Here is a 113,322-nt window from a genome sequence, read left to right as displayed (position 1 = left end):
CAGGTCAGAGATAATAGGACATGCCACTCCCACACGACATCGTAAAATTTCACGAGCCGCCCGTTCCCGAAGGCCAATCACCCTACGTTCCTGGCGCCGGGCCATCGCTGCAACTCGAGATAGCCGAATGGAATGACGCGTGGCCGGGGCAGTTCCAATTGCTCGCCCAGAAGATCGAGGAGGCTCTGGGCTGGCGTGCGTTGGTCATCGAACATGTTGGTTCGACTTCCGTTCCGGACCTTCCAGCGAAACCTATTATCGACATTGATCTGATCGTTGCAGACCCAAATGATGAGGCAGCATACGTTCCTGCCCTTGAGCGTGCAGGTTTCGAACTCAGGGTTCGGGAACCTTGGTGGTTTGGTCATCGTGTCCTGCGCTACTCGGAGCCAGCCTGCCATCTACATGTTTTCGGTTATGACAGTCCCGAGGTCATTAAGCATCGAATCTTCCGCGACTGGCTTCGCACTAACACTGACGATCGTGTTTTGTACGCAGATACCAAGCGTGAAGCGGCAGCTTTATCACGGGCCGCTGGCGAGCACTCCATGCAGTACAACGCACGCAAGGAAATTGTCATCAAAAAGATCTACCGTCGGGCGTTCATCGCCACGGGCCTACTCAAAGACTAAGAAATTCACGATGGGCCACGCAGTCCCGTATGAGGTGCCGCCCACGAGCATAGGTTCGCAGTGCAGACGACTTTGGACAACCAGTGCAGTCGCTTTCGGAAGAACGATACTTCCGGAGACGTTCTTACCCGTTGGTACCTGCCGCCGAGATAAACGGTTTGCAATATCGGGCTCCCGCTGTAAAAGCCAAGAAGAGGACTCCCAACGCTCCCATGATCCAGATGTTGCCCTGACCGTCCGAACTGAACAGTAACGGGACCAGCAGCATCAGCACTGCACCGGACAATCCCATCCCTATGATGCACGCCACCATCAATGAGCTCTTCTTCATCACGTCTCCTTACTCTCGCCACTTGCGAAGTAGCCTGAAAGCCACTTTCGAGGCACCAATGACCCCAGCGTAGGCAGCAATTGGGGAGTCATTCAAGGAGCTGCGTGTAATCCGTCTCGTGGGCGTTCGGTGCTATTGATCAGGACGAACCGCTCAATCGCGTCCTGCAGTTCTTGATCGGTGTCCGCGAGGGGTTCCCGTTTCGGTGAACGGGTCCAGGATTTCCTTGCTGCGATCTAAGAATGCCAGCGCACGACTACACGTCCACCGAGCATTAGTTGACAGCTGACAATCCGGTGGAGCCCGTTCACTTGCATACGTGAACCTTTTTGAGCGTGGTGGACACTACTAGTTATGAACCAATCAAGTGAGAGCGACCAAGACCTGTGGGACGGCTGCGCCGCCGGACGGGCCAACGCATTCGGCGTCCTCTTTGATCGGCACGCCGATTCCGTGTTCCGCTTTTGTCTCAGCGCCTGCGGTTCCTGGCACGACGCAGAAGAACTAGTCTCCATTGCTTTCATGGAGGCCTGGCGAAAACGGGGAACCATCCACCTCCAGCACGACTCACTTTTGCCTTGGCTCTTGGGAGTTGCAGCGAAGGCCAACCTCAACCGGAACCGGACCAGCAGGCGACATCGGGCACTGCTTGAAAAATTGCCTCGGGATGAAGCCACGACGGCCTTTGAAACCGATTCGGCAGCGCGGCTCGACGCCGAGGAATTCTCCAACGATCTCCTCGACGGTGCCGCACTCAGCAAAGAGGAACGCTCCGCGGTCGTGTTGTGCCTGATGTATGACTTCACTTATGCCGATGCGTCCAGTGCCCTCAAGGTCCCTGTAGGAACGATCCGATCCAGGCTGAACCGAGCAAAGAAGAAGCTTCGCGCTACCGCCGGCACACCCGAGCACAACCTGAGTCTCTCACCAGAATCGAGCCTGCTATGAAAACCGAACCGCGCTTCTCCGCCGCCCGTCGCGCTCAAACCCGTTTTGCTTTGGTCGATGAAATCTCCAGCGCCCAAACCACAAAACCCAAACACCGCAAACCCATTGTTCTGTCCGCTGCAGGGGCACTGGTCTTTGCCGTAACCGGTTCCGCCTATTACATCGCCAGCAAACCCGTTGAGGACAAACGAGAAATCCACTGCTACTACAACGCAGATCTTAAAGCCTCACAGAACGTTCCCGGTAAGGCGCAGGGGGATCCCGGTTATCTGCTTGGGCCTTTCATGGCCACGGGGTATGAGGTCAAGCCTGGCGAGTCAGATCAAGTCGATGACGCTATAGCCCTATGCGGTCAATATTGGGATATGGGGATGATGGACCCAGAGGGCATCACCAGCCATCTTGTCCCTGAAGGCTTCACCCAACCACTTCCTGCACAGCCTGGCAGCGGTACCCACACCGATGAAAACGGCCAGCCCTTCACCCCCGCCGAAGAAACCGGGATTGGCCCCGGTCACTATGTACCGGAGCTGAATTCTTGCGTCGTGGACGACACAGTGGCGGTCATTCCCGGAGACGAGAATGTATGTGCAAAGCTTCAGATCCCTTCCCTCCAAAAGTGAACCGATAATCCGAGCGGGGCACTGTCGGTCAGGCTCACTAGAATTCAACCCAGCCTTGGAGAAGCGGTGAAACTGCCTGTGGCGTACGAGCGATGTCCCGCAGAACGTTCCTCTCCGGAACGTCAGTGCCACAAAGTCCCAGAACCTCGGTTTCGAGCCCAGCGGAACCGAATGCCGACCGTCTTACGGGACGGTTTCAGACGACTGGTCAAAGATCCTCACTTTGAACGAAATGATCCATCATTCCATTCTGGAATGAGTTCCGGCAGCATCCATTTGGTTAATGTGATTTAGTAGTGATTTAGCCGACAGGCATCCGTAAAATTCAGTGTTAATGTGTTTGCGGCGGTGGAGGAGAAAAGATGAGTGAAGGTTCGTTTGAGGCCCTGCGGTCGTTGATGGCCGCTGCGCGCTCCAGTCGACACCACCGTGAGTTTTCCGCGGTGGTGGAGATCGTGGAAGCCGAGGGGAAACCGGAAAAAGGCAAGGTTGCGGTTGACCACCAAAGCGGTTCGTGGGAGTTCGTGGCGTCGGGTAATCGAAAGTTCTTCTATACGCGCGAAGAGGGAAACTGCTTCCGCCACAGGGGGCAAACTGAGCGAGGGGGAAACGACCCCTTCAAGAGACATCGGGCCGTCGAGCTGTTCTTTCCTCTGGAGATGCCGATATGGGGCGCGGAATGGGATCTGTACCGACTTGAATCAATCAGGGATTACGGCGATGTCATCCGGGTGGATCTGGTGGATCAGGAGTCCGAAGACATCACCGCCCATGCGATATTCGACAAGGAGGCAGGGATTTTCATCGAATTTTCTGCTTATTGGGAAAAACGCACGGTGACGGAGCTGTTGTACGGTCCCCAGCGGTGAACGTTTCTTGGGAATTGTCCCAGTAGCCGTTCCACTCCGGAACACTAGCGCTATAAAGCCTTGAAGCCTGGATTTTGAGTCAAGTGGCCCCACCTGTCGACCCGCAATCGGAACGCTTAAAAACGATAGTGCTTGTGCCATGAACCGCCAAGGAATGTTCCCCCAAACATTAGATCTTCATACCGCCAATCACTAGACAAGAGATATCCGTTTCCGCAGATTCGAACTGCTGAACCAATTTCAGCAAACGATGTTTTCGGCTGCTCCTCCGCGACCAGCCTTCTCAAGAAATTCAACTGCGAGTAGGTAGGCTAATCTGATGAATCCCCTGGAACCAAACGCATACGAGATAATCCTTTACGTCGTCGGCGCCACCTTCGTGATACTCCTTCTCTGGGTACTCATCAAGGTTGGTAAATATGTTTCTAAGCGTTCAAAGATGCCGGAGACGATTTCGTCGAGCACAACGGATGAAGAATCCGACGCATAGTCGTTCCCTGTTGCGGTTCCCCAAGTGGAAATGGGGTCCCCATGTAGCTTTTTTGATTCTCCGGATAGCCGCCTTCGAAGGACCGCAGAGTGTCGATCCTTCTGGAATGTTCGATATCCTTCCACCATGATCGAGCTTCCAGCCCCACCGTCTCTAGCAACCCCATCCACACAAGTCCAGACGTCATACCTGATCGGCGAGCAGGCCGACATGCTGCACCGGGGATCTAATACGGAATGGCTTCGAGCAGCGAGTCTGGATTTTGATAGTTATGTCGAGGAACGAGTGGGCGTACGAGAACGCTGGGGCGTTCCGTCCGAGCTGTTCTGGTTTACTTCCCATGAGTACTACATCGGTTCTCTGGTCATTCGTCACACCCTGACCGAAGACGAAGGGGGTGGCCACATTGGCTACCACGTCGTCTACCCGTGGCAACGCCAAGGACACGCAAGCCAGATGCTCCGGTCCGCACTGGTGAAGTGCAGAGCGCTTGCCATCGACCGAGCTCTCCTCACCGTCGCGCCGGACAACCTTGCATCACTCAGCGTGGTGCGACGAAACGGCGGGGTCCCCGATGGGACTAACCACGAAGGTGATATCCGTTTCTGGATAGATACATCAGTCGCCAATTGATCGTGGCGCCCGATGGATCCTGCTTGAAGGCTGTTGCCGAGTTTAACCTGGTGGCTCCCTCGCTGAAGGTTCCTCACGTGGGGCAATCCAGGCTAGCCACTGCCGGACGCCCTGCCACAGTACTACTCCGCATCCGGCGTCAACGCTTTGGGCCAAGTCAGCACGCAACGATAGGGTTCTTCTTGTGAGCCTGGCGGCTTCAAAGCCGCCGCCAATCACCAGGAGAGAAACGCAATGACACACCAGACAGAGGCTGCGAACCTTAGATTCGAGGAACGCTTGCCCGGTTGGCAGCGTTGGACCGGTGCCCTCATCTTGGCCATCCTTGCGGTTATTCTCGTCGTCGTAGCTGCCATCGAATCACTTTGGGGATTCTATCTAGTTGCTGTGTCACTAATCCTTGCCGCCGCGTGGTGCTGGAGACTGGCACAGATCACGGTGGTAGTTGATGATCGAGCGGTTACTCTTACCGGTCCTGCTTGGAAACGGGTCATACCACGACAGGACGTGCATGAGGTTTCAGTTGCACCGGATAACGGCATGAACCTTGGCTTGGTGAACTGGCCCGTCACGACGCATGAGCACGGTTCCCTCACGAGAGTGAACATGGGCGGATCCGCCGCCGTGACCTTCTCGGATTCCGATGGCCACCGCTACCAGTTCGTGTTGTCCAACCGAGGAGATGCCGAGCTAATTGCGGAAGCGATCGCTGGCTAGTGCCCGCTTCACCATACGGAACGAACCATCAAGCATAGCGACGCCTTCCTTTATTTAGAGCAGCCCCGCAGAGCGTTCCACAGTGAGCATGCACGAACGCGTGCGGTGGGTTCCTGACATTTCGGGACGCGGTGGTTTTGTGGTCTCCCAGCCGGACCCATCGATGGCCCGACGCTGTTGCGTCCCCCGGGTTCGGTAAACCTTGGAAGCGGCACGATGATGGCCTAGAGCGCGTTGTGGACCACTGAGTCCTGCTTATCCAAAAAGCGCAAAATCCCTTTGAGCACCACCAGCCCAATGACGAAGCACACGAGAATGAAGACAGCTCCCACGACCAGACCTCCTGAGAGCTCCACCCCCATGATCCAAACCACGAAGAACGCCGGGAGGATCCCACCGATGGCTGCGCCTACGCCGCCGACCATCGCTTGCCGGTTCCCCCATGCTGCTGGCCGATTCCGGTCGAGGATGGACAGCGCGATAAACGAACCTGCTCCGGGGAAGAGTCCCAGAAACATCCCGCACACAGTGCCGTAAATAATAGGCATCGCTGCGTAACCCGCGGGGCCTCCCCAACCGGTGAATGCATCGGGATCGCCTGAACTGGCGAGGATATCGAACAGCACCAAAAGCCCGCCGCCAAGACCTCCCATGATGGCTCCTGCAAACAAGGCCAAAATGAGCATGGGGATGAACAACGTGGACGGTCTATGCGCAGGGACAGGAGTCATAAGCAAAGACTATGCATCATTTCAAGGCATTCCTGCATCAGCTTCAACAGGCGCGCCATCACTGGGGCATGTCGGTCAGAAACACGTCCAAGCTCGCGTATTGTGCCCCAGTTGCCTCAGCATGGGAAGAGTATGGAATCCCACCGCTCAAAGCATCCCGCTGAGCGTTCCTCAATCGGGTTCCTGGCAATTCGTGGGTTACCGCTTCTGGCCTGTTGCGGAACACTGCTGATATTCTGGGGCTGTGGCTGTGCTAGCCGGTAGGGGTGACAGAAGTGGTCTTCCGCCAAAGCGGTAAGAGAAAGGCTGGAAGTAGACCCCATGTGACCGCCACACCTTCCCGCTGCGGGCACGGAAGTGCCGTACAGGTGACCACCGATATTTATACGGTCGCATTTTGCAGTCTGACAAAACGTTATGGGAATGCAGCGTGTTCGCTGCGGTGCTCCGGCTCAGCCGGACGCCAACATGAAAAGAAAGGGCCCATCGTGACGACGGGCCCTTCAACACTTTCTATGCACCACGCTGCCTAATCGAATGGCGAACCATTGAACAGAGGACCGATCCCGTAGTGCACCTGTAGTCTACTACTCATGCCTGAAGGATTGCCACACGCCACTATTCCCACGCCAGATCAGGCCGTTGCATGGCTATCGCAACACCGGTACGACAAGTATCTGGCTACGGCGTCCGGTGACCACTTGTTGGCCTTGGAAATCTACGCATGGAACTCTGAACTATCGGCAGCGATCCTCCGTGACCTTGCCCATTTGGAGGTCGCGGTTCGCAACGCCCTTGACGCCGAGTTGGCACCTGCTTTTCCCGATTGGGCAACACAATCAGCACCTGTTTGGTTGCGCCTGGAAAACGGAACACAGCGAGTACGCCTCCGACAGCAGAGGCTAAACAACGACGGGTTGAAGCTGCTTCATAGCGCTCAACGCGATATCGGTGCCGCAGCTACCCACGGGATGGTCATGGCCAGACTGTCATTCAGCTTTTGGCAATTCCTGATCACACCAAGGGCACGAGAAAGTACACTCTGGACTCCTTATCTGCACAAGGCATTTCCACGCGGAACAGCCCGGGCCGATGTCGCAAAGTTTCTGGAGTCCGCGGTCAGCCTACGAAACCGACTGGCCCACCTCGAACCTGTCGCCAGCGCCTCAACCAGCGTCACGAGCCGTCTGGCGGATATGAATTCTCTTTTCATGCTCGTTTCACCAGAAGTTCATGACTGGATCACGGAGATCAGCGACGTTACCGAAATCATCAACCACGCGCCCGTCACCGGACTGATATCCACGAGCATCACGCAAACCCCATAGAACGGGCGGACAAATACTGTTCAGCGTGAAAGTTCCATCGCGCCCGCAGATTCCAGTTGCGCCAGTGGCAAACATTGGTTGCTGTCCCGTTCAAGGTTCCGCTAACGACACAGCGATACTTCATCGAGTACTAAAGCCCGCAATCTTCGGAATAAGCACCCATCGTGGGTCTGAACTGAGGCCTAAACCTGGGGCTTTTCGTGCTTCTCCCGAGAGGGCAAAGGGCGGTTGTGATTGATTACTTGCAGCTTTTCAGCATCAAATCCCGGCGATATACTCACGCAGACCCGGAATGGCGAAGTCAAGCAGTCCACGGCCTGCGGATTGTACGAGCCCAGCGTCGATGAGCCGGGCTCGGTAGTTGCCGATGGTATTTTTTGCGTCTCCGAGGCGCCTGCCGATATCAGCCGTGTTCGAGGGCCCATCATCTTCTGACATTGCCTGTAAAAACTCGATATCCTTGGGCGATGCCGTGGCCAATGCCGCAGCTAGGACTACACGAGTGTTTTTCCGGTGGGCGGCAGCTAAAGCCATATCAACGCCTGCTGCTGTCAGTGGGCTTTCTTTGGACTCCGCTATCTGCCACAAATGGTACCCCACCAATTGTATGAGGAATGGGTAGCCTCCGGTTGATTCGGCTGCTTTCCGAATGAGTTTCGGCGAAATTGGGTGTTCTAGGCATGCAAACGTTTCTAGGTAAGAGTCCTCGACCTCGCGTATTGCCGCGGCATGCAAGTCGATTCGGTCGGCTCTGCGGAGGAATGTTGCGACGCCCTCATTGAGCAGATCGGAGACGGCGGCGGGCAGGCCTGCAAACAATAGAGCAATTGGCAGTCCTTGGCGGATAAAGTGCTGAACGAAGGCGGCCAGTTGCTCAAGCTCATCGCGGTTGGCGCTGTGAATCTCGTCCAGGGTGATAACCAACCCGGTGCGCTTCTCATCCAGCAGTTGCAACAGTTGTTCTCCCAGTTGCCTCCATCCCAATTGCTGCGCCGGAGGCAACTGAGTGGTGATCGAGAAGCCTGCGGCTCCGATGCCCGTAATTCGACGGACTTTCGGCCCTTCTCCCAGCTCTTCAGCCGCTGAACGCATGGCTTCACCGATTCGACCCAAGAAACCTGCCGTTGCAGTCTCCGAGACCACCAGCCATCCTTGGGCACGCCCGATATCTTCAGCCTCTCCGAGCATGACGGTCTTGCCGATACCGCGGGCTCCTGTGAAAATAGTGAGCAAGCCAGGGGCCCCGGATCGGATCTGCAGACCGTAGGAGAACTCGTCCAGCAGTCCGGTTCGACCGATGAGCTGTGGTGGCTCGGCTCCTGCCGTGGGACGGAAAGGATTCTGAGTTATTTGCTGACTGGTCACGACTTCTCCTGTGAGTAGCTGTGTACTCAGTGTACTCCTGTGTACCTGGTAAATGAGGGTGTACTGATCGGCGCTGTCGGTGAGCTTTGTTGAATAACCCGAGAGGAGACTCCGAAACGGATGGAACGATCATTTGGGAGATCGAGTCAGAGGCCTCCAGAACTGTCGGCTAAATCCGAGTGAGTGCTCATCTTTGATTACACGGGTCAATTTCGCATGTCAGCTGTCCCGCAGAGGTTTCCTCTCCCAAACGCTAACGCCACAAAGCCTTGGAGCCTTGGTTTTGAGCCCAACAGCCTCAGTAGCGGACCTTCTTACGGGACACTCCAAACCCATATCCGGAAGACCCTCTTGCGGGATGATGAAGCTCATCCATTGCGTGCATCACAACGATAGATGGCGCACTCTCCACGGGGGTTAGTGGCCGATGAGCAGGAGATTTGGACCACAGGAAACTCGAGAGCTCTCGATGCCTCCGGCGAGGTCCCCGCGGGAAAGGGCGTCTAGCCGCCGGTGAACGCTGGGAAGAAGCGCAGGAACGCGGATGCGGCGAGCAACGTAGGCGATAGCCACGAGCGTGCCCGCCCAGTCGGCGGCGAAGCTCACCACGGCCCTGGGAGCGGGAATGACGCCGTAGACGAGGTTGCGGACCGTGAGCAGGGTAAACAACGGGATCATTGCCGCCCACACCACCATGCAATACAGGCACAGTATGTAGATCTCGAACAGGGCCTGGCTCCAAAGCCAGACCACAAACACCATTCCCAGGCTCACCCCCACCTGCAGCCCGATCCAGTACCAGTACCCCGGGGCGGCCCCGGAGAGCACCACCATGGCGGTGGCCAGCACGACGGTAAACGCGACAATCCCGATCAACGGGTTGGGGAAGCCGAATAGTTCTGACTGCCAGGTGCCCATGACCCGCCCACAGGAAACCCACGGGTTCACGTCACAGCTGGTCACATGGCCCGGATCCCCATACAGGGCCAGGCGCTCCAGAACGAGGACGGCTGAGGCAACCCAGGCCACCAACCCGGTGGCCAACAGCACGAGGCCGAAATTGCGCGGGCGGGCGAACAAGGGCATCCGGATCGCTGGGTCCCGGGGGCCGGCTATGAGTTTAGTGGTGGCCGGTGCGCGCATGGCGTCTTCTACCGGATCTGGAGACCACGATTAGTTGGCGGCCGTCGCTGCGACGGCATCCTTGAACTGTTCCAGGCTCTGCACATTGAGTATCTTTCCGTCGAGGAAAAACGTCGGGGTTCCGGTGACGCCCAGGGCCTTCCCGTCGGCGATGTCCAGCTTCACGCGTTCCTCTGTGGAAGGGTCGGCGACGACGGCGTCGTAGACCGCCACATCCAGTCCCAGGTCTTCGGCGTAGGTGCGGAAAAGGGCACTCTTGTTGTCGGCCGATTCACCCCACTGGACCTGGGTGTCAAACATCTTCTTGTACATGTCCTCGTAGGCGTCCTGCTGGGCTGCGGCTTCCACGGCCACGGCGGCGTTCATGGAGTTCATGTGTCCGGGCAGCGGGAAGTATCGCTGGACGAAGGTGACGGTCTGGGAGTACTCGGCGCGCAGTTCCTCGATGAACGGGTATGCCGCACTGCAGGCCTCGCACTCGAAGTCCAGGAACTCCACCAGGACCGCCTTCTCGTCCGGCGCCTGCGAAAGCACCCGGCTGTTCTCCCGCACGAGTTGCCCTTCCATGCCGGCCTCGGTGGCAGCGGGATCCGCTGCCGGGGAATTGTTCTGTGCGACGAAATAGCCGATGACGGCCGCGACAATAGCGATCGCCAGCAGGATCCAGACAACGATCTTGGGTTTCTTCGGGGCGCGGGTGGTTGAGGGGGCGGGGCTGTTCATGTGGCGTTCCATTCGGTGTCTTGCGTCCCGGCGGGCCGGGCAGGCTAGGAGATGGGGGCGGGGTGGTCGCTAGGAGGAGATGCTTGCATGCTCGTTGAGTGCATCTTTGGCTGGGGCGACTGGTTGTTTTTGGTTCGCGCGGCACGCAGGCCGTTGAGGATCACGATGACCTCGGCGGCCTCGTGGATCAGGACGACGGCTGCCAAGCCCAGGACGCCGGTGATGGCCAGGGGCGGCAAGACGGCGATGATCAGTAGTGAAAGCACGATGTTTTGGTTCATGATTCGTCGGCCCTGCCGGGCATGGGCGATGGCTTGGGGGATCAGGCGCAGGTCGTGGCCGGTGAAGGCGATGTCGGCGGATTCGATTGCGGCATCGGAGCCGGTGGCCCCCATGGCAATCCCGATATCCGCGGCAGCCAGGGCCGGGGCATCATTGATGCCGTCTCCGATCATCGCCGTGGGCGTTATCGCGTTCAGTTCGCGGATGGCTTTCGCTTTGTCTTCGGGGCGTAGCTCCGCACGGACGTCCTCGATGCCGGCCTGGGAGGCGAGAGTGCGCGCGGTGCGGTCGTTGTCTCCGGTGAGCATGGTGATGCCGATGCCTCGGGCGGTGAGGGTCCGCACCACGTCGGGGACCTCGGGTCGCAGTTCGTCGCGCACGCCGATAGCGCCGACCGCTGCACCTTCGCGGTGGACGATGACCGCGCTCATGCCCAGTGTCTCCAAGCGGTGCACCGCCTCGGCCAGATCCCCGGCGTCGAACCGACGTGGGCTGCCGACGCCGATCACGGCTCCGTCAACGGTGCCATGTATGCCGTGCCCGGCTTCCTCGGTGATGCCGGTGGCGGCAACCGTTCCCGGGGCTGCTTGGGTGATGGCAACAGCCAGCGGGTGGGTGCTGTGTTGTTCTAGGGCTGCGGCCCACGCTAAGACCTGGTGCTTGCTGGTTCCCTCGACGGCTATCACATCGGTGACGGTGGGCTGGTTGCGTGTCAGCGTGCCGGTCTTGTCGACTGCGAGGTGGCCAATGGCCCCAAACCGTTCGAAGGCCGCACCGCTTTTGATGATGACGCCGAACTTGCTGGCCGATCCGATCGCCGAGACGACGGTGATCGGCACCGCGATGGCCAAGGCGCACGGGGAGGCAGCGACCAAGACGATCAGGGCGCGGGTGATCCATAGTTCCGGGTCGCCCAGCAGCGATCCGATCAGTGCGACAAGTGCGGCAAGGATCAACACTCCGGGCACCAGCGGGCGGGCGATGCGGTCGGCCAGGCGGGCGCGTTCGCCCTTTTCTGCCTGTGCCTGTTCAACCAGATGCACGATGGCGGTCAGGGAGTTGTCGATGCCCGCCGCGGTGGTTTCAATTTCCAGGACACCGGAGGTGTTGATCGCCCCGGCTGAGACTTCGTCTCCCGCCTCGACCTCGACGGGAATCGATTCACCGGTGATCGCGGAAGTATCCAGGGCGCTGCGTCCGGTGCGGATGATGCCGTCGGTGGCGATTCGATCCCCAGGTTTGATAAGCATCAGCTGGCCGATGGTGAGGTCCCTGGCCTGGATTGGGGTGGCGTTGCCACTGACGAGGATGGTGCCGGTTTCGGGGACGAGTTTGAGCAGGGCCCGCAGGCCGTTGCGGGCACGGTCCATGGCCTTGTCTTCCAGGGCCTCGGCGATCGAATAGAGGAACGCGAGGGCGGCGGCTTCCTCGACGTATCCGAGGATGACGGCGCCGGTGGCGCTCATAGTCATCAGCAGCGCGATGCCAAGCTTGCCCTTGATCAGCTTGCGAATCGCACCGGGAACGAACGTCGAGGCACCAAGCAGCAAACCAGCCCAGAAAATCACGAGCGCAGGAACCTCGGCGCCGGACCACTGAGTGATCAAACCGGCCACGAATGCGACACCGGAGACGAGCGGGATCATAATCCCACGGTCACTCCACCACGGAGCATTGGCCCCGGGCTCAGTTTTCTGCACCTTCGGCTCATCATGCGAGCAACATGCATCATTCATGCGCGTGCCTCGCTCTCACAGCAACCCGGTACCGGGCATCCTTGGTCCAGGCATTCGGCGCTCCCATCAACGGCCAAGGTCACATCGATCAATGCTGTGAGGGCGCTGGCTAGGTGCGGGTCGGTGATTTCATAGCGGGTCTGGCGTCCCTCCACTTCCCCCACCACGATGCCGCAATCACGTAGGCAGGCCAAGTGGTTGGAAACGTTGGAACGGCTCAACCCCAGATCGCGGGATAGTTCGGCCGGGTAGCCCGGCCCCTCCAGCAAGGTCATGAGGATGCGTGACCGGGTCGGGTCGGCCATCGCGCGGCCGATCCTGTTCATCACATCGAGTCGAGTCGCAATAGTCAGCATGCAATGACTATACAGCTAACGCTGAACTATAAAAATTGAATATTTCGTCACCGGCCTCGAAGAGGTCCCGATTAAGGCAGGTGGCTCGCTGCGCATATGAACACCGCACCAGTGGGCGTTCCCAGGCGGACACCCTTATGGCGGCTTCCACGCAGCGACCGCAATTCAGGGATGACCAATCTACTGTCCTAAACTAACGTCGGAAACTTACTTTTCACGGGCCACCTCTACCCAGCGAGCAGCGCCTTGCGTGCCAGCACGCTGATGTCCCTGCCGTGCGAACCGGTGCCATTGGCCTCGGGCCGGGCAGGGACGTAGCCCAGCGCCAACGAATGGGCCGGGTCCGCGTAGCCCAGTGCCCCGTTGGCCCCGTCGTGGCCAAAGGCCCGTGCCGACCCGAAATCGTTTCCTGTGTGCGCCTTCATGAACCCGATACCGAAGGCCCCCGGGTATCCGTTGGAGCGATCCAGCCCGAAGACCCGGTCCCTGCTCATCACGGCAATCGCCTCGGAAGAGAGCAGCGGTGCATGCGACTGCCCGGCTTCGTCGACGAACCCGGTGGTTGCCACCGCATACAGCTTCGCCAGGCCGCGGGCATTGGCGACCCCGCCGATCGAGGCCAGGCCGGCCTCCCTGATGGCACGCACGTTGGGCACATCCATCACCTCGAAGCTGCGTCCCTCCGGGCCATCGAACCCGCCGGTCGAATTCATGGCGAGGCCCATCGGTGAGAATGGGTCGATGAACGGGGCCGCGTCTCCCCCTGGGCCCTTGAGCACCGGGCGGAAACGCCGTTCCTGTGATTCAGGAAGGCCCAGGTAGAAGTCAATATCGTGCGGTGCGCGGATGCGGTGCTCGAAGATCTCCTGCAAGGACTCCTGCGCGCAGCGGCGGGCGAGTTCCTCCATGAAGACCCCCATGGTCAGCGCGTGGTAGCAATGGGTGCCCGGCGCCGTCCACAGCGGAGGCGTTGCCGCCAGGATGGTGGCGGCCAGACGCGAGTCCACGAGCTCCTCTTGGGTGAATCCGCCTTCGACTCCGGGCAGTCCCGCTTGGTGGCTGAGCAGCTGGGCAACGGTGATCGCCGATTTGCCGGCGGCTGCGAACTCGGGCCAGTACAGCGCCACGGGTGCCTCGAGGTCAAGCAGCCCTTGTTGGACCAGCAACGCCATCACGATCGCTCCCGCCCCCTTGGAACAGGAGAAGACCCCGGTCATCGACTCCGGAGTGCAGTCCGGGCCTACGCTCATGTCCAACACCAGGTTTCTCTCCTGGTAGATGGCCAGCTGGCCCGAATACCCGGGATCTTCCTCCGCGAATGAAGCCATCAGCTCCGCCACGGGGGCGAATCTCGAATCAAGGACGTCTGTGTGGTTGCTCTGTGTGCTCACCCATCCACACTACCCATCCAAGGTTGCAAGGTGGGTGCCAAAATGCTTCAGAATGCCGGGGTTTCCTGCCTGTAGCGCAGCAACCAACGTCCCCCGACCAGCTGCCAGAACGAGGAGCACAGGATCTTTTGGTCCCCGGCCAGCAAACGGTAGGCAAGCTGCACATGGTGTTCGCCCCAGGGCGTGGCGGCCAGTACCTGCAACGCCCCGCCGGCGGGCAACGCATGGCCGGCATTGAGCGCGGCAATGATGGTGGAGCGGTCGGTCAGCGTCCCGTCGCGGCTGATTTCCTGGAACTCGGGGTGCAGGAACGCCAAGACCTCTTCGAGGTCCTCACGGACCGCTTCGGAGAGCAGTTCCGCCTCCAGCTCGAAGACCATGTGCACGTCGGCGGCTCCGCGCGTGGAGGGGTCGGTCGACTTACGTGCTCCTGGTGCGGGGGCGGGAGCGACGGGTTGTGCAGTTGCCGGGCCCTGATGGTCCTCGAAGACCATCGAATCGTGCCCGTCCGGCGCGGCAACCTCGTGGTTGGCGATGCGCTCGGCGGTGCTTGGTGTTCCCCCGAGTCCGGGACCGGCATCGGGTTCGCGTCCTGCTTGGAAGGCAGTCGCCGCGGCGCGGGCCCGCACGTCGGCAGCCTCGTTCAGCTCGTGGCCGGCGTGGCCCTTGACCCATTCGAAGCGGTACTTGCGGTCCTTTATCGCAGCATCCATGTCCTTGAACAAATCGAGGTTCAGCACGGGCTTGCCGTCGGACTTCTTCCAGCCCTTTTTCTTCCAGCCTGGCATCCACTTGGTCACCGAGTCGATCACGTACTTCGAGTCGCAAAGGATATGCAGTTCTTCCTCGGGCAGGTGCGCGGTGGATCGAAACAGGTCAAGCACTGCCATCAGCTCGCCCATGTTGTTGGTTCCGTGAGCCCAGCCCCCGGCCCGCCATTGCTCATCGTCGATGTACCAGGCCCATCCTGCGGGTCCTGGGTTTCCGAGTGCTGATCCGTCTGCGGCTGCGGTGATCGTCATGGATTCAATCCTGCCACGGCCCTACCGACAGCTTTGCATCCCGACCATGGCGTGGGCATGCCCGTCGTCTGCTTATCCGACAGGGACCGAGGTCGCAAAGAGCAGCGAATCACGCGCCTGCCCGTCTATGCGCTTGTGTCCATGTAAGTAGTCCACCTGCTGCAGGTCGGACTTTTCAAGCACGCGTACCGAGCCGGCGTTCTCCGGGCGGCAGGTCGCCAGTACACGGGTAAACCCCAGGGCGCTGCTGGCGCTTTGAACCAGCGCCGAGGCGGACTCCATGGCAAAACCCCGGCCCCAGGATTCCACGCGCAGCACGTAGCCGATTTCCACGTCCCCCGGTGCCTGAAGCAGCTCCGATTCCCCGCCCATCAACGCAATGGAACCGATCACCACCCCGCCCATGGTGATGGCCAATGTCCAGGTATCCCGCGGTTCCACAAATTGCTCCGCCGTGCATCCATCCAAGAACGCGGCACTCTGCGCCCTGTTGTTCGGTCCCCATTCCACGAAAGAACACACCACCGGATCCGCGGCAAAGGCGTGCACCTGCTCCAGATCGCCCGTACAGTATTCGCGCAACACCAGGCGCTTGGTGCAAATCTCCATGGTGTCCACAGTTGCACGATGCCACAGTGCGGTTCGAGGAAAAGCGCGTGGGGCTCTTTGGAACCCGGTGACGAGGTGGGTCCCCACACCGGGTTCCAGCATTCGCAAGCCGGCCCTGTTCCGTGTCGATCCGTCCCACAAGTATCTGGACGGCGTTCGGGTCCAAATGGTCAACGGACGCGGCAGTGACAAGTCCGGCAGTCTTTTCGATCTTTTCCGGACGGTCGCATTCCCTACGCACCGCCCTCATTGTTGCGACCTGTGCAATACAGCTTGGCCCCCGCCTCGCCTGGAGCCATGGCGATTCCGCTTCCGGCACCGCGGGTGGCCCCTGCCACAACAGCGATCTTGGACTTCAACGCTCCATCCAGGGAACAGTGGCCGTGCTTCATCCAGCACGGTCACTGTTCCCTGGTGTCCCGGCCAAAAGCCGCGCGCCCGGATGGCACGAGCCAGGCCAATAGCTCCGCGGCCGTTGGGCACAGCTCAGCGGAGGGTGCCAGTGAACACCGGAGATCGACCAAGTGGTTGCTAGCCAACGGCGTCCACCGCCCCATGAATCCGCCGGTTGCTGTTGAGCGGAAAGGCAGGTGCCGGGGAGCGCTACTTGCTCTTGGACTTGGACTTTTCTTTGTCCTTCTCCTTGGACTTGACCTTGGTGGGCGGCACGACGGTGAAGGGGCACTTGGAATTCGCGGCACAGTGCTGACTCACGGAGCCCATGACCATCCTGGCAAAGGCCCCATGGCCGCGAGTTCCCAGCACCAGCATCTGGGCGGATCCGGAGGCCCCGATGAGGACCTCGGACGGATTGCCCCGCTTGACCTGCTGGTTCACACCCGCGTCGTCGCCGACGGTATCGCGCACCGTGTCAGCCAGCATTTTGCGGGCGGCTTCCTCGAGTTCCTGGCCGGTTGCACCGTGAATGATCACATATCCGTAGGTCGCCGGCATTTCCCACACCGCGATTGCCTCAACCGGGGCCTCGTACCGCCGCCCGAATTCGACCGCCCAGCGCAGGGCGTCCTTCGAGTTTTCGGATCCGTCGATACCCACTACTACTGGTTTTGTTGCCATGCTTTAGCCACCTCTTCCGGTGCGCCGTAAGCGCACCCTTGACAAGGAGCCCACCCCGAACTGCTCTGTCGGCGGCGATGCGAGTGCAATCGTCGCGCGAACGGGTCGAGACCCCAAAGCGGGGCAGGCCGAGGGATCCGGGGTCCGCTGTCATGACCGGACCACAACAACCACTCGCCGCCACTCTAACAGCGAGGGGAAAAGGCGTGGGGCCAACTCACCGATGGCACCGGACCGGGGCGATAAAGGGTCCGTTCCTGCGCCGAAACGGGACGCGGGACCCCCGCCAAGGCCATGGGACTATCCGGATCCCACCTGCGGACCTCCAGGTCAGGTCTCGCGGGGGACAGGTTCCGGGGCGGCGCCCGCTATCCACCCCCTCCGTTTCGAGCAGGACCCACGGCTTATGCTCGTGCCGCTTCGACCCGACCCGACACCTGTGCCTTCACGCGAGGGCCCCCGAGGCAAAAACTGGAGCAGTTTCCACTCAGGAGGAAATGGCCTTGTCAGGCAAGGGATTCCTCGCTTAGAGCTATAACAGCACAACAGCGTGATGTAGAGGAGATCACATTCGTTAGGTATGGGTAACCTTCCTCAGGTATCCTGAAAATGTGCTGAAGATTCGTGGGTTGAGTAAGACCTTCGCCGGGCAAGAACCGGCGCAGGCACTGGATCACGTCGACATCGACGTGGCCGAAGGCCAATTCGCCACCATCCTGGGTCCCTCAGGCTGTGGAAAGACCACCTTGCTGCGCTCCATCGCTGGATTCGAGGAACCCAGCGCCGGAACCATCAGCATCGCTGGGCGAGAGGTAGCCGCCGGCGGACGCTCCGTGGTGCCCGCCCATGAACGCGGCGTCGGCATCGTCCCGCAGGACGGCGCGCTCTTCCCCCATCTCTCGGTGGCCCAGAACATCGGCTTCGGGCTGGCTGGCAAACCGCGCCGCGAACGGGCGCGTCGTGTCGCCGAGGTCTTGGACCTGGTGGGGCTCGGCGGACTGGGTGCGCGCCGCCCCCATGAGCTCTCCGGGGGACAGCAGCAACGCGTCGCCCTGGCCCGTGCCATCGCCCCCAATCCCAGGGTGATTTTGCTCGACGAGCCATTTTCCGCTCTTGATGCCTACCTGCGCCAGTCGCTGCGCGAGGAAGTCCGCAACCTCCTTCGCGATATCGGCGCCACGGTGGTGCTGGTGACACACGACCAGGCAGAGGCCATGACGCTCGCGGACCACCTGGTGGTCATGCGTGATGGCAAGGTCGCCCAGGCCGGCAAGCCGCGCGAAACCTACTTCCGTCCCTGCGACATCGAACTGGCCCGCTTCCTCGGGGACGCCGTGGTGGTCAACGGGGAGATCCCCTGCAGCGCCGCCAGCACGTCCAGCGGTTCGACGGTCTCCTGTGCGTTTGGTGAGCTGGCCATCGGCTCCTGGCACGGCCAATCCGGACGCTGCGACGTGCTGATCCGCCCGGAAAACATCTCCGTGCGTGGCGCCACCGATTCCGGCAGCCTTCCAGGAGTCATCGGCACGGTCGTCGACCAGTCCTTCTACGGTCACGACGGAACCCTCCAGGTCCATATCCCGCAGCTGCCCGAGAAAGTGCTCGTACGCGTCATGGGAGACCAGGCCTTCGACGTGGGCGAAAGCGTCAAGCTCTCTGTCGACCGCGCGGTATGCACCTATTTCGGTCCCGCAACGAGCCAAAACTAAGGCTCTGCCAGCACTTTTCCCTTCCCTGCGCGCAAGTGCAGCCCACACACTTTCCATCGCACGACTACCGAGTTAGGTCCAGACGTATTCCTATGTTCTCCACCCTTTCGAAGCGGATCCTAGCCGCCACCGCCATTGTCTCCCTGACAGCCCTGACCGGCTGCTCCACCGGTGACACCGGATCTGATCCCAGTGCCACGGGGGCCTCGGGCAAGGACGCCGCGACGCTGACCCTCTACACCGACCAGCATGCTGAACTCGTCGAGGGCCTGACCAAGGCCTACACCGATGAGACCGGCGTGAAGTTCAAGATCCAGGCAGATGCCACCGTGGGCCAGATCGAAGCCGAGGGAAAGGCCGCCCCCGCCGACGTGTTCCTCTCCGAGGATCCGGGCCCGGTCGCCCAGATGGGCGCGAAGGACCTGCTCAGCCCCATCGACCAAGCCACGCTCGACCAGATCCAACCAGGCTTGAGCTCGGAAAAGGCGCAGTGGGCTGCCTACGCCGCTCGCACCCGGGTGCTCTACTACAACCCGGAAGAAATCAAGGAAGCCGACCTCCCGGCGACCCTGATGGACATCAATAAGCCTCAGTACAAGGGCAAGTTCGCGTGGGCTCCCTCAGGCGCCTTCGTGGCCACCACCCAGTACCTGATCTCCACCATCGGGGAGGACAAGACTCGGACCTTCCTGGAAGGGCTGAAGGAAAACGGCGTCAATGAGCAGAAGAACGGCAACGTTCGCGACACCGTCGAAGCCGGCAAGCACGCCATGGGCTTGTCCAACCACTACTACTGGTGGATCAAGGCCGCCGAGGTCGGCGGGGCCGACAAGATGGTCTCCAAGATCTACCACTTCCCTGAAGCCGATGCAGGCAACCTGATCCTCTCCTCCGGGGCAGCCGTGATGAAGTCCTCGAAGCAGCAGGAAGCCTCGGCGGACTTCATCAAGTGGCTCACCGCCGCAGACGGCGGGCAAAAGCTCATCGCCGATGGAGACATCTCCGTCTCCGGTGCCCAGTACCCGGTCGCCAAGGGCACCACCAGCAAGATCGTCGGATCGCTCGAGGACATCAAGTCCCCCGCATACGACATGGACGTCATGGCCGACCAGGGCGAGGCAGAGAACCTGCTCAAGTCCCTGGGCATGTCCAGCTAACCTTGGCCACACGCACCGGCAAACCGACGGCGACCGCCTCCCTGGCGGTCGCCGTCGCCGTGCTCTCGCTGCTTCCGGTCAGCTATCTTTTCATCGCAGGTTTCTCCCTCGCTGAGATCCGGCAGCTGTTTTCCTTCCCCACCACGATCCCGGACATTGCCCGGACCATCGGGCTGACCTTCGCGGTCTCGGTCCTCTCCATCATCCTGGGCGTCACGGCGGCCACGGTGGTGGTGCGCACCGATATCCCGGGCCGCAAACTTCTCACCGTACTCTTCGCCATGCCCCTGGCCGTACCCGGATTCGTCAGCGCCTACGCCGCCTACTCGGCCAACCTGATGTTCATTCCGCGCACGGAGCTGGTCACCAACTTCTTCGGTGCCACAGCGGTGCTCTCACTATCCCTCTACCCCTACGTCTTTCTGCCCTGCGTGATCGCCCTGCGCAACACCGACCCCGCCCAGGAAGAAGTGGCCCGCAGCCTCGGCACCCGATCGGCCGCCATGTTCGGCCGCGTAGTGGTTCCGCAACTTCGTCCAGCACTGGCCGGCGGGGTGCTGATCGTCTCGCTGCATGTGCTCTCCGAGTACGGAGCCATGGTGCAGCTGCGCCAACGCACGCTGACCACCACGATCATGGCCGAAATGATCGACTACGGGAATTATTCCTCGGCCCGATCCATCTCGGTGTTGCTGGCGGTCTTTGCTTTCGGCGTGCTGCTGGCCAACCGCGCCTTTTCCGGTCGGACGGTTCCCGGTTCGGTGTCCAGTTCCTCGGTGCGCCCGCCCTCGCGCTGGCGGCTGCGCCGCTCCATGCCGGTGGCGCTGGCCGCCGTCCTGGTAATTCCGCTGCTGGCCCTTGGACCCACGGCCTTGATGACCGTACGCGGGCTGAGCTCACCGAACCGTTCGGCCGTCGTGCATTGGCCCGACGTCTTCGCGGCGATGGGATCGACGCTCAGCTATGCCGGCTGGGCCGCCCTTTTCGCGACGATCCTGGCGTTCCCGGTGAGCTGGTGGGTGAGCCGCAAGCCCTCGTTCTCCTCGCACCTGACCGAACGCTCCATCTGGGTCGCCCACGCGGTGCCCAACGCGATCCTGGCCCTGGCACTGGTCTTCATGGCCACGCGGCTACTGCCGGGGATGTACAAGACCGCGGCTCTGCTGGTGCTGGCCTACGTGATCCTTTACCTGCCGCTGGCGGTCAGCAACCAGCGCGTGGGAATGCAGGCTGCCTTGGTGAAATACGACGACGTCGCCGCCTCGCTGGGCTCGGGCAGCTGGCGGCGGTTCTTCCGCGTTTCGCTGCCTCTGGCGCTTCCCGGGGTGGTCACCGGTGCACTGCTGGTGGGCCTGGATGCCAGCAAGGAGCTGACCACCACATTGATGTTGTTGCCCTACAACTCCAATACCCTGGCCACCGGCCTGTGGTCGACCACCAACGGAGAATCACTGGACTTCACCGCCGCGGCTCCCTACACGCTGATGCTGGTGATCCTCGGGTCGATCCCCGTATTCCTGATCGTGCGCCGCACCCTGCGTTACGTGCGCTGAGCCACCAACCCACCGATGCACGTTCCGGCGGCTACCGCCCGGAACCACCGCCATTTCGCATGGATGAAACCTGCCGCCGAAGTCCTGGCCGAGGACCTTCACCCGCTACCTTGGCAATAACTGCATCACCTTAACGTCCCGGTGCCCTGCCCCGGATTCAGGTGACCTCAACAACGGGTGCAAGCTCTATGCGGTAGCACCGTCCGCTCTCGCGGCAGCGAACCCATGGCAGCTCAGTGGAACTTCCGAGAACGGTGGAAGAACAGGGCTGCAGCGAGAGGCAGGCTCGAGTGCTCCGCATGTTCATCCATGCGTGGACAGGAGGCGGCAGGGAATTCCCAACTGGCATGCCCGTGATTGCCACTCGGTTTGGTGGTGTGGTTGCGGCCGGGTCGAAGAGCCGTGACGATTTTCCGCTTCAAGTCATCGAAGCGACTGCGATACTGGTGCCATGAACACCACAAGATGCTATCGGGGAGGCGTCCTTCTGGACGAGGGCTTCTCGCTGGAGAAGCTGGACGAGCTCCTGGCCGACGAGCACACCATCCTCTGGGTGGATCTGTACCGTCCGACCGTGCAAGAGCTGCAGTCCGTGGCAGACGAACTGAACCTGCACTCCCTGGCCATCGAGGGCGCGGCAACAACGCGCCAGCGGCCCAAGTTCGATCGCTACGAGCACCATGACTTCCTCAGCGCCTACGCGGTCCGCCTGGACACCGACTCCGGGGAATTGGCCACGGCCGAGGTCGCAGCCTTCATCACCGCCAAGGCCCTGGTCACTGTTCGCAAGGACGACGCCTTTCCCATCAACGACCTGCTTGAGCACATGGACCAGAACGCCGAACTCACCACCCACGGCATCAGCGCGCTCCTGTACGGGCTGCTCGACTTCGTCGTCGACGGGCACTTCGACACCGTCCAAGCCCTCGATGACCAGATCGAAACCCTCGAAGACCTGCTCTTCGACGATCGGCCGCACGACACCGATGTGCAGCGGCGAAGCTTTGAATTGCGCAAGTCCCTGGTGCGGCTTCGACGCGTCGTGCTTCCGATGCGCGAGGTCGTCAACACGCTCATCCGACGCGACATCGACCTGGTCCCGCCGGCGATGGCGCCGTACTACCAGGACCTCTACGACCACGTCCTGCGGGCCACCGAATGGACCGACAGCCTGCGGGACCTGGTCTCGACCATCGTGGAGACCAACCTGACCATCCAAGGCAACAGGCTCAATGTGATCACCAAGAAGGTCACCAGTTGGGCTGCGATCATCGCCGTGCCGACCGCCATCACCGGCTTCTACGGCCAAAACCTGCCCTACCCCGGCTTCGCCACCACCGCGGGATTCATCACCTCGAGCCTACTGATCGTGGGGCTCTCGGTCGCCCTCTACATCGCCTTCAAGCGCAAGGACTGGCTCTGACTGCCGGGGAATTCAGATGAACATCTTGGTGCGCATGCCCAGCGATAACCGGTGGAATCAGCAAGCAGCCCCTCCCCCCTGGACCCACTCGGCGTGCCGTCAGCAATCCGGTACAGAACCGTCGACATCGGTGATGCCGTAGTCCCGGGCAGGTCCACCGCTGCAAAACGATGCACCGGTGCGTGCGAAGACCGACGGATCCGCGGCCAGCGCTGCGACCCCACGAGACACGAATCTCGGGGAATCGCTGATGGCCGCGAAATGCCCGTCCTCGGCGGTGGAGGACTTCCACGTGGTTTCATCGACCCCGTAGTTCTCGAGCACCATTTCCGAGCGCAGCCGGCCCGGGCTCACGGCCACCGCCGTGCAGCGGTGCGGCCGCAGTTCGTGCACCAGGGTGAAGGCCATGCGCAGCGGCGCATCCTTGACCAGGTCGTAGAACGTGGAGACCCGATGGTTGCTGTCGTTGCATTCCCGGGTCCCGTCGGTCACTTCGAGGATTAGGCCAGCGGGCTTCCGTGACAAGAGGGCCAGTAAGTGGTGGGAGGTGACCCGGTGGGTCTTCACACCCAGTTCCAGCATCCGCAAGCCAGTGTCCAGATCCTACTTCCACATGGGCTGCTCCCACTCAATGAGTTTTTCGCCGCCCCAGTTCTCGTTGGCCAGCGCGTCCACCCGGCCTTGTTCGGTATCGATGCGTTCCACCGTGGCCCCCGCCTCGGGGTCTAAGTAATCCACGGGTATCGCGATGCCGCAGCCGCCTGCGGCGGTGAGAAGCTATGCCGTCTTTTCAATCGTTTCGGGACGGTCGCATTCACTGCGTGCGGCCAGGGTGCTGCGGATCGTGCATTGCACCGTCGCCCCCGCCTCGCCCAAGGCATTGACAATTCCACGCCCGGCGCCACGGGTGGCAGCGGGCACGAGGGCCACCTTGGACGTCAATGCCCGTTGCATGCACCCCACGCTGACACCGGCGCGGGTCCGGCTCCAGAGGGCCACGGTACCTCATCGGCATCCCTGCTTGGCGGTCCCTAGCGTGGAGGGTAAAGCGGGTTGTGCCCGGGCGCGACCTTCTCGGATGCGCGCACCGGACACGGTGCGGTTCCATCGCCCCAGGGGTTTCCGCCCAAGGCCTTGCGACCGTGCGGATCAAGCCAATTGGAAAGGTCGGGACCGGCCGGGACGATCCGCGTGGGATTGATGTCCCGGTGGACCATGTAATAGTGTTTCTTGATCTGTTCGAAGTCCACGGTGTCACCGAAGCCCGGCAGCATGAACACATCCCGGGCGTAGGCCCAGAGGTTGGGCATCTCGGTGAGCTTGTTGCGATTGGCCTTGAAATGTCCGTGATAAACCGCGTCGAATCTAACGAGGGTGGTGAACAACCGCACGTCGGGCTCGGTGATGGAGTCCCCCATGAGAAAACGCCGCGTTCCCAGACGTTCCTCGAGCCAATCCATGGTGGTCCACAGTCTGTTGTAGGCTTCCTCGTAGGACTGCTGGTCACCGGCAAAGCCGCAGCGGTAGACCCCGTTGTTGACCTCAGTGAAGACGCGTTTGTTCACCTCGTCCATTTCCTCCAGCTTGTCCTCCGGAAGCAAATCCGGGGCCCCCTCGCGATGGAAGGCCTTCCACTGTGTGGAAAAGTCGAGGGTGATCTGCGGGTAGTCATTGGTGACCACCTTGCCGGAGGCCACGTCGACGAGGGCGGGCACGGTGATGCCTTGCGGATATCCCGCGAAGCGCTTGAAGTAGTTCTCTTGGATGCGTTCGGTGCCAAGCACCGGATCCACGTCGCCGGCATCCAGGTCAAAGGTCCACGAGCGTGAATCATGGACCGGACCGGGGGTTCCCAGGGAGATGGCATCCTCAAGTCCCAGCAGTCGCCGGACGATGATGGTGCGGTTGGCCCACGGACAGGCACGCGCTGCCACTAGTCTGTAGCGCTCGGACTCAACCGGCCACAGGTCGGCGCCTTCAGTGACGCCCGCATGGACGTTTCCAATGGATCCGGCCGTTGGCCCACCTGATGCCCGCACGGCAGCGGGGTCGGCGACAATGCGGTCCTGGATGTAGTTCGTGTCTCGCGTAAATTCATCGCCCGTGACGTAGGCGCCCCTGGTGCTGTACTGCTCGTCGTTCATGACCCAACCCTAGGTTCGGATGCCCTCAAGCACCATAGTGACTACTGGCTTTCCTGAATGATCTCCGGGTGCGGAACTCCGGCCCGTCCCCAGCCCCCAAGGCTCCTAGGTGGAGACCATGGCGGCGTCGCGCACCGATTTCATGGCCTGCGTCCACGGAACCAACTGATCCAGCACCGGTGCCAGCGACGCGGCCTGCAGCTCGGTGGGTTTGAACGTCGCGAAGTCCTCGAAGTCGGTGAACAGGGAGAACATTCCGGTCTTCTGCACGTGGGCAACCTGCAGCTCGGAAAGAATGCCGCGCAGGTGCTCCACTGCACGCACTCCGTAGGCCGAACCGTAGGACACGATGCCAGCCGCCTTGTTGGCGAATTCCGCATTCATGTAGGACAGTGCGTTGGCCAGGGCCGGGGAAACGGAGTGGTTGTACTCGGGGGTGATGAAGAGGTAGCCGTCGAACTCCGAAATCTTTGTACTCCACGCAACGGTGTGCTCATTCTGGTAGTTCCGGAAGGCTGCCGGGTAGGCTTCATCAAGTAACGGCAGGTTGAAGTCAGCGATGTCGACGAGCTCGTAGCGGGCATCGCCGCGCAGCCGTGCCTGGGCCAGGGCCCATTGGGCCACACCGGAATTGATGCGGCCCGGACGGGTTGAACCGGTGATGATGGCAATCTTGGTCATGCTGGATCTCCTTGGATGAGGCTGACACGCCAAACATTGCTGACGTATCAACTAAAACCGAACATCCTTATCCTGATACACAATGATTGACATGTCAACTATTTATGAAAAAGTGAGGTGTTCCATGCCCGATATCCGATGGCTCAGCGAGGAAGAACAACAGCTTTGGCTGGAGTTCCGCGAATTCCTCTGGGGCTTCCCCAGCGCGATGGACCGGCAGCTGGCCCGCGATTCAGGAATGTCCAGCGGGGAATACGCCGTGCTTGCTGCGGTCTCCCAGGGAGCCCCGGAGGCACTGCGTTCGGGCGACCTGGCCACATCCCTGCAATGGGAACGCTCGCGGGTCTCGCACCTGTTGCGCCGGATGGAGGCCAAGGGAATGATCGAGCGCCGTGCGGCCAGCGCGGATGGCCGCGGCCAGGAGATCACGATGACCAACAGCGGCTGGAAGGCCATTCGCGCCGCAGCCCCGGCGCACGTGGGTTTCGTGCGCGAAGCGCTTTTCGACCCGCTCTCGGAGCTGGAGAAGGACCAGCTGCGCTCAATGCTCGGCAAGATCCGCTCTGCCGTCGTGGAACGCGAACTCTGGTAACCGCCCGGATTCACGTCCAGGAAGTGACATGCAGGGAAATTATTCCCCGTGCTCGGCGACCGAGGGCCACTGGGCATCGGCGGTGAACGAGGTTGCCCAGTAGTAGGGGTTCAATGCCCGCAACGGAAGCATCTCCCAGGTGCTCTTTCCTGCGGTGACCGGCACCGCAGCCAGGACATCGGGGCCCCATACCGCGAGGCGTTCCTGGCAGATCCCGCATGGGGCCAGCACCTGGTAGGTGCCCTCTTCGGTTCCGTTGGTCACGCAGGCCGAAGCCACCACGCGTTTGCCCAGGCTGTACGCCGCGGCGACCGCCCCGGCCTCCGCACACAACGTCGCGGCCGCATTGAAGTTATCGAAGCTGACACTGGTCAGGATCTGACCGTCCTCCAGCGCAACGGCGGCGGCAGCAACGGAGTCCTGGGCCCCGGGCCATCTGCCCCGCAGTTGTTCAATGGCTGAATTCACAAGCTTTTGATTCGGGTCCATACCTTGATTCTGCCACGTTGCCGTGTTTCCGGGCATCGCAGGTCCCTGGGCCGCGTCAGGACACCGGTTCGCTAAGCCGTTCGGCACTCGCGGCCACCAGCCTGGCATAGGCGCCGTTCGCAGCGCGCAGTTTGGCCGGGGTTCCTTGTTCGACGATCCTTCCGGAATCGAGCACCACCAGGTGGTCGGCATCCTCGACGGTGGAAAGCCGGTGTGCAATTGTCAAGGTCGTGCGGCCAACCCTCAGGGAATCCAGGGCGTCCTGCACCAGCGCCTCGGTGTTGTTGTCCAGTGCGCTGGTGGCCTCATCGAGCACCAGCACCTTCGGGTTGCGCAGGATGGTGCGGGCGATGGCCAGGCGTTGCTGCTCGCCTCCGGAGAAGCGATGTCCGCGGGCACCGACCAGGGTGTCGAGCCCATCCGGCAGTCCGGCGACAAGATCGGCGATCTGCGCGGAGGCCAACGCCTTCCACAGCATTGCGTCCCCTGCCCCGGGATCAGCCAACAGCAGGTTCTCGCGGATCGAGGCATGGATGAGGTAGGTCTCCTGGGAGACCACACCCACGATCCTGGTCAATACCTCTGTCGGTATCTGCCGCACGTCGAGTCCGTCGATGGTGATCCGCCCGCGCGCGGGATCATGCAGCCGCGGCAGCAGCGCACCGAGCGTCGACTTGCCCGATCCGGTGGGCCCGACGATCGCGGTGGAGGTTCCCGGGGCCAGCACCAGGTCGATTGAATGAAGCACCTCGGTGCCGTCGTGGTAGGCGAATCCAACACCCTCGAACCGGACCCGGCCCTCGACGCGCGCGGGGTCCAGGTCAACAGGGTCCACCGGCGCCTTGACCTCGGGTTCCAAATCCAGGTACTCGAAGATCCGGCTGAACAGCGCCATCGCGGTGACCCATTGCACCCCGACATTCAGTAGCCCCATGATGGGCATGAAGATCATGGCCTGCAGCGTGGTGAAGGCCACCAGCGTTCCTATGCTCATCGAACCGGAGGTGGCTGGGAACCCGGCAGCGAGGTAGATGGCCGCCGGGATCGCGGCGAACACCACGGACATGGTGGCCATCCGCCAGCGTCCGGCCAACTGGCTGCGAAGTTCCAGGTCGATCAGGCGGCTCGAGGATCCCGCGAAGCGCTCGACGTCGCGACCGGTGGTGCCAAGGGTCTTGGCCAAGCGGATGCCCGAGACCGAGAGCCCCTCCTCGATCTGCGTGTACATCCCGGCAAGTTCCTGCTGCCGGGCATTGGTGATATTCCGGCGCATGAGCGCGACCTTACGCGAGAGCCAGATGGCAGGGGGAAGTACCACCAGCGAGAGCAGGCTCATCCGCGGCGACAGCGCTACCATTGCAATCGCGGTGGCCACCGCGGTGGTCAGGCTCGAGGCCACGGAGGTTGCCGTCGAGGTGACGACGGACTGCATTCCGGCGATGTCGTTGGTTAGCCGCGACTGCACCTCCCGGCCGCGGGTGCGGGTGAAGAATCCCAGCGACTGGGACTGCAGGTGGGCAAAGAGTCGGGTGCGCAGCGTGTGCATGACCTTCTGGCCCATCTTGGTGGCCATCCAGGTCTGCACGACGCCGATGGCCGCCGTGGCCGCGGCGACCACCACCAGTCCCCCGGCAAGCCATGCCAGCAGTGAGGTGTTTTGCTGCGGCAACGCGTCATCGATGATGGCGCGGATCAGGAACGGTTGGGCCAGGCCGATGACCGATGCTACAGAAATCAGCAGCACGACTACCAAGATTCTCCACTTGTGTGGTTTAAAAAGGTCGGTGATCCTCGAAAGCCCCACCGGGTGGAGCTTGACCTGCTTCGCATCGGCGGCACTGACCCGCGCCACGCCGCCGGGGCGCCCAGCGCCGGCTGGACGGGAGGTTCCGGAGGGCCCTTGGCTCGACGGGGCTTGGCCGGAGCGGGCGGCAGCGGAAGATGAACTCGATTCCACCATGTGCACCACCTTTCAAGGTGGTCGTGGGGTGCGGGATTCGCACCGCGTCTTTAGTGAGGGTACCTCACTATGTAGTTTCCAGTCAACTACGCTACCTTGCTGGCGGTAGTCTGGGAGGCATGCCACCAAGCAACAACCCACCACTGGCCCGGGACCTTTCGGAGCTGTTCCACCGTGCTTTTCGTTCGTTTCGCCAGTCCTGGTCACAGCAGCTGGCTCCGTTCGAACTGACTCCGCACCAATTTCGTGCCATGCATTCCCTGGTCCGAGGTACCGCCGACCACGGGACACCCGAGGGACTGCGCCTCAAGGAAGTGGCCGAGCGCCTACACATTGCCGCGCGCTCGGCCACCGAGGTCATCGACCACCTAGAGGCCAAGGGGCTGGTGAATCGGTGCACCGACCCCGTGGACCGCCGCGCCACCTTGGTCACGTTGACACCCGAGGGACGGACCTTGACGGACGAAGTCCAGGTCGCCAGACGCGACCACGCGCAACTATTCTTCGGGCGCCTCGATGCCCAGGAACGCGCCGAGCTTTCCCGCATCTTGGGCAAGCTCGGCGGTACCCCGGAGCGCTGAGCCGAACCCGGCCAGACCTAGTTTTCCGACTTGCCCCGGCGCCAATACCCCATGAACGCGACCTGCCTGCGGTCCATGCCTGCCTCGCGCACCAGGTAGCGGCGCATTTCCTTGATGACACCCGCCTCGCCGGCCAACCATGCATAGAACGGCTGGGTGGAGGCCGTGGCGGTCTCCCAGAGGATCTCCTCATCCACATTGACGTCCTCCGGCTCCGCTCCGGTGATCACCGCTCCGGCACCGGGGATAGCCACCACCTCGCGCACCGCCGCGGCAAGCAGTTCACCGTGTGGATGCAATCCACGCGGCAGCCATTGGACGCTGACACCCGAGCGTGTCGTTGAGCCCTGGATGTCGGCGGTTTCCGGCACCTCGATCAAGGCATGGCCGGTGATGCCGGCCGGAAGGGACTCGAGGATCGAACAGATCGCCGGCGCCGCGGTCTCATCCCCGGCCAACAGGATCCGCTTGGCGCTCCCGGGGCGGAACTCGATGCCCCCGTAATCCGCGGAACACAGCGCCTTGTTGGGTCCCAGCAAGAGCAGCTCATCACCGATTTCCGCGTGGGCCGCCCACATGGTGGCCGGCCCCCCGGAGGGCTGGCCACCCTCGGTACTCAGATGCAGCACGAAGTCGATGTCGATTTCCGCCCCGGTGCCGCGATTGTCCCGGTGCCCGGCCGGGCGCAGGGCCCGCACGGTGTAGGTGCGCATGGCGCCGCGGGATTCGGCGGGCAACCCGAGCCAGCGGCGGTACCAGCCGGTGGCCTCGTCCGCGGACAGCACTGCGCCGGGGCGCAGCGACCCGAACTGCCTGCTCGTGTTCCCGGCGGCGTCCGTCTGCATCAACAGCTTGATGCGCAGGTCAAGGGGCTGGTGGCCTGCACCGAAGTGCTCCAGGTCCGCTCCGCCGAGGGTGATCCGCGTGAAGTTCTCCCCGATCCGCTCGACGCCCAGCACGTGGGTGCCAAAGGCAAGTATTTCACTGACGTTTTCGGCCCGTTGGGAGGTTTCTTCGCTTGCTGCGTTTGCGGCGGGCCCGGTCTGCGCAGCCCCGGTTGCCGCAGCGGTTCCGGCTTCGAGTCCCGCATCGGGATTCTGCGTGCGATGGATGCCCTTGGCCGCCAGCACGGACTCCGCGCGCAGCACTCGGTGCCTGCCGATGGGTAGCACCAGCGGGGTGCCGGCCACCGGGTCCGGGATGACGCGGCATGGCATGGAAAAGACGTTCTTGACCATCTCCTCGGTGACGATGTCCGCCGGATGTCCGGCGGCCACGACCTTCCCCTGCTTCAATGCGATCAGATGGTCGGCGTATCGCGCGGCCAAGTTCAGGTCATGAAGCACGATCACCACCGTGGTGCCGCGGGTGCGGTTCAGCTCGGAGATGACATCCAGGACCTCGAGCTGGTGCGCGACGTCTAGGTAGGTGGTTGGTTCGTCGAGCAAGAGCAACTCGGTCTCCTGCGCCAGGGCCATTGCGATCCAGACGCGTTGGCGCTGCCCGCCGGAGAGCTCGTCAACGAGGCGCTCGGCCAGGTCGGTGGTGTTGGTCATCTTCATGGCACGTTCCACCGCGGCCTCGTCCTGGGAGGTGAAACGCTTGAACCAGCCCTGGTGGGGGTAGCGGCCGCGACCGATCAGTTCGCGCACGCTGATGCCATCCGGCGCCGTCGGGGTCTGCGGCAGCAAGCCCAGCAGTTTGGCGACTTCGCGGGCGGGACGGCCGTGGATGTCTTCCCCGTTGAGCAGCACCTTGCCCCCTGCCGGCTTGAGCAGCCGGGCCAGGCCACGGAGCAGGGTTGATTTTCCGCAACCGTTGGCGCCCACGATGATCGTCACCTCGCCGGTGGGAAGTTGCAGCGAGAGCTCGTCCAGGATGCTCACCGCATCGTAGCCGAGCGTGAGGTCCTGTGCTTCGAGAAGTGCCATGGCTAGGCTCCTGTCCCTTCCTTGTTGGAACGCACCAGAACCCAAATCAGGAACGGTGCTCCCAGTGCGCCGGTCACGACGCCAACTGGTAATTGTATGTCGGGCAAGATGTTCGAGGCCATGAAGGTGGCGGTGGTGACCAGCAGCGCACCGATGAGCGCGGCCGATCCCAGGTGGCTGCGTCCGGCGCACAGGCGCAGCGCCAGCGGGCCGGCCAAAAACGAGATGAAGGCCAGTGGTCCGGTGACGGCGGTTGCCACGGCGGTGAGCCCGACACCCAGCAGGATCAGCCCCAGCCGGGTGGCGCGCACATTGAGCCCGAGCCCCGCTGCGGAGTCATCGCCGAGTTCCAGGATGCGCAGTTTCGAGGCTGCCGGAACCAGCAGCGGCAGCAGGATGGCCAGTGCCGCCGCCAGCAAACCCGCCCGCTCCCAGGTGCTGGCGGAGAGCGATCCGGTCAGCCAGCGCAAGGCGTCCGACGCAGTGCGCACGTCCGTGCGGGTGAGCAGGTATTGGATGATCCCCTGGAGCATCGCCGCCACCGCGATGCCGGCAAGGATCAGCCGTGCCCCGGTATGCCTGCCCGAATCGGCGATCGCGTAGATCAGCAGGGCCACGGCCAGTCCACCGGCACAGGCGAGCAGTGACAGGCCCAGGCCCTGTGCACCAAAGAGCAGCATGCCCGCCACCGCCGCGGCGGAGGCGCCGTAGCCGACGCCGATCACGTCGGGGCTGGCCAACGGGTTGCGCAGCATGCGCTGGAAGATCGCGCCCGAGGCCCCGAACGCGGCGCCGGCGAGCAATCCCACCGCGGCCTGGGGCAACCTGTCTTCCCAGAGCATGAAGGAGACGGCGGGAACCACTTTTCCTCCCAGTGCAGCCAGCAGGTCCCCGAAGGCGATCGGGTGGCGCCCGGCGAGCAGGTTCAGCGCAACGGCCACGACGATGCCGGCCGCCGCCAGGACATTGATGCGCGCCACGGGATTCCGGCCTCCCCGGGGGGCCCGGTCTCTTGTGGTACCGGGTTCGCGCCGCGCCTGCTCCAAGGCATTGGTGACGGCGCCCTGCAGGGTATTGCGAGTCGGTGGGTTCACAACGTGACCTTCCTTCCGCGACGCAGCAGCCAGAGGAAGAGCGGGGCCCCAAGCAGTGCGGTCATGACCCCGACCTGGATTTCGGCCGGCGGGGCGATGACCCGGCCCACCACATCGGCGCACAGCAGCAGCACCGGTCCCGCCAGCATCGAAAGCGGCAGCAACCACCGGTAATCGGCTCCGGCCAGGGCCCTGATCGCGTGGGGAACGATCAACCCGACGAACCCGATGGGACCGGCAAGTGCCGTGGCGGCACCGCAGAGAAGGACCACGCCAACGGCGGACAGCGCGCGCCCGCGGCCCACCCGGAAGCCCAGCCCGCGGGCGGAGTCATCGCCCAGCGCAAGCGCATTGAACAGACGGGCGCCAAGCAGCACCGCGACGCCTCCCGCCAGCAGGAACGGAAGGACACCCAGCATTTCCGGCACGTCCCGGGCGCCCAGGGTTCCGACCTGCCAAAACCTGAACCTGTCCAGCGCCTCTTGGCCGATCATCAGCACCGCGCTGGTCAATGAGCCCAGGCCCGCGGCCATCGCCGCCCCGGCCAAAGCGAGCTTCAGCGGCGTCGCCCCGTCGCGGCCCAACGAGGCAATGGCATAGACCAGCACCGAGGCCCCGGCCGCACCGAGGAACGCGAAAAGGATGTAGCCCTGCAGCGTGCCCACGGCGAAAAAGTGGATGCCCATGACCACCGCAAGTGCCGCCCCCGCGTTGACCCCCAGGATCCCGGGGTCCGCCAACGGGTTGCGGGTGATGCCCTGCATCCCTGCCCCCGCCAGGCCCAACGAGGCACCAATCAACAGCCCCGCCACGGTGCGCGGGATACGGGCCGCGACCACCGCATGGTCCCCGTTGCCCGCGTCGAAGTCCGTGAGCGCCTGAAATACGGTGTTCACCGAGATGGGCCGGGCCCCGATGAGCAGGGACGCGAAAAGGGCAACGACGAGTGCGGCCAGCAGCCCCAGACCGAGGGCCACGGACCGGAGATTCCCCCGGGAAGCGCGTGCACCACCCCTCGTGGACGGGGCATCGCTTACGGGTGCCACGCTCACGAAATGCACTTCGTGACACCGGTGCGGCCCCGCCCGGTGGCCCTAGACTGGGTGCCATGACCAGGCAACAGGCTCACCGCGTTTCCGGGCAGGCATCCTTCCTGCTCGCCCCCAACCCCGGACCGATGTCGTTGGAGGGAACCAACTCCTACATCCTGCGCGCGCCGGGATCCGAACACGCGATCATCGTGGACCCCGGACCTGATGATGCCCGCCACTTGGCCGCCCTTGCCGCCGAATCGGTGGAGCTGATCCTGGTCACCCACCGCCATCGGGACCACACCGCGGGAATCGACACCCTGCACCGGCTGACCGGTGCGCCGGTGCGCGCCGCACTGCCCGAGCACTGCCGGGAGGCACCGGTGCTTGGGCACGGCGAGGAAATCCAGGCCGCAGGGCTGGTAGTGCAAGTGCTGCACACCCCGGGACACACCTCGGACTCGTTGTGCTTCCTGCTTCCGCACGACGGCTCCGACGCCTCGATGCTCACCGGAGACACGATCCTCGGGCGCGGAACCACCATCTTGGATGCACCCGACGGAAGACTGGCCGACTATTTGGCCTCCCTTGACCTGCTCGAGGGCGCACCCGATGCCCGCGTGCTCCCGGCCCATGGACCGGTCCTTGAATCGCTGCACAACATTGTGCGCCAGTACCGCGACCACCGGCACGAACGGTTGGCGCAGGTCAGAACCGCGCTGGCACAGCTGCGCCGCGAGGGCACACAAGAACCCGGGATCGGCCAGGTCACCGATCTGGTGTACGCGCAGGTCGATCCCTCGGTGCGCGCCGCGGCGGAAAAATCGGTGGAAGCGCAATTGGACTATCTCGGCCAGGTCGAAGCATGATGACATCAGGTGCTGGGTCCCCCTTGCCGGGCGCCGGCTACTTGCCCGTTGCCGTCTGGGCGCCTGCGGCCAATGCCGGGACCACTTTCTCGATGGCGTAGGGCACCGACAGCGGGGATGCTGCCGAGATGGAGAGCACCTCCATGTCGTTGGCCGCGGCCACAAGCCCACCGTTGGCTACCGCGGGGATCTGTGCGAAAAGCGTGTCGTTCTTGATCGCATCCGTGGTGGACCCCGCCGGGATCCAGGTGAAGAAGATATCCGAGTCAAGCTCATTTCCCCGCTCGGCCGCCCACGGGAGATAAAATTCGCCATCCTTGACGTTTTCGTCCACCATCGGCGCTTGGGTCATGCCCAAAGCGCTCAGGAACCGAGGACGCGAGTCCCCGGTGGCGTAGAGGTTGATGCCCCCGTCGGCAGTCTCGAGGTTGCCGGCGATAAAGGTGGTGTCCTTGAATACAGGATTGGCCCGGGCCGCGTCCGAGAGCTGGCCCTCGACATCCTTGACCAGTGCTGCGGCGTCGTCGTCCTTGCCCAATGCCTGGCCCACCGCCGTGGTCACCTGCTGCCAGCTTGAGGTGTAGTTCGGGGCAACGGGGCCGATCACCGGGGCGATCTTCGAGAGCTTGTCGTATTCCTCCTGCGTCAAGCCCGAGTACCCCGCGACGATCAGGTCGGGCTGGGTCTCCGCGATGGCCGTGAAGTTCACTCCGTCTTTTTCCGAATACTGCTTCGGGGCCTTCTCGGTGCCGATCGAGGCGCCGAGCTCGGAGAGCTTAACATCCTTCCAATCCGTGGATCCCTGATCGTTGTTGCCCCAGTCGTCCTCGGCCATCCCCACCGGGACCACGCCCAAGGCCAGCACAGCGTCCGCGTTCACCCAAGAGACCGTGGCCACGCGCTCCGGCCGCTGGGGGATCTCCGTGGCGCCGTAGATGTGCTCGATGCTCACCGGGTAGGAAGAATCGGACGCGGCAGAAGGGCTTTCAGGTGTGGAACCGGCCGTTGAGCCGCACGCCCCAAGGGTCAAGGCAAGTGCTGCTGAGGCCGCGGTGATCAGGCCGGCTCGTCGGGTGAACGTCATGGGCTGGTAGATCCTTCGGGTAGGTGGCAGAAGTGCCTTCTGGTGCGATTGGACGCCGGATCGGCGGACATCGTGCTTGCGGGCGCTGGGCCCATCTAAGGAGTAAGGCTATCCTCACTAAATCCAATTAGGCAACGTACTTGACCCCTAATTACCGATCGTCACACCCGTGCACACCCCAAAAAACCCCGCCGTCCCGCAGGCCAAACGGCCCATTGATGACTAGGCTCACATCATGGACGAAAACCCGACGCCGACAAGCAACAACCCCCACCGCGGCAGGGGCACGGCACTGATCACCGGCGCCACCTCGGGACTCGGCGCGCAATTCTGTGCCCAACTAGCCGCCAAGGGGCTCGATCTGGTGATCGTGGCACGCGATGGGCAAAGGCTGGCCGAACTCGCCGCACGACTGCAGGCACAGTTTGCCGTCGACATCCAGGTCCTGGCCGCCGACCTGGTCTCCGATGCCGGGGTGCAACTCGTTGCGGACCGCCTGTCCCGGTCGAATGCCCCGGTCTCGCTGCTGGTGAACAATGCCGGATTCGGGATGCTGGGCAACTTTGCCGACAACGATCTCGATGCGGAGCTTAGGCATCTGCGCATCCACACCCAAACCCCGCTGGTGCTAATGCATGCCGCACTGCGAGCCATGGGCTTGGGCGCCGGGGGCAGAATCATCAACGTGGCCTCGGTCGCCGCGTACACCCCACGCGGAAGCTATTCCGCAGCCAAGGCCATGATGGTGAACTTCAGCCGGTGGGCCAATGTGTTCTACGCGGACCGCGGCATCAGCGTCACAGCACTGTGCCCGGGGTTCGTCCGCACCGAGTTCCACGACCGGATGGGCGCGGACCAATCCAAGATCCCCGCATGGGCCTGGCTTACCGCCGAAAACGTCGTGCGGCAGGCCCTGGAGGACAGCGAGGCGGGCAAGTCGGTCTCCGTACCCTCGGCCTTGTACAAGATCGCCGTCGCCGTGGCCCGGATCGCGCCCGACGCCCTGGTAGAAAGGCTGGCCCGGCGCGGACGCTAGGTAAGCCCCCCGAGGCATCCCGCGCCCGCCCGCATCGGGCATCGGGTTCACCCCGCACGCTACCCCTTCGCTGCCTCGGGGCGGCAAGTCCGGTCCCCGGGACGGCAAACCCGGCATGTGAGCGAGGTCACTTTTGACTCTTCCGCCCCCACCGCATCCCCGGCTTCTCGGGTTTTGTTAGGCAACCCTACCCATCCCGTGGTTTCATAATGACAACCCGTTGCGGTTGCATGGCTTGCGCGTAGGTCGACCTTATCGATAGCGTCTTCTCTGAACTCATTTACCGCACAGCACTGTTCGCTATTTACCGAAAGCTTCGGGCAGCAGTCACCACTATCGGAGAAAACATCGTGAAGACCCCTGTTCGCGTCGTACTTGGCGCATTCGCCGCCGGCGCATCCCTGTTCGCACTGACCGCTTGCGGCGGATCCGCCGAACCGGCGGCCAACGCCGATTCGAACAAGACGGTGAGCATCACCCATGCCCAGGGAACCACCGATGTCCCGGTGAACCCGAAGACCGTCTACACCTTCGACCTTGGCGTGCTGGATTCCATGGACGCGTTGGGGGTTGACGCCGATGGCGTTCCAGAGACAAAGTTCCCCGAGGCATTGAAGAAATACAACGATTCCTCGGTCGCCAAGATCGGTTCCATGAAGGAACCGGACTTCGAGGCCATCTCCAGCGGCAATCCCGACCTGATCATCATCACCGGACGCACCGCTAGCTCCTACGAGGAACTCTCCAAGATCGCACCGACCGTCGACCTATCCGTGGACATCACCAAGCCGTTGGAATCCTTCAAGGAACAGACCGGCAAGCTCGGCGAGATCTTCGATGCGGAGTCCAAGGTCACCGACCAGCTTGCCGCCCTGGAAACCAAGATCGCCGACACCAAGGCCAAAAGCCCCAACGGCGGCAAGGGCCTGATCATCATGACCTCCGGCGGCGAATTGACCGCCTACGGTGCGGGCTCGCGCTTCGGGTTGATCCACGACGTGCTGGGGGTCGACACCGTGGCGGACATCAAGTCCGAGGGACCGCACGGCGAATCGATCTCCTTTGAATTCCTCAAGACCAACAACCCCGATACGCTTTACGTTGTTGATCGCGACTCCGCCATGGGCACCGGCGGGGATGCGGCCAAGGCAGTGCTTGACAACGAGCTTGTCGCTTCGACCAACGCCGCAAAGAACGACAAGATCGTGAACCTCGATGCAACCTCCTGGTACATGATCGGGTATGGACTGAACAACACCAACAAGATGATCGACGAGGTTGCCGCGGCACTGTAGGCATAGCCCACGGACGCGCCCACACCATGAGCACACCAGTAATAAGTCGGCCGGCCACCGTGGGGGAAACCCCCGCGGTGGCCGGCCGGCGTTCCAGAATCCCCGCCGAATCGCGGTGGCTGGCACTGGGCACCGTCCTGGTGCTCGTGCTTGCGGTGGTGAGCTTGTTCGTCGGGGTCTCCGAGGTGAGCCTTCCGCAGCTGCTGGCCGGTGAGAACGAGGCCTGGGACCTGTTCTGGATTTCCCGGGTGCCGCGCACCCTGGCTGTCATCCTTGCCGGCACAGCCGTGGCGGTAGCCGGGTTGATCCTGCAGCTGATGGTGCGCAACCGTTTCGTCGAACCCTCGACCGTGGGCACCGTGGAGTCAGCGACGCTGGGCATCCTGGTGGTCACCGTGGCGATCCCCGCGGCGCCGCTCATAATGAAGATGGGCGTGGCAAGCATCTTCGCCCTCGGCGGCACCGCACTGTTCCTTGCCGTGCTGGGGCGCCTACCGGCGCGCAACACGTTGCTGGTGCCCATCGTGGGCATCATGCTCGGCGGTGTGATCGGCTCGGTGACCACGTTCTTCGCCTACAAGTACGATCTGCTCCAGACCTTGAGCAACTGGATGATCGGTGACTTCTCCGGGGTGCTTCGCGGACGCTACGAGCTTTTGTGGATCGTCGCGGTGCTCACCCTGGCCGGTTACCTGGCCGCTGACCGGTTCACCGTCGCCGGCCTGGGCGCGGACTTCACCACCAACCTGGGGATGAACCACAAGGCGATCATGCGCCTGGGCCTGGTGCTTGTCTCGCTGATTTCCGCCGTCGTGGTCACCGTCGTGGGTGCCGTGCCGTTCCTGGGGTTGATCGTGCCGAACATCGTGTCACTGCTTTTCGGGGACAACCTGCGCCGTGCGGTGCCGTGGACCGCGCTCTTCGGTGCCGGCTTTGTGCTCATCTGCGACATCATCGGACGCACCATCCACTTCCCCTACGAAGTTCCCGTGGGCATGGTGATGAGCGTTCTTGGCGCCACCATCTTCCTGGCCCTGCTGCTAAAAACCAGGAAACGCAATGCCAAATAAGCTCTCCCCGGGCCCGACCCGGCGCCGCCGCTTCTCGTTGCGCGGTTTTTCCCTTGCCATGCTCTCACCCAAGAGGATATCCCCCGCTGCCTTGATCACCGTGATGGCCTTGATCACCGTGGCGTGCATCGCGGTGTTCATGACCCTGGAGCTGCGCGGAAACCTGTCCTACGCGCTGAGCCGCCGCGGTATCCGTGTCGGGGCGATGCTGGTGGTCGCCGTCGCCGTGGGTTTGTCCACGTTGATGTTCCAGACCGTGACGGCCAACCGGATCCTGACCCCCTCGATCATGGGTTTCGACGCGCTGTACATCCTGATCCAGACCGCGCTGGTATTCATGCTGGGCTCTTCCACCCTGCTCACCGCCTCCCCTGCACTGAAGTTCGGGGCAGAGGTGGGGTTGATGATCGTGTTTTCCGCGCTGCTCTACCGGTGGCTGTTCACCGGGGGCACCGGCTCGCTGCACCTGATGCTGCTGGTGGGCATCGTTATAGGCACGCTCTTCCGCGGATTCTCCTCGCTGCTCCAACGCCTGATGGAACCCAGCGAATACATGGTGCTGCAGGACTTGTTCTTCGCTTCCTTCAACCAGGTCGAACCCATGCTCTTGGGGATATCGGCGATCATCGTCGCCCTGGTGACCATCGTGGTTTGGAAATTGCGCAAGAGCTTTGACGTGCTGGCACTGGGCCGCGAAACGGCGATCAACCTGGGTGTCGACCACCAGCGCATCGTCACCGTGGTGCTGGTGCTCTGTTCGATCCTGGTAGCGGTGTCCACCGCGCTCGTCGGGCCCGTGACGTTCTTCGGCCTGCTCGTTGTCTCACTCGCCTACCAAATGGTGCGCAAGTTCTCCCACGCCGCACTCATTCCCATTGTCTGCCTGCTCGGTGCCATCACGCTGGTCGGGGGCCAGCTCGTGCTCGAGCGCGTCTTCGGATTCGCCACGGCACTGAGCGTGATCATCGAGTTCGTTGGCGGACTGTTGTTCCTCTACCTGCTGTTGAAGGGTTCCCTGAAGTGATCCGCATTGAGAACGTCACCAAGTCCTATTCCGGCACCGCGGTGGTGGACGCGATTACCACCACCATTCCCGCCGGCGGGGTCACCTCCATCATCGGGCCCAACGGCGCAGGCAAGTCCACGCTGCTCTCGCTGATTTCCCGGCTGCTGCCCATGGATTCGGGGACCGTCTCGATTGCCGGGCTGGACATCGGGCGCACCCCCAGCAAGGACCTTGCCAAATCCATGGCGATCCTGCGCCAGGAAAACCACATCACCATGCGCCTTCGCGTGCGCGACTTGGTGGGCTTCGGACGCTTCCCTCACTCCGGCGGCCACCCGACCACCGAGGACAAGGCGCACATCGAGGCGGCCATGGCCCAGCTGGACCTGGGAGCCCTGGCCGACAGGTTCCTCGACGAACTTTCCGGCGGCCAACGCCAGCGCGCCTACATTGCGATGGTCCTGGCCCAGGACACCGACTACCTGCTGCTCGACGAGCCACTGAACAACCTGGACATGAAGCACTCGGTGGAAATGATGCGCCTGATCCGCCGGCTTGCCGACGATCTTGGCAAGACCGTGGTGATCGTCATCCACGACATCAACTTCGCCTCCTGCTACTCGGACACCATCCTGGCCATGCGCGAGGGCGCGCTGGTGCACCAGGGTCCCCCCGCGCAGATCATGAGGATCGAGGTGCTGCGCGATGTGTACGACATCGACATCCGCATCGAGGAAATCGACGGAAACCGGATCGGCGTGTACTTCGCCTAATCGGTGATGACGCGCCCTTGTCAGCTGTCGATACGGTGTGCTTTGCTGAGGGCGAAGGGAGAGCAGCCATGACAACATTCGCCATTGGCGACCATGTGCGGTGGAACTCGGAGGCTGGATACGTCACCGGTGTGATCACCAAGAAACACACCAAGGACGTCGAGTACAAGGGCCACATGCGGCGATGCACCGAGAAGGAACCGCAGTACGAGATCAAGAGCGACAAGACCGATCACGTGGCGATGCACAAGCCCGATGTCTTGTCGAAGATCAAGTGACGTCGTCTCGGCCACGTGGAACCGGGAAAGGGCACCCAACTGCGTTACCCACGCACCTGCCATAGGTGTGGCCATCCCGGCACCCTGCAGAAGACCGAAACGTGCTTAACAGAAAAACCACTGGTCCCGATTCAGGAGGATGGGCATGGACGCCGTTGCGGAGGTCCGCGCGTTCGTTATGGCGATTCCTGCCGGAAGCGTTGCAGCCTACGGCGAGATCGGACGAGCACTTGGTATCGGACCGCGGCAGGTGGGGCGGGCCGTTTCCCTGCTCGGGGACGATGTGCCGTGGTGGCGGGTAGTGCGTGCGGACGGTACAGCGGCATCATGCCGCGGAGGCGGAGCCCGCGCGCTGCTGGAAGCTGAAGGTGTTCCGTTCCGTGGCGCCCATGTCGATATGACCAAGACCCAGAACGCGTAGCCCGGATAAAGGCTATGTAAAAAAATTCATTGCACAGACCGTTTTACGCGCAAATTAGAGGTATTCGCGGGTAATCTCAACCACATACAGGCATCACCGGAAATGTAATAAATATCTAATTGACCTGTGTTTATACAATTTTTATGTTCGCGTTCCGTGGCCATGCCACGAAAAATCCGCCCATTCAAGGGTGCAGAATTTATACATGACCATGCAAGATACTGCACCAGCTACGGCCCGCCCCACGCTGCGCCAGCAACTGGGAGCTCGCAAGCCCGTCGAGGCGTTCACGGCCGAGGCCGGCAACGGCACCGGTGGCCCCAAGCTGCGCCGCACGCTGGGATTGCTGCACCTGACCATGATCAGTGTCGGGGCCACACTCGGTACAGGCATTTTCGTTGTGCTGTCTTCCTCGGTACCTATGGCCGGACCCGCCGTATGGATCTCCTTCGCCATCGCCGGGCTGGCCGCGCTCTTTGCCGCACTGTCATACGCGGAAATGGCCGGCGCGGTGCCGGTATCGGGGTCCAGCTACACCTATACCTACGCGACCATGGGCGAGGGCCTGGCCTGGATCTGCGGCTGGTGCCTGGTCCTTGAATATGCCGTCTCGGTCGCGGCGATCGCGGTCGGCGCAGGTGAATACCTCAACGAGATGGCCCGCTCGCTCGGCATGGACCTTCCGGCCGCACTGACCAATCCGCCGGGCGCCGACGGCGGCGTGTTCAACATCCCCGCGCTGGCGATCGTGCTCTTCGCCACCGTCCTGCTGGTTCGCGGCACCAAGGAATCCGCGGTGGTCAACACCGTGCTGGTGTTCATCAAGATCTCGGTGTTGCTCTTCTTCGTGGTGATCGCTTTCAACGCGTTCACCACCTCGAACTTCGATCCGCTGCTGCCCATGGGCACGGCCGGGGTCTCGGCCGCGGCCGCCCGGCTGTTCTTCTCCTACATCGGCTTCGATGCCGCATCCACCGCCGGGGAGGAAGCCAAGAACCCCCAGCGCGACCTGCCGCGGGCGATCGTGCTCTCCATGGTCATCATCACCTCGCTCTACATCTTGGTGGCCATCGCCGCCGTCGGCGCGCGCCAGTGGACCTGGTTCGAGGGAAAGGAGGCGGCATTGGTGCAGCTTCTCGAGGAGGTCACCGGACAAAGCTGGGTCGCATTGCTCTTCGCCGCCGGCGCCGTGCTGGCCATTGTCTCGATCGTCATCACCGTGCTTTACGGCCAAACCCGCATCCTGCTGGCCATGAGCCGCGACGGGATGGTTCCGACGGTATTCGGGCGTATCAGCACACGCAGCGGGGCTCCGGTGGCCGGAACATGGATCACCGGCGGAGCCGTGGCATTGGTTGCCGGGCTGGTCCCGTTGGGCCAGCTGGCAGACGCGACATCGATAGGCACGCTCTTCGCCTTCTCCCTGGTCTCACTGGCCGTCATCTTGCTGCGACGCAGCAGCCCCGAGCTGCCACGCACCTTCAAGGTGCCGTTCTACCCGGTGACCCCGATCCTGGCGATCATCTTCTGTGGCTACCTGATGGCCAATCTCGGGGCGCGGACCTGGGTGGTCTTTGGCGCATGGATGGCCATCGGATCGCTGATCTACCTCGGCTACAGCCGCCGGCATTCGAAGCTGGCGGCCAACTGGGATGCGTTCGGGAAGCACTAGCCCTCGCGGGGTTCTTGGACGCTATCGTGAACCATCGGCTGGCCATTTTTCGATTCAATTCCCGACCTCGACTACTCTGGGCATATGCCATCCGAGACAGCTCGAACATCGGCCACCGAACTGCGACCCAAGGTGAAAAAGCCTGGCGTGGGCTTCACAGCGCGGGTCCGCGACCGGATCACCAACCGCGTGGATTCGTTGCGTTCGCAACTGTGGCCGATGCCGCTGGTCGCCATCATCCTCTCGGTCGCTCTCGGCCAGCTCCTGCCCTATTTGGACAAGGAACTCGATTCCAGGACCGCCAGCGAGGTCACCGGATGGCTCTTCGGCGGAGGTCCCGAGGCCGCCAACAACCTCTTGCAGACCATTGCCGGGGCCATGGTCACCGTCACCTCGCTGACGTTCTCCCTGACCATGGTGACCCTGCAGCTGGCCAGCAGCCAGTTTTCCCCGCGGGTGCTGCGGACCTTCACGCGCGACAGGATCGTGCACAACACCCTAGCCCTTTTCCTGGCGACCTTTGCATACTCCTTGACCGTGCTGCGCAGTGTCCGGATCGCCACGGACCAGGCCCCGGGGTTCGTCCCGCGAATCTCCACCACGCTGGCCTTTGTGCTGGCCGTGGCCAGTGTCCTGACCCTCGTGGCCTTCCTGTCCCACCTTGCCCGCCAGATCCGCGTGGAGTCCATGCTTCAGACGGTCTTCGACGAGGCTGAATCAACGCTCAAACGCGTCTATGAGGACACGGAGAATCCAGACTTGGTACAGCCCGGGGCGCTGACTGCCAACGGACAGGGTTTCCGGCCCATCGAGAGCAGGGCTTCGGGTTTCCTGCTCAGCGTTGACTATACGGCCACCAACACGGCGGCCCTGGAGGCCGGGGCCTTCGTGGTGTTCGATTCGACGCCCGGGGACTCCCTGGTCCGTGGCGTCCCCTTCGCCCGGGCTCGCTACAGCACCGGGGGCGAGCTGGGAGACGAAGCCTTCGACGCCTTGTGCGATGCTGTGAGCGAATGCATCATCACCGGGTTCGAACGGACTTCCGTTCAAGACGCGACGCTCGGATTGCAGCAGTTGCTGGACATCGCTTGCAAGGCCCTCTCCCCCGGAATCAACGACGGAACCACTGCCGTGCACGCCATCGGCCATGTGTCCGCGTTGCTTTGCGGTTTGGCGGAGCGCCCCACCGGGCCCTACCTGGTGCGGGACAAGACCGAAACGGCCCGCGTGCTGGTGCTGCGCCCCGGATTGGAGGACATGCTTGAGCTGGCTATGCGCCAATTGCTGCGCTACGCCATGGACGACCCCCGGGCAGCCGAGCGCACGGTCAAGCTGCTGCTGGAGCTGGCCTGGGTCGATAAGGCCGGCAAACTTGCCGAACCGCTGGCCGTTCAGGGCGAAAGGGCAGCACAGGCTTTGCGGCACAGCCCGATCAGCGGCGCCGAGGCCGGCAAGCTACTGGCAATGCTTGATGCAGGACCGCAACGCGCCTAGATACCTGCCCCGTGAACGGCCCAGGTGGAAGCCAACCCCACGGACCGGCGAACCGCAAGGACACCGGCGGCCAATGTCGCCCTCATGATGCCCGCCAAGACGGGGCAACGACGATCCCGGTCCCTGCCGGCGGAGCCAGCAGGACACCGCTGGGCCTACCCCGATGGCCGGTCCCATGCTGGAAAATGAAACCGAAGGAAGGATTCGCGGAGCGGCTTCGAGCGTTTACGTTCGTTGGGCGAGGTGGACTGCGGCGGGGCCGAGTGGTCCTCGCCGAAAAGCACGGAGCCCGAATCCGTTCGTTCGATGCCCGCCAGGGTGTGCAGTAGCGTTGATTCGCCCGAACCCAAGGGACCCCATGATGGCCACCGTATCCGGCGCCAAAGCCGATCCATGGGCGCGGCGCAGGGCATGCGCGCCCAGCACGTTGGTGGCCGCAGGCCTGGGTGCGCGGTTTGCATCGATCATGCCACCAGCTTTTCAATTTTTCCCCCGCCTGAGATCGGAGCGCGGGAAGAACTGTTCCCGACACCCCCGCCACCAAGGACGGAGAGGTTCTGACCCGGAGCGCCCGAGCACCCATTCCGAATGCCGTGTGTTCAAGCTAGGCTGTGCCGACCATTGCTTTCGGGTCAGGATCTCACTCTTCAAGCACTGCGTGGTTCCAAGTTCCTCCGGTGCGAAAGTGCTTTCTTCCCACCGGGGCATTCCAAGGGGGAGAAAGTTGAATACGGCGGGCGGGTTCGTGGTCACGGTCCCTGGGAGTCTCGTTGCGCCCGTGGTCTGGGGCATTCGCCGATCTCATTGATCGTCCGGGGTGTGCACCAATTCGCCGTGTGCATCATCTTGCTCATCATGGGCATCAACATGCGCGCCGCGATGCGCGAGATCTCTGCAGTTGACGACGGGGCAAGGCAAATGGGCGGGTTCCTTGCTCTTGCCGGTTTCGTGTTGGTGGTTCCTGGACTGGTTGCCGCGCTAAGGACCGTGGTGCGCGTCTCGGAGCGCAGGCTCCTTGATTTGTTGCCGGACTACGTCAACAACGCGCTCTGGGACAGGAACAAGGAAGTCGGCCGCTCCTTTTCCGAGCGTCGCAAGGTGCGCCATGAACTGGTGATCGACACCGGCAACAGGATCCGTGCCTGGACCGCGCGGGACATCCGCAAGGCCCTCGGAATCCAAGTCGGGCAACGGGTCACCGTGGTGGCCAGCCCTTTGCTTGGCTACGTCGACAGGCTTGAATCCCACCGCTGAGTGGATTTGTCCCCATGTGCCCGGATCTCCGCCAACGCGCCGGGTTCGCGGTGGGCGGCTTTTTTGTGAACAATGGGTCAAGTGATCCCCTCCCCGCTTGATCCTGCCCCCGCCGCCTGTCTAAGCCGCATCGTCGCCGATTCCTCCAACCGGATCGCCTGGCTTCGGGCACGATCCCAGGGCATCACCGCAACGGACGTCTCCAAGCTATCCACCCCGCGCAGCATCGCCTCGGCGGCGTGGGACAAGCTTCACGGATCGGGGTTCGGCGGCAACCCGTTCACCGACCACGGCCGGGCGCGCGAACCGGTGATCGCCGCATGGGTGCAACAAAACTTCGGGATCATGCCCTCCACCCAGCTCTTCCACGCGGCAGAAAACCATATCCACCTGGCGACTCCCGACGGCTTGGGCCTGCGCGAGCACGGGCGGGTGGAGCTGGCCGAAATCAAGACAACCAACAAGCCGTTCAAGACCATCCCGCGGCACTACCTGCGCCAGATGTTTTGGCAGCAGTACGTGCTGGGCGCCGAACGCACCCTGTTTGTCTGGGAGCCGCACAAGGACTTCGTGCCGACCCACGCCGAACCGCTGACGCGTTGGGTCGATCGGGACGACGCGGAAATCGGCGACCTCATTTCCAAGGCGGACCAAATGGTGCAGATCCTGCGCGAACGCACCGCAGCGGCCAGGGCCCGCGAAGACTACGGTCCGGCAGCACTTCACCTCTAGGAAAGCGCTTCGGCGCTCCCGGTCAGGAAGAGCCCCCGCGCAACAGGGGTTCGGGCAAGGCCTCGGGGTAATCCCTGCCCAGCTCGGCGACCAGGTGCTCCCGGATGAAGTTGCGCAAGTCCCATAGGTCACCGGCATTGCGGGCGGTGACCATGATCGTGATCTTCATGATGCCTCCCACCGCATCGGTCACGTTAAGCGTTCCAACCCGTCCGTCCCACAGGTCGGTGGCGGAAAGCAGTTGCTCGGTCCGGGTGCGCAGGTGCTCCACCGGTGCATTCCAGTTCAAATCCAGGAACACGTACCCCATGATATCGGTGTTGCGGCGTGACCAGTTCTCGAACGGCGTTGCGGTGAAGTAGGTCGAGGGAACGATCAGCCGGCGTCCGTCCAGCAACAAGATCACCACGTAGGTCAACGTGATTTCCTCGATGTTTCCGCGCTCGCCCTCGACCACCACGGTGTCGTTGACGCGGATGGCATCGGTGAAGGCGATCTGCAGCCCGGCGAAAATATTGGCCAGCGAGGACTGCACGGCAAGTGCGGCAACCACCGATATCAGGCCGGCCGATGCCAAGATGCCTGCTCCCAGCGCCCTGACCTCGGGAATCGTGAGCAACGCGCCTGAGACTGCCAGGGTGATGATCAGCGCAGTGGCGACCCTACGCAGCAAACCGATCTGTGTCTGGATCTTGGACAGACGACGCGGGTTCCGTCCATCGGTGCGGTACTTGGCAAGTATCACCTCTTCGATCGTGCCGATCAGTGCGATCAGCAACCAGGCGATAGAGGCAAAAAGCGCCAACAGCAGCAGGAACTGCCACAGGTCGGTCCACTGGGAGGGCTTGAAGGCCAACGTCATGGAAATCTTGGTGAAGGCGAATGCCAGGGTCAACAGGATCGGCGTGCGCCCGCGGATGCCGGTGCCAGCAAGCGCAGGCATCCGGCGGCGGAAACGCGAGAAAAGGAACGTGAGCACCACGGTGATCAACAGCGCGGCCACTAACCCAATCGCAACCACAATCCATGGCCGGATGAATTCAGGTAACCCGTTCGTGTTCTCCACAACCCCATTCAGAGCGTCGTCGAGTGCCGGGTTGGTAAGAATCTGCATATCAACTAGGTTGTCACACCGCCGCGGGCAGCGGCCAAATATTGACGGGGGATCCCTGGCACATCTCCTTGGCGTTGCAATGCCGTGGATAGTGGGTAAACCCCCTTGCGGCTCTCGAAGCCCGAGTTCATGCTGGTTCCATCCCACTCAGCCTGATCCAGGGATTTCCCATAAAGCGAGGAACATCATGAAAAACCGGATCGCCGCCGGCCTGGCCGGCGCACTGCTCATTGCCGGTCTCGGCATTGCACCGGCCTCCGCGTCACCGTCCGCCAATGCCGCGTCCGCTCCTTATTGCGGCATCACCTGGGGCTCGCTGGCCGACAACGTTTCCGGCCACGCTTCCGCCACTGTCAATAACGTCCGCACCGGTCGCCACGCCTGCTTCGACAGGATGGTCATCGACCTCAAGGGCAAGGTGAAGGGCTACGACGTGCGTTACGTCAGCGCCGTCTACACCCAGGGCCAAGGCAAGCATGTCCCGCTGGACGGCGCCGCCGACCTGCGCATCAACGTGGATGCCGCCGCCTATACGTCCTCAGGCACCCCGACCTACGTCCCGGCCAATCGCAACAAGGTCCGCAACGTCTCGGGCTACAGCACGTTCAAGCAGGTGGCGTACCTGGGCAGCTATGAGGGCGAAACTTCCTTCGGCCTGGGCGTTCGTGCCCGGTTGCCGTTCAGGACCTTCGTGCTCACCGATGCCACCACCAGCCGCCTGGTGATCGACGTCGCCCATCGCTGGTAGGCCTCCGCACCCCAGCCCGGCACCTACAACGGGGCACTTGCTGCATTCCACGACAATCGTGGGGTGCGGCCGGTGCCCCGCAACACGCATGTTGAATGACAAAACGGCGTCATGCGGCGCACCGTTTCGACGGATGTGTCACGATTCATGCATGAATATTGCGCGTCCATACAAGCAGGTCGATGTCTTCTCCTCCTCCCCTTACACCGGAAACGGCTTGGCCGTGGTGTTGGACGGCGAGGGGCTCAGTGACGCGCAGATGCTGAACTTCGCCAACTGGACCAACTTGGCCGAAACGGCGTTCCTCTTCCCCGCCACGCACCCCGATGCCGACTACCGCGTGCGCATCTTCACCACCACCACCGAGCTTCCCTTCGCAGGCCACCCCACCCTGGGTGCCGCACACGCATGGCTCGAGGCCGGCGGGGTACCCAAGAACCCCGCAGCGCTGATCCAACAGTGTGATGCCGGGCTCATCGAGGTCCGCCGCGTTCCGGGGGAATCCGGAGCCGAGTCCGAGTCCCTGGCCTTCAAGGCTCCCCCGATGATGCGCACCGGCGAGCTCGAGGACGACGTCCTGGAATGGGCCGTGACCGGCCTGGGCATCACGCGCGAAGACGTGGTCGGCCACCAGTGGTTGGCGAACGGCCCTCACTTTGCCGGGCTGCTGCTGCGCGACGCTGAGCTGGTGCTCTCCCTGGAACCGGACTACAACATGCTCGCCGGGCTCGAAGTCGGGGTCATCGGCCCACACACCGGCCAGGGGATCGCTGCCAGGTCCTATGATCCACAGGCCCCGGAGGCCCGGCCCGCCGGCGCACGCGAAGAGCTGAGCCCCCTCTCTGAGGCCGATGAACGTCGTGGGTCCCAGCGCTTTCGCAACGTTGTCACCGGTGCACCTGCGGACTACGAGGTCCGGGCATTCTGCCCCGGCGAGGGCCTGCCCGAGGATCCGGCGACCGGATCGCTGAACGCCGGGTTCGGTGTCTGGCTCACTTCCTCCGGGCTGGCCCCGGAGTCCTACGTGGTGCGCCAAGGCACCCGCCTAGGCCGCGCGGCGATGCTGCATGTGAGCAGCGATGCCGACGGCGTCTGGATTGCCGGACAATCCCGGACCTGCATCGAGGGCGTCGTCAATCTCCCCTAGCCGACCCGGAGATGCCCGGGCCGTGGCGGTGCACAGGACACTCTTTATCCATTCAATCCGTGCGCGTACACTCAATCGGTGAGTGTGAATCAGATAGATACCGAAAAAGCCCAGGACAAGCGCGCTTGGGGTGCCCTGTGGGCGTTGGTCATCGGGTTCTTCATGATCCTGGTTGACTCAACCATCGTCTCGACGGCGATGCCGGCGATCATGAACGGCCTAGCCACCGACATCAACGGCGTCATCTGGGTCAACAGCGCCTACCTATTGGCATTCGCGGTACCCCTGTTGATCACCGGACGCATGGGTGACAGGTTCGGTCCGCGCAATATTTACCTCGTCGGTCTTGTCATCTTCACGCTTTCCTCGCTCTGGTGCGGGCTCTCCCCGGATGTGGGCACATTGATCGTTGCCCGCGTGGTGCAGGGGCTCGGTGCCTCGTTGATGAGCCCGCAGACCATGACGTTCATCACACGCATGTTCCCCTACGCGCGGCGCGGCGCGGCCATGGGCGTATGGGGAGCCGTCGCCGGCATCGCCACCTTGGTTGGCCCGATTGCCGGGGGTATCTTCGTGGACACGCTGGGCTGGGAATGGATCTTCTTCGTCAACGTGCCGGTAGGCGTCCTGGCGATCTGGCGTGTGCTGGTCAAGGTCCCCAAGCTTGAACGCCACGCACAATCCTTCGATTGGCTGGGCGTCGCACTGAGTGCGGTGGCCATGTTCGCCCTGGTCTTCGGCATCCAGGAAGGCAACGCCCACAACTGGGGTCCGTTCATCGGACCGGTAGGTTCCTGGCACCTGATCATCGGTGGAATCGTGTTGCTGGGCCTGTTTATTTGGTGGCAGGCCGCCAACCGCTCCGAGCCGTTGGTGCCGCTGGGCTTGTTCAAGGACAGGAACTTTTCCTTGGCGAACATCGCGATCACCTTCATGGGGCTCTCGATCACGGCCATGAGCTTCCCGATGATCCTCTACCTGCAGTCGGTGCGCGGGTTGACCCCCACGCTCTCCGCACTGATGATCGCGCCCATGGCGATCATTTCCGGCATCCTGGCACCGATCATCGGCAAGAACATTTCACGCATCGAAGCCAAGTACTTCGCGGTTCCCGGGTTCTTTCTCTTCGGGGCCTCGATCACCGCCTATGGGCTGATCATGCGCGCGGACACCCCGTTCTGGGTGCTGCTGATTCCGCCGGTATTCATGGGCGTCGGGTCCGCGATGGTCTGGCCATCGGTTTCGCTCACCGCCACCCGGGACCTGGGCCAGGCCGATGCGGGTGCCGGATCAGGGGTCTACAACACCACACGACAGGTCGGCGCGGTGCTGGGTTCGGCACTGATCGCGCTGATGATGGAATCACGCATTGCTCTCGAGTCCGAAAAGGTCGTGGCCTCCATGGGCGCCGGCGCCCCGGCGATCCCTAGCGGGGCGGCCGATGGCGGCGGCCCGGTGCCGCAGTTCCTGCACGAGGCGTTCTCCCTGGCCTTGGGCCAGGCGCTGCTGCTTCCGGGAATCGTTGCGATGGCCGCTGCCCTGGTGGCCCTGATGTTCCGCAAGGGCGCGCGCACAAATTGATCCGCACGCGCCTTTTTCAAGCCAAGAAGGCTAGTACTACTTCTTCTTGTCCTTCTTGTCCTTCTTGACCGGTACTTCCTTGACCTTGGTCTTGTGCTTGCCGCGCCCGAAGACCAGGGCGACCGCAATCCCGGCGAACAGCAGGTCCTTGGCCATGTGCACGCCATTGGGGGTTGGGCGCACGCCGTCGGACTCGGTCATTCCCGGGGTCTTGAGGTAGGTGGCCACAAGCCCGGCGGCGAAGGCGCCCAGGCCCAGGCCGGCCAGCCGGGACGGGATGAACGGGGTCAGCAGGGCAGAACCCACGACGATCTCCCCCATGGCCAGTGCCTTGCCGAATACGGCCGGCTCCATCTTCTGGACCTGCGGGACGGCGTTTGAGACCATGGTCTGGATTTCCTGGGCCGATTCGACCGGCAGGCGCAGCTTGCCGATGCCGCTGTTGAGGATGTAGGAACCCGAGACGAGTCGTAGCGCTACGTTGGCAATGTTGATTCCCATGGGTTTTCTCCTGGTGTTGGGGGCCTGTGCTTCTCTTGTTTCTTCTCCCACCTTAGGGTTTATCCCCGTGCTACCGCTAGGGCTGCCACGGTGTGGCGCAGCCGTGTTCCCTCGGTCCGGCTTCGGTTTGCATCGGGTTGGCCACATTTTGGCCCTCCCGCGGTCATATGCAGGGCGGCGCATCGCCCAGCGTGCTAGATTCGCGGTCATGATCACCTCCTCCGCGGTTCCCGACGCCGCGCTGCGCCTGCTCGTCGAAAAAGGCTTCGACGCCACCAGCGTCGATTCCCTGGCCCAGGCCGCGGGCATTTCACGTTCCACCTTCTTCCGCCGCTTCGGCTCCAAGGAGGAAATGGTCTTTGCTGACATGGAAACGATCATCCACCACCTTGAAACGGTGCTGGCAACTTCCGCGGCCGGGCCCGTGGCGGCATTGGTGCACGCCGGGCTGACGGTCTTCGACCAGCACACCGCCCGGCCCGAAGCCGCGGGGCTGCGCCACCGGCTGTTGCTCGATGTTCCCTCGCTGCGCGACCGCGAGCTTGTCTCGATCCATCGTTACGAGAGGGTCTTCCGCAACCACCTGCGCTACAAGGGGCTTTACGATCTTCCCCACGGCCGTGCCATGTGCATCGCGTTCGCCTCCGGGGTGGTCGCGGTCCACAACGACCACCTGCGGCGTTGGCTGCGCGATCCCGAGCAGACCAAGCGCGTGGAGCTGGAACGGGAACTGGCTGCTCTGGGCGCGTTGTACCTTCCGGTGCTCGAACCCCAAGACCAGGGCCCGGCATCGGAGCCGACGACAGTGGTCATCACGATTGCTGGAGCCACCCCCGACACTGAAACCGTGCTCACCCAAGTGCGCGAGGCCCTCGACGGCATCCACAGGTGATCCTCAGTGCCTTGACCTGACACTGAGTTTCAGTATGCTTGTGCCTAGCGACATCCGCGTCGATTACGAAAGGGCACCAGCACCCATGAGCATTGAAGCCAGCCTCAACACCGAATTTCCCACCGGGGTCGTTGAACCGGAGTACGAGCTATGGGGCGAGGTTGACGTCGACCCGGCAGGCCTTTTCGAAGACATTCCTGCTGCCGACCGCGAATACTGGGGCCGCGCAAGGGAATTCGGGCTCACGGAAGTGCGCCCCGTCATCGACGAGTACTGGGACAATTCCGACTACCCCCTGGATCTGGCCAAACGCCTGGGCGACCTTGACCTGCTGCGCGACGGCCTTACCCTTGAGGGCTACCCCCAAATGAGCGTGCTTGCCGCCGGGCTGGTGAACATGGAACTCTCGCGTGCAGACGGTTCGGTGGGCACCATCGCCGCAGTCCAGGCAGGACTGGCCCTGCGTTCGATCACCGAGTGCGGTTCCCCCGAGCAGATCGCCCACTGGGGCCCGAAACTTGCCACCGCCGAGGTCCTCGGCGCCTTCGCGCTGACCGAACCGACCCACGGTTCCGACTCGGTTTCACTCGAAACCCGTGCCACCAAGGTCGAAGGCGGTTACCGGATCAGCGGCGAGAAGAAGTGGATCGGCAACGGCTCCACCGGCGGGATCACCATCGTGTGGGCACGCGACGGGGAGAAGAAGGTCCGCGGCTTCATCGTGCAACAGGAGTGGGAGGGGTACACGGGCACCACCATCGAGGGCAAGCTTTCGCTGCGTGCCATCTGGCAGGCCCACATTCGCCTCGATGACGTGTTCGTCCCCGATTCCCATGTGCTGCCCGGTGCCAGCAGCTTCAAGGACACCGCCAAGGTCCTCTTCGCCACCCGCCTGGGCGTTGCGTGGTCGGCGGTGGGCCATGCAACCGCCTGCTACGAGACCGCCGTGCAGTACGCGGCACAGCGTATCCAGTTCGGCCGCCCACTTGCCGCAAGCCAGATCGTCCAGGAGCGCTTGGCCAGGATGCACTCCGAGCTTGCCACCATGCAGCTTTCCGTCATGCAGGCCACCAAACGCGAGGAGGCCGGCACGTTGAGTCCGGTGCAGGCATCGCTTGCCAAGTTCACCTGCACCCGGCTGGCCCGCGGGATTGCCTCCAACGCACGTGACCTGCTTGGCGGCAACGGCATCCTGCTGCGCAACCGCGTGGCCCGGCACATCGCCGACATCGAGGCCATCCACACCTACGAGGGCACCGAGACCGTCCAAGCATTGATCATCGGCCGCTCGATCACCGGGATATCCGCCTTCGCCTAGATCAGGCCCTTACTGCCGTATCCCGTGTGCTCCAGTACCCCGGATTCCTTCCGGCGGTGCTGGAGCACATGTCTTTCCGCGCCGTGGTCCGCCGCACCCGTCCCGCTGGAACCGGGAAGCAAGTTACCGCCATCGGGCCATGATCGGCGCTCATGGTTCACCTGCACCAACCGGGCGCGTGGTTCGTGCAGGTCGTTGACGAGGCCCATGTGGACATGCCAGTTTTGGTTCATGACTGTGAACAAACGAGTTGTTCCGATCATCACCGTGAAGAGCATCGAGGCCGAACGCCGCAACCATGCCGAGGTGCTGGGGCTTGTGGAGCTGATGAACCACGGCTGGATCGTGACGTTTGCAGATGTTTCGGGTGCCCATCAGGTCTTCCTGATGACCCGGGATCCCACGGCCCCCGTCAATCCGCAGGCATCGATTCAGGGCGATAATGTCGATGCCGCATACGCCACCGCCTGCGCCCGCGGCCTGGAAATCATGGACGAGCTCCAGGACGAGCCGTGGGGCGTTCGACGGTTCTTCTTTCGCGAAGCGTCCGGGAACATCATCAACGTACTGTCCCACCTCGGCTAGGAAACCGAACAGATTTCGGCCCGCGACCCGGGCCTGCTGGCCGCATGTGCTGCCCGTACCATGCGCCGACTAGGCTACATCGTGTATCCGTCCCTGGTTTTGATCGAAAGGCCCTGCATGAAACAACAAACGATGATAATCACCGGAGCGAGCGATGGCATCGGGGCCGAAGCCGCACGCGCACTGAGCCTACAGGGGCACAAAATGGTCTTGGTTGGACGAAACAGGGAAAAGACCGCGGCCATTGCCCGGGAGCTCAGGGCCGATCACTACCTCGCCGATTTCTCCCAGCTCGACGAAGTCCGTGCCCTCGCCTCGCTGCTGCTTCAGAGGTACCCGCAAATCGACGTGCTGGCCAACAACGCCGGAGGCATCTTCACCCCGGCCCGGCAGAGCACCGATGACGGTTTTGAACTGACCTTACAGGTCAACTATCTCGCCCCGTACCTGCTCACGCATCTTCTTCTTGACCGCCTCGTGGCTTCACGGGCCGCTGTCATCAATACCTCCAGCGTGGCCAACCGCCTTTACGGCAAGGTGGATCTCTCGGATCTGAATGCGGAGCGCTATTACGATCCCAAGCGCGCCTACGGAAACGCCAAACTCGAACAGATCATGTTCACCAGCGAGCTGCAACGACGCTTTGGTTCCCAAGGCCTTGGAGCTGCCGCGTTCCATCCGGGGATCGTCCGCACAGGCTTTTCACGCGCCCCCGGCTCGTCCATGGAAAGCATTTACGCCAACCGGTTCATCTCCGCTTTCCTCGCAACACCGGCCAAGGGTGCCGATACGTTGATCTGGCTTGCCGGGCAGGGGCGGGACCGAACGTGGCCCTCGGGCGCATACTTCAAGCATCGCAAGGTTGCCCGAACCAATCCGCAGGCCAATGATGTATCGCTTTGCAGCTCGCTCTGGGAGCAGACCCGGCAAATGCTCCAGCTCACCTGATCGTTGCGGTCCCGGTGCCGCACGATGTGCTTCCCCAAGCGTGGAAAACACCCAGCAAGCGGGCTTCCTGGGCCCGGTGGCCATCGCCGGAAGCCGCTCCCTACATGCGTTTCTTCACGTGCTTGGTTGCCGGAGCACTCCATGGGTCCTCGGGCCATGGGTGCTTGGGATAACGTCCCCGGTTCTCCGCGCGAACTTGCGCATAGGGCCCGGACCAAAACGACGCCAGGTCATCGGTGACAGCCAGTGGCCGGCCGGCCGGGGAAAGCAGGTGGAAGAGCACGGGGACCCTTCCGCGCACCAGCGCCGGCGAAGCGGCCAGCCCAAAGCATTCCTGCAGCTTCACCGCCACCACCGGCGGTGCCTCCGGTTCCTCGACGCCCGGGTAGGTGATGCGGATCTTGGATCCGCTGGGAACCGCAAGCCGCTCCGGAACCAACTCCTCCATGGCGGTGGCCTCGGGCCACGGCAGCAGCCGGCGCAGCGCATCAGCCAGGTCCAAGGATCCCGGGGGCCTTCCTGCCGCGAGCGCCTCGAGTTCGGGGGCTAGCCAGTTCCCTGCCCCATCCAGCAGGGATGCATCGTCCATGGCCGGCCAAGGGGAACCGAGTTCGCGGTTCAGCAACGCCAGCCTGCTGCGCAGCAGCTGTGCAGCAGGGGCGAACTTCAGCATCCCCAGCCCGTTCTCGCGCAACGCAACCAGCACCGCGGCACGACCCTGATCCCGGGTCGCTTGCACCGGCGTGCTGTTAAGTCCGATGGCGCCCAACCGGTGTTCCCTGCGGGCGGTGAGCTTGCCGCGCGCAAAGACCACGCTGGTTCCCTCGGTTTCCAGATGGGATGCTGCAAGTAGTGCGGTGGCCTCGTCGATGGGTGCCGCGGCACGGATCAGGGCTCCGGTTCCTGCGGCGTCGCGCCCGGCCGCCCGGGCTACCTCGGCGACCGCCAACCACCGGTGGTGTGCCAACGGGCTGGAAGCCGGCAGTCCGGCACGGGTCCCGGAGGCAAACAGGTAGGTAGTGCCCGTGGCGTCCTGAACACGTCGGGCGACCCGTCCGGGGAAGGCAAGGGCCACCACCATTCCAAGTCCGGCTTCTGGCTGCAGCTTCCCGATTGGCGAAACCACGGCAGCCTTGCCGGTGGTCTCCTGCCGAGCGATCCGTTCCAGTCGGGAGCTTTCGCGCTTCCAGGCCGAGGACTGCGGGTGGTTTCCATGGCGCAAGGCCACCAGCAACGCCTCCAAGTCCGCGCCTTGGGCTCGGTAATCACCGGCCAGCAAGGCAACGAATTGCGCGACATTTCCGGCACCCAGCAGCGGGGCCCCGTCCAGCAGCGCGCGTCCCAGGCGCGGGTCGGCCGGGACTCCGGCCAGCCGGCGGCCCAACGAGGTGGCGAGCCCGCCTTCGTCGAGGGCTCCCAGCTGGGCCAGGACCGAGGTTGCCGCCGCCATGCTTGAGGACGGAGGAGCCTCGGGCAGGTGCATTCCGGCACCACCTGGTGCACCCCAACAAGCCAGGATCAGCGCGGCGGAGGTAAGGTCGGCTACAGTGATTTCGGCGCGCGGATGCGCCGGGGCTGCGGCGAAACCCTTTTCCTCGAAGCAGCGAACCACCGTCCCCGGCCCCTGGCGTGCGGCACGCCCTGCACGCTGGACACTCGCGGCCCGCGACGCCGAGACAGTGACAAGCCCGCTCATCTCGCGGGCCGCGTCCCTTCGCGGTTCGCGGGCCAGCCCGGAATCTATGACCAACCGGACCCCGGGGACGGTAAGGGAGGATTCGGCCAGCGAGGTGGACACGATGATTCGTGCAGCCGCACCGCGCTCGCGCCCCGAGACCGCACGATCCTGCAGCGCCGGGGTGATCTGTCCATGCAATTCCAACACCTCGGTGCCCTGAGCCCGGGTTCTTATCCGGGCGGCGACCTCGGCGACTTCCCAGGCTCCGGGAACAAAAACCAGAGCATCGATGGACGGATCCGCGGCGATCGCTTCTGCGTGGGCTGCCGTCGCGGTGGCTGCGACGTGGGCAAGGAAGGTACGCGAAACCCCGCGGTCTGTGAGCCGGGGAGCCACCGGCGGCGCCCACACGGTTTCCAAGGGATACAGCGCTGCCGGGCAGTCAACCACCGGGGCCCTGCCGGCACCGCTGGAATCCCCCAGTAGCTGGGCAAAACGCGGTGCATCGAGGGTCGCTGACATCGCCACCAGCACCAGGTCGCCACGTAACTCGTGGACCTCGCGCAACATGCCGACGAGCAGGTCGGTTTCCAGTCCGCGTTCGTGAACCTCATCGATGATGACCGCATCGACCGATTCCAGCCCAGGATCCGAGATAAGCCTTCGCAGCAGGATCCCGGGGGTCACGAATTCGATTCGGGTGTCCGCGCCGGTGGTGTTTTCCCCGCGCACGGTAAATCCCACGCGGGTGCCCAGGGAGCTGGAATCCAAGGTGGCCAGGCGTCGGGCTGCGGATCGGGCTGCGACGCGGCGTGGCTGGGTGACAAGGATGCGGGCCGGTCCCCCGGAGCGTGCCGCAACCAGGTTGGCCACCAGTGGTGGAACCAGGGTTGTCTTGCCTGTTCCCGGCGGGGCCTGGATGACTGCTGTTGCCGATGAACCGCCTGCTTCAAGCGCTGCGGTGAGCTCTGGCAGGGATTGGGCAAAGACCAGCCCGCTACCGATGGCTGCCAGGTCGAAGTCGCTGTTGCGTTGGGGTTTTTCCTGCCGGAATTGCTGCGTGCTCACCTGCCCCATTATCCAGTGTGTACTGCCGTGGCTCGGGACCAGGGGAACAAACGTTCCCGATGCCGGACCTGGAGCTACTGCGCGGCAGCCCGTTTTCAGGGATTCGCGCGCAGGAACGGCAGCAAGGATTCCAGGATCGACTGTGCCGGGAACAGGGTTCCGCCGTGGGTGCGGCCCTGGAGTTCCACGATCCGGGCGTTGGGCATCAAGGAGGCCATGGTTCGTGAATGTCCAATCCGCGGGAGATCCCGGGTCCCGGCCATCAGCAACGTGGGGGTGCGCAGTTGCTGCAGCAGCATCTCGCTGATCGCGCTGCCGGCCTCGGTGGCCTGGAAATAGGCGGCCAGCGCCAATGCATCGTTGGACAGGAAGGCCAACCGGGTTTCGGGATCAAGTCTCCCGCCGCCTGATTCCATGCCGGCAATGAACGCGTTCATCTCCCCGGTCTGCAGGGCCTCGAGGTAACCATCGAAGAACAGTTTCTTGATTTGTCCGGCTTCGATGGCGTGGGTGCCACCGAGCATCGTCAAGGACCTGACCATCGACGGATTGCCGGCAGCCAATGACAGGCCAACGCGAGCCCCGAAGGAATACCCCACGACGTGGATCGATTCGTGGCCGGTGGCAGCCAGTACGGCCTTGACATCCGCGAGTACCAGGTCCATCTCGTAGGCTGCCGGGTCATGTGGTTTTCCCGATCGACCATGCCCGCGCATATCCATGCGGATGGTGTCGAATTCAGGTTCCAGCGCACTGACGTACCCCAGCCCGCGCCAGATGGAGCGTGAAAGCGCCGAACCGTGCAACAGCAAGACGGGTGGAGCCCCTGTGTCGCTGGCGTCGAAGTAGATAGTCTGGGCATCAACCGGATTCTCTGCATGGGGCATGTGTTTGAGCCTATGGCACCGGGGACGACATTTTCCAAGCAACAAGGATGGCAGCGATGAATGAGGACTTGACCCCAGTGATCATTGGCGGTGCACGCACCCCCTTTGGCAAGTTCCGCGGGACCATCTCTTCTGTGGCGGCCACCGACCTCGGCGCCCACGCGATCGCCGCTGCGCTGGAACGCAGCGGGGTACCGGCCACGGCAATCAACCACGTCATCATGGGCCAGGTCATCCTGGCCGGCACCGGGCAGGGACCAGCTCGCCAAGCCTCGCTGAAAGCCGGGATCGGCTGGGCGGTTCCCACCGTGACCATCAACAAGTTGTGCCTCTCCGGGTTGACCGCAGTCATCGACGCTGCCCGGATGATCCGTGCCGGGGAAGCGGACTTCATCGTTGCCGCCGGCCAGGAGTCGATGTCCAACGCACCGCACTTGGTCCGCGGCATGCGCACCGCGATGGCCATCGGGGATCGCGGGCTGGAGGACTCGCTGAACCACGACGCCTTGGCTGATCCGTTCAGCGGGGAGCTCATGGGATCGGCGACGGAGAAGGGAAACGCCAAGCTGGGAATCGACAGGACCGACCAGGATGCGCTGGCCGCCCGGTCGCATCAGCGCGCCGCAGCGGCCCGGAAACACCTGGATGCGGAAATCGCACCGATCGGTATTCCACAGCGTCGCGGTGGGGACATCATGGTTTCCACCGATGAGGGAATTCGACCGAACGCCACCTTGGAGCAGCTGGCAGCATTGCCCGCGGCATTTTCCAGGGATCCCTCCGCGACCATTACCGCAGGTTCTTCCTCGCCGCTTTCTGACGGTGCCGCCGCCTTGGTGGTTGCCTCCAAGGGGGCAGCCCGTCGGGCTGGACTGCAATGGCTCTGTGAGATCGGTGCCCACGGGCAGACCGCTGGCCCCGACGGGCAATTGCATTCCCAGCCCAGCAGCTCGATCCTTGCCGCCCTGGCAAAGGAAGGGTTGGTCGTCGATGACATAGACCTCATCGAGATCAACGAGGCATTCGCCTCGGTGGTGCTGCAATCGGCCAAGGACCTGGGTGTTGATCCGGCGCGGATCAACACCGAAGGCGGTGCCATTGCCTTGGGCCACCCCGTGGGTGCTTCGGGCGCAAGGCTGGTCCTGCACCAGGCGATGGAACTGGCCAGGCGCGGCGGCGGCACCGGCGTCATCTCGCTGTGCGGTGGCGGCGGGCAGGGCGATGCGCTGGTCTTGCGCAGCTGATTTCACACGTGGCAAAGGGGCGCTGTACAGCCTGCACAAAGGTTTGGTGCTTAGCGTAGTTTGTACCTCATGAAGGTGCGAGTGATGAGAGCACCGGTCCGGCACAAAGCGATTTTCCCCCCGCCGCCGACCGGTGCTCAACCTTTTTAACCCGGTTATCCAGGGTGTGTTTTGGGCCGGCGCGGCGCCCTCGACAATGCGGCGTCTTCGGACCAAACTGATGGTATGGCTCGCCCCGGTCAAACGGGCGATGTGTTTTACGGATCTAGGAGTGCGCGTAATGAGCGAGAAAACGATCGGCGACGAAAAAGCGGAAAGCGCGGCGGAGCCCGAACATGTGGCCAGCGAACATGACGAGGCGCTGGTGGAGGAATGGGAAGACGAGTCGTTCCCTGCCTCGGACCCGCCGTCAAATTATTGATTCCGGGCTGGCTATCAAGGAATCACCAGCCTTCCTTCAGCTTCGCATCCTAGGCTGAAACCACCTTCTCAAGGTGCGAGTGATCAGAAGAACCGGTCGCGGCGGAGTTTCACCTCCTTAGCCGTCACGATCGGTTCTTCACTTTTAAACCGATCTCCCCACGTCGTTGCCGGATGGCCCCCTCGCCCGCCCTCTACAGCGAGTCGGCGCCGCTAGCGTGGACGCCGCGGGAACATCGGAGCAAGATTGGAGGACACGGAAGCTATCGATGGTTTCCACGTTTCGAATTCACCCCCCCTATCTCCAGGAGAGCAACCCAACCATGGCCGAAGAGCTCCGCTACGCACGCGTCCCCGAAACCCACGCACCCTTCGTGGCGGCATCGGACCGCTACGATTCAACCGGGTACCGCCGGGTCGGAAACTCCGGATTGATCCTTCCCCCGATTTCCCTGGGCCTCTGGTGGAACTTCGGCGACAACCGCCCCTTCGACACCCAGCGCGAGGTGCTGCGCCACGCCTTCAACAGCGGCATCACCCACTTCGATTTGGCGAACAACTACGGACCCCCCTACGGCTCCGCCGAGGAGAACTTCGGCCGCATGATGCGTACGGATTTCAAGGCCTACCGCAATGAGCTGATCATCTCTTCCAAGGCCGGCTGGGACATGTGGCCTGGACCCTACGGGGACCTGGGTTCGCGCAAGTACATCATTTCCTCCGCCGAGGAGTCCCTGGCCCGCATGGGCCTGGACTACGTTGACATCTTCTACTCGCACCGCCCGGATCCGAACACCCCCATCGAGGAAACCATCGGTGCCCTGGACACCTTGGTGCGCCAGGGCAAGGCTCTGTACGTGGGCATTTCCTCCTACTCCCCCGAACGCACCGCCGAAGCCGCACGGGTGGCCAAGGAAATGGGCACTCCGCTGGTGATCCACCAGCCCTCCTACTCGATGCTCAACCGCTGGGTGGAAGACGGCCTGCTGGACACCTTGAAGGAACACGGCATGGGCTCGATCGCCTTCACCCCGCTGGCTCAGGGCCTGCTGACAAACAAATACCTCAAGAACAATGCCGCAGCACCTTCCGGTGGACGGACTTCCCTGGAAGGCACCCTCACCGAACAAAACCTGGCCAAGGCACGCGACCTGGCCAAAGTCGCGGAATCACGTGGCCAGTCCCTGCCTCAGCTGGCCATTGCCTGGCTGTTGCGCGAGGGCGGAGCGACCTCGGTGCTGCTCGGGGCTTCCTCAACGGCACAGCTCGATGAGAACCTCGGAGCACTAGGCAACACCACCTTCAGCGCCAAGGAACTGGAAAGGATCGACAGGATCGTCGCAGGGGAAGCCGGCGTCGACCACTGGCGTGGTGTCGCCACCAGCTAAGCGCAGCAAGCAATGCGAGCCTCCTGCCCTAGGAGTACGAATTCCGCAGAGCAGAAGGACGTATGCAACTGATACCGCAGGTAGTGAGTTCACTAACGGCTGATATCACTACCAAGCATCCGTGATTGGCTTCACAAATCCTTCTTTTCGCGACATGATGGAACGGTACGAGGCGCGCAACCACCGTTCAACGTCGAACCTTGCCGCCCAGTGACTACCAGAAGGAGCATGGCCTTGACTGCCAACGCCCAGACCTCGACCTCCACCGGATACCAAGTCCTCAACCCCGCCACCGGTGCCGTGGTCGAAGAGTTCCCCACCGCCACAGACGCCGAGATTCAGGACGCGATCGCCGCGGCCGAGTCCGGCTACCAGCAGTGGAAGAACGTCGACATCAACGAACGGGCCAAGATCGTGGCCCGCGTCGGCGAGCTCTTTGCAGAACGCGCCGACGAGCTGGCCGCGATCATCACCGAGGAAATGGGCAAGCCGCTCTCCGAGTCCAAGGGCGAGGCAGAGTACTGCCAGGAGATCCTCCAGTACTTCGCAACCGAAGGACCGATGCTGGCGGCGGATCAGGAAGTCAAATCCATCGGCGGAGGCAAGGCCATCATCCAGCGCCTTCCCGTGGGCCCGTTGCTGGGCATCATGCCGTGGAACTACCCGTACTACCAGGTCGCCCGGTTCGTCGCACCGAACCTGATGCTGGGCAACACCATCGTGCTCAAGCACGCCGAGCGGTGCCCGCGATCGGCTCTGGCCATCGCGAAGATCATGACCGATGCAGGGGTCCCGGAGGGTGTGTACAACAACGTCTTTGCCACTCACGACCAGATCTCCACGATCATCGAGGATCCCCGTATCCAGGGTGTCTCGCTGACCGGCTCCGAGCGTGCCGGTTCGATCATCGGGGAGCAGGCGGGACGCCACCTCAAGAAGGCCGTGCTGGAACTGGGAGGATCGGACCCCTACGTCATCCTTGACTCGTCGGATGTCGCCGCCGATGCCGCCACCGCGTGGGAAACCCGCATGGAGAACACCGGCCAGGCCTGCAACTCCAACAAGCGCATGATCGTCATGGAGGACATCTACGACGAGTTCCTGGACGAGCTGACCAAGCTCGCAACCGATCTAACCCCGGGAGATCCGGCCAAGGAAGAAAAGGGGACCTTCGGGCCCCTGTCCTCACGCACCGCCGCCGAGGGCGTTGCCGAACAGGTCCAGGACGCCATCGACAAGGGCGCAACGCTGCATGCCGGCGGCACCCTGCACGAAGGTCCGGGGGCCTACTTGTCCCCGACCGTCCTCTCGGGCATCACCAAGGACATGCGCGCCTATTACGAAGAGCTCTTTGGCCCGGTTGCCGTGGTCTACAAGGTTTCTTCCGATCAGGAAGCACTCGAAATGGCCAACGACACCCAGTACGGACTGGGGGGCGCGGTGTTTTCCACCGATCCCCAGCGTGCGGCCAAGGTCGCCTCGGGACTGCAGTCGGGCATGGCAAACGTGAACGCACCGAGCGCAGAGGGTGCGGAAATGCCCTTCGGCGGGGTGAAGCGCTCGGGCTTCGGCCGTGAGCTCGGTCCGCTGGGCATGGAGGAGTTCGTGAACAAGCGCCTCTTCTACGTGGCCGAGTAACCATCACGAAGCGATGCTAAATGAAGTAGGGCTTCCCCCGAACCGGATTTTCCGGGTCAGGGGAAGCCCCACTTTTTATGCAGGGACACCGGCTGGCTGGTGCCCCTGCCCTATTTCCCGCGTTCCAGCATCCCGATCCGCTGGCCCTGCGGATCGAGGATCTCGAGGCTGTTATTGGCATACCGGGCCCCGACTGCTTGGCCCAGCCAGGTGTCCACCCCCTGGCAGAACATCATGGTGGAAGCCAAGGGGCCAAAGACCAGGTCATCGCCGTCGACCTCGTAGCTCCCCATCAGCCTGTTGCAGCCATCGGACCCGTGCAAGGACCCGTCCTTTTCCAGGACTAGGGAAGGTTGCCCCTCTTCGGTACTCCCCCAGGTTCCCACCGGTTCGAATCCCCCGGCCGGGCTTCCCGAACACGCCGAGAGCGCCAACGCCATTACTGCCAAGGCAAACATCCCTATTTTACGCATCCTTAACTCACTTTCCCACGTAGTCGAAGTGCCAGGCCTCAGCATAGGGGGAGCCCTCCTCGAGGATCTTGCGGTGCACCCAGTTGTACTTCTTGGAGTTCATCTTCAACCACTTGTGGTACTTGCCGCGGAAGGAATAGTGGTAGGTTTCCGGGGTGTCGATGGCCGTTCCCCAGCCGTGGTTCGAGGTCCCCGGGCGTGCAGCGATGTAGGGACCGAGATCAACCCAGTACGCATCCTGGGTGGCCCTGGTCCGGTAGGCGAGATCGACATCCAGGTTGCGGCCGAACTTCTTCTTGAAGGCCGCGTTGAGCCGGTTCAGGTCCTTCAATGCAGGGGCGGCGATCAGCGTCTTTTCCTTGTCCCACCCGATGGCCGCGAGCATCTTCTGCGCGACCTTGCCGTTTTTCTGCGCCAGGACGGTCCTGGCCGAATAGTTTACCGGCTTGGTGGTGGCCGTTGACTTGCGGGCCAGCTGGTTGGTTTTCATCCAACCGCTCATCCCCTGGGTCTGCACAAACATCCAGCCCTTGACCGACCCGGCGGTTTTCTCCATCAACAGGTTCCGGTAGACCACGGAATTGCGCGGGATGTCCCCGATGCGGACCTTGCCGTTCACGCTCTCGTGCAGCTTTCCCGTGGAGACCTTGGTCCAGAACCGGTCGGTGAGCCCATCCCGGTTGGACGTGTATTTCTTGTCGATATAGATCTCGCGCCCTGGCTTCTTCGCCACGATCTTGAGGTATTTGCTTTGCACCCACCCCGTTTCCCCCCGGCTGGCGATCTGGCTGAATCCCTTGGATGTCTTCTTGACGGTGTAGATGCCGTTCTTGGGCAGCGTCACCAGCGCCTTGGAACCGGTGTTTGCCTGTTGACGCAACCACAGCTCGGCGGTTGTCTTTCCTAGGTCCCCGCGTTTGACGGCCTTCGGGCTTGCCTTGGGCACGGCGCGCAAATAAGCGCTCGATGACCAACCGGTTTTTCCGGCGTACCGGACCTGGCTCCACCCGGACTTCGTGGATGTCACGGTGAGCCTGGTGTTCTTGGGGATGAGCGCCAACTTCTTGCCCGCGGGGGAAGGCCTGGAGCGCAGGTTGAGGTTTGCCGTGGTGTGGACGGTTTTGGCCGTTGCCACGCGAGCTGCACCGGCCATCTGGATCTGTCCGGTTGCCGGCTCCAGGACCTGGGCGTAGACCGGGTTCAGGAATGCGCCCACCAGGACGGCTCCCAGTAACAGTGACGTCGTTCCCCTTTTGAAGGAAGCGAAGCTTCTCTTCCTGCTTTCATCCTGCATGGTTCCCCCGGCATCGACATTTTGGTGACAGGCCGGACACCGGGCTTGCGGCATCCACTAGTACGTTTATCTTGTTAGACTAACCTTTTTACCAGAGGATGTTGCGGTATCGGCTCGCTGCGCCGCAGGCGCATAGGATTGAGCTGCTGCCAACTGCAAGGAGTTACTGGATGTCACCGAAACTAGGTTTCAGGAAAAAGTCGCGTTCGGTCCCGTCCGAGGCACCGGCCACGGGCGTTGCCGCGGCCGCACAGCTTGAGCCCCGCACCATCCCAAGCATGTGGATCGACCCGCTGGGCCGCGTCGCCACGCGTTCGGTCCAGTTGCTGGTGGTGGTGGTCCTGGCCTCCGCAGTCATCTTCAGCTTGCTAAGGCTCAGCGTCGTTGCCCTGCCGATCGTCATCGCCTTGATTCTTACCTGCGCCTTGTGGCCGGTGGTGCGTGTGTTCCGCAAGGTCATGTCGCCAATGCTCGCGGCATGGTCCGTGTTCCTGGGGTCGCTGCTGGTCCTGGGCGGAATCGGCACGGCCTTGGTGTACTCGGTGATGGCCGAATGGGACACCCTGGTGCAACAAGGTGTCGAAGGCTTCCACAAGGCCCAGGAGCTGCTCAACCAATTGCCGTGGAGCATCTCCAACGAGCAGATCGATGACGGCGTCAAGGAGGTCACGGGCTTCCTGACCAGTTCGCAGTTCGGCTCCGGGGCCCTGAACGGCTTGTCGGCAGCCGGGAGCTTCTTCACCGGTCTGGCCTTGCTGCTGGTGATCCTGTTCTTCTTCCTGAAAGACGGCGACAAGATCTGGGCGTTCTTCCTCTCGTGGTTGCCCAACCACCAGCTGAACCGCTGGAGGGCCACGGGCACGCGCACCGTGGAAACCCTCGGCGGATACATGCGCGGCACCGCCACGATTGCAGCGGTGGATGCCGTGGGCATCACCATTGCGCTGCTGGTCTTGAAGGTGCCCCTGGCCATCCCGCTGGGTGTGGTGGTGTTCATTAGCTCGTTCATCCCGTTGGTCGGAGCCACCTTCGCCGGGATCCTGGCCACGTTGATCGCCTTGGTGACCAACGGCCCCGTCGTGGCCTTGATTGTCCTGGGTGCGGTGATCCTGGTGAACCAGCTGGAGGGCAACTTCCTGCAGCCCGTGGTAATGGCACACGCCTTGAACCTGCATGCACTGGTGATCTTGCTGTCCCTGGCCGCCGGGACGGTGCTTGGCGGCTTGGTTGGCGCCGTGCTCGCCGTTCCGTTGACCGCTGTAGCGTGGTCGATCATAAAAATCTGGTCTGGCAGGGACATGCCGGGGCTGGATCCCGGTACTGATCCATCTGGTGAAACCGCAGCCAAGAAGCCCACCAAGGAACAGGTCATGACCCAGATCGAGATGCATACCGCCAAGCAGGCACTGGATCCCCAGACCAAGGGTGCGACCGGACGCCGGTCTTCCAAGCCCCAGCGCAAGCATTCGTAGCAACAAACACTTGGTGTGAGCGTGGGCCGTGCGGACGAGGAATTCCTTGTCCGCATGGCCCACTGTCTTTTCCAGACGTGTTCTCAGCCCAGGTGGGAGCTGTGGACCCACCCTTCAAGTCGGCCCACGCGCACCTTCGTCCATTGGCCCCGACTTGCCATGACCTCCACCGCTTCGCCGGCTTCGAGCTGCGAAAGTACGCGGTAGTTGGCCGATGCGCCCTGGTACAACGTGGTCGAGGTGTTCGTCACCGGAGACTCGGAGGCCAGGTAGCGCAGGTGAAGTTGGCTTGCCGGGACCCAGCCGGCGCCGCTCTCCAGTGAGATCCTGCGCCACGGGCCCAACTTCCCGTTGACCCTCACCAAGGTTCCCGCCTGCATGATGCGCAGCACCGGGAAGTGGTCCCCTGCGTCCTTGCGGACGTTCAGCCGGACGGTGGTGGTGTATTCGGCCGCGGTCATCACCTGGATGCCGGCGGGAGGGCGTTGAACGTGAATGCGTGCAAGGTAGGCGCTGGGAACCCAACCGATGTCCTTACCCGTGGAGACCTTGCTCCAGGTACCGAGTTCCTCGAGCTTGCGGACCTGGATGTTGGCCGCCAAGACCCGAAGCACAGGGTGGTTGGTTCCCGATCCCTTGCGCAGGTTCAGGTCAGCGGTGCTGCGGTGGGTGGGGATGAAGTCCTCATCGGGAACCTCCGGGGCACTCGGTGCTCCCGAGGGCTCCGGTGAGCCCGCTCCTGCTACCGGTCGCACCGGAATTTGCGGACGACTTTTGGACAGCTGGATGCGTTCAAGGCAGTGGGCCGGCAACCAACCGAAGGTTTTTTCGTGCTGCACACTGGCCCATAGCCCACTGACCCGCAGCAGGAGCACCGGGGTGTTCTCTGCGATCAGGTACTGGCTGGCGTAGTGCCGGCCGGCTCCCTTACGCAGATGCAATCCAGCAGTCGTGCGATGCGTGGGTCCGGACACCTCGGAGGGAACCGCCGGGGGATCGATTCGTGCGGAGTCGAATTTCTTCATCGGGTTTCACCACGAGACGGTGAGTTGGTGCCGTGGTTGGCTTTGGCGAGGCGGACTCGGACGTGGAACACGTTTTTGATGACCTCACAACGAGAGCGGTTGACCGGAGACTGGCATGCTTCTTGCAACGCCGTATCTCGCGCCGCGTGCCATCTGAGCACCGGAAACAACTACCTGCCGGGGCGCTGACACTTGGATATGCCTTACCCCATGTTATTGCACGCACGGCCAAGGCCCCCAGTCATAAACCGGGGGCCTTGGTCACATCTTCGTTACGGGTGCCTCCACGGGCCCCGGAGCGTCTAGCCCTGTGGGCGGGCGGCCAGTTCGCCATCGAGGCGAAGCAGTCCATTGCCGTCGTTGTTGATCATCTTCACGCGGTCAAGAATCTCCCCCACGGTGGCTTCCTCTTCGACCTGCTCCCCGATGAACCAGTTCAGCAGCGGCACCGAATCGATGTCGCCTTCGTTGTGGGCCAGGCGGTAGAGGTCCCGAATGGACTCCGAGACCTTCTTCTCGTGATCAAGGGACGCCTGAAATGCTCCGTCGACGGTGGAAACGGTCAGTTCCGGGGCACCGATGTCGCCGATCGCGGGGTGCGCGCCTCGGTCGGTCATGTGCGTAATGAACTTTTCCGCGTGTTCCAGTTCCTCGGCGGACTGGGCACGGAACCATCCTGCAATGCCGGGCAGGCTCAGCACATCCATTTCGATGGCCAGCTGGCGGTAAACCGTCGCGGCTTCGAGCTCCATCGTGATTTGGTCGTTGAATGCGTCGGCAAGCTTTCCTATAAGTTCCATGGAACATACGCTACCTACTCCTTCATGCCTTGTCACCGAAGTATGGCCGTACTAACCTGATCCGAATTATGGCACGGAACCACCCATGGATATCTTCCGGCAAGGTGATGCTCACCTTGCTTCTCCCCTCCGGGGCACGCTCAGCTGGAGACGATGCGTTCGCCTGCATGGACCTTGGCGACCGCGCGGTTGGCATCGCGCAACCCCAGGAACACACCGGCAAGCATCAGCAGCGTCCCCAGCATCACGGTGGCGGGAAAGAAGAACCCCGATGGCTCCAACAGCACCGTGGCGACGCCGCCGACGGCCAAGACCACAGCTGCGATGCCAAAACCCATGATGGACTTGTTCAACGCCGCATGGTGCCCCAGGAGCCAACAGCTCTCGCAGTGCCTCAGTGCGGCGGTGCGCAGCCCGATCGAGGCATTGCGCTTGACCTGCCCGGAGGCAGCGGCCTTCATCATAGCGGCCATCGCTGCCATCAGCAGGATCATGAAACCCAGCATGATCAGTTCGCTCAGTCTCTCGCTGTCCACGGACGTCCATCCTTCGCTCTGGGCCGTTTGTTCTCCCCAGCGCTGCGTGCATCCGGGTACGGGTTCCCGGATGCACGCAGCGACACTGGTTTTCTAGCCTCCGTGCCCTGCACGCCGCAGGGCCTCGGCCATGGCGGTGTTCCCGTCCGGTGCCTTGGGGCCCTTGGGCTGCGCGGGCTTGGTTCCGCGATTCGGCGCAGCACCGTGGCGCGGCGGCCGTGCGTTCCGCTCGTTTTCCTGGGGTTTGGCTCCCGGCTCGTCCTCAAGGCGCAGTGTCAGGGAAATGCGCTTGCGCGCCGGGTCTACCTCGAGGACCTTGACCTTGACCACCTGCCCCGAGGTGACGACCTCGCGCGGATCCGAAATGAACTTGTTGCTCATGGCCGAGACATGGACCAGTCCGTCCTGGTGGACACCCACATCGACGAACGCGCCGAAGGCCGCCACGTTCGAGACCGTGCCCTCCAGGATCATGCCGATGCGCAGGTCGGTGATCTTCTCCACGCCTTCCTTGAGGTTGGCGGTCCTGAAGTCCGGGCGCGGATCGCGGGCCGGACGCACCAGTTCGGCGATGACGTCCTTCACCGTGGGAAGCCCGAATTGCTCGGTCACGAACTCAGCGGCATCCAGCGAGGAGACCGGCTGCTTGCCTTCATTGGCCCTGGCCAGCAGCTTCTCGGCCAAGCCGTAGGCCTCGGGGTGCACCGCGGAGGCGTCGAGCGGCTGCTTGCCACCGCTGACGCGCAGGAACCCGGCGCACTGTTCGAAGGCCTTGGCTCCCAGGCGCGGCACCTTGAGCAAGGCCCGGCGGGTGGCGAAGGATCCGTGGGCGTTGCGGTGCTCGACGATGTTGCGGCTCAGCGTCGGGCCGACGCCGGCGACCCGGGCCAGCAAGGCCGGGGAGGCGGTGTTCACGTCAACGCCCACGGCGTTCACGCAGTCCTCCACCACCGCATCCAGGGAGCGGTCAAGCTTCGTCGGGGTCAAATCGTGCTGGTACTGGCCAACACCGATGGACTTGGGTTCGATCTTGACCAGCTCCGCCAGCGGGTCCTGCAACCGGCGGGCAATGGAGACCGCACCCCGGATGGATACATCCAGGTCAGGCAGTTCAGCGCTGGCCAAGGCGGAAGCCGAATACACCGAGGCGCCGGCCTCGGACACAATGACCTTGGCGGGCTTGTGGTCCAGCTGAGCGATCACGTCACCGGCAAGCTTGTCGGTTTCCCGGCTTGCCGTTCCATTGCCCACGGCGATGAGCTCGGTTCCGTGCTTTTTGGCCAGGGCCACCAGCGTTGCCACCGCGGCATCCCACTTGTTCGCCGGCGCGTGGGGGTAAATCGTCGCGATATCCACGACCTTGCCCGTCCCATCGACCACGGCGACCTTGACACCGGTGCGCAACCCCGGGTCGAGTCCGAGCACCGAGCGGTTCCCGGCCGGGGCGGCAAGCAGCACATCGCGCAGGTTCGCGGCGAAGACCTTCACGCTGGTTTCCTCAGCGGCCTCGAAAAGCCGGGTCCTTAAATCCGATTCCAGGCGTGCCAGCAGGCGCCCGCGCCAGGCAAGGCGCACCGTCTGGGCCAACCATTTTCCGGCCGGTGCATCCGCGGCGGCGGCGATCCCCAGGGACTTGGCCACGGCAGCCTCATAGGGGGCCCTGGCCTCGGCGAGAGCTGCATCGTCGCGCGGGTCCGCCTCGGCCAGCTCCAGGTTCAACACTCCCGCCCGTTCCCCACGCAGCAGGGCAAGGATCCGGTGGGAGGGCTGGGTCGCCAGGGGCTGGACGAAGTCCTCGTAGTCGGAGAACTTGGCGGCGTCTGCCACCGGCGCCCCGGGCGCGGTCTTGGATGCGATCTTGCCCCTCTTCCACAACCGTTCTCGGAGTTCGGATACCAGGACCACATCTTGGGAGGCACGTTCGGTGAGGATGGCGCGGGCACCGGCAAGCGCGTCGGACCCGGCGTTGACCTCGTGTTCGGGATTCAGGAAGCGTGCGGCCAGCACCTCGGGATCCTGCATGGGGTCGGCAACCAGCGAGTCGGCCAGCGGTTCCAGGCCGGCCTCGCGGGCGATCTGCGCCTTGGTGCGCCGCTTGGACTTGTAGGGAAGGTAGAGGTCCTCGAGTTCGGCTTTGGTGCCCGCGGCATTGATCGCGGCCTCAAGCTCCGTGCTGAGCTTGCCTGCCTCCTCGATGGCCTTGAGGATGGTGGCGCGGCGTTCAGCCAGTTCACGCAGGTAGCGCAGGCGTTCTTCCAGCTGGCGCAGCTGGGCGTCGTCAAGGGTCCCGGTGGCTTCCTTGCGGTACCTGGCGATGAAAGGAACCGTGGAACCCGAATCCAACAGCTCGATGGCCGCCTTCACCTGCCAGGTTTGGACCCCGGCGCCGCCGGTAGATAGTTCTGTTGCAATGATCTGGATAATTCGCATCTGGCTCACCCGCTCCAGTCTGCCGCATCGATGATGCCGCCCGAAAGTCGGGGCACCGCCCGGCCCTGCACCGCACGGCACCGGTGTGTGATGCTTGAGTGGTACGCGTTTGGCGCGCGTGGAGCACAACCACTGCCACAGTGAAGGAAGTCAGACGAAGTGAACACCCCGGAACACCAGACCGCATCGATGCCGGCACCCAGGAATTTTGATCCACGACTGCCCAGGCTTTCCGAAGTCCCGGCGTTCACCGCGTGGATGGCCACCGGATGGGAGGAACCCGAGCGCACCCCCGCCGCCGGGGTGGATGCCGCGTCGGCGGCCGCGGCCCACCGGGCACGGCTCTCCGCGGCGCTTCCGGGGTCCACGTTCGTAATTGGCGCCGGTTGGGCACCGATCCGCAGCAACGACAGCTTCTACGATTTCCGTGCGCACTCGGACTTCCTCTGGCTCACCGGCTGTACCGCCGAAGGCTCGGTCCTGGTGGGTACCGCCCGCGGCGGCGGACACGACTACCAGCTCTTCGTCCCGGCACCGGCGCTGCCCGGGGATTCGGCATTCTTTGCCAGTGCCGCCCACGGCGAACTGTGGGTAGGTGCCGCGCACGGGCCCTCGCACTGGCAGCAAGCACTGGGCATCAACACGCTGCCCCTGGCCCGGCTGGAGCAGGCCCTTGCCCGGCTGTCCGGCGCCCAGGTGGCAGGGAACCTGTCCACCACACTCATCTCCACCCACTCGTTGGAACCATCTCCCACGCTGCGCCGCACGCTGGGCGAGTTGCGACTGATCAAGGACGAGTGGGAAATCACCGAACTGCGCAACTCGGTCACCCACACCATCGAGGGCTTCTCCCAGGTCGTCAACCAGATCCCCACCGCCGTGGCCGGTGGCGGGGAACGCTGGCTCCAAGGCACCTTCGACAGGGTCGCACGCACCTACGGCAACGGGCCAGGCTATGCAACGATCGTGGGCTCGGCACACCACGCACCCACTCTGCACTGGGTGCGCTGCGACGGGCCGGTTCAACCCCAGGAGCTGTTGCTGCTGGACATGGGCGTGGAGGAGCGCAGCGCCTACACCGCCGACGTCACCCGCACCTTTCCTGCCAGCGGCCGCTTTTCCCCCGCCCAACGCGAGGTCCACGACCTGGTGGAGAAGGCACACCGCGCCGGCCTGGCACAGATCGCCCCGGGCAAGGACTTCACCGCCTTCCACACCTCCATCATGGAAGTCATCGCCAACGGCCTTGCCGACTGGGACATGCTCCCGGTCTCGGTCGACGAGGCGCTCTCCCCCGCCGGCCAGCACCACCGCCGTTGGCTGGTCTGCGGGGTCGGCCACCACCTGGGACTCGACGTGCACGACTGCGCGGCGGCCTCCTACCAGGAGTACCAAGGCGCCACCCTTGCCGAGAACATGGTCCTCACCGTTGAACCCGGTCTCTACTTCCACAAACACGACGCCCTGGTCCCGCCCGAGCTGCGCGGCATGGGCGTGAGGCTCGAAGACGATCTCCTGGTCACCGCGAGAGGACACGAAAACCTCTCCGATCCGCTGCCCATCGACGCCACCGGCATCGAGGCGTGGATGGCCGCACAGTCAGGAACCCACGCATGAAAACCACACAGCCACCGGCCCTGACCATCACCGACGTCCTGGTCTTCGACGGCCATAACGCCGAGCTCACGCGCGCCAACGTGAGCTTCAGCCACGGGCTGGTCAGCGCCATCGGCAACCAGGAAGAGGGCGAGCTGCTCCCGGGGAAGGGCAGGGTGCTTGTCCCCGGGCTCATTGACGCCCACTTCCACGCCTACGCCATCTCCCTGGACGGCTTCCGCAACGAACGCGGCCCGCTCTCCTTCGCGGCGCTCGCCGGGGCCAAGCGCCTTGGCGAGGCGCTGTCCCGCGGCTTCACCACCGTGCGCGACGTCGCCGGAGGAGACATCGGGCTCGCCTCGGCGATCGATGCCGGCCTGCTGCCCGCACCGCGCTACTTCTACACCGGTCCGGCGCTGAGCCAGACCGGAGGGCACGGGGATCCGCGCGAGGCGGACGTGGATGTGTGCTTTGGCCACGGCCACATGTGCGAGGTCGTCGACGGACCCGAAGCGCTGCGCATTGCCGTGCGCGAACGCCTGCGCACCGGCGCCCACGCCATCAAGATCATGACCAGCGGAGGCGTCGTCTCGCTGAGCGACCCGTTGTCCATCCCGCAGTACTCGGATGAGGAAATCGCGCTCGTCGTCGCCGAGGCCACCCGGCGCGGCTCCTACGTCGCGGCCCACGCCTACTCCCCCGCCGCCATCGCCCATTCGGTGCGCAACGGGGTGAGGTCCATCGAACACGGAAACCTGCTCGATGAGCCCACCGCCGCCCTGATGGTTCAACACGGTGCGTTCCTGGTTCCCACCCTTGCCGCCTATGCGGCCATGGAGAGGCGCGGTGACGAGGTCGGGTTGCCCGAGGTCTCCAAGGCCAAGAACCTTCAGGTCCTCACCGCCGGGCGCGAGGCGATCAAGATCGCACTGGCCGCCGGCATCCCCGTGGGCTTCGGCTCTGACTTGATGGGCGACCTGGCAGACGAGCAGCTCAACGGGCTGGCCCTGCAGATCGAGGCCGCCGGTGTGCTTGCCACCCTGCGTTCGGCCACGAGCGTCAATGCCGCCCTATTGCAGGATCCCTCGCTGGGCCATCTCTCTCCCGGAGCCGTCGGGGATGCACTGCTCCTGGACGGGAACCCGTTCGAGGACCCGTCTGTGCTTTACGACGAATCCCGCCCGCGCACCGTCATCCAAGCCGGCCGCCGGATCCCGGCCGGCACCCCAAAGGAGCAGCATTGAGCACCGATTACATTGCGGCGGGAAAGTTCTTCCGCGACCACACCCTCTCGGTCCCCCTGGACTGGGCAAATCCCGGGGATTCGCCGCGCATCAGCATCTTCGTGCGCGAGGTCTCCCTGGCCAAAAACAAAAACCGCGAACTCCCGTTGCTGCTTTTCCTCCAGGGTGGGCCCGGCGGCAAGGGACCGCGCCCGGTGGGCAGCGCTGGCTGGCTGGACGCGGCCCTTGAGCGATACACGGTGGTGCTGCTTGACCAACGTGGGACCGGACGTTCCACGCCCGTCACCGCAGCCACCATGGAACGGTTCGACACCGCTCATCAGGGTGCCGAGTACCTATTGCACTTCCGCGCCGACTCGATCATCCACGATGCCGAGCACGTACGCCACGAAATCTACGCGTCCTCCCGCTGGGCCACCCTAGGCCAAAGCTACGGCGGGTTCCTGACGCTGAGCTACCTCTCAATGGCCCCGGAGGCCCTGACCGCCTGCCATATCACCGGCGGGTTGCCGTCCCTGGAACCAAGTGCCGCAGGCGTGTACGCACGCACCTACCCGCGCACCGCAGCCAAGACCGCCCAATTCTACGAGCTCTACCCACACCATGTGGACACGGCGGCGCGGATTGCCGACCTGCTCGAGACCACCGAGGTCCGCCTTCCCGACGGGGACCGGCTTTCCGTGCGCCGGTTCCAGTGTCTGGGCATCGACTTCGGGATGAAACCTGGCTTCGAACGCCTGAACGCGCTGCTCGACGAAGCACTGACCGGGCACGGGCTCAGCGATGTGTTCCTGGCCGAGGTGCAGGCCCGGACGGCATTTGCCTCGAACCCGCTGTTCGCCGTGATGCAGGAGAGCATCTATGGCCACGGGTCCAACGGTGCCACGGGCTGGGCCGCCCAAGCCGAAATCGAACGGCACCCCGAGTTCGATTCCTCCGCCCGCCCGCTGATGTTCACCGGCGAGATGATGTACCCCTGGATGTTCGCCGAAACCCGGCTGTTGCGCCCCTTCAAGGGCGCGGTCGATCTGCTGGCTGAAAAGACCGACTGGTCAAGCCTCTACGACAGCGAAAAGCTCGCGGCGAACACCGTCCCGGTGGCCGCCATCGTCTACCACGACGACATGTACGTCGATGCGGGCCTCTCCCTGGCCGCGGCATCGAAGGTCGGCAACCTCCATGCCTGGGTCACCAACGAGTTTGAACACGACGGACTGGGTTCGGGCACCGTTTTGCCGCGGCTCTTTGCCATGATCGACGAGCTGGGCGGTCCGCTGCAGGATTGACCGCTCGCATCACCCTACTGTTCATGTGACCTGCACTGGAAGCCTTTCATTCGGCTTTGCAACGGGGCCGGTGCTATGTTGGGCGCAGGACACGACACGGGGTGCCGCTTGGCGGCTGAGAGTTAGACCCGTTGAACCTGATCTCGATAATCCGAGCGAAGGGATGCCGGTCCGGCATGAATTGCGGCAAGGCAATTTGCCACAGCTTTTCGTGCTTCGACGGCACCCTTGCGCACTACCGAAAGGTGTTGGCAAGATGCTTATCAAAGACCAGATCGTATTGATCACCGGGGCCGGCCGCGGACTGGGCGCCGACGTTGCCCGTTCATTCGCCCGCGAGGGCGCCCGCCTGGTACTGAATTACCGAAACAGCGAGGCCGCGGCACAGGAACTGGCCAGCGAGTTCGGTGCGGAACGAGCCATTGCCTTGCAGGCGGACGTCACCGATGCGGGCCAGGTCTCTGAGTTGGTCCGGGCGGGCGTCAAGCACTTTGGCGCCCCGATCACCACTGTCATCAACAACGCACTGCCCGACTTTTCCTTCAACGGCGACGCACGCTCCAAGGCCGAGGTCATTGCCTACGCGGAATTCGGCACCCAGTTCTCGGGCATCGTGGGCGGGGCGTTGAACACCATCCAGGCGACACTGCCGGGAATGAAGGAAGCCGGTTTCGGCGCAATCGTCAATGTCGGCACTAACCTCTTCCAGAACCCCGTGGTTCCCTACCACGACTACACCGCCGCCAAGGCCGCGCTGCTTGCCTTGACCCGTACCTTCGCCGCCGATCTGGGACCGGAGAACATCCGCGTCAACATGGTTTCCGGCGGCCTGCTGCGCACCACCGATGCCTCGTCCGCGACCCCGGAGGAGGTCTTCGACCTGATCGCCAGCGGCACACCGCTGCGCAAGGTCACCACGCCGGCCGAATTCGCCGACGCTGCCCTGTTCTTCGCCTCCCCCTGGTCCCGGGCGGTGACCGGCCAGAACCTGGTTGTCGACGGCGGACTGGTGATGAACTAGGAAACGGAAAACCCTCATGGCTACGACACCCCAAATGCATCTCAACGCCTTCATCTACGGCGCCGGCCACCACACCATGGGCTGGCGGCACCCCGATTCCAGCGCGGATAGGGTCAGCGACATCGCCTACTACGAGGAACTTGCCCGGCTTGCCGAGCACGGTTGCCTCGACGCCGTGTTCTTCGCCGATGGGCAAAGCCTCAACCGCGAATACTCGGCAGGCATCCCCTGGCTCTTGGAACCGGTAACCGCATTGAGCGCCATGGCCCGGGCCACCACCCGCGTCGGGCTGGTCACCACCATCTCGGCCAGCTTCTACACCCCCTTCCATGCTGCTAGGCTACTGGCCTCGCTGGATCACATCAGCGGCGGCCGCGCGGGCATCAACGTGGTGACTTCCATGTTCGATACCGAGGCCCGAAATCATGGGATGGACGCACTTCCCGCCCATGCACAACGCTACGAGCGGGCCGAGGAGTTCGTTGACGCGGTCCAAGGGCTGTGGGATTCATGGTCGGACACGGCCCTGGTTGTTGATCGGGAAGCCGGCCAATACCTTGATCCCTCCCAGATCCGCCCGATCAACCACCGCGGCAAGCACTTCTCCGTGGACGGCCCCCTGACCGTCCCCCGGTGCCCGCAGGGCCGGCCGGTGCTCTTCCAGGCCGGGTCCTCCGAGGCGGGGCGTTCCTTTGCCGCCCGGTACGCCGAGGCGATCTATTCGGTGTCCTGGGACCTGGAATCTGCATTGGAATACGCTGCGGACCTTCGCGGGCGGCTGGAATCCGCGGGCCGGGACGGCAGTTCTGTTCCCATCCTTCCGGGGCTGGTCACCTACGTCGGCGCCACGGCCGAGGAAGCCCACGGGAAGAAGCGCGAGCTGGACGCCTACCTGGATATCGAGGCCGCCATAACCCAGCTGAACACGTTCACGGGCCAGGACTACTTTGCGGATCCGCTGGATGCACCGGTGGCCCCGTTGCCCCCGGCCGAGGGGTTCTCCGGCCCCCAAGGCCGTTATCTCACCGTGCGGCGGATCATTGAGACTAAGAGTCCCACGCTTCGGGAGTTGTTGGGTTTCCTGGCCGCAGGCGGCGGGCACGCAACCATGATCGGCAGCGCTGTCGAGGTCGCCGACGAGATCGAGGAATGGTTCCTCACCGGCGCTTGTGACGGTTTCAACCTCATGTGCCCCAGCTTCCCGGCGGGATTGGACGATTTCGTGGAACTCGTGGTGCCGATTCTTCAGGAACGGGGTTTGTTCCGTACCTCGTATCAGGGAAGCACGCTGCGCGAGACAATGGGCTTGGCCAAGCCGACACGCACGGAACCGGCACAGGTTCGGCGGTAGTTTCCGCTGCTGCCTTGGGTGGGAGCCGCTCGGGCTGCCACCCACCGGAGACTACGATGGAAGCCATGAGACTCACACGATCCACCCTTGGGGCATTCGCGGCCGCGGCGCTCTTGCTGCTCACGGTGAGCGGTTGCACGGCGATTGCCGGCACCGCTTCTTCGGCTGCGTCCTCGGCAGCCGGACAGCTGGCCGAGGGCGCAAAGAAGGAGCTCATCAAGGCAGTATGCGCACCCGTCAGGGACGGCAGCATCAACGCCGAGGACCTCAAGGTCGTTTCTTCCATGGTCGATGCAGTGCGCGAGGGCGGCCTGCCCAAGGAATTCATCAGCGCCCTGGACGACGTGGCGGGCTCTGGTGACAAGGTGCCGGCCCAGGCCCAGGCGCGGCTCGTCTCGGCGTGTGACAACGCACTGATCTAGGTGCCGGGGACCACCAAGGGCGCCGGATTCCGGGCCGGAGCGCTCGTTCTGTGGCAAGCCATTGCCGTTGGCGGCTACTGTTTGGTCGCCTCCAAGGACTCCCCCGGTACCTCCGCAACGAGCGCGCCGATCCAACACGTCGGGGATGGGGACACCGTGTAAGTCCTGCTGGAGGGCGCCGGGACCAAGGCCCTTCTGCTCAACGCCGATGCCGCGGAAATTGCCCACCAGACCCAGCCGGGGCAGTGCTTTGGAGAAGAAACCTCCCAGTTCCTTGCCCGGAAACGGCTCGCAGCGTCTAAGGTCCGTCTCACAATCGATGAGAAACGCCACGACCGCACCCTGGCTGCCCTGACCCGCAAGGGCCAACTCATCAATGGGCCGTTGGCCCTGAGCGGCCATGCGAAAGCCATGAAGGTAAAGCCGAATCTCAAGTGCCATGACCAACTGCGTGCTGCGCAAAGGCAAGCGCAACAAAAACAATGCGGGCATCTTCAATCCCGCCACAGGATGCCGCTAACCCCGGCTTTCCTTGCCCGACAAGGCAGCAAGCATTTCCACCCCTGGGGCAACATGACCGCGGGGCGGCAGCGGCGATGGTTAGACTGGCGGAGTGAAGCAGCAATCCAAAGCCGTCAGAATCGATGCCTGGTTGTGGTCGATCCGCGTCTACAAGACCCGCTCGGCGGCGACCACCGCGTGCCGAGCCGGGCACGTTCGCCTCAACGACAAGCCCGCAAAAGCAGCCCAGATCGTTGTTCCCGGAGATACCATCCGCGTCAGGCAGTCCGGGTTCGACCGGATCCTGGAAGTTACCGCAGTGATTTCCAAGCGGGTCGGTGCCGATGTCGCAGCGCGCTGCTACCTTGACCACACTCCGGTCCGTCCCAAGGAAGTCATCCCCCAGGTCCCCGTTAGGGACCGGGGCACCGGGCGTCCCACCAAGAAGGACCGGCGCGAGATGGAACGGCTGCGGGACCAGTTCCGGTAGACCGGCGACTACGATGAGAAGTACCTGCTGGATGCACGGTTCGAATACGTTGTACCCGCAACACCCCCGATTGAGGAGAAACATGGCTCAGAAGAAACGCTGGAACGAATTTTCACTTGTTTCACGCTGGCGCATCGTGATCTTGGGAATCATCCAGCTGGGCCTTCAGTTTGTCGCGTTGCGCGATTTGGCCAAACGGCCCGCGGCCGACGTACGCGGCTCGAAGAGTGCCTGGGCCGCAGCGTCGTTCATCAACTTTGTCGGGCCCCTCGCATACCTTGCCCTCGGGCGGGCCCGAAGCACGAAGTAGCATTTCGCTGTCTTGAGCCCCATTATTCATGGAGTGAGGGGGCTCAAGCAGTGAGGCGTTGGCCTGGCGACCACGCTCGGCATTGCTTCCTGGCTCGCTTGGACGGACGCCTTCAACGGGTGCTGCTTCGATGCGGTCTCACCATCACTGGGCAACGGATGCCTCCGCAGAACGAAACCGTGTCTGCTTCCCCGGACCGATTGGCACTGCTGCGCCTCTAGATTGCAGCACGGCCTGGCTTATCGGCCATCACTAGTACCCAAGTGCCGGGTCGTAGGAATTTATGAGTTCCTCCCCTTCCAGGTGTTTGCGCAGGTTCTTGATGAAGAGCTCCATGATCCGCTCGTTCTCGGCATCTACGTTGGCCGCATTGTGCGGCGAGAGGAGCAGGTTCGGGGCATCCCACAACGGGTGGCCGGCCGGCAACGGCTCTGGGTCCGCCACGTCCAGGACCGCGCCGCCAAGATGGCCGCTGGAAAGCGCATCGATCAAGGCGCCCTGGTCGATCACCGGTCCGCGGGCCAGGTTCACCAGGAACGCACCTTGCTTCATCTTGGCGAGCTTACCCCTGTTGATCAGTCCCGTGGTTTCCTCGGTCAACGGGCAAGCGAGGACCACGATGTCGTACTCGCCGAAGTTGCAATCATCCAAGGCGATGGAACGTTCGAAGGGATCACCGAGTGCGCGCAATCCCCTGACTGCTCCGTCGCAGCGCACACCCATGAAGTCCAGGGTCCTGGCCACTTCGCTGCCCATGCCGCCGGCTCCAACGATCAAGGCTTTCATGCCGTGCAGGGTGCTCGATCCACCAATCGGCCAGCGCTGTTCGCGCCGCTGGGCCTCAAGACGCGGCAGTCCGCGAACGAAGTACAGCAATCCCGCGAGTGCGAATTCCGCCAACGGCTTGGCGTGGACGCCTGCGGCAGTGGTGATCCGGACCTTCCCTTTAGTGTGTCCCAAGGCCTTTGCCCGTGTGCCGACCCCTGCCTGCGCCGCCTGGATCCATTCGAGGCAGGGGCAGTGCTCTTGCCATGATTGCGGTTCCCACCAGTCGAAATCAAGCATGATCGTGGCCTTTGCCAGGAGTTCGCGCCATTCGGCCATCTGCTCGGTGGTGAGCTCGCGGACGTTGCCGCGATGGTCGGCACCGAACCGCGGGACCGGCAATAGCTCGGGCCGGTAGATGACATCGACTTCCGGTGTGTTGGCGATCAGTTTCTCAACCAGTTCTTCCTGGAAATACGAGCCAATCAATACCTGTGGGCGCATGGAACCTTGGACCTCTTTCAGCGGGCGGGGACGGACGGGATCCGGTCGGCAGCAAGTTCGTTCGTCGTCATAAGAGCGACACGCCTGAAAACCTGACCCTCGGACAGGCTACCGTGCGCGATTCGATAAGGTGAGCGCATGACCACACATGTAGGCGACCGCAAGGGTCCCCGGGAGCCTCAGGTTCCGCGGCACCATCAGCTCATCGTCTCGCTGTTCGGTCTTTACGCACGCCAGCACGGCGGCGGGTTGGCTGTTGCAACGATTATTGCGTTGATGCAGGACATCGGAGTCGAGTCCACGGGAACCCGCTCCTCGATCTCGCGCCTGAAGAAACGCGGGGTCATCGACAGTGTCCAGGTGGGTGGCCGCAACGGGTATGCGTTGGCACCGTCGGTCATCGAAACCTTCAATGAGGGCGATGATCGAATTTTTCATCCGCGTCGCGCAAAAAAGGGTGACCAGTGGCTGCTGGCGACCTTCACCGTCCCGGAATCCCAACGCCATATACGGCACAAGATCCGTTCATCGCTGGTTCGCATGGGATTTGGTTCCGTCACCCCGGGGCTTTGGATCGCACCGGGATACCTGCGCGATTCGGTGCTGGCCTACTTCGATACCCGCGGACTGGACGAGTACCTCGAGTTCTTCATGGCAGACCATGTCGGCGGCGCCGACCTGCACAAGAACATCGGGTCGTGGTGGGACCTGCCTGCACTGGATGCCTTGTACTCGGATTTCCTGGAGCACAACCGTGGCATCCTCGAAGCGTGGCTCCAGCGGGAGCAGCTGCCCGGCGACCACGGCTCCGACGCCCGCGCCTTTGCCGATTACCTGGTGCTGATCACCCAATGGAGGCGTCTGCCCTACCTAGACCCCGGGTTGCCCATCGAATTCCTGCCAGAGAACTGGAACGCGCTGGAAGCGGAGCGTCTGTTCCAGAAGCTTCACGCCCTGTTGGCACCCCGCGCCGAACGCCATGCCGACCGCGCCATCGAGAACCAAGTAGTCGCTGGCTGACTGAGCCCCGTCCACGTAAAAAACCGTGCCGTGCAGTCGGGTCCCGAAGGGGATCCGACTGCACGGCACGGTTTTTGGTATCTGGGCCGGACTGGTTTCCGGGAGGCCTAAGCGCGGTCCTGGATCACCGCTACGCCCTGGATCTCGATAACGGCTTCTTTCTGCCAGAGTCGGCTCACGCCCAGGCCCGCCAGTGCAGGGTACTTGCTGCCGGCCATTTCGCGCCACAGCTTGCCGATCTCACGGCCGTTGGCCAGGTAGTCATCGACATCGGTGAGGTAGATGGTCACCGATACCAGGTCCTCGGGGTGTCCGCCGGCCTCGACAAGGGTGGCGAGCACGTTGGAGAACGCCTGCTTGAACTGGTCCACGATGTTGCCCGGAACGATCTTCATGTCCTTGTCAAGGGCCGTTTGCCCGCCCAGGTACACGGTCTTTCCGGCCAGGACACCATGTGCGAACCCGGAGGGCTTTCCCAGCGAATCGGGATTGATCACGAGGTTCTGGATGAGGGTCGTTTCGGTCATCTTGATCTCCTATGGGTTCCACGTGGCGATTGCGGACATCCGCTCTAGCGCCGGACTAGTGATGCGTGTTACATTGAGGATACGTGACGGCGGTCAAAAAGTCGACACAACATATTTCACGGCAGGCAAAGGGGCCAACGACATGAAACTCGCAACGGTTCGGCTAGGTGGCCGCACGACCGCCGCCTTGGTGGTGGCCGGAGGCTACCAGCCGCTGCCCGCACGCAACCTCAGCGAACTGCTGGCCCAGCCCGGCTGGAAGTCGATCATCCACGAGGCCGCCACGGGGCATTGCGGGCCCACGGTCGTTCCGGCCTCCGAGGTCGAGGTGCTGAATCCGATGCCCACCCCGGGAAAGGTCATTTGCTGCGGATTGAACTACACGGAGCACATCCTCGAAATGGGCCGCGATCTTCCCGATTACCCCACGCTCTTCGCAAAGTTCGCCGACACCCTCACCGATCCCGAGGCCCCGATCGTTGCCGATGAATCCCTGAGCATCGATTGGGAAGCCGAGCTGGCCGTGGTCGTAGGCTCGAGGCTGAAGGATGCCAACGAGGACGAGGCTGCGGCGGCGATCGCCGGCTACACCGTGGCCAACGACATCTCCATGCGCGACTGGCAGCGCAGGACACTGCAATGGTTCCAGGGCAAGGCGTTTGACGCGACGACCCCGCTGGGGCCGGTGTTGGTCACCACCGATGAGATCGACCCCGAGAAGGGCCTCGAGGTCCTGTGCAGCGTTAACGGCGAAGTCCTCCAGCGCGGCAACACCAGCACCCTGGTCTTTTCCGCCGCCAAGCTCCTGGCCTACATCTCCACCTTCACCGTGCTGCGCCCCGGCGACGTCGTACTCACCGGGACCCCCGGAGGGGTCGGCATGGGTATGGTTCCGCCGCGTTTCCTCAAGGACGGGGACGAACTGGTCACCGAGATCCCAGGAATCGGAACATTGCGCAACCGCATCAGCCTCCGCGCCGACGCCAACCTCTAACCGCTCTTCTTCAACCAACAACCCAGCAAAGGAAGAAAGACCATGAAGAACACCACACCCACCGTGCACCACGCCGATGGGGACAATTCGATTTACGCGGGCAGCGACGGAGTTGTTGTTCCGGTGGTCACGCGCAAGGGCGAGGAAGATACCAACACCGCACAGTCCGGTGACTGCGTCCGTGTTTCCGGGGTCAGCATCCAGCACACCCCGGCCACCAAGATCTGGTTCGGCCAGGTATCCAACACCCCGGGCTACCGCTCCCTCCCCCACCACCACGGCGAGGCCGAGACCGGCGGCTATGTCCTGCGCGGCCACGGACGGATCTACTTCGGCGAAAACTACGCACACCACCTCGACATGGCGGCCGGGGACTGGGTCTTTGTCCCGCCCTTCATGCCACACGTCGAGGCCAACATGTCAATCACCGAGGAGCTGGTCTGGCTGACCGCACGCACCCCGGAGAACATCGTGGTGAACCTCGAGGAAGTCCCCGACGAAACCCTGGAAGGATACCGCCGGGCATGAGCTCACAGATCTTCCTTGACGCCATCAAACTGACCCCTTGCGACGCCGAGGTCTTCGACACGGCCTACACCGCCATCCCCCAATACGTTCCGTGGCCCAAGGCCTACGGCGGGGACATGGTGGCCCAGGGTGCCTCAGCCATGATGCGTTCGGTGACCGGGGACCGCGAGCTGCATTCGATGCACTCCTACTTCCTTCGTCCCGTAGACATGAACATCGCCGTTCGCTACGAGGTCGAGTTGATGCGCGACGGACGCGGTTATTCGACCCGCCAGGTCCGCGGCTTCCAGAACGGCAAGGCCGTCTACACCGGATTGGGCTCCTTCCACGTCCCGGAGAACGGCCCGGAACAAGCCTCCACTGCGCCGTCGGAGTACCTTGATATCGATCCCGAAACCCTGGCCAGTGCTGCCACTGTGCTTGCCTCGGCCGAGGGCCCGGCCGCGGACTACTGGTCCACCGGCAGGTCCTTCGACATGCGTCACGTTCCCGGGGCACTCTACCTCGACGTCGATGGCGCACCCACCGCCCACCAGGCGGTCTGGGTCAAGGCCTTCACCCAGCTTCCCGATGATGCGATCACCCAGCGCGCGGCCCTGGCCTACGTCTGTGACTACACCATCCTCGAACCGCTGCTGCGGACCCAAAACCTGTCGTGGAGCACCGAGGGGCTTATCACCGCCAGCCTGGACCATTCCATGTGGTTCCATCGCAGCGGACGGGTGGACGACTGGGTCCTCTACGTCCAGGAAGCCATTTCCAGCCAAAACAACCGGGGCCTGGCGTTGGGCCGTTTCTACACCCGTGGGGGCCAGCTGCTGGCCACCGTCGCCCAGGAAGGCATGATCCGCCCTCCACGCGGCTAAGGCCCACCCGCAACGCTGCACCTTGAAAATCGACTCCTGGAAAGAGACGGCAAGTTCATGGAATTATCGCCCACGGCCCACCAAGACACCTTTACCCGTGACCACCTTCCGCCGCAGGATTTGTGGCCCACCCTCGAATTCACGCTCCCCGAGCTGCAATACCCCGACCGACTCAACGCCGCCACGGTGCTGATCGACGACGCCGTCGAACGGTTCGGGGCCGATTCCCCGGCGCTGCTGGCACCGGATGGATCGAGGCAAAGCTACGGCGAGCTGCTCGCCCGGTCCAACCAGGTCGCCCAGGTGCTCACCGAGGACTTCGGGATCGTGCCGGGGAACCGGGTCATGCTCAGGGCACCCAACAATGCCTGGCTCGTGGCCTGCTGGTTGGGCGTGCTGAAGGCCGGTGCCGTGGTGGTCACCACCATGCCAGCGCTACGCGTCACCGAAATAGGCAAGCTAGCCAGCCTGACCAGGCCGGCACTGATGCTGTGCGACCACCGGTTCATTGATGATGCCCAGCTCGCCGCGGGCTCGGCCTACCCCGTCGTTCCCGTCGGGTCAGGCGAGGACAAGGACCTGGTAGCGCTGGCGGCAACCAAGTCCACGGAATTCACCAACATCACCACGGCTGCCGACGATGTCGCGTTGCTGGGTCCGACCTCGGGCACCACCGGCACCCCGAAGATCACCATGCACTTCCACCGCGACATTCTGGCCAACGCCGACACCTTCGCCCGGCATATCCTGGCACCGACCCCCCGGGATGTCTTTGCCGGCTCCCCTCCACTGGCCTTCACCTTCGGACTGGGCGGACTGGTGGTCTTCCCGCTGCGGTTCGGAGCCAGCACCCTGCTCACCGAACGCACCACCCCGCTCGAGCTTGCCCAGCTTTCCCACGATGCCGGGGCCACCATCCTTTTCACCGCGCCCACGGCCTATCGCGCGATCCTCAAGGAGAACCGGGGCGACTTGCTGCGCACGCTGCGCCTTGCCGTCTCCGCCGGAGAGCATCTTCCGGCGGCCACCTGGCAGGCAGTGAAGGAAGCCACCGGGCTTGAGCTGATCGACGGGATCGGGTCCACCGAGCTTCTGCATGTATTCATCTCCGCCGCCGGTGCAGACATCCGCCCCGGTGCCACCGGGCTGGCCGTACCCGGCTACCGCGCTACCATCCTTGATGGCGAGGGTGCCGAGCTGGGTCCCGACGAGGTCGGCCGCCTGGCCATCATTGGTCCCACGGGCTGCCGGTATCTCGACGACGAGCGCCAGCACGCCTATGTGTCCAACGGCTGGAATGTCACCGGGGACACCTTTGTGCGCGATGCCGACGGCTATTTCACTTACCAGGCACGCAGCGACAACATGATCGTTTCCTCGGGCTACAACATCGGTGGGCCGGAAGTCGAGGAAGCCCTCATTCAGCACCCCGACGTGCTGGAAACCGCCGTGGTGGCACGGCCCGACAACCACCGCGGTTCGGTGGTCTGCGCCTTCGTGGTCCTGATCGAGGGAATCGAGGGGACCGAAGCCAAGGCCGTCGAACTCCAGGACTTCGTCAAGTCCGTCATTGCACCCTATAAGTACCCGCGCGACATCCGCTTTGTCGATGAACTTCCGCGAAACCCCAGCGGCAAGCTCCAGCATTTCAAGCTGCGCGAAGCTCTGTCCGAATCACCCGTTCAATAGCCCGTACTTCCGAGCAGCATGCCCAGCCGCAACAACCGGCCGTGTTCACTGCCCTCCGAAAGGACCCCAAAATGAAAATCGCAATTGTTGGCGGCGGCCCCGGCGGCCTGTACTTCGCAGCCCTCATGAAGCAGCTTGACCCGGCGCACGATGTGACCGTCTGGGAACGCAATGCAGCCTCGGACACCTTCGGCTTCGGCGTTGTCTTCTCCGATGAGACCCTCGGCGGCATCGGCAATGCTGATACCGTGATCGCCGATTACATGTCCCGCCGTTTCGCCCGTTGGAGCGACATCGACATCCACTTCCGCGGAGAGATGCACACCGTCGGCGGCCAGGGCTTTGCCGCCATGAGCCGCAAGGAGCTGCTCGAGCTGCTCCAGCGCCGTTGCATCGAGCTCGGGGTGGACGTGCGCTTTTCCACCCTCGCCCCGGATGTCGACGAGCTTTCGGCGAACTACGACCTGGTGCTGGCCGCCGACGGGCTGAACTCCTCGATCCGTACCCGCTTCGCCGATTCTTTCAAGCCGTCTCTGGATCCGCGCACCTCCAAGTTCATGTGGCTGGGCACCGACCAAGTCTTCGAGGCCTTCAAGTTCTTCGTCAAGGAGACCGAGGCAGGCACCATGCAGATCCACGGATACCCGTACTCCGAGGAAGGCTCGACCTTCATCGTGGAAATGCACGAGGATGTGTGGCGCGCCGCCGGGTTCGACGAAACCGAAAACGAGGTCTTCGCGCCCGGGCAGAGCGATGAGAAGGCGGTCGCCAAGGTCAGCGAGATCTTCGCCGAGGAACTGGCCGGCTACGAGGTGTTGAAAAACAACTCGAAGTGGATCAACTTCACCACGGTGCGCAACCAGAACTGGCACCATGAGAACATCGTGCTGCTCGGGGACGCTGCACACACCGCACATTTCTCCATTGGCTCGGGCACCAAGCTGGCCATGGAGGATTCCCTAGCCTTGGCCGCCTGCCTGCATGAGCACGGCAGCGTGGCAGAGGCCTTGGCCGCCTATGAGACCGAGCGCCGCCCGGTGGTCGAATCCACCCAGCGTGCCGCCCAGGCCTCGATGGAGTGGTTCGAGAACATCGGGCAGTACAAGGATCAGGACCCGGTACAGTTCTGCTTCAACCTGCTCACCCGCTCACGCCGCATCACCTACGACAACCTGAAACTGCGCGACACCGGTTTCGCGGCCACGGTCGATGAGGACTTCGCCCGGCTCTCCGGAACCGACGAGGTTGCCCCGGCAATGTTCCAGCCGTTCAAGATCGGCGAAATGGAACTGGTCAACCGCGTCGTGGTCTCCCCGATGGACATGTACTCGGCGAAAGACGGGGTACCGGGCGATTTCCACCTGGTGCACCTGGGGTCCAAGGCCATGGGCGGGGCCGGTCTGGTCATGACGGAAATGGTCTGCGTCTCGGACATCGGCCGGATCACCCCCGGCTGCACCGGACTGTACACAGAGGAACAAGGTACGGCATGGAAGCGCATCACCGACTACGTGCATGCGAACTCGAGTGCCAAGATCGGCGCGCAGATCGGGCATTCGGGCCGCAAGGGCTCGACCAAGCTCATGTGGGAAGGCATCGATGAACCGCTGGAGCAGGGAAACTGGAAGGTATTGGCCCCCAGCGCCCTGCCCTACGGAGAAGGCTGCCACGTCCCGGTAGAAATGACCCGCGAGCACATGGACATGGTCCGCGAGCAGTTCGTCACCGCCGCACGCCGGGCCGACGCCGCTGGCTTCGACCTGCTGGAACTGCACGCGGCCCACGGCTACCTGCTCTCTTCCTTCCTTTCCCCGCTGTCTAACACCCGCACCGATGAGTACGGGGGGTCGCTGGAAAACAGGTTGCGCTACCCGCTGGAGGTACTCGACGCCGTGTCCGCCGTGTGGCCGGTCCACAAGCCGATCGGCGTGCGGATCTCCGCAACCGATTGGACCGAGGGCGGCAACACCGAAGAGGATGCACTGGAAATCGCCTCGGCGTTCATCGCCCACGGGGTCAAGTCCATCGATGTGTCTTCCGGGCAGATCGTGCGCAACGAGCGTCCCGCCTTTGGCCGCAGCTACCAGACACCGTTTGCGGACAAAATCCGCAACCAGGTCGCGGCGGCCGCGGGCGTCGCGGTCATCGCCGTGGGTGCGATCTCCTCCTATGACGACGTGAATTCGATCTTGTTGGCCGGCCGAGCAGACCTGGTCGCACTGGGGCGCACCCACCTGTACAACCCGCAGTGGACGTTGCAGGCAGCAGCCGAGCAGGACTATGTCGGTGACGGCGCCACCTGGCCCATGCCGTTCAAGGCCGGTCGCCGCAAGCCGCCGAGTGCCCGCACCGACGCGGTGCGGCCCCGCCTGTCACTGCTGCGCGAGGACGAACAGGACGAGGGCACGGTGCACCTGCGCTGGAGCCCGGGCAAAAATACGGCGCAGGATTCCGCTGACGGGTTGGTGTACAGCGTGTGATCCCCACTCGGGACGGCGGTCCGCCGGCAGGGACTCGACTGGGTGCACGGTCGTTTGTCGACGTTGAGTCGATGCGATGCGCCGTGCGCCCACACCTCGGCAGCCACATCCCTGCCGGCTTCCATGCCCAGGAAATTTCCTGGCGTCGTCCGTCTCCAGTGAATCCGATGGTTGCTCGCCCGTGGCTACCGCTCGGCGACCAGACGCGGCCGTCGGGAACCAAAGTGTAGTCACGGACGAAGTAACGAACGGCATCGGCATCCCAGCCCAAGAGGCTCAGTGTGTCGAGGGCTCCGTTCGCGCGCTCATCCTGCACGATGACGACATGGCCCCAGAGCCATCGTGCGCACTGGACGCTCAGCCAGGGGCTGGCTCCGGCGGCTAATCACCGCCAACGGTGCACCGGCGTGCAGGGCAGCTTCCCTTGCGGATTCAGTCGATGACCGCGGCAACCGCTTCGATCTCCACGAGCTGTCCGGTGTAGCCCAGCACGGTGACTCCCAACAGCGTGCTGGGAACATTGTGTTCAGCGAGGGCATCGCGGACAACCTCCCAGGCCCTCACCAAATCGGCTTGGTCCGGTGACGCAACGAGTACGCGCGTACTGATGACGTCCTGGATCCGGGCACCTGCGGCCGTCAGGGCCAGAACCATGTTCTCGGTTGCCCGGCCCGCTTGCACCGCGTAGTCCCCTATCCCGACGATGGTTCCGTCTTGGTCCAACGGACAGGACCCGGCCAGGAAAACCAGTCGTGCGTTTGCCGGGGCGGTTGCGGCGTAGGCGTACTGCGCAACATCGGAAAGTGCCTCAGCCCCGATGAGAGTGACTGCTTGCGGCATGGTTGCCCTTTCGTCGGATTCGTCGTGACCGATCCCCACCATATCGGTGGGGGATTTCGCCGGCCGGCTGCCTCAGTGCCCCTTGAAGGCTTCGGCCAGCCACCAGGAGCCGGAATCGGAGGCGATTTTCGCATCGATGACCAACGGCGCGCTCGGCTTTGACTCCAACCAAGTCCGCACGGCGTCCAGGTCCTCCAGCGTGCGCACGGTGATTCCCTCGGCGCCGAAGCCGCGGCCGATCGCAGCGAAATCGGTGTCGGGAAACCTCACGGAGCTCATGTCTGCCCCGGGGTCCGCGATCCCGAAGTGGTGCACCTCGGCCGAGTACGCCGCATCGTTGTACACAATGCACACCAGCGGCATCTTCAACCGCACCGCGGTGTCCAGCTCGGCAATGGCCATGTGGAATCCGCCGTCCCCGGTGCCAAGGACCGGCAGTCGGTCCGGCCGCGCGAGGCCCGCGCCGATTGCCGTGGACAATCCGAGCCCGATGGACTGGAAGGCCTGGGTGAAGCAGAACCCGAACTCGTCGGGCACCCAGAGGTATTGGCTGGGGTAGCCCATGAAGTTGCCCGAGTCCACGCTCACGATCCGTTCGTCCGGGAGCAGCTCGTCCAGGGCCTTGGTCAGGGTGCGCGGATCGATGCATTTTCCGTCGGAGAGGTCCTCGAATTCGACCTGGTTCCAGTGGATGGAGTCGTTGATGCGCTCGGCGACACCGTCGTTTCTGTATCCGGTTCGAGGCACGGAGCCGCGTGCCAGCATTTCTTCCAGGGTGTCCCTCGCGCATTGCGCGCTGTCCCCCACCACCCCCAAGTCAATGGGCCGGTTCGCACCCAGGGCAGGCTCCTCCAGATCGACCTGGACCACCACTGTCCCGGCTCCCACCAGCTGCCCGTGGCGCATCGTCCACATGTTCAGTGCGCAGCCGAAAGAGAGAATAAGGTCGGCATCGGTGATCAGTTCCGCGGCCAGCGGTGAGGAAAAACCGCCGGATATGCCCAGGTTGAAGTCATCCTGATTGAACAGACCCTTTGCCACGGCAGAGGTGGCCACCAAGGCACCGGTGTGCCGTGCCAGCCCAAGGATCTCGTCCTTCGCCGCCCGCCCGCCCCGGCCGGCAAGAAACACCGGTCGCTGGGCCTTTTCCAACAGGTCGGCCAGCGCGGCCACCGCACCGTGCGAGGGACGGATCGGTTCCAGCCCCGCAACATGGGCCGGGGTACCTTCATGCTCGTCGGGAACCTTCTGCCCCTGGACATCCAAGGGCAGGTTCAGCACCACGGTGCGCCGGTCATTGACCGCGCGGCGATAGGCCCTGAGGGTGTCCGCCACAGCCGTTTGGGCCGAATGCACGCGCTCGGGAACCGCATACACCGATGCGGCGAAAGCGTCTTGGTCCATGGCGAAGTTCGAATAGACCGCCGAGGGTGCTGCCTCGGCGGCCAGCACGATCATCGGTGTGCGTGATTTTGCTGCCTCCCCGATTCCCGTAGCGGCATTGGTCAAGCCACAGCCCTGGTGCACCGAGAGCAAGGCGACCTTGCCGCTGGTCCGGGCGAAGGCGTCTGCCATGGTCGCGGCCCCGCCTTCGTGGCGGGCCGCGGTGAACGGCACCCCGCAGTCGATCAACGTATTGGTGATGGTGAAGTTCCCGGAGCCCACGACCCCGAAGCAGTGCCCGACCCCTAGCTTCGCCAGGGTCCTGCCAACCAGCTGTGCGACGTTCATGAGTCGTTCTTCTGCACCAGTGCCAGCACACGGGTCGGGGCTCCCGTGCCGCCGACGATGGGCATCGGGGCCACCACGACCATGGACCCGTGGGTGGGCAGCTTGGCCAGGTTCTTCAGTGAGGTGATCCCGTATTTGTCGGCGCCCAGCAGGAAGTGGTGCATCGGGAACGGTGGATCCAGTGCCACCGCGTTGCCGGCATCGATACCGACGGTTTCCACGCCGATTCCGGAAATCTCCAGCTCCTCGGCGATCCATTTGGAGCATTCGGCGGTGAATCCGGGGGTGTGTGAGCCGTTCCCGTCAAGGTTCAGGAACGCTTCCTGGCTGTGTCCATACTGGTCCCAGCCGGTACGGAAGAGCAGCCAGGCGTTCGCAGGGAAGGAACCGTGCTCTTCCTGCCAGGCAACCAGGTGTGGGATATCGATGAGGAAGTCGGGGTCGGCCCCGGCTTCCGTGCTGAAGTCCAGGACCACTGCCGGACCCACCAGGCGGGCCGGTTCGATCTGCGAAACATCCTTGCCCTCGCGCCCGCTGATCCAGTGGACCGGGGCATCAATGTGCGTGCCGATGTGTTCACCGGTGTGGATATTGTGGTGCTTCCAGAACGGACCGGGCTCGTTATAGGCGGAGACTTCCTCAAGGCTGAAGTCGATGAGGTTGGAGAACGGGTCGGGCAACACCAGGGTGGGGGTTTCTGCAGACAACGGCGCGGTCAGGTCGACGATCTCCACGGTTCCGGAGGCAAGCGAGGAAAGGATATTCTGCACGGGGTTCAAGGGTGGGCTCCATCGACGTTGGTGGAAAGACAGGGAATGGCGGTCAGGCTACCAGCGAGGCAACCCTTTGAATAGGGCCTGCTCAGATACTGGATTATTGTTTCAGCGCGACGAGGACAGCTGTTGGCCACGGCGCGGATTCCTGGGCCCCCTCGGGCACGCAGACCGTGACGAAGCGCCCCTGCGCAGCGAGCACGGATTCGCGTCCTTCATGCCGGTGCCCCCAGACCTTGAAGACAAAGGCCATCGAGGAGGTACCGATGCGTTCAATGACCACCGCCGCACTGACTTGTTGCCCGAAATAGAGTTTTGCGCGGTAATCGATCTCCTGACGCACCCGGGGCGCAATAGAGAAGTACGAGTCGACTCCCAGTTCACGAAAGAGCTTGGCCTCGGTTGCCTCGACAAGGCGCATGATGACCGAGTTGTGTTGGTGTCCGGCGGCATCGGTGTCGACCCATTCAATGTGGCGATCGAGGCTGGTTCCGGCCGTGCCTGAGGAAAGAAACTCCTCCAACTCGCTCGCAACTGATGGTAAACGGCCCTCATCGATCTCAAAATGATTTTTTGTCACCGTAAAAATTCTTCCATTTAGGTCTTGTTACGCACGTCACTTTAACGACATACTACAGGCACGCGTTGATAAACCACCAGCACCATTCGACACCTTTTCTCATAAGGAGCCCAAGCATGGCGGCATCACAAACCAGCACCGAGTGGAACATTCCCAAGCGCACGACCTCCGTGGTCCTCCTCGCCTGTTGGCTGGCCATCCTGGCCGAAGGCTACGACGTCGGCGTGCTGGGGGCGGTGCTGCCGGCCCTGGCCGAATACAAGGAGTGGTCGCTGACCCCGTTGGAGCTGGGTGGACTCGGGGCCTACGCGCTGGTCGGAATGCTCTTCGGCGCGCTGTTCATCGGCACGCTCAGCGACATCATCGGCCGACGCAAGATGCTGCTTCTCTCGATGGTGATCTTCACTATCACCCAGGCCGGTGCCGCACTAGCTCCGACCCCGGAGCTGTTCGGGACCTTCCGCTTCCTGGGCGGCCTTGGCATGGGCGGCATCATTCCCGTTGCCGCCGCATTGACCATTGAATACTCGGCGCCCAAGAAGCGCTCGATGAACTACGGCATCATGTACTCGGGCTATTCCCTGGGAATCGTCGCGGCCGCTCTGGTGGCCATGGCACTGCTGCCGACCCTTGGATGGCGCTGGGTGATTGCGGTTGGCACGTTGCCCGTGCTGATCATTCCGGTGGTCGCCTGGATGCTGCCCGAGTCCCTTGAGTACCTGGTTTCCAAGGGCAGGATCGCCGAGGCCAAGGCCCAGGCGGCGAAGCTGAACGTGCGAAACTACAACCCGGTGGCACCAGCAGATCCGGGAAGGCGCATCCCGTGGCGCGAGGTCATGGCCTCGATGTTCTCAGGCAAGTACCTGCGTTCGACAATCTTCTTCTGGATCTCGCTCTTCTGCGGCATGGTGCTGGTCTACGGGCTGAACACCTGGTTGCCCCAGATCATGCGCAAGGCCGGCTACGACTTGGGGTCTTCCCTCGTATTTCTGCTGGTGTTCTCCCTGGCCTCGGCCATCGGCGGATTGATCCTGGGCTCCCTGGCCGACAAATTCGGTCAGAAGCCGATCCTTGTGATCTTCTACCTGCTCGGCGCCGGCGGCATCCTGCTATTGATGTTCCCCAACACCATGTTCATCAATCTCTGCTTCGTGGCGTTTGCCGGAATCGGCTCGATTTCCACCTCACTGGTGCTCACCGGCTACATCGCCGATTACTACCCGGCTGCACAGCGCGGCACGGCCACCGGCTGGGCGCTGTCATTCGCCCGCATCGGCGCCATCTCAGGCCCGATCATCGGAGGATGGATCGCCTCGACCGGGCTGAGCTTCGAGTTCAACTTCATCTTCTTCGCGATTGTCGGTGTCATCGCGGCGATTGCGGTCTCGCTGATACCCAAGCGGATCGTCGAGGCGCCCGTGGCAACCCTGGACAGCGAGCGCGAGGTAGCGCTCGACTAACACACTGGATCCACGCCGGGCACGGCCCCAGGGCGAGGCGATCGCGGAAGCAGTGCGGAACCATGGTGTTCCACCGCGGGCGCCTCGCCCTTTGCCGTCGATCTGCCACATACAGGTCCCACCACTGCCCGCCACGTGTCGGGCACATCGCGCTTCCTACCAAAAAGTACTTGACAGATTGGAAAGTACTTTCGTAATATGGGATACAGTAAGGAACACAAACCTTCAGGAGCACCCCATGGACAACAACCCACTTACACCGGCAGCGGCCCAGAACCTCCTTTCCGAGGCCGGCCGCCTCGGAGCGGCATCCCGTTCGGGTGCCAGCTGGCCGCAAATCACCATGCTGCTGGGCCTGGGCGCGATCTCATCGATCTCGCTGCTCGCCTTCTGGCTCGTCGGACAGGTCGATGAATCCCTGATCTTGATCCCGATGACCGCCTTGTTGGTCTGGCTGGGCATCTTCATGGCCATCATGCTCTATTTCGGCAAGTCGACCAAGCAAGGTTTCACCCGCCGCTGGCTTCTCTACATCGCGGTGTGGGCAGTGCTCTGGGCCGTGGGGTGCTTCATCGGGCTGTTCTTCTTCAAGGACGACCTGTGGTTCTTCGCGGCAACCGCGGCCGCCATCACGATCGCCACGGCGTGGGGCGCCTGGACCGAGGCCTCGAAATGAGCCACGACAAGGCGGAGGAAGGCATCCCGGCCGAGCACCCGCGCCACCAGCTGGCCGAGGACCTCGCCCACCCGGTGCGGTTCTCCTTGGTGGCGGCGCTGGCAGCCACCGACGAGACGGAGTTCGCCGTCGTCCGCGACCACCTGCAGGTCAGCGATTCGGTGCTCAGCCGCCAATCCTCACAGCTGGAGACCGCCGGCATCGTCCGCATCCGCAAGGGCTACATCGGAAAGCGGCCGCGCACCTGGCTGTCACTGACCAAGACTGGGCGAAGAACCTGGGCCCAGCACCTGGCGGCCCTTCAGGAAATCGCCTCCGGCGCCTGAGCCCGGCGACTACCGGCCGGAGATCCTGTCGGCGATCACGGCGATTGGCGAGGTGGATCCCCGGCCCCCTTTTTCGTGCTCGTCGGCGCGGTGGTACATCGCGTACATGCCCTGCACCGCAAGCCACCGCAGGGGCTCGGGTTCCCAACGCCGCACCTGCCGGTTGACCCACGGCATCGCGGTTGCCTTGGTCTTGCGGCCCAGCACCAGGTCGGTGAGGGTCCGACCGGCGAGGTTGGTTGCTGTGACCCCGGTGCCAACGTATCCACCGGCAAATCCCAGGCCGGTCGCAGGATCGAAATTCACCGTTGCACGCCAATCCCTCGGTACCCCAAGAACCCCGGACCATGCATGCTCGATCCGGGCACCGGCCGCGGCCGGGAACATCGCGTGAAGGATGCCGGTCAATGCGCCGACGGTCGCCGGCTGGGTTGCCCCGTCCATGTCGGTGCGCGATCCGTAGCGGTAGGGAACCCCGCGCCCGCCGATGGCGATGCGGTCATCGTCGGTGCGTTGGAGGTACACGTACGCGTGGGCAAGGTCCTCCAGTGTTTCGCGCCCCTGCCAGCCGATGGAATCCCATGCCTTCGAATCCAACGGCTGGGTAACGATCATCGAGGAGTTCATCGGCAACCAGTCGCGGTGCGACTGGGCAAGGTTGGCCGTGAATCCCTCGGTCGCCCTCAGCACGGCCGCTGCCCGCACGGTGCCGCGCTCGGTTACCGCGGACGGCCCCTTCCCGTTTCCCGCGGCGCGGATCTCGGTGACCAGGGTGTTCTCGTGGATCTTCACGCCCAGGGACTCGACGGCCCGGGCCAAACCACGCACCAGCCTCGCGGGGTGGATGCGTGCGCAATGCGGGATGTACATCCCGCCCAGCGCCCCGGCCACCTTGATCCGCTCGCCCATGGCCTTCCCCGAAAGCCTCACCGCATCATCCTCGGGCCATTTGAGCTGGTCCTTGGCCATCGCCTCGAGCCGGGAGAGCTGTGCGCGGTTGCGCGCCACCAGCAGTTCCCCGCCCTTGTGGATATGCGCGTCGATGCCCTCGGCCGCCGCCACGTTGATGACCTCGTCGACGGTCTCGTTGAGCATTCGCTGGAAGTCGCCCACCAAAGCCCGGCCATGGGACTTCACATACCCCTCGCGGCCCCCGGTGATGGTGTTGGCAAGCCATCCGCCGTTGCGCCCCGAGGCGCCGAAGCCGGCAAAGCGCGATTCAATCACCGCGATCCTCAGCGACGGATCGGCCTTGGCCAGGTAATAGGCGCTCCACAACCCCGTGTACCCGGCACCGACGATCGCCACATCGACATCCATATCCCCGGCGAGCGCCGGACGCGGGACCGGCAACCCGTCCTTCGCGTACCAGAACGACACATTCCCGTTTGTGGTCATGGTGCACCTACCTTTCCTTCGTTCCTGGGGTTAGCTAAGTTCGAGCACCGGAACATCGGCGTCGAACCCGAAGACCGCGGCATAGAACGCGAGCGAGGTTTCCAGGGCGCTGATGATGTTCTCGGAGCGGCGAAAGCCGTGTTGTTCACCTTCGAAGAGTACGTAGGCGTGCGGGATTGAATTGGCGGCCAGGGCGTCGGCCACCACCTGGGACTGGGCCGGCGGAACCACTTTGTCTTGGTCCCCCTGCAATAGCAGGACCGGGCAGCTGATGTCCTGCACATGGTTGATCGGCGCACGCCGGGCGTAGAGCTCGGCGGCCTCGGGGTAGGGCCCAACGAGCGATTCCATGTAGCGGGATTCGAAGTCGTGGGTGTCACGCACCAGGCCCACCAGATCGGAGACCCCGTACCGGGAGATACCGGCTGAGAAGAAATCCGTGGTGGTCAACGCGCTGAGCACCGTCCAGCCTCCGGCGCTGCCGCCCTCGATGGCCAGCCGGTTCTTATCGGCCAGCCCTGCCTTGACAAGGCCCTGAAGCACCGCGACGGTATCCTGCACGTCGACAACGCCCCATTGGCCGCGCAGCCGCTGGCGGTAGGCACGCCCGAATCCGGTGGACCCACCGTAGTTCACGTCAACCACCCCGATGCCTCGGGAGGTGTAGTAGGCGATGGACAGTGAGAGCTGGGCAAAGGCCTGCGAGGTCGGGCCTCCGTGGACAAACGCCACATAGGGCGGAAGATCACCTTCGGACCCGATGAAGTTGCCAAGCTTTGGCGCATACACATGGGCATAGACCCTCGCACCGCCCTTCGTGGAGAACTCCATGGCTTCGGCGCCGGGCAGCGCCGCCGGATCGGGGAGGTCCTTCAGTGCCAGGGAAATATTCCGGACCTCGGAGGTGTCCAGGTCGATGAGCCGCAGCCCGTCGCCTTCCACCAGCGAGGTTGCCGTGGCCAGCAGCTTGTTCCCACGCAACCCGGAGGGCGAGATGCGGGTGAAGGGCAACTTGATCTCTTCCAAGGCGCCACTGGGGATATCTAACGTCGCCAGGGTGGTTCCGTGGGTGCCATGGGTGACCAACAAGGTGTTCTCGTCGCGCACCTTGTACCAGCTCTGGCCCACGGCCCACAACGGTCCGGCGAATTCCTCGTCCCGCTCGCACAGCGGGCGCTGGGACGAGGTTGCCACCTCATGGAGGTACAGGTTCCACCATCCGCTGCGGTCCGAGACGAACACGATGCGTTCATCGCAGATCCACTCCGGTTGCAGCACCGATTCGGTGGTGGAGCCTGCCAGCACCGTGTCGTTGGCCGCGCTCAGGCCCTCGAGATCCGCCACGTGCAGTTCGGTTCCGTCCCAGGGCATCTGCGGGTGCTCCCAGGAAATCCAGCTGATCCGGGTGCCGGCGGGATTCAGCCGCGGGGCGGCAACAAAGCGCGAGGAAGCCGTGGTTTCGATGATCCGTGACGATTCGTTGGCTGCCGAACCGTCCAATGGGATCGCGGCGATGTAGCGGCGCAATCCATCGCGGTAATCCTCGCAAATGGCCAGGACGTGACTTTCGGTGGGCCCGGGAACGATCTCGGCGAAGCGCAGCTGCGGGTCCCCGTCGTTGCCCGCACTCGCGGGCGTCAGGGGTACCGGGGTGCCGCCATGGGCATCGATGAGATACATGCGTTGGTCGGAGAAGTTCACGAACACCAAGCGGTGTCCCGCACCGGCAGCAATGGCCGCCCAAGAGGCCCCTCCGTATTCGTTGACCCGGCTGCGCACGCTGTAGGGGGCGGACAGCAACTGGCGTGTGGGTCCATCGGTTTGCGCATCCCGGGCCAGGATCGTCAATCGTCCCCCTTCCGCGGGCAGGCCCTCAAGCCACCACAATTCGTCTCCGGCGAACCCGCCGCCTCCCACGGGAGTGGTGCCGACGGCAACATGTTCTGCGGAAATGGGCGAGGGCCAGGAGCCGTAGGGCAAACGCGGAGTCATGGTGCGATCCTAGTCGCCGGGGACGGGCAGGTCACTGACCACCGAGCGCCGGAGCGTTCCTGGATGCGGTGTCTGCCGCCCAGGTACGCGATCCTGCCGGGCACCGCCCGAAAGCTGTATTTTTGGCCAACGACCACTAGTGTGTTCTGCAATGCGTCAGGCACGGCAGAACATCCGGTGGCCTGTTCCTTCCGGGGACTAAGCGGGAAGCCACCGGGCGACGCCGGATACACGAAACGCAGTTCCAAGCAGTGAGGGAAAAGCACATGCCTACAGACGAGAATCCACCGGCGGGTACCGCGGTGCATGCCCAGCGCACCGACGACGACGGCGGCAAACCGGCAAAGTGGAAGGTCGTCGGCCCCGGCCTGGTCGTCGCTGCCACCGGCGTCGGCGCCGCCGACATGGTCGCGACCCTGGTCGCGGGCTCCCGCTACGGGTATGCCCTGCTCTGGGCGGTGATACTCGGCGTGATCCTGAAGATCATCCTGGTCGAGGGCGCCGGACGCTTCACCCTGGCAACGGGCAAGACGATCTTCGAGGGATGGCGCTCGCTGGGCCGCTGGACTACCTGGTACTTCGGTCCATACATCATGCTCTGGGGCTTCGTCTACGGGGCCACGGCCATGTCCTCTGCCGCCTTGCCGCTGGCGGCGTTGTTCCCCGGCATCGACTTGAAGCTCTGGGCCATTCTCATGGGGCTGGCCGGCTTCGCGATGGTTTGGTTCGGCCGATACTCCATCTTTGAGAAAGTCACCGCGGTGCTGGTGGGCATCATGTTCATCACCGTCGTCGGCCTGGCCGTGATCGCCGTCCCCAACATCCCCGAGATGTTCTCCGGGCTGGTCCCGATGGTCCCCTCCGGCGGCCTTGTCTACACCCTGGCGCTGGCCGGCGGCGTGGGCGGCACCATCACCCTGGCGGCCTACGGTTACTGGTTGCGCGAAAAGGGCTGGCACACGCCCAAGTGGATGAAGGTCATGCGTATCGACAACTCCATGGCGTACGTGATCACGGGCATCTTTGTGATCGCCATGCTGATCGTGGGTGCGGAAGTCGTGCGCGCGGCGGGCATTTCCCTCAGCGCAGGAGACACCGGCCTGCTGGACCTGGGCACGGTACTGAACGAAAAGTACGGAAAACTGGTGGGAACCGGCTTCCTGGTGGGATTCTGGGCGGCTTCTTTCTCCTCGATCATCGGCGTATGGAACGGCGTATCGCTGATGTTCGCCGACTTCTGGGGCAACATGCGCGGCAAGGAATCCGGGCACCCCGACACCCGCACGGGCGGCAAGTACTTCAAGTTCTACGTCCTGTGGCTCACTTTCCCGCCGATGGTCCTATTCCTGCTGGACAAGCCCATCGCCCTCATTCTGGCCTACGGCGTGCTCGGTTCGCTGTTCATGCCGTTCCTCGCGCTGACCCTGCTGGGCCTGCTCAACGGCAAGCGGATCCCCAAAAAGTGGGCCAATAGGGTACACACCAACATCCTGTTGGGGCTCACCGCCTTGCTCTTTGTTTCGCTCGGTGTCCAACAGCTCTATAAGGCCGCAGCTCCCCTTTGGGGTGGCTGAATCCCGGGCAGTTCGAGGTCTTCGGAGCCCTGCGCGCGCAACCGGCGGACAGTGCCCCGTGTTATCCGGCCACCGTCTTGATGGACACCGCAGCGCTGGCCGGAGCAAACTTGGATACATGAATCTGCATGCAATCTTCCTGCGCGGCGTCAACGTCGGTGGCGTCAAGATCCTGATGAAGGACCTTGCCTTGATGCTGGAGGACGCCGGCTTTTCACCCGTCAAGACCCTGCTGGCCAGCGGCAACGTGGTCCTCGGCAGCGCTGGGCTGGATGCCTGCGCACTGAAGGAACGCATCGAGCAGGTGCTGGAGACACGCTACGGACGGGTGATCCCGGTGATCGTCATGGACACCGGAGAGCTGGAGCGCATCGCGGCCGAATATCCCTTTATTGCCCCGGATGACGGGATCGCCCGCCACCGTTATCTGGTGCTCACGGGAAGCCATCAGGACGCTGCCACGGTGTTCGAGCAGGCTCCTGGACCCGGGGAGTTCGAACGCGTGGAACGCATGGGCAACTGCATTTGCTGGGAAGTGCCGCGCGGGGAAAGCCTGGTTACCGAGCTGGCCAAGCACTTCGCCAAGGTAGCTTCCAAGACGTTGGTGACCACCCGGAACATGAACACCATCGAGAAGGTCCTCGATGCGATGAGGACCAATGCCCGGTGAGGTGCGTGTTCTAATGGGAGTTCCGGGCGTTCGCGCCAGCCAAACATGAAACCTGAGGATATCCGCCAGTAACCATGCCCCTGCTATTGGACCTTTTGGGTGTCTTCTTCTTCGGTGTCTCCGGGGCCCTTTTGGCCGCACGGCGTGGTTTCGACATCATCGGGTCGTTGCTGCTGGCCGGGCTGACCGGGATCGGCGGCGGAATTGTCCGCGACGTGATCCTAAGCGAGATCCCTACGGCCTTCGTCAACCCGTACTATTTCATTCCCCCGATTCTGGCCACGCTGCTTGTCTTCTTCGTGGCCCCCGGGGTGCAACGGCTGATGCGGCCGTTGCTGATTTTCGATGCGGCGGGCCTTGCACTTTTTTGCACCTCCGGCACGATCATGGCATTGGACGCGGGGATGAACCCGTTTGCCGCCACCTTGCTGGGTGTGACTTCCGCCGTGGGGGGCGGCTTGCTGCGCGACGTCGTGGCCAACAAGACCCCGTCGATCTTTGATCCCCGGGACCTCTACGCCGTTCCTGCCATGTTGGGCGCTGGCCTCATGGCCGGATTGTGGGTCATGGGGGTCCAGGGCTGGGTTTGGGAGTTGGCCGTGGCCTCGGTGGTCTTTGTCCTGCGTGTGCTTTCGTTGAAGTTCCGCTGGCACGTGCCCAAGGCCGTCGGCCCGTGGCACCAGGATACCGAACTACGCTAGAAGCGCCCTTAGTCGATTCGCTCGAGCAGGCTGAGGGGGTCGGGGTCGCCGTGGCTGTCCTCGATCTTTCGCGGACCGTTGATCATCACCGCTCCGGTGAGCATCACAAGGATGCATATCGCGAGCATCCCGAACGAGGCGCTCCATCCGCCGGTTGCGTCCTTAACGATGCCAAAGAGCAACGGCGCTATCGCTGCTCCCCCGTAGCCTAAGCCTTGGCTAAACCCGGAAAGCACTCCGGAACCGTAGGTGGTGCGTGAACGCAGGTTCATCATGAGCAGGGCAATGGCAAAGGTCCCCTGGCCCAGGCCGGCGAACACCACCCACAACGCGGTGTGTTCGGTCGGGGAGAGATACAGGCCAAGGTGCCCGGTGATCCAGCATGCGGTGAAGATCAGCACGGCAACGATCGGGTTGCGCAGCCGCGGCACCCACAATGGCACCAGCAGTGCCACCGGCAACCCGAGGATCGCAAACAGCGCAAGCATCGAACCGGCGGTCATCGTATCCAGCCCCTGCGCGGAGAGGTAGGGGGGCAACCAGGTGAAGTAGACATAAGTTTGCGCCGAGTTGCCGGCCAGGAAGATCGCCAAGCCCCAGGCGACAGGCGACTTCCAGGGGTTGATCCGCACCGGGGGCTCGGCGATGAGGCCGTTGACCAGCGGGTTGTCCGGCCGTGGGTTTGTGCGGTCCGTGAAGAGCTGGATGCCCCAGGGGATCAGCACCACTGCCGAGAGCAGCGCCCAGGCTGCGATGGAGGTCCGCCAATTGCTCGCGTTGGCAAGCGGCACTGAGAATTGCGGGCTCATCCAGGTGCCCACGGCGAGCATCGTGACGTACCCCGAGGTCATCAGCCCCACGTAGTCGGGGAAGTATTTCTTGACCAGCGGCGGCAACACCACATTGCCCATGCCGTACCCGGCCAGGGTGATGACCGAGAGCAGCAGAAACGTCGTTACATCCCCCACCACGGCGCGCACCAACTGCCCGACCACGGCCAGCAAGACGGCACTGAGCAAGACCTTTTCCAGCCCCCACCATCGGATCAGGCGCGGGGTCAGCAGCCCGAACCCGGCGAACACCACGGGCGCGAGCATGGCCAGCAGACCGGTGGAAAACGAATTGAATCCCAGTTCCGGGCCGATGCTTCCCAGCAACGGCGGAACTGAAACCACGGCGGCGCGCAGCGAGAGGGCCATCAGCAGAATGCCCAGCAGCGCCCCGATCCGGCCTGCCATTTTTTGCCGTGGAGGGGTCAATACCATGAAGCCTAGTTACCGTTCTTGAGTCGTTCCACTTGGTCCAGCAGGTGCTCCAAGTCAGGTGCGAACGTCCCTTGGGACCATGGCCCGGGCATGGACGTTTGGTAGTACAGCCCTTCACCGATCAGCATGATCGTTTCGGCTACGTACTTGTCCTTGACCTCGGTACGAATCAAGTCAAGCCATCCGGCATGCACTGCATCCAGGGCCTCGATGGACGCTTCCAGCCCTGCTTGGGCCAAACGCAGCACGGCCAGGAAGTAGCGATCCAAATCGCTGCCGATGACGGTGGATGTACGAACAAAGTACCGCGAGGCGCCCTCGGGGGACGCGGCCATGTGCTCCAGATCCTCTTGGTGCGCTTGGAGGAGTCGTTCGATGACGGCCTGCGCCAGGGCTTCCTTGGAGGCAAAGTGGTAGAGCAACCCACCCTTGGAAACCCCCGCGAGGGCTGCGGTGGCTTCGATGGTTGCCGCGCGGTCGCCCTCGTCGCAAAGCATCGAGGCGTAGGCGTCGACGATTTTTTCCTTGGCTAATGGCGGTCGAGACATGTAGTGAACCATATCCTTTTCCTGTAGGCATCGTCACATTGTAACTGTACCGTCCGGACGGTACAGTTACTGATACCGACCAACACTTACCTTTTCCCAGGAAACAGATCACCATGAGCACTTCACGCCTATCGGGCCCCACGCTGAACCCAGTCGCCGGCACGCTGTACCGCCACCGCTGGGCAGCACTTGTTGTGCTCATGTTCCCGGTGTTATTGATCTCGGTGGACAACACTGTGCTCAGCTTCGCAGTCCCCGCACTCTCGGCGGCGCTGGCCCCCACCGGCAATCAGCTGCTGTGGGTCATCGACATCTACCCATTGGTGCTCGCCGGGCTATTGGTCCCCATGGGATCACTGGGCGACCGCTTTGGACGCCGCCGCCTGCTGTTGATTGGCTCCATCGGGTTCGCGGCGGTCTCCGCCGCGGCATCATTCGCCAGCAGTGCCGAGCAGCTCATTGCCGCACGCGCCGGGCTTGGCATCTTTGGTGCCATGCTGATGCCGGCGACGCTCTCGCTGATCCGCAACATCTTCAACGACCCGACCGAGCGCCGCAAGGCCATCGCCATTTGGGCCGCCGGATTCTCCGGCGGTGCGGCGCTGGGCCCGATCGTCGGCGGCCTCCTTTTGGAGCACTTCTGGTGGGGCTCCGTCTTCCTGATGGCCGTCCCCATGCTGATTCCGCTGGTTGTCCTGGCGCCCGTATTGGTCCCCGAATCCAGTGACCCGAAGCCAGGGCCCATCGACCCGATCTCCATCGGACTGGTCATCATGACCCTTTTGCCGATTGTTTACGGCATCAAGGAGCTCACTGCGGCTGGATCCCCGCTGGTGCCCTGCATTGCCATTGCCGTGGGCATCACCGCCGGGGTGACATTCACCCGGCGCCAGCTAAAGCACAGCAACCCCATGCTCGATGTCCGCCTGTTCGCCAACCCCAGCTTCTCCTCGGCGCTGATGGTCAACCTGCTGAGCGTATTCGCGCTCGTGGGTTTCATCTACTTCATTTCCCAGCACCTGCAGCTGGTCGCCGGCTACACGCCGATGATGGCCGGGGTGCTCCTGGTCCCGGGGCTCGTGTTGACGGTGGCCACCGGGTTTCTGGCAGTGGGCCTGACCCGTCGTTTTGCCGTAAAGCACGTCATGGTGTGGGGGCTGTGCCTTAATGCACTGGCCTACGGCATCGTGATGCTCACCGGCCAGTCCGGCTCTGTACTGATCCTCATGGTCGCCTTCAGCGTGTTGGGAGCCGGCGTGGGATTGAGCGAAACCCTGTCCAACGACATGGCGCTCTCCGCCGTGCCGCCAGCCCAGGCCGGCGCAGCATCTGCGATTTCCGAAACGGCCTACGAGGTCGGTTCGGTGCTTGGCACCGCCGTGCTTGGGTCGATCCTCAATGCCGCGTACCGCAGCAATGTCGTGATCCCCGGCCAACTGCGTGGTGAAGCAGCAGAGAACGCCCGGCAGACCCTTGGTGGCGCTCATGAAGCTGCCGCAACGCTAAGCGATCCCGTCGCGGCAAGGTTGCTGGAATCAGCCGCGCATGCCTTCGACCAGGGCGTTCTGTACACCTCCGCGATTGCCATGGTGTTGGCGCTGGCTTCCGCGGTGATCGTCACATTCGCCTTGCGTTCGGTCACCGACCAGCCGAGCCCGGAACATGAAAGCGCGGAAGCGCGCCCATGATTTGCGGGTCCAAAGCGCACTTTGCGAAGCTCTCGATGCGCCTCGGGTTCCACCCATCGGGACGCTGCCCGATCTCATTTTTTGGCGTCGAACTTACCCCGCGTTGGCACTTGGCCGAAAAGTAGGGTAACGTATAACTCGTAGTTCTAGTTTTTCTCGCAGTAATTTCAGTGCAAACACCCCGTTGCCGGGGCCAGTACCTTTCTGAACCGCGTTGAATCACGTAGCTGCAAGTGGATTCCACAGTGGATTTCGCTCCCCTACGTCCCATCAGGACAGTCTCGAAAGGACACACCCATCATGGCAACAGGTACCGTTAAGTGGTTCAACGCCGAAAAGGGCTTCGGCTTCATTGCTCCGGACGACAACTCGGATGATGTTTTCGCACACTACTCCGCCATCCAGTCGAACGGCTTCCGTTCACTCGAAGAGGGCCAGCGCGTTGAGTTCGAAGTTACTCAGGGCCAGAAGGGCCTGCAGGCCACCGATATCCGCGCTGTCTAAGCTCGGATCATCACCTGCAGCTTTTAGCTGATTAGTTTGGGCGTCACTCCTTCGGGAGTGGCGCCCTCACTGCTTTAACCGGTACCGCCCGTTGAGGCGGAGTGCAGCTGGACACAATCGGGAATGAAACGAGCCGGCTGCTAGTTGCCGAATATGTGAGCATTCCTTTGTCGATCCTTGATCTAGCCCCCATCCGCCGTGGCAGCAACGCCGCCGAGACCTTCGCCCAGAGCGTCGCACTTGCCCAGACCGCGGAGGCCTCCGGCTACAAACGCGTCTGGTACGCCGAGCACCACAACATGAACTCGATCGCCTCCAGCGCCACCTCGGTGCTGATCGGCCACATCGCCCATCACACCGACACCATTCGGCTGGGCGCCGGCGGTGTCATGCTCCCCAACCACTCCCCCTTGGTGATCGCCGAGCAATTCGGGACACTCGAGACACTCTTCCCCGGCCGCATCGACCTCGGTCTGGGCCGAGCCCCGGGAACCGACCAGATGACCTTCCGTGCCCTGCGCCGGGACCCCTCGGCATCCGATGCGTTCCCGCACGATGTGCTGGAACTGCAGGGCTACCTCGGTGCCACCTCCCGCATCGAGGGAGTCAACGCCTACCCTGGCCAGGGCACCAACGTCCCGCTCTATATCCTGGGTTCCAGCCTCTTTGGCGCCAAGCTTGCCGCGCAGCTGGGCCTTCCATACTCGTTCGCCTCGCATTTCGCACCCGACGCACTGGTCCAGGCGACCACCACCTACCGCAACGAGTTCCGCCCCTCCGAGTTCTTGGCCGAGCCCCACGTCATCGCCGCCGTCGGCGTGGTCGCCGCACCCACCAATGCCGAGGCCCAAGCAACCTTCGAAAAAGTCCGGCGCGACCGCATCCGACTCTTCCTCGGACGCAACCGCCCAACCGAATTCACAAATGAAGAGGTGGAGATGTTGCTGGATTCCTCGCACGGCGAGTCGATCATGAAGATGCTCAAGTACACCGCCATCGGAGACGCCGCGACAGTCACCGACTACCTGAACGAATTCGCGCGCATCGCCCAGGCCGATGAACTTATCACCGCGCATCATTCCAGCGACCCGGCCCAACGCCTGGAATCCGTGAAGATCACCGCCTCAGCCATGGGCTTGGGCAACTGATCCCGCGCAGCAAAGGCCAGGGCCGCATCGGAAGGTTTTCGGTGCGCCCCTGGCCTTTCGTTTTTGCCTGACTAACGTCCCGGAAGCACCCAACGACGCACAGCCATCACCAAGGCAGAAATCAGCAGGAGCGTCAACAGCCCGTCCGCGGCAATGTAAAAGTAATGCCAGCTTGATCCGCCTGTCTCGACGCCCGCCAGCACGGAGTCCGTGCGCTTGGACAGGTAGGGCCTGATCAGCGCGACCTTGGCCAGCAGGACAAATCCAAGCCCCCAGACCACGCCAAGGAACGCCTTGTCCAGGCCCCGTCTGATGCACGATGCCGCAAGCACCAAAAAGAACAACACCTCCACGATGTTCATGGCGGTAAAGACCAGCTGCCCGATCCCCAGGCCCAAGCCAAGGGTCATTCCCGGGGCCAGGAACTTCAACGGCGTCTCAATAAACGAAATCCCTATCAGCAATCCCAGCCACAGGGCAGGTACAAGTACCCGGCCGGCGGCAGCCAGCAGTGCCCGGCGGCTGATGGCGGGGGTGAAGAATCTAGGGGAGGTATCGCTGTCCATATATCGACCCTACCCCCGTTATACACCGGTATCGGCGTACGGAAAAGTGCCCATTCCCATACGCGTCGATGGGACATAGGCTGTAATCAATCCGGGTTCAGGAGTAGATACCGGCACCCATGGAAAAGAGGGACATGATGGGCAACAGCTTTGATGACACCATCTTTGATCAACCAATTGACGATGACATGTACGAGCCCGACGACGGCCGTGACGGCCAGCCCTATGACGGCTCTTCCGACAGCCCGGAGTCCATGACGGCCCTCGACCCGTTACGCAAGCATCTCTATCTCTTGGACGACGACCTCGCCGCCGAAGACAAGGACCAAGACGAGGAAAGCGTTGAGCAGGAGTGGACCGAGGACGAAGCCCTCGAGGAGAAAAACCAGTAGGCCTCACTCCCGCCTAGGATGGGACGAGCGTGAGCCGTCGTTGGCGTACGCCCTCAAACCGTCCGAGGCTCAGGAGTCCCAGTGGTCAATCCGGTGCATTTGCGCACACTTCTTGAAGTGGTGGCGCACAACTCCTTTGCCGCCGCTGCGCTGGCCATGGGATACACCCCCTCCGCGGTGTCGCAGCAGATGTCGTCTCTCGAGCGCGACACGGGCACCACCCTCTTCGCTCGAAGCGCCAAAAGCATCGAGCCGACGCCCGCGGCGCTGACGATGGTCCGTCATGCCCAGCGCGTCCTCACCGACATCGATGCCTTGATGGCAGCGACGTCCACCCCCGACTTGGATCCCGGTGGAAATCCCCTGCAGGAACTGCGCATCGGGATATTCCCGTCATTGGCCACTTTCGCCGTGCCGCGACTGCTGGGCTCCCCCGGCTGGGAAAGATTGGGCATCGCCCTGCGGGTGAATGTGGGCGAACCACACCAGACCATCACCGGGCTGCGCCGGGACGGGGACCTTGACCTGTCCCTGATTTTTCAGGTTGGCCAGGCCGGGCTTGCGTGGCCAGCAAAGGTCGAGCGCCAGTGGCTGGGGGACGATCCCTTCCGGGTGGTGGTCCCGTCATCCTGGAAGCTCGGCGGCGCCTCGGTATTCAGCGCCACCCAACTGGCCGACATGCCTTGGATCATGCACCACCCCGGGACCAGCGACGCAACGGTGATCTCCCGGATGTTTTCCGCCTTCAACATCCATCCACGCGTGGTTGCCCACAGCGATGATTTCAACGCCTCGCTGCACATGGTTGCCGCCGGGCTGGGAGCGGCACTCGTTCCCGAACTTGCCATGCGCCGGGCCCCTGAGGGCATCCAAATCATCGACGCCCCGGAGATCCGGTTGGCGCGCAGCATCTTCGCCTTGCACCCAGAGGGTCGGGACAACCCCAAGGTCGGAGTGTTCATGGACCTGCTGGCCAAGGTGATGGCCGAACTGAGCCTGGGATCCCAACGGCGCTAGAAGACCAGCACCACCAGGATGCCGAGCACTCCCAGGCCCAGCACCGAGCCGCTCATCGCGAAGATCGCCAACACGTCGGCGTGCAACTGCTCCGCAGAGATGCCGAGGGACGAACGCGCATAACGGTAACGCTGGGTTCCGTAGATGCTCCCTCCCACCAGCAGCGCCAACGCGACCATCAGCAAGACCCCCACACCGTAGTGCGGCAACCAGCGCAGGAACACCAACGACGCCACGCTCAGCGAGAGCGTCGTCCGGCCCCATGACATCACCGTGCGCTCGGGTTGGAGTCCGGGGTCCTGGTGCTTGGGACCCATCCGTGCCGAGCTCAAAGCTTCAACGCGATCAGCACCGCCACGACCGCGGCCGCCACGGCGCCTCCCAGGCCCAGGATGGGGATGATCAGTGGCAGCGGCAGCGGCCTGGAGTTGCGCATCGACATCTCGACGCTGCGCCAGCGCACGGCTGCCCCCGCGCTGATCAGCATTCCGATGATGATCAGCAAGACGGCGATCCCCGTGCGCACCGGGCCGGGGAACGCGTCGATGGCGAACGCTTCGAGGGCGATTCCCCCGGCCAGGAAGGCCAACGCGGTGCGGATCCAAGCCAGGAAGGTGCGTTCGTTGGCCAAGGTGAACCGCGGATCCGGCTCCCTGCCCCCGGGCAGCACCCGTCTGGCAATGGATCCGCGTCCCTGGTTTTCGTCGGTGGATGCCATTGGCAAGCGTGCTCCCTCGTGCTGGGTTCCCCTGCCAGCGGCGAACCGGACCAGGCGGGCTGTGAAAAGTCCTTTCCAGAATACCGGCCAAGGATCACATATGACTCATCCGTCCGGTGATACAGCCGCGCGGGGCTTCGCTTCCGTGCGGATTCGGCGATACCTTGGCAACTAGCAGAACCGCGCACCTACGATCTGGCAACGACAGGACGATCACCATCACTACCGACATCCATTCCACCGTCAACGCTTCGCTTGGACTCATCGAGCTGCGACGGCCGGCCAGCATCAATGCACTGACGCTTCCGATGCTTCAGGAGCTCACCGACATCCTCACCGCGTGGAAGGACGACCCGCAGGTCTCGATGGTGGTGCTCCGCGGGAGCGGGGAGCGCGGCTTCTGCGCTGGCGGAGACATCAAGGACTTCCACCGCGCGATCATCGAGGACGACCATGCCGGTTTCCTGGAGCTGTTGTCACTTGAATTCGACTTGGACGCCATGATCGCGACCTATGCCAAACCGTTCATCACCCTTGTCCACGGGCTATGCATGGGAGGCGGGATCGGGTTGGCTTCACATGCGTCCGTTCGCGCCACTGCCCCCGATGCGCGCTTCGCAATGCCCGAAACCCGCATTGGGTACAGTCCCGATGTGGGCGGCACGCACCTGATGGCCCGGGCACCGGGGCACCTGGGTGAATACCTGGTGCTTACCGCTTCCACTTTCACCGGGGCCGATGCGGTGGAACTTGGCTTCGCCGACATGCTGGTCGACCCCGAACGCTTTGAGGAAGTGATCGATGCGCTTTCGGACTTCGAGTCAATGCCCGCACCGCAGGTCGCCGCCGGTCTCGAGGTCCTCTTCGGTTCCGTTGCCCCGTCCCCGTTGTCAGCGGAGCAACCCTGGATCGACGAGGCCTTCGGTGCACCCGACCTGGCCGGGATCCTCTCACGACTCGACGCAATGGCCCACTCCGGCGCTGCCGAGGCTGCAGCTGCCATCCGCGCAAATTGCCCAACGTCGCTGCAGAGCGCGCTTTGCGCCGTGCGTGCCGCCCGCGAGGAGGACCACTTGCGCTCGGCGCTTGATCGCGAGCTGCGCTTGGCCGACTACCTGATGCACCGCCCCGATTTGGCCGAAGGGATTCGTGCCCAGGTCATCGACAAGGACCGCAACCCTGCATGGAGCCCTGCCCGGATTGACCAGGTTGATCGGGAAGCAATCGCCTCGATCGTGGCAGGGGAGAGCTAGTCCTTCATCGAGCGCAGCGGCGCGATCGCCCCGATCGTCGCCGCTGCCATCGTTGATCCAAGCACCAGGAACACTCCCCCAGCGCCCAACGCCGTGGCGAATATGCCCACTCCCACGGGGATCACGGCCTGTCCCATCCTGTTGCCCAGCAGCCTGATCGACATCCAGGTCCCGCGGGTTCCCTCGGTGGCGAGCATCGTCACCACTGTCATGCTCAACGGCTGGCCAAGACCCAACCCCAAACCGGCTAGCACCAACAGCACCGCCATTGCGCCAACCGGCAGTTGAAGCATCAACAACCCGACCATGACCGCCGAGATCCCGGTGGATCCAAGCAGCAGCCGCGCCCTGCCCAGGGTGCGCACCAGCCTGTCCATCCCCAGCCTGGAGAGCACTGTTGCCGCCGCCCGCAGGGCCAGCAGATTGCCGATGGTCTGCGCCGGGATCCCGCGCTCCACACCCAGTGCCGGAAGGTAGACCTGCAACAGGTCGATGGTGCACAGCACCAGCATGCTCAACCCGATCGAGGCAACCAGGGTGTTGCGCGCTTCCGTTCCCACCCCCAGCGCGGTTTTGAGCTTCATCGGATCCTGCGCCCCGCTGGCGATGGCCGGGGACCCGTGCCTGATCATGAAAAGCGTCGCCAGCAACATCGCCAAGGCGGCCAGCAGGTAGGCGCGCAGCAGCACTGCGGTGTCCGGAAGCACCGCGGCTCCGCCGAGGAAGCCAAGGAGCAGTGGAGCCGCTGCCTGCGCAAGAGCCGTGACCGTGGTGTAGAGACCAAAGATCCGGTCCATGTTCTTGTTTTTTGCCGAGGCCAGACGGCTTTGTTCCCCGATGAGGCTCATGAGGTGTCCTACCCCGAGCACCAGGTTCCAGCCCAACAACGCCGCCAGCGAGTTGGCGGCAAGCAACAGTCCTGCCCCCGAAGCGATCATCAACACCGCTCCGCCCAGCAGGACGTGCCTTTCCTTGCCGACGTCGGTGGCCCTGCCGATGGCAATGGCAAGGAACACCGGCAGGATCGAAAAACTGGCCACCACCAAGCCCAGCAGCCCGGGATCCACACCCAGTTCCAATGCCTTGTAGGAGGTTGCCGGGCGAACCAGGTAAACGGCACCTTGCAGGAAGAAGGCATGTGCCAGCACCGAGGGGAAACCGACTTTCGGTGTAGTTCCGGTGTGCTCCATGGGCACGATTATCCCCAGCGCTTTAGCAGTGTGCGGTATTTGTGACGGCGGGCTTAGCCCTTCTTGGCCGCCGCCTTGGGGGCAGGCCGACCCTCTGGACGACCGGCACTTGTCTGTACCGGTGCAACGGTCCGGTGGGTCGAATCCTTGGGCTCAACGCGCTTGGGTGCCACGCTCCCGGAAACTTCCGCTGCCGGTTCCCGAGGGGTCGGCCAAGGCATCGGCGCGTACTGGCCGAAGGTGTCGGCATCGGCTTCCTGCCAGTCCACGGCCCAGCCGCGCGGTGGCTTGTCCAGCAGCTGGCCGGGCTTCAGCCAATTGTGCAACTTGGCGTAGCTGCGCGTTTTCAGGTGGTCGACGCGGCGCCGCAGCATCCTGGTGTTCAGCTGCTCCGGCGAGCTCACTCCCATGGATGCCATCAGCTGTGCAGCTTCCTGGACGGTGAGCTTGTGGTAATTGTGGACCCGGTTCCCCTTGTCCAGCACGTCCAGTGCGCGGTAGCGTCGCGGGTCCTGCGTCGTCACGCCGACGGGGCAGTGGTTGGTGTGGCACTTCTGTGCCTGGATGCATCCGGTGGCCATCATCATCGCTCTGGCGCTGAAGGTGAAGTCTGCCCCCTGGATCAGCCGCTTGACCACATCCGAGCCCGTAGCGACCTTTCCTGCGGCGCCGAGACGGATCTTGTGGCGAAGCCCGCAACCGACCAACGCGTTGTGCATCAACATCAGGCCCTCGGTCAGCGGGGTTCCCATGTGGTCCTCGTATTCCAGCGGGGCTGCTCCCGTCCCGCCTTCCGAACCGTCGACGGTGATGAAGTCGGGGGTGATCCCGGTTTCCAGCATCGCCTTGCACATCGCCAGTACGTCGGTTCGCAAACCCACGCAGAGCTTGAAGCCCACCGGCTTGCCTTGGGCCAGTGCACGCAATTCGGCAATGAACCCCATCAGTTCTCGAGGTGTGCCGAAGGCAGAGTGCGATGCAGGTGATATACAGTCAACGCCCATGGGCACCCCACGGGTTTTGGCGATCTCCTCGGTGATCTTTGCCGCTGGAAGCACGCCCCCGAGCCCCGGTTTTGCACCCTGCGAGAGCTTGATCGTGATGCCCTTGACATGCTCGTTTGCTGCTTTCCGAGCGAACTGCTCGGAATCGAAGTTTCCATCGTCGTCGCGGCAGCCGAAGTAGCCTGAACCGAT

110 protein-coding genes, 2 pseudogenes and 1 riboswitch (1 of these 113 running past the window's edge) are annotated in these 113,322 nt (G+C 63.3%); of the genes and pseudogenes, 64 read left to right on the top strand and 48 right to left on the bottom strand.

What is annotated here, in order from left to right; genetic code table 11:
• Positions 1-20 precede the first annotated feature (20 nt).
• The gene (locus tag ABEA12_RS06610) at positions 21-632 is read left to right on the top strand and encodes a GrpB family protein (protein ID WP_210099808.1); all 612 of its coding nucleotides are present in this window, start codon (positions 21-23) and stop codon (positions 630-632) included.
• Positions 633-756: 124 nt separating this feature from the next.
• Here the strand turns inward: ABEA12_RS06610 and ABEA12_RS06605 are convergent, their stop codons facing one another.
• Positions 757-963 (bottom strand): hypothetical protein, encoded by a 207-nt coding sequence (locus ABEA12_RS06605; RefSeq protein ID WP_345467088.1) that lies wholly within the window; start codon positions 961-963, stop codon positions 757-759.
• A gap of 354 nt (positions 964-1,317) precedes the next feature.
• Here ABEA12_RS06605 and ABEA12_RS06600 point away from each other — a divergent pair, with 354 nt between their 5' ends.
• From ABEA12_RS06600 to ABEA12_RS06580, 5 genes are all read left to right on the top strand, one after another.
• Positions 1,318-1,911, top strand: coding sequence for an RNA polymerase sigma factor (locus ABEA12_RS06600; RefSeq protein ID WP_210099806.1), 594 nt, complete (start codon positions 1,318-1,320; stop codon positions 1,909-1,911).
• Complete coding sequence (locus ABEA12_RS06595; protein ID WP_210099805.1) at positions 1,908-2,534, top strand: hypothetical protein; 627 nt, start codon at positions 1,908-1,910, stop codon at positions 2,532-2,534. The genes ABEA12_RS06600 and ABEA12_RS06595 overlap by 4 nt, the downstream gene beginning before the upstream one ends.
• 362 nt (positions 2,535-2,896) lie before the next feature.
• Positions 2,897-3,403: a hypothetical protein gene (locus ABEA12_RS06590; RefSeq protein ID WP_210099804.1), complete on the top strand. Its 507-nt coding sequence runs from the start codon at positions 2,897-2,899 to the stop codon at positions 3,401-3,403.
• Between the two features lie 616 nt (positions 3,404-4,019).
• The gene (locus tag ABEA12_RS06585; protein WP_210099803.1) at positions 4,020-4,526 is read left to right on the top strand and encodes a GNAT family N-acetyltransferase; all 507 of its coding nucleotides are present in this window, start codon (positions 4,020-4,022) and stop codon (positions 4,524-4,526) included.
• A gap of 234 nt (positions 4,527-4,760) precedes the next feature.
• Complete coding sequence (locus ABEA12_RS06580) at positions 4,761-5,243, top strand: DUF3093 family protein (protein ID WP_210099802.1); 483 nt, start codon at positions 4,761-4,763, stop codon at positions 5,241-5,243.
• Positions 5,244-5,467: 224 nt separating this feature from the next.
• Here the strand turns inward: ABEA12_RS06580 and ABEA12_RS06575 are convergent, their stop codons facing one another.
• Positions 5,468-5,929 carry a hypothetical protein gene (locus ABEA12_RS06575; RefSeq protein WP_345467082.1) on the bottom strand — a complete coding sequence of 154 codons (462 nt, stop codon included), beginning with the start codon at positions 5,927-5,929 and terminating at the stop codon, positions 5,468-5,470.
• Between the two features lie 638 nt (positions 5,930-6,567).
• Here ABEA12_RS06575 and ABEA12_RS06570 point away from each other — a divergent pair.
• The gene (locus tag ABEA12_RS06570; RefSeq protein ID WP_210099800.1) at positions 6,568-7,302 is read left to right on the top strand and encodes a hypothetical protein; all 735 of its coding nucleotides are present in this window, start codon (positions 6,568-6,570) and stop codon (positions 7,300-7,302) included.
• A 258-nt stretch (positions 7,303-7,560) separates the two neighbouring features.
• Here the strand turns inward: ABEA12_RS06570 and ABEA12_RS06565 are convergent, their stop codons facing one another.
• The 9 genes and pseudogenes from ABEA12_RS06565 to ABEA12_RS06525 form a co-directional block, all read right to left on the bottom strand.
• Positions 7,561-8,667: an AAA family ATPase gene (locus ABEA12_RS06565; RefSeq protein ID WP_210099799.1), complete on the bottom strand. Its 1,107-nt coding sequence runs from the start codon at positions 8,665-8,667 to the stop codon at positions 7,561-7,563.
• Between the two features lie 503 nt (positions 8,668-9,170).
• Positions 9,171-9,753: pseudogene (locus tag ABEA12_RS06560) on the bottom strand (vitamin K epoxide reductase family protein).
• 87 nt (positions 9,754-9,840) lie between these two features.
• On the bottom strand, positions 9,841-10,533 hold the full coding sequence (locus tag ABEA12_RS06555) for a DsbA family protein (RefSeq protein WP_210099798.1): 693 nt from the start codon (positions 10,531-10,533) through the stop codon (positions 9,841-9,843).
• 44 nt (positions 10,534-10,577) lie between these two features.
• Positions 10,578-12,551, bottom strand: coding sequence for a heavy metal translocating P-type ATPase (locus tag ABEA12_RS06550; RefSeq protein WP_210099797.1), 1,974 nt, complete (start codon positions 12,549-12,551; stop codon positions 10,578-10,580).
• On the bottom strand, positions 12,548-12,907 hold the full coding sequence (gene cmtR, locus ABEA12_RS06545; RefSeq protein WP_210099796.1) for a Cd(II)/Pb(II)-sensing metalloregulatory transcriptional regulator CmtR: 360 nt from the start codon (positions 12,905-12,907) through the stop codon (positions 12,548-12,550). The genes ABEA12_RS06550 and cmtR overlap by 4 nt, the downstream gene beginning before the upstream one ends.
• A gap of 227 nt (positions 12,908-13,134) precedes the next feature.
• Positions 13,135-14,298, bottom strand: coding sequence for a serine hydrolase domain-containing protein (locus ABEA12_RS06540; RefSeq protein WP_210099795.1), 1,164 nt, complete (start codon positions 14,296-14,298; stop codon positions 13,135-13,137).
• Between the two features lie 47 nt (positions 14,299-14,345).
• On the bottom strand, positions 14,346-15,320 hold the full coding sequence (locus ABEA12_RS06535; RefSeq protein ID WP_210099794.1) for an RNase H family protein: 975 nt from the start codon (positions 15,318-15,320) through the stop codon (positions 14,346-14,348).
• 72 nt (positions 15,321-15,392) lie between these two features.
• A complete protein-coding gene (locus tag ABEA12_RS06530; RefSeq protein WP_210099793.1) occupies positions 15,393-15,929 on the bottom strand; it encodes a GNAT family N-acetyltransferase in 537 nt (178 codons plus the stop codon).
• Positions 15,930-16,532: 603 nt separating this feature from the next.
• Positions 16,533-17,006 carry a universal stress protein gene (locus tag ABEA12_RS06525; protein WP_210099792.1) on the bottom strand — a complete coding sequence of 158 codons (474 nt, stop codon included), beginning with the start codon at positions 17,004-17,006 and terminating at the stop codon, positions 16,533-16,535.
• Positions 17,007-17,635: 629 nt separating this feature from the next.
• Between ABEA12_RS06525 and ABEA12_RS06520 the strand changes: the two genes are divergently transcribed.
• The 4 genes from ABEA12_RS06520 to ABEA12_RS06505 all read left to right on the top strand — a co-directional run bounded on the left by ABEA12_RS06520 (position 17,636) and on the right by ABEA12_RS06505 (position 22,848).
• Positions 17,636-18,715: an ABC transporter ATP-binding protein gene (locus ABEA12_RS06520; RefSeq protein WP_210099791.1), complete on the top strand. Its 1,080-nt coding sequence runs from the start codon at positions 17,636-17,638 to the stop codon at positions 18,713-18,715.
• 92 nt (positions 18,716-18,807) lie between these two features.
• A complete protein-coding gene (locus tag ABEA12_RS06515; RefSeq protein WP_210099790.1) occupies positions 18,808-19,872 on the top strand; it encodes an extracellular solute-binding protein in 1,065 nt (354 codons plus the stop codon).
• A gap of 2 nt (positions 19,873-19,874) precedes the next feature.
• A complete protein-coding gene (locus tag ABEA12_RS06510; RefSeq protein ID WP_210099789.1) occupies positions 19,875-21,425 on the top strand; it encodes an ABC transporter permease in 1,551 nt (516 codons plus the stop codon).
• 451 nt (positions 21,426-21,876) lie between these two features.
• Positions 21,877-22,848, top strand: coding sequence for a magnesium transporter CorA family protein (locus ABEA12_RS06505; RefSeq protein WP_210099788.1), 972 nt, complete (start codon positions 21,877-21,879; stop codon positions 22,846-22,848).
• A 99-nt stretch (positions 22,849-22,947) separates the two neighbouring features.
• Here the strand turns inward: ABEA12_RS06505 and ABEA12_RS06500 are convergent, their stop codons facing one another.
• From ABEA12_RS06500 to ABEA12_RS06480, 5 genes are all read right to left on the bottom strand, one after another.
• Positions 22,948-23,415 carry an SDR family oxidoreductase gene (locus tag ABEA12_RS06500; RefSeq protein ID WP_345467069.1) on the bottom strand — a complete coding sequence of 156 codons (468 nt, stop codon included), beginning with the start codon at positions 23,413-23,415 and terminating at the stop codon, positions 22,948-22,950.
• Between the two features lie 36 nt (positions 23,416-23,451).
• A complete protein-coding gene (locus ABEA12_RS06495; RefSeq protein ID WP_345467067.1) occupies positions 23,452-23,586 on the bottom strand; it encodes a hypothetical protein in 135 nt (44 codons plus the stop codon).
• A 39-nt stretch (positions 23,587-23,625) separates the two neighbouring features.
• Positions 23,626-23,769, bottom strand: a complete 144-nt coding sequence (locus ABEA12_RS06490; protein WP_345467064.1) for a hypothetical protein — start codon at positions 23,767-23,769, stop codon at positions 23,626-23,628.
• 110 nt (positions 23,770-23,879) lie between these two features.
• A complete protein-coding gene (locus ABEA12_RS06485; RefSeq protein WP_210099787.1) occupies positions 23,880-24,992 on the bottom strand; it encodes a glutathione S-transferase family protein in 1,113 nt (370 codons plus the stop codon).
• 105 nt (positions 24,993-25,097) lie between these two features.
• The gene (locus ABEA12_RS06480; RefSeq protein ID WP_210099786.1) at positions 25,098-25,673 is read right to left on the bottom strand and encodes an NADPH-dependent FMN reductase; all 576 of its coding nucleotides are present in this window, start codon (positions 25,671-25,673) and stop codon (positions 25,098-25,100) included.
• Positions 25,674-25,797: 124 nt separating this feature from the next.
• Between ABEA12_RS06480 and ABEA12_RS06475 the strand changes: the two genes are divergently transcribed.
• Entirely contained in the window at positions 25,798-26,265 is a 468-nt protein-coding gene (locus tag ABEA12_RS06475) for a MarR family winged helix-turn-helix transcriptional regulator (RefSeq protein WP_210102443.1), read from the top strand.
• A 39-nt stretch (positions 26,266-26,304) separates the two neighbouring features.
• Here ABEA12_RS06475 and ABEA12_RS06470 read toward each other — a convergent pair whose 3' ends face one another.
• Positions 26,305-26,754: a cytidine deaminase gene (locus tag ABEA12_RS06470; RefSeq protein ID WP_210099785.1), complete on the bottom strand. Its 450-nt coding sequence runs from the start codon at positions 26,752-26,754 to the stop codon at positions 26,305-26,307.
• A 55-nt stretch (positions 26,755-26,809) separates the two neighbouring features.
• A complete protein-coding gene (locus tag ABEA12_RS06465) occupies positions 26,810-28,714 on the bottom strand; it encodes an ABC transporter ATP-binding protein (RefSeq protein ID WP_210099784.1) in 1,905 nt (634 codons plus the stop codon).
• A 119-nt stretch (positions 28,715-28,833) separates the two neighbouring features.
• Between ABEA12_RS06465 and ABEA12_RS06460 the strand changes: the two genes are divergently transcribed.
• Positions 28,834-29,295 (top strand): MarR family winged helix-turn-helix transcriptional regulator, encoded by a 462-nt coding sequence (locus ABEA12_RS06460; protein ID WP_210099783.1) that lies wholly within the window; start codon positions 28,834-28,836, stop codon positions 29,293-29,295.
• A gap of 17 nt (positions 29,296-29,312) precedes the next feature.
• Here ABEA12_RS06460 and ABEA12_RS06455 read toward each other — a convergent pair whose 3' ends face one another.
• From ABEA12_RS06455 to ABEA12_RS06445, 3 genes are read right to left on the bottom strand one after another with little or no spacing between them, the layout of a single operon-like run.
• Positions 29,313-31,226 (bottom strand): SIP domain-containing protein, encoded by a 1,914-nt coding sequence (locus ABEA12_RS06455; protein WP_210099782.1) that lies wholly within the window; start codon positions 31,224-31,226, stop codon positions 29,313-29,315.
• 2 nt (positions 31,227-31,228) lie between these two features.
• Entirely contained in the window at positions 31,229-32,320 is a 1,092-nt protein-coding gene (locus ABEA12_RS06450; RefSeq protein ID WP_345467056.1) for a FecCD family ABC transporter permease, read from the bottom strand.
• The gene (locus ABEA12_RS06445) at positions 32,317-33,372 is read right to left on the bottom strand and encodes a FecCD family ABC transporter permease (protein WP_425571751.1); all 1,056 of its coding nucleotides are present in this window, start codon (positions 33,370-33,372) and stop codon (positions 32,317-32,319) included. Before ABEA12_RS06445 ends, ABEA12_RS06450 begins: the two co-directional genes overlap by 4 nt.
• Before the next feature lie 56 nt (positions 33,373-33,428).
• Here ABEA12_RS06445 and ABEA12_RS06440 point away from each other — a divergent pair, with 56 nt between their 5' ends.
• Entirely contained in the window at positions 33,429-34,220 is a 792-nt protein-coding gene (locus ABEA12_RS06440) for an MBL fold metallo-hydrolase (protein ID WP_210099780.1), read from the top strand.
• 37 nt (positions 34,221-34,257) lie between these two features.
• On the opposite strand, the gene ABEA12_RS06435 is transcribed toward ABEA12_RS06440, so the two are convergent.
• The gene (locus ABEA12_RS06435; RefSeq protein ID WP_210099779.1) at positions 34,258-35,304 is read right to left on the bottom strand and encodes an ABC transporter substrate-binding protein; all 1,047 of its coding nucleotides are present in this window, start codon (positions 35,302-35,304) and stop codon (positions 34,258-34,260) included.
• Positions 35,305-35,539: 235 nt separating this feature from the next.
• Here ABEA12_RS06435 and ABEA12_RS06430 point away from each other — a divergent pair, with 235 nt between their 5' ends.
• The 11 genes from ABEA12_RS06430 to ABEA12_RS06380 all read left to right on the top strand — a co-directional run bounded on the left by ABEA12_RS06430 (position 35,540) and on the right by ABEA12_RS06380 (position 46,335).
• Positions 35,540-36,340, top strand: coding sequence for an SDR family NAD(P)-dependent oxidoreductase (locus ABEA12_RS06430; protein WP_210099778.1), 801 nt, complete (start codon positions 35,540-35,542; stop codon positions 36,338-36,340).
• 350 nt (positions 36,341-36,690) lie between these two features.
• A complete protein-coding gene (locus ABEA12_RS06425) occupies positions 36,691-37,635 on the top strand; it encodes a siderophore ABC transporter substrate-binding protein (RefSeq protein WP_210099777.1) in 945 nt (314 codons plus the stop codon).
• 26 nt (positions 37,636-37,661) lie between these two features.
• The gene (locus ABEA12_RS06420; protein WP_345467049.1) at positions 37,662-38,705 is read left to right on the top strand and encodes an ABC transporter permease; all 1,044 of its coding nucleotides are present in this window, start codon (positions 37,662-37,664) and stop codon (positions 38,703-38,705) included.
• Entirely contained in the window at positions 38,695-39,729 is a 1,035-nt protein-coding gene (locus tag ABEA12_RS06415; protein WP_210099776.1) for an iron chelate uptake ABC transporter family permease subunit, read from the top strand. The genes ABEA12_RS06420 and ABEA12_RS06415 overlap by 11 nt, the downstream gene beginning before the upstream one ends.
• Entirely contained in the window at positions 39,726-40,484 is a 759-nt protein-coding gene (locus tag ABEA12_RS06410; protein WP_210099775.1) for an iron ABC transporter ATP-binding protein, read from the top strand. Before ABEA12_RS06415 ends, ABEA12_RS06410 begins: the two co-directional genes overlap by 4 nt.
• A 68-nt stretch (positions 40,485-40,552) precedes the next feature.
• Entirely contained in the window at positions 40,553-40,762 is a 210-nt protein-coding gene (locus ABEA12_RS06405; protein WP_210099774.1) for a hypervirulence associated TUDOR domain-containing protein, read from the top strand.
• A gap of 145 nt (positions 40,763-40,907) precedes the next feature.
• The gene (locus ABEA12_RS06400; RefSeq protein WP_210099773.1) at positions 40,908-41,183 is read left to right on the top strand and encodes an MGMT family protein; all 276 of its coding nucleotides are present in this window, start codon (positions 40,908-40,910) and stop codon (positions 41,181-41,183) included.
• A 205-nt stretch (positions 41,184-41,388) separates the two neighbouring features.
• Entirely contained in the window at positions 41,389-42,855 is a 1,467-nt protein-coding gene (locus ABEA12_RS06395; protein WP_210099772.1) for an amino acid permease, read from the top strand.
• A 147-nt stretch (positions 42,856-43,002) separates the two neighbouring features.
• Complete coding sequence (locus ABEA12_RS06390) at positions 43,003-44,349, top strand: DUF2254 domain-containing protein (RefSeq protein WP_210099771.1); 1,347 nt, start codon at positions 43,003-43,005, stop codon at positions 44,347-44,349.
• A gap of 819 nt (positions 44,350-45,168) precedes the next feature.
• Positions 45,169-45,603 (top strand): hypothetical protein, encoded by a 435-nt coding sequence (locus tag ABEA12_RS06385; RefSeq protein WP_210099770.1) that lies wholly within the window; start codon positions 45,169-45,171, stop codon positions 45,601-45,603.
• A 72-nt stretch (positions 45,604-45,675) separates the two neighbouring features.
• Positions 45,676-46,335, top strand: coding sequence for a YqaJ viral recombinase family protein (locus tag ABEA12_RS06380; RefSeq protein WP_210099769.1), 660 nt, complete (start codon positions 45,676-45,678; stop codon positions 46,333-46,335).
• A 22-nt stretch (positions 46,336-46,357) separates the two neighbouring features.
• On the opposite strand, the gene ABEA12_RS06375 is transcribed toward ABEA12_RS06380, so the two are convergent.
• On the bottom strand, positions 46,358-47,401 hold the full coding sequence (locus ABEA12_RS06375) for a mechanosensitive ion channel family protein (RefSeq protein ID WP_345467038.1): 1,044 nt from the start codon (positions 47,399-47,401) through the stop codon (positions 46,358-46,360).
• A gap of 235 nt (positions 47,402-47,636) precedes the next feature.
• Between ABEA12_RS06375 and ABEA12_RS06370 the strand changes: the two genes are divergently transcribed.
• The 3 genes from ABEA12_RS06370 (at position 47,637) to ABEA12_RS06360 (ending at position 50,925) form a co-directional block, all read left to right on the top strand.
• On the top strand, positions 47,637-48,197 hold the full coding sequence (locus tag ABEA12_RS06370) for an AMIN-like domain-containing (lipo)protein (protein WP_210099767.1): 561 nt from the start codon (positions 47,637-47,639) through the stop codon (positions 48,195-48,197).
• Positions 48,198-48,348: 151 nt separating this feature from the next.
• Positions 48,349-49,344 (top strand): PhzF family phenazine biosynthesis protein, encoded by a 996-nt coding sequence (locus tag ABEA12_RS06365; protein ID WP_210099766.1) that lies wholly within the window; start codon positions 48,349-48,351, stop codon positions 49,342-49,344.
• Positions 49,345-49,428: 84 nt separating this feature from the next.
• Complete coding sequence (locus ABEA12_RS06360; protein ID WP_210099765.1) at positions 49,429-50,925, top strand: DHA2 family efflux MFS transporter permease subunit; 1,497 nt, start codon at positions 49,429-49,431, stop codon at positions 50,923-50,925.
• Between the two features lie 36 nt (positions 50,926-50,961).
• On the opposite strand, the gene ABEA12_RS06355 is transcribed toward ABEA12_RS06360, so the two are convergent.
• The gene (locus ABEA12_RS06355) at positions 50,962-51,426 is read right to left on the bottom strand and encodes a DoxX family membrane protein (RefSeq protein ID WP_210099764.1); all 465 of its coding nucleotides are present in this window, start codon (positions 51,424-51,426) and stop codon (positions 50,962-50,964) included.
• 208 nt (positions 51,427-51,634) lie between these two features.
• Between ABEA12_RS06355 and ABEA12_RS06350 the strand changes: the two genes are divergently transcribed.
• Together ABEA12_RS06350 and ABEA12_RS06345 are read left to right on the top strand one after the other, a co-directional pair.
• A complete protein-coding gene (locus tag ABEA12_RS06350) occupies positions 51,635-52,318 on the top strand; it encodes a TetR family transcriptional regulator (RefSeq protein ID WP_210099763.1) in 684 nt (227 codons plus the stop codon).
• A gap of 85 nt (positions 52,319-52,403) precedes the next feature.
• Positions 52,404-53,636, top strand: coding sequence for an acyl-CoA dehydrogenase family protein (locus ABEA12_RS06345; protein WP_210099762.1), 1,233 nt, complete (start codon positions 52,404-52,406; stop codon positions 53,634-53,636).
• Here ABEA12_RS06345 and ABEA12_RS06340 read toward each other — a convergent pair.
• Positions 53,633-53,869 (bottom strand): hypothetical protein, encoded by a 237-nt coding sequence (locus ABEA12_RS06340; RefSeq protein ID WP_210099761.1) that lies wholly within the window; start codon positions 53,867-53,869, stop codon positions 53,633-53,635. The genes ABEA12_RS06345 and ABEA12_RS06340 overlap by 4 nt on opposite strands.
• Here ABEA12_RS06340 and ABEA12_RS06335 point away from each other — a divergent pair.
• Together ABEA12_RS06335 and ABEA12_RS06330 are read left to right on the top strand one after the other, a co-directional pair.
• Positions 53,868-54,221, top strand: coding sequence for a VOC family protein (locus tag ABEA12_RS06335; RefSeq protein ID WP_210099760.1), 354 nt, complete (start codon positions 53,868-53,870; stop codon positions 54,219-54,221). The two genes, ABEA12_RS06340 and ABEA12_RS06335, sit on opposite strands and share 2 nt — an antisense overlap.
• Before the next feature lie 117 nt (positions 54,222-54,338).
• Entirely contained in the window at positions 54,339-55,169 is an 831-nt protein-coding gene (locus tag ABEA12_RS06330; RefSeq protein ID WP_210099759.1) for an SDR family NAD(P)-dependent oxidoreductase, read from the top strand.
• Positions 55,170-55,269: 100 nt separating this feature from the next.
• On the opposite strand, the gene hrpB is transcribed toward ABEA12_RS06330, so the two are convergent.
• Positions 55,270-57,915: an ATP-dependent helicase HrpB gene (hrpB, locus tag ABEA12_RS06325; RefSeq protein WP_345467026.1), complete on the bottom strand. Its 2,646-nt coding sequence runs from the start codon at positions 57,913-57,915 to the stop codon at positions 55,270-55,272.
• 95 nt (positions 57,916-58,010) lie between these two features.
• Complete coding sequence (locus ABEA12_RS06320) at positions 58,011-58,802, bottom strand: alpha/beta fold hydrolase (RefSeq protein WP_210099757.1); 792 nt, start codon at positions 58,800-58,802, stop codon at positions 58,011-58,013.
• 56 nt (positions 58,803-58,858) lie between these two features.
• Here ABEA12_RS06320 and ABEA12_RS06315 point away from each other — a divergent pair, with 56 nt between their 5' ends.
• The 4 genes from ABEA12_RS06315 to ABEA12_RS06300 all read left to right on the top strand — a co-directional run bounded on the left by ABEA12_RS06315 (position 58,859) and on the right by ABEA12_RS06300 (position 63,492).
• On the top strand, positions 58,859-60,046 hold the full coding sequence (locus ABEA12_RS06315) for an acetyl-CoA C-acetyltransferase (RefSeq protein WP_210099756.1): 1,188 nt from the start codon (positions 58,859-58,861) through the stop codon (positions 60,044-60,046).
• 280 nt (positions 60,047-60,326) lie between these two features.
• Positions 60,327-60,467 carry a hypothetical protein gene (locus tag ABEA12_RS06310; protein ID WP_210099755.1) on the top strand — a complete coding sequence of 47 codons (141 nt, stop codon included), beginning with the start codon at positions 60,327-60,329 and terminating at the stop codon, positions 60,465-60,467.
• A gap of 322 nt (positions 60,468-60,789) precedes the next feature.
• Positions 60,790-61,854, top strand: coding sequence for an aldo/keto reductase (locus ABEA12_RS06305; RefSeq protein WP_210099754.1), 1,065 nt, complete (start codon positions 60,790-60,792; stop codon positions 61,852-61,854).
• Positions 61,855-62,088: 234 nt separating this feature from the next.
• A complete protein-coding gene (locus tag ABEA12_RS06300) occupies positions 62,089-63,492 on the top strand; it encodes an NAD-dependent succinate-semialdehyde dehydrogenase (RefSeq protein WP_425571750.1) in 1,404 nt (467 codons plus the stop codon).
• Between the two features lie 110 nt (positions 63,493-63,602).
• Here the strand turns inward: ABEA12_RS06300 and ABEA12_RS06295 are convergent, their stop codons facing one another.
• Positions 63,603-63,950 carry an META domain-containing protein gene (locus ABEA12_RS06295; RefSeq protein ID WP_345467018.1) on the bottom strand — a complete coding sequence of 116 codons (348 nt, stop codon included), beginning with the start codon at positions 63,948-63,950 and terminating at the stop codon, positions 63,603-63,605.
• A gap of 22 nt (positions 63,951-63,972) precedes the next feature.
• Complete coding sequence (locus ABEA12_RS06290; RefSeq protein WP_210099751.1) at positions 63,973-65,181, bottom strand: SH3 domain-containing protein; 1,209 nt, start codon at positions 65,179-65,181, stop codon at positions 63,973-63,975.
• 248 nt (positions 65,182-65,429) lie between these two features.
• On the opposite strand from ABEA12_RS06290, the gene ABEA12_RS06285 reads away from it, so the two are divergent.
• Positions 65,430-66,731: an AI-2E family transporter gene (locus tag ABEA12_RS06285; protein WP_210099750.1), complete on the top strand. Its 1,302-nt coding sequence runs from the start codon at positions 65,430-65,432 to the stop codon at positions 66,729-66,731.
• A gap of 83 nt (positions 66,732-66,814) precedes the next feature.
• Here ABEA12_RS06285 and ABEA12_RS06280 read toward each other — a convergent pair whose 3' ends face one another.
• From ABEA12_RS06280 to ABEA12_RS06265, 4 genes are all read right to left on the bottom strand, one after another.
• A complete protein-coding gene (locus ABEA12_RS06280) occupies positions 66,815-67,756 on the bottom strand; it encodes an SH3 domain-containing protein (protein WP_210099749.1) in 942 nt (313 codons plus the stop codon).
• 302 nt (positions 67,757-68,058) lie between these two features.
• Positions 68,059-68,556 (bottom strand): ferritin, encoded by a 498-nt coding sequence (locus tag ABEA12_RS06275; protein ID WP_210099748.1) that lies wholly within the window; start codon positions 68,554-68,556, stop codon positions 68,059-68,061.
• 140 nt (positions 68,557-68,696) lie between these two features.
• Positions 68,697-69,092, bottom strand: a complete 396-nt coding sequence (locus ABEA12_RS06270; RefSeq protein WP_210099747.1) for a hypothetical protein — start codon at positions 69,090-69,092, stop codon at positions 68,697-68,699.
• A gap of 93 nt (positions 69,093-69,185) precedes the next feature.
• Positions 69,186-71,522 carry a Tex family protein gene (locus ABEA12_RS06265; protein WP_210102440.1) on the bottom strand — a complete coding sequence of 779 codons (2,337 nt, stop codon included), beginning with the start codon at positions 71,520-71,522 and terminating at the stop codon, positions 69,186-69,188.
• Positions 71,523-71,681: 159 nt separating this feature from the next.
• Here ABEA12_RS06265 and ABEA12_RS06260 point away from each other — a divergent pair, with 159 nt between their 5' ends.
• The 9 genes and pseudogenes from ABEA12_RS06260 to ABEA12_RS06225 all read left to right on the top strand — a co-directional run bounded on the left by ABEA12_RS06260 (position 71,682) and on the right by ABEA12_RS06225 (position 79,743).
• On the top strand, positions 71,682-73,139 hold the full coding sequence (locus ABEA12_RS06260; protein ID WP_345467012.1) for an aminopeptidase P family protein: 1,458 nt from the start codon (positions 71,682-71,684) through the stop codon (positions 73,137-73,139).
• Positions 73,136-74,362 carry a metal-dependent hydrolase family protein gene (locus tag ABEA12_RS06255; RefSeq protein ID WP_210099746.1) on the top strand — a complete coding sequence of 409 codons (1,227 nt, stop codon included), beginning with the start codon at positions 73,136-73,138 and terminating at the stop codon, positions 74,360-74,362. The genes ABEA12_RS06260 and ABEA12_RS06255 overlap by 4 nt, the downstream gene beginning before the upstream one ends.
• Complete coding sequence (locus ABEA12_RS06250) at positions 74,359-75,648, top strand: alpha/beta fold hydrolase (RefSeq protein ID WP_210099745.1); 1,290 nt, start codon at positions 74,359-74,361, stop codon at positions 75,646-75,648. The genes ABEA12_RS06255 and ABEA12_RS06250 overlap by 4 nt, the downstream gene beginning before the upstream one ends.
• Before the next feature lie 87 nt (positions 75,649-75,735).
• Positions 75,736-75,829: riboswitch (TPP riboswitch) on the top strand.
• 75 nt (positions 75,830-75,904) lie between these two features.
• Complete coding sequence (locus ABEA12_RS06245) at positions 75,905-76,669, top strand: 3-oxoacyl-ACP reductase (protein ID WP_210099744.1); 765 nt, start codon at positions 75,905-75,907, stop codon at positions 76,667-76,669.
• Positions 76,670-76,685: 16 nt separating this feature from the next.
• Positions 76,686-78,020: an LLM class flavin-dependent oxidoreductase gene (locus tag ABEA12_RS06240; protein ID WP_210099743.1), complete on the top strand. Its 1,335-nt coding sequence runs from the start codon at positions 76,686-76,688 to the stop codon at positions 78,018-78,020.
• Between the two features lie 65 nt (positions 78,021-78,085).
• Entirely contained in the window at positions 78,086-78,442 is a 357-nt protein-coding gene (locus tag ABEA12_RS06235; RefSeq protein WP_345467007.1) for a hypothetical protein, read from the top strand.
• 165 nt (positions 78,443-78,607) lie between these two features.
• A pseudogene (locus ABEA12_RS18640) lies at positions 78,608-78,919 on the top strand (thermonuclease family protein); the annotation flags it as partial.
• A 136-nt stretch (positions 78,920-79,055) separates the two neighbouring features.
• Entirely contained in the window at positions 79,056-79,433 is a 378-nt protein-coding gene (locus ABEA12_RS06230; RefSeq protein ID WP_210099741.1) for an RNA-binding S4 domain-containing protein, read from the top strand.
• Between the two features lie 82 nt (positions 79,434-79,515).
• Positions 79,516-79,743, top strand: coding sequence for a PLDc N-terminal domain-containing protein (locus ABEA12_RS06225; RefSeq protein WP_210099740.1), 228 nt, complete (start codon positions 79,516-79,518; stop codon positions 79,741-79,743).
• A gap of 252 nt (positions 79,744-79,995) precedes the next feature.
• On the opposite strand, the gene ABEA12_RS06220 is transcribed toward ABEA12_RS06225, so the two are convergent.
• Positions 79,996-81,012 (bottom strand): D-2-hydroxyacid dehydrogenase, encoded by a 1,017-nt coding sequence (locus tag ABEA12_RS06220; RefSeq protein ID WP_210099739.1) that lies wholly within the window; start codon positions 81,010-81,012, stop codon positions 79,996-79,998.
• Positions 81,013-81,150: 138 nt separating this feature from the next.
• Between ABEA12_RS06220 and ABEA12_RS06215 the strand changes: the two genes are divergently transcribed.
• A complete protein-coding gene (locus ABEA12_RS06215; RefSeq protein ID WP_210099738.1) occupies positions 81,151-82,032 on the top strand; it encodes a PaaX family transcriptional regulator in 882 nt (293 codons plus the stop codon).
• A gap of 107 nt (positions 82,033-82,139) precedes the next feature.
• On the opposite strand, the gene ABEA12_RS06210 is transcribed toward ABEA12_RS06215, so the two are convergent.
• Positions 82,140-82,559: a RidA family protein gene (locus tag ABEA12_RS06210; protein ID WP_345467001.1), complete on the bottom strand. Its 420-nt coding sequence runs from the start codon at positions 82,557-82,559 to the stop codon at positions 82,140-82,142.
• Between the two features lie 142 nt (positions 82,560-82,701).
• Between ABEA12_RS06210 and ABEA12_RS06205 the strand changes: the two genes are divergently transcribed.
• The 5 genes from ABEA12_RS06205 to ABEA12_RS06185 all read left to right on the top strand — a co-directional run bounded on the left by ABEA12_RS06205 (position 82,702) and on the right by ABEA12_RS06185 (position 89,116).
• Positions 82,702-83,553, top strand: a complete 852-nt coding sequence (locus ABEA12_RS06205; protein WP_210099737.1) for a fumarylacetoacetate hydrolase family protein — start codon at positions 82,702-82,704, stop codon at positions 83,551-83,553.
• Positions 83,554-83,595: 42 nt separating this feature from the next.
• Positions 83,596-84,081 (top strand): cupin domain-containing protein, encoded by a 486-nt coding sequence (locus ABEA12_RS06200; RefSeq protein ID WP_210099736.1) that lies wholly within the window; start codon positions 83,596-83,598, stop codon positions 84,079-84,081.
• Positions 84,078-84,947 carry an acyl-CoA thioesterase gene (locus tag ABEA12_RS06195; RefSeq protein WP_210099735.1) on the top strand — a complete coding sequence of 290 codons (870 nt, stop codon included), beginning with the start codon at positions 84,078-84,080 and terminating at the stop codon, positions 84,945-84,947. The genes ABEA12_RS06200 and ABEA12_RS06195 overlap by 4 nt, the downstream gene beginning before the upstream one ends.
• Before the next feature lie 57 nt (positions 84,948-85,004).
• Positions 85,005-86,636 carry an AMP-binding protein gene (locus ABEA12_RS06190; protein ID WP_210099734.1) on the top strand — a complete coding sequence of 544 codons (1,632 nt, stop codon included), beginning with the start codon at positions 85,005-85,007 and terminating at the stop codon, positions 86,634-86,636.
• A gap of 71 nt (positions 86,637-86,707) precedes the next feature.
• Positions 86,708-89,116 (top strand): bifunctional salicylyl-CoA 5-hydroxylase/oxidoreductase, encoded by a 2,409-nt coding sequence (locus ABEA12_RS06185; protein WP_210099733.1) that lies wholly within the window; start codon positions 86,708-86,710, stop codon positions 89,114-89,116.
• A 432-nt stretch (positions 89,117-89,548) separates the two neighbouring features.
• Here ABEA12_RS06185 and ABEA12_RS06180 read toward each other — a convergent pair whose 3' ends face one another.
• The 4 genes from ABEA12_RS06180 to ABEA12_RS06165 all read right to left on the bottom strand — a co-directional run bounded on the left by ABEA12_RS06180 (position 89,549) and on the right by ABEA12_RS06165 (position 93,040).
• Positions 89,549-89,956 carry a RidA family protein gene (locus ABEA12_RS06180; RefSeq protein WP_210099732.1) on the bottom strand — a complete coding sequence of 136 codons (408 nt, stop codon included), beginning with the start codon at positions 89,954-89,956 and terminating at the stop codon, positions 89,549-89,551.
• Positions 89,957-90,028: 72 nt separating this feature from the next.
• Positions 90,029-91,687, bottom strand: coding sequence for a thiamine pyrophosphate-binding protein (locus tag ABEA12_RS06175; RefSeq protein WP_210099731.1), 1,659 nt, complete (start codon positions 91,685-91,687; stop codon positions 90,029-90,031).
• Positions 91,684-92,466 carry a cyclase family protein gene (locus ABEA12_RS06170; RefSeq protein ID WP_210099730.1) on the bottom strand — a complete coding sequence of 261 codons (783 nt, stop codon included), beginning with the start codon at positions 92,464-92,466 and terminating at the stop codon, positions 91,684-91,686. The genes ABEA12_RS06175 and ABEA12_RS06170 overlap by 4 nt, the downstream gene beginning before the upstream one ends.
• A 94-nt stretch (positions 92,467-92,560) precedes the next feature.
• Entirely contained in the window at positions 92,561-93,040 is a 480-nt protein-coding gene (locus ABEA12_RS06165; RefSeq protein ID WP_210099729.1) for an acyl-CoA thioesterase, read from the bottom strand.
• Between the two features lie 116 nt (positions 93,041-93,156).
• Here ABEA12_RS06165 and ABEA12_RS06160 point away from each other — a divergent pair, with 116 nt between their 5' ends.
• From ABEA12_RS06160 to ABEA12_RS06150, 3 genes are all read left to right on the top strand, one after another.
• Positions 93,157-94,500 carry an MFS transporter gene (locus tag ABEA12_RS06160; RefSeq protein ID WP_210099728.1) on the top strand — a complete coding sequence of 448 codons (1,344 nt, stop codon included), beginning with the start codon at positions 93,157-93,159 and terminating at the stop codon, positions 94,498-94,500.
• 238 nt (positions 94,501-94,738) lie between these two features.
• Positions 94,739-95,176 (top strand): hypothetical protein, encoded by a 438-nt coding sequence (locus ABEA12_RS06155; RefSeq protein ID WP_210099727.1) that lies wholly within the window; start codon positions 94,739-94,741, stop codon positions 95,174-95,176.
• Positions 95,173-95,502: a winged helix-turn-helix domain-containing protein gene (locus ABEA12_RS06150; protein WP_210099726.1), complete on the top strand. Its 330-nt coding sequence runs from the start codon at positions 95,173-95,175 to the stop codon at positions 95,500-95,502. Before ABEA12_RS06155 ends, ABEA12_RS06150 begins: the two co-directional genes overlap by 4 nt.
• 9 nt (positions 95,503-95,511) lie before the next feature.
• On the opposite strand, the gene ABEA12_RS06145 is transcribed toward ABEA12_RS06150, so the two are convergent.
• Together ABEA12_RS06145 and ABEA12_RS06140 are read right to left on the bottom strand one after the other, a co-directional pair.
• Positions 95,512-96,900, bottom strand: a complete 1,389-nt coding sequence (locus ABEA12_RS06145; RefSeq protein ID WP_210099725.1) for an NAD(P)/FAD-dependent oxidoreductase — start codon at positions 96,898-96,900, stop codon at positions 95,512-95,514.
• Positions 96,901-96,930: 30 nt separating this feature from the next.
• On the bottom strand, positions 96,931-98,892 hold the full coding sequence (locus ABEA12_RS06140; RefSeq protein ID WP_210099724.1) for a S9 family peptidase: 1,962 nt from the start codon (positions 98,890-98,892) through the stop codon (positions 96,931-96,933).
• Between the two features lie 266 nt (positions 98,893-99,158).
• Between ABEA12_RS06140 and ABEA12_RS06135 the strand changes: the two genes are divergently transcribed.
• The 3 genes from ABEA12_RS06135 to ABEA12_RS06125 all read left to right on the top strand — a co-directional run bounded on the left by ABEA12_RS06135 (position 99,159) and on the right by ABEA12_RS06125 (position 101,837).
• Complete coding sequence (locus ABEA12_RS06135; RefSeq protein WP_210099723.1) at positions 99,159-100,466, top strand: Nramp family divalent metal transporter; 1,308 nt, start codon at positions 99,159-99,161, stop codon at positions 100,464-100,466.
• Positions 100,467-100,584: 118 nt separating this feature from the next.
• The gene (locus tag ABEA12_RS06130; protein WP_210099722.1) at positions 100,585-101,136 is read left to right on the top strand and encodes a DUF1697 domain-containing protein; all 552 of its coding nucleotides are present in this window, start codon (positions 100,585-100,587) and stop codon (positions 101,134-101,136) included.
• Between the two features lie 74 nt (positions 101,137-101,210).
• Entirely contained in the window at positions 101,211-101,837 is a 627-nt protein-coding gene (locus ABEA12_RS06125) for a trimeric intracellular cation channel family protein (protein WP_210099721.1), read from the top strand.
• Positions 101,838-101,845: 8 nt separating this feature from the next.
• Here ABEA12_RS06125 and ABEA12_RS06120 read toward each other — a convergent pair whose 3' ends face one another.
• Both ABEA12_RS06120 and ABEA12_RS06115 read right to left on the bottom strand, forming a co-directional pair.
• Positions 101,846-103,102, bottom strand: a complete 1,257-nt coding sequence (locus ABEA12_RS06120; protein ID WP_210099720.1) for an MFS transporter — start codon at positions 103,100-103,102, stop codon at positions 101,846-101,848.
• A 5-nt stretch (positions 103,103-103,107) separates the two neighbouring features.
• Positions 103,108-103,650 carry a TetR/AcrR family transcriptional regulator gene (locus ABEA12_RS06115; protein ID WP_210099719.1) on the bottom strand — a complete coding sequence of 181 codons (543 nt, stop codon included), beginning with the start codon at positions 103,648-103,650 and terminating at the stop codon, positions 103,108-103,110.
• Between the two features lie 113 nt (positions 103,651-103,763).
• Between ABEA12_RS06115 and ABEA12_RS06110 the strand changes: the two genes are divergently transcribed.
• From ABEA12_RS06110 to ABEA12_RS06100, 3 genes are all read left to right on the top strand, one after another.
• Positions 103,764-105,338: an MFS transporter gene (locus tag ABEA12_RS06110; protein WP_210099718.1), complete on the top strand. Its 1,575-nt coding sequence runs from the start codon at positions 103,764-103,766 to the stop codon at positions 105,336-105,338.
• Positions 105,339-105,638: 300 nt separating this feature from the next.
• Complete coding sequence (gene cspE, locus ABEA12_RS06105) at positions 105,639-105,842, top strand: transcription antiterminator/RNA stability regulator CspE (RefSeq protein WP_007271190.1); 204 nt, start codon at positions 105,639-105,641, stop codon at positions 105,840-105,842.
• 155 nt (positions 105,843-105,997) lie between these two features.
• On the top strand, positions 105,998-106,990 hold the full coding sequence (locus ABEA12_RS06100) for an LLM class flavin-dependent oxidoreductase (protein ID WP_210102437.1): 993 nt from the start codon (positions 105,998-106,000) through the stop codon (positions 106,988-106,990).
• Between the two features lie 71 nt (positions 106,991-107,061).
• On the opposite strand, the gene ABEA12_RS06095 is transcribed toward ABEA12_RS06100, so the two are convergent.
• Positions 107,062-107,556: a hypothetical protein gene (locus ABEA12_RS06095; protein ID WP_210099717.1), complete on the bottom strand. Its 495-nt coding sequence runs from the start codon at positions 107,554-107,556 to the stop codon at positions 107,062-107,064.
• 134 nt (positions 107,557-107,690) lie between these two features.
• On the opposite strand from ABEA12_RS06095, the gene ABEA12_RS06090 reads away from it, so the two are divergent.
• Together ABEA12_RS06090 and ABEA12_RS06085 are read left to right on the top strand one after the other, a co-directional pair.
• Entirely contained in the window at positions 107,691-107,948 is a 258-nt protein-coding gene (locus ABEA12_RS06090) for a hypothetical protein (RefSeq protein ID WP_210099716.1), read from the top strand.
• A gap of 81 nt (positions 107,949-108,029) precedes the next feature.
• On the top strand, positions 108,030-108,965 hold the full coding sequence (locus ABEA12_RS06085) for a LysR family transcriptional regulator (RefSeq protein ID WP_210099715.1): 936 nt from the start codon (positions 108,030-108,032) through the stop codon (positions 108,963-108,965).
• On the opposite strand, the gene ABEA12_RS06080 is transcribed toward ABEA12_RS06085, so the two are convergent.
• Positions 108,962-109,297, bottom strand: a complete 336-nt coding sequence (locus ABEA12_RS06080; protein ID WP_345466979.1) for a DUF202 domain-containing protein — start codon at positions 109,295-109,297, stop codon at positions 108,962-108,964. The genes ABEA12_RS06085 and ABEA12_RS06080 overlap by 4 nt on opposite strands.
• The gene (locus ABEA12_RS06075) at positions 109,294-109,683 is read right to left on the bottom strand and encodes a YidH family protein (RefSeq protein ID WP_210099713.1); all 390 of its coding nucleotides are present in this window, start codon (positions 109,681-109,683) and stop codon (positions 109,294-109,296) included. Before ABEA12_RS06075 ends, ABEA12_RS06080 begins: the two co-directional genes overlap by 4 nt.
• 164 nt (positions 109,684-109,847) lie before the next feature.
• Here ABEA12_RS06075 and ABEA12_RS06070 point away from each other — a divergent pair, with 164 nt between their 5' ends.
• Entirely contained in the window at positions 109,848-110,936 is a 1,089-nt protein-coding gene (locus ABEA12_RS06070; protein ID WP_345466975.1) for an enoyl-CoA hydratase/isomerase family protein, read from the top strand.
• On the opposite strand, the gene ABEA12_RS06065 is transcribed toward ABEA12_RS06070, so the two are convergent.
• Both ABEA12_RS06065 and ABEA12_RS06060 read right to left on the bottom strand, forming a co-directional pair.
• Entirely contained in the window at positions 110,933-112,126 is a 1,194-nt protein-coding gene (locus tag ABEA12_RS06065) for an MFS transporter (protein WP_210099712.1), read from the bottom strand. The genes ABEA12_RS06070 and ABEA12_RS06065 overlap by 4 nt on opposite strands.
• 53 nt (positions 112,127-112,179) lie before the next feature.
• Positions 112,180-113,322: the 3' portion of an FMN-binding glutamate synthase family protein gene (locus ABEA12_RS06060; RefSeq protein ID WP_210099711.1), read on the bottom strand. Its footprint extends 615 nt past the window's final position; the window shows 1,143 of its 1,758 coding nt (coding positions 616-1,758); the start codon falls outside the window, past its right edge — the gene reads right to left on this strand; it ends in the stop codon at positions 112,180-112,182.

This window comes from Paeniglutamicibacter antarcticus, from assembly GCF_039544305.1.
In the GTDB taxonomy this organism is placed as follows: domain Bacteria; phylum Actinomycetota; class Actinomycetes; order Actinomycetales; family Micrococcaceae; genus Paeniglutamicibacter; species Paeniglutamicibacter antarcticus_C.
Note: the sequence above shows the minus strand (reverse complement) of the source record. Positions and strands in the feature narration are given on the sequence as shown.

Bases quoted from the DNA above. Each gene is read 5' to 3' on its own strand.
- ABEA12_RS06610 (WP_210099808.1), top strand. From the start codon at position 21: ATGCCACTCCCACACGACATCGTAAAATTTCACGAGCCGCCCGTTCCC.
- ABEA12_RS06605 (WP_345467088.1), bottom strand. From the start codon at position 963: ATGAAGAAGAGCTCATTGATGGTGGCGTGCATCATAGGGATGGGATTG.
- ABEA12_RS06600 (WP_210099806.1), top strand. From the start codon at position 1,318: ATGAACCAATCAAGTGAGAGCGACCAAGACCTGTGGGACGGCTGCGCC.
- ABEA12_RS06595 (WP_210099805.1), top strand. From the start codon at position 1,908: ATGAAAACCGAACCGCGCTTCTCCGCCGCCCGTCGCGCTCAAACCCGT.
- ABEA12_RS06590 (WP_210099804.1), top strand. From the start codon at position 2,897: ATGAGTGAAGGTTCGTTTGAGGCCCTGCGGTCGTTGATGGCCGCTGCG.
- ABEA12_RS06585 (WP_210099803.1), top strand. From the start codon at position 4,020: ATGATCGAGCTTCCAGCCCCACCGTCTCTAGCAACCCCATCCACACAA.
- ABEA12_RS06580 (WP_210099802.1), top strand. From the start codon at position 4,761: ATGACACACCAGACAGAGGCTGCGAACCTTAGATTCGAGGAACGCTTG.
- ABEA12_RS06575 (WP_345467082.1), bottom strand. From the start codon at position 5,929: ATGCTCATTTTGGCCTTGTTTGCAGGAGCCATCATGGGAGGTCTTGGC.
- ABEA12_RS06570 (WP_210099800.1), top strand. From the start codon at position 6,568: ATGCCTGAAGGATTGCCACACGCCACTATTCCCACGCCAGATCAGGCC.
- ABEA12_RS06555 (WP_210099798.1), bottom strand. From the start codon at position 10,533: ATGAACAGCCCCGCCCCCTCAACCACCCGCGCCCCGAAGAAACCCAAG.
- ABEA12_RS06550 (WP_210099797.1), bottom strand. From the start codon at position 12,551: ATGAATGATGCATGTTGCTCGCATGATGAGCCGAAGGTGCAGAAAACT.
- cmtR (WP_210099796.1), bottom strand. From the start codon at position 12,907: ATGCTGACTATTGCGACTCGACTCGATGTGATGAACAGGATCGGCCGC.
- ABEA12_RS06535 (WP_210099794.1), bottom strand. From the start codon at position 15,320: ATGACGATCACCGCAGCCGCAGACGGATCAGCACTCGGAAACCCAGGA.
- ABEA12_RS06530 (WP_210099793.1), bottom strand. From the start codon at position 15,929: ATGGAGATTTGCACCAAGCGCCTGGTGTTGCGCGAATACTGTACGGGC.
- ABEA12_RS06525 (WP_210099792.1), bottom strand. From the start codon at position 17,006: ATGGCAACAAAACCAGTAGTAGTGGGTATCGACGGATCCGAAAACTCG.
- ABEA12_RS06515 (WP_210099790.1), top strand. From the start codon at position 18,808: ATGTTCTCCACCCTTTCGAAGCGGATCCTAGCCGCCACCGCCATTGTC.
- ABEA12_RS06505 (WP_210099788.1), top strand. From the start codon at position 21,877: ATGAACACCACAAGATGCTATCGGGGAGGCGTCCTTCTGGACGAGGGC.
- ABEA12_RS06485 (WP_210099787.1), bottom strand. From the start codon at position 24,992: ATGAACGACGAGCAGTACAGCACCAGGGGCGCCTACGTCACGGGCGAT.
- ABEA12_RS06480 (WP_210099786.1), bottom strand. From the start codon at position 25,673: ATGACCAAGATTGCCATCATCACCGGTTCAACCCGTCCGGGCCGCATC.
- ABEA12_RS06475 (WP_210102443.1), top strand. From the start codon at position 25,798: ATGCCCGATATCCGATGGCTCAGCGAGGAAGAACAACAGCTTTGGCTG.
- ABEA12_RS06470 (WP_210099785.1), bottom strand. From the start codon at position 26,754: ATGGACCCGAATCAAAAGCTTGTGAATTCAGCCATTGAACAACTGCGG.
- ABEA12_RS06465 (WP_210099784.1), bottom strand. From the start codon at position 28,714: ATGGTGGAATCGAGTTCATCTTCCGCTGCCGCCCGCTCCGGCCAAGCC.
- ABEA12_RS06460 (WP_210099783.1), top strand. From the start codon at position 28,834: ATGCCACCAAGCAACAACCCACCACTGGCCCGGGACCTTTCGGAGCTG.
- ABEA12_RS06455 (WP_210099782.1), bottom strand. From the start codon at position 31,226: ATGGCACTTCTCGAAGCACAGGACCTCACGCTCGGCTACGATGCGGTG.
- ABEA12_RS06440 (WP_210099780.1), top strand. From the start codon at position 33,429: ATGACCAGGCAACAGGCTCACCGCGTTTCCGGGCAGGCATCCTTCCTG.
- ABEA12_RS06435 (WP_210099779.1), bottom strand. From the start codon at position 35,304: ATGACGTTCACCCGACGAGCCGGCCTGATCACCGCGGCCTCAGCAGCA.
- ABEA12_RS06430 (WP_210099778.1), top strand. From the start codon at position 35,540: ATGGACGAAAACCCGACGCCGACAAGCAACAACCCCCACCGCGGCAGG.
- ABEA12_RS06420 (WP_345467049.1), top strand. From the start codon at position 37,662: ATGAGCACACCAGTAATAAGTCGGCCGGCCACCGTGGGGGAAACCCCC.
- ABEA12_RS06415 (WP_210099776.1), top strand. From the start codon at position 38,695: ATGCCAAATAAGCTCTCCCCGGGCCCGACCCGGCGCCGCCGCTTCTCG.
- ABEA12_RS06405 (WP_210099774.1), top strand. From the start codon at position 40,553: ATGACAACATTCGCCATTGGCGACCATGTGCGGTGGAACTCGGAGGCT.
- ABEA12_RS06400 (WP_210099773.1), top strand. From the start codon at position 40,908: ATGGACGCCGTTGCGGAGGTCCGCGCGTTCGTTATGGCGATTCCTGCC.
- ABEA12_RS06395 (WP_210099772.1), top strand. From the start codon at position 41,389: ATGACCATGCAAGATACTGCACCAGCTACGGCCCGCCCCACGCTGCGC.
- ABEA12_RS06380 (WP_210099769.1), top strand. From the start codon at position 45,676: ATGGGTCAAGTGATCCCCTCCCCGCTTGATCCTGCCCCCGCCGCCTGT.
- ABEA12_RS06370 (WP_210099767.1), top strand. From the start codon at position 47,637: ATGAAAAACCGGATCGCCGCCGGCCTGGCCGGCGCACTGCTCATTGCC.
- ABEA12_RS06365 (WP_210099766.1), top strand. From the start codon at position 48,349: ATGAATATTGCGCGTCCATACAAGCAGGTCGATGTCTTCTCCTCCTCC.
- ABEA12_RS06355 (WP_210099764.1), bottom strand. From the start codon at position 51,426: ATGGGAATCAACATTGCCAACGTAGCGCTACGACTCGTCTCGGGTTCC.
- ABEA12_RS06350 (WP_210099763.1), top strand. From the start codon at position 51,635: ATGATCACCTCCTCCGCGGTTCCCGACGCCGCGCTGCGCCTGCTCGTC.
- ABEA12_RS06345 (WP_210099762.1), top strand. From the start codon at position 52,404: ATGAGCATTGAAGCCAGCCTCAACACCGAATTTCCCACCGGGGTCGTT.
- ABEA12_RS06335 (WP_210099760.1), top strand. From the start codon at position 53,868: ATGACTGTGAACAAACGAGTTGTTCCGATCATCACCGTGAAGAGCATC.
- ABEA12_RS06340 (WP_210099761.1), bottom strand. From the start codon at position 53,869: ATGAACCAAAACTGGCATGTCCACATGGGCCTCGTCAACGACCTGCAC.
- ABEA12_RS06330 (WP_210099759.1), top strand. From the start codon at position 54,339: ATGAAACAACAAACGATGATAATCACCGGAGCGAGCGATGGCATCGGG.
- ABEA12_RS06320 (WP_210099757.1), bottom strand. From the start codon at position 58,802: ATGCCCCATGCAGAGAATCCGGTTGATGCCCAGACTATCTACTTCGAC.
- ABEA12_RS06315 (WP_210099756.1), top strand. From the start codon at position 58,859: ATGAATGAGGACTTGACCCCAGTGATCATTGGCGGTGCACGCACCCCC.
- ABEA12_RS06310 (WP_210099755.1), top strand. From the start codon at position 60,327: ATGAGCGAGAAAACGATCGGCGACGAAAAAGCGGAAAGCGCGGCGGAG.
- ABEA12_RS06305 (WP_210099754.1), top strand. From the start codon at position 60,790: ATGGCCGAAGAGCTCCGCTACGCACGCGTCCCCGAAACCCACGCACCC.
- ABEA12_RS06295 (WP_345467018.1), bottom strand. From the start codon at position 63,950: ATGTTTGCCTTGGCAGTAATGGCGTTGGCGCTCTCGGCGTGTTCGGGA.
- ABEA12_RS06285 (WP_210099750.1), top strand. From the start codon at position 65,430: ATGTCACCGAAACTAGGTTTCAGGAAAAAGTCGCGTTCGGTCCCGTCC.
- ABEA12_RS06280 (WP_210099749.1), bottom strand. From the start codon at position 67,756: ATGAAGAAATTCGACTCCGCACGAATCGATCCCCCGGCGGTTCCCTCC.
- ABEA12_RS06275 (WP_210099748.1), bottom strand. From the start codon at position 68,556: ATGGAACTTATAGGAAAGCTTGCCGACGCATTCAACGACCAAATCACG.
- ABEA12_RS06265 (WP_210102440.1), bottom strand. From the start codon at position 71,522: ATGCGAATTATCCAGATCATTGCAACAGAACTATCTACCGGCGGCGCC.
- ABEA12_RS06255 (WP_210099746.1), top strand. From the start codon at position 73,136: ATGAAAACCACACAGCCACCGGCCCTGACCATCACCGACGTCCTGGTC.
- ABEA12_RS06245 (WP_210099744.1), top strand. From the start codon at position 75,905: ATGCTTATCAAAGACCAGATCGTATTGATCACCGGGGCCGGCCGCGGA.
- ABEA12_RS06240 (WP_210099743.1), top strand. From the start codon at position 76,686: ATGGCTACGACACCCCAAATGCATCTCAACGCCTTCATCTACGGCGCC.
- ABEA12_RS06235 (WP_345467007.1), top strand. From the start codon at position 78,086: ATGAGACTCACACGATCCACCCTTGGGGCATTCGCGGCCGCGGCGCTC.
- ABEA12_RS06225 (WP_210099740.1), top strand. From the start codon at position 79,516: ATGGCTCAGAAGAAACGCTGGAACGAATTTTCACTTGTTTCACGCTGG.
- ABEA12_RS06220 (WP_210099739.1), bottom strand. From the start codon at position 81,012: ATGCGCCCACAGGTATTGATTGGCTCGTATTTCCAGGAAGAACTGGTT.
- ABEA12_RS06215 (WP_210099738.1), top strand. From the start codon at position 81,151: ATGACCACACATGTAGGCGACCGCAAGGGTCCCCGGGAGCCTCAGGTT.
- ABEA12_RS06210 (WP_345467001.1), bottom strand. From the start codon at position 82,559: ATGACCGAAACGACCCTCATCCAGAACCTCGTGATCAATCCCGATTCG.
- ABEA12_RS06205 (WP_210099737.1), top strand. From the start codon at position 82,702: ATGAAACTCGCAACGGTTCGGCTAGGTGGCCGCACGACCGCCGCCTTG.
- ABEA12_RS06200 (WP_210099736.1), top strand. From the start codon at position 83,596: ATGAAGAACACCACACCCACCGTGCACCACGCCGATGGGGACAATTCG.
- ABEA12_RS06195 (WP_210099735.1), top strand. From the start codon at position 84,078: ATGAGCTCACAGATCTTCCTTGACGCCATCAAACTGACCCCTTGCGAC.
- ABEA12_RS06190 (WP_210099734.1), top strand. From the start codon at position 85,005: ATGGAATTATCGCCCACGGCCCACCAAGACACCTTTACCCGTGACCAC.
- ABEA12_RS06185 (WP_210099733.1), top strand. From the start codon at position 86,708: ATGAAAATCGCAATTGTTGGCGGCGGCCCCGGCGGCCTGTACTTCGCA.
- ABEA12_RS06180 (WP_210099732.1), bottom strand. From the start codon at position 89,956: ATGCCGCAAGCAGTCACTCTCATCGGGGCTGAGGCACTTTCCGATGTT.
- ABEA12_RS06175 (WP_210099731.1), bottom strand. From the start codon at position 91,687: ATGAACGTCGCACAGCTGGTTGGCAGGACCCTGGCGAAGCTAGGGGTC.
- ABEA12_RS06160 (WP_210099728.1), top strand. From the start codon at position 93,157: ATGGCGGCATCACAAACCAGCACCGAGTGGAACATTCCCAAGCGCACG.
- ABEA12_RS06155 (WP_210099727.1), top strand. From the start codon at position 94,739: ATGGACAACAACCCACTTACACCGGCAGCGGCCCAGAACCTCCTTTCC.
- ABEA12_RS06150 (WP_210099726.1), top strand. From the start codon at position 95,173: ATGAGCCACGACAAGGCGGAGGAAGGCATCCCGGCCGAGCACCCGCGC.
- ABEA12_RS06145 (WP_210099725.1), bottom strand. From the start codon at position 96,900: ATGACCACAAACGGGAATGTGTCGTTCTGGTACGCGAAGGACGGGTTG.
- ABEA12_RS06140 (WP_210099724.1), bottom strand. From the start codon at position 98,892: ATGACTCCGCGTTTGCCCTACGGCTCCTGGCCCTCGCCCATTTCCGCA.
- ABEA12_RS06135 (WP_210099723.1), top strand. From the start codon at position 99,159: ATGCCTACAGACGAGAATCCACCGGCGGGTACCGCGGTGCATGCCCAG.
- ABEA12_RS06130 (WP_210099722.1), top strand. From the start codon at position 100,585: ATGAATCTGCATGCAATCTTCCTGCGCGGCGTCAACGTCGGTGGCGTC.
- ABEA12_RS06125 (WP_210099721.1), top strand. From the start codon at position 101,211: ATGCCCCTGCTATTGGACCTTTTGGGTGTCTTCTTCTTCGGTGTCTCC.
- ABEA12_RS06120 (WP_210099720.1), bottom strand. From the start codon at position 103,102: ATGGTATTGACCCCTCCACGGCAAAAAATGGCAGGCCGGATCGGGGCG.
- ABEA12_RS06115 (WP_210099719.1), bottom strand. From the start codon at position 103,650: ATGTCTCGACCGCCATTAGCCAAGGAAAAAATCGTCGACGCCTACGCC.
- ABEA12_RS06110 (WP_210099718.1), top strand. From the start codon at position 103,764: ATGAGCACTTCACGCCTATCGGGCCCCACGCTGAACCCAGTCGCCGGC.
- cspE (WP_007271190.1), top strand. From the start codon at position 105,639: ATGGCAACAGGTACCGTTAAGTGGTTCAACGCCGAAAAGGGCTTCGGC.
- ABEA12_RS06095 (WP_210099717.1), bottom strand. From the start codon at position 107,556: ATGGACAGCGATACCTCCCCTAGATTCTTCACCCCCGCCATCAGCCGC.
- ABEA12_RS06090 (WP_210099716.1), top strand. From the start codon at position 107,691: ATGATGGGCAACAGCTTTGATGACACCATCTTTGATCAACCAATTGAC.
- ABEA12_RS06075 (WP_210099713.1), bottom strand. From the start codon at position 109,683: ATGGCATCCACCGACGAAAACCAGGGACGCGGATCCATTGCCAGACGG.
- ABEA12_RS06065 (WP_210099712.1), bottom strand. From the start codon at position 112,126: ATGGAGCACACCGGAACTACACCGAAAGTCGGTTTCCCCTCGGTGCTG.